The sequence below is a fragment of the Leifsonia sp. NPDC014704 genome (assembly GCF_043083605.1).
Classification (GTDB): Bacteria; Actinomycetota; Actinomycetes; order Actinomycetales; family Microbacteriaceae; genus Leifsonia.
Genome location: NZ_JBIBYW010000002.1, coordinates 1345698 through 1457337 on the forward strand (window position 1 = coordinate 1345698; position 111640 = coordinate 1457337).

117 protein-coding genes (2 of these 117 only partly in view) are annotated in these 111640 nt (G+C 69.2%); 94 read left to right on the forward strand and 23 right to left on the reverse strand.

Annotated elements, in window-relative coordinates:
* A protein-coding gene (gene poxB / locus ACF1AJ_RS18010) for a ubiquinone-dependent pyruvate dehydrogenase (protein ID WP_391508599.1) crosses the window boundary here: on the forward strand, nt 1-823 show its end. Its footprint begins 911 nt before the window's first position; the window shows 823 of its 1734 coding nt (coding positions 912-1734); its start codon lies beyond the left edge, outside the window; its stop codon occupies nt 821-823.
* 25 nt (nt 824-848) lie between these two features.
* Here the strand turns inward: poxB and ACF1AJ_RS18015 are convergent, their stop codons facing one another.
* The 3 genes from ACF1AJ_RS18015 to ACF1AJ_RS18025 form a co-directional block, all read right to left on the reverse strand.
* Complete coding sequence (locus tag ACF1AJ_RS18015) at nt 849-2594, reverse strand: LCP family protein (RefSeq protein ID WP_391508600.1); 1746 nt, start codon at nt 2592-2594, stop codon at nt 849-851.
* Between the two features lie 130 nt (nt 2595-2724).
* Nucleotides 2725-3231: a MarR family winged helix-turn-helix transcriptional regulator gene (locus ACF1AJ_RS18020; RefSeq protein WP_391508601.1), complete on the reverse strand. Its 507-nt coding sequence runs from the start codon at nt 3229-3231 to the stop codon at nt 2725-2727.
* A 25-nt stretch (nt 3232-3256) separates the two neighbouring features.
* Nucleotides 3257-3802, reverse strand: coding sequence for a hypothetical protein (locus ACF1AJ_RS18025; RefSeq protein WP_354476833.1), 546 nt, complete (start codon nt 3800-3802; stop codon nt 3257-3259).
* An 80-nt stretch (nt 3803-3882) separates the two neighbouring features.
* Here ACF1AJ_RS18025 and ACF1AJ_RS18030 point away from each other — a divergent pair, with 80 nt between their 5' ends.
* The gene (locus tag ACF1AJ_RS18030) at nt 3883-4473 is read left to right on the forward strand and encodes an NADPH-dependent FMN reductase (RefSeq protein WP_391508602.1); all 591 of its coding nucleotides are present in this window, start codon (nt 3883-3885) and stop codon (nt 4471-4473) included.
* 60 nt (nt 4474-4533) lie between these two features.
* Here ACF1AJ_RS18030 and ACF1AJ_RS18035 read toward each other — a convergent pair whose 3' ends face one another.
* The 3 genes from ACF1AJ_RS18035 to ACF1AJ_RS18045 form a co-directional block, all read right to left on the reverse strand.
* Nucleotides 4534-5310 (reverse strand): DNA-formamidopyrimidine glycosylase family protein, encoded by a 777-nt coding sequence (locus ACF1AJ_RS18035; RefSeq protein WP_391508603.1) that lies wholly within the window; start codon nt 5308-5310, stop codon nt 4534-4536.
* Nucleotides 5311-5337: 27 nt separating this feature from the next.
* Nucleotides 5338-10092, reverse strand: a complete 4755-nt coding sequence (locus tag ACF1AJ_RS18040) for a DEAD/DEAH box helicase (RefSeq protein WP_391508604.1) — start codon at nt 10090-10092, stop codon at nt 5338-5340.
* A 63-nt stretch (nt 10093-10155) separates the two neighbouring features.
* Nucleotides 10156-10806 (reverse strand): dienelactone hydrolase family protein, encoded by a 651-nt coding sequence (locus ACF1AJ_RS18045; RefSeq protein ID WP_309853582.1) that lies wholly within the window; start codon nt 10804-10806, stop codon nt 10156-10158.
* A gap of 114 nt (nt 10807-10920) precedes the next feature.
* On the opposite strand from ACF1AJ_RS18045, the gene ACF1AJ_RS18050 reads away from it, so the two are divergent.
* From ACF1AJ_RS18050 to ACF1AJ_RS18060, 3 genes are all read left to right on the forward strand, one after another.
* Nucleotides 10921-11502 (forward strand): NUDIX hydrolase family protein, encoded by a 582-nt coding sequence (locus ACF1AJ_RS18050; RefSeq protein ID WP_018192021.1) that lies wholly within the window; start codon nt 10921-10923, stop codon nt 11500-11502.
* Between the two features lie 66 nt (nt 11503-11568).
* Nucleotides 11569-12429: an alpha/beta fold hydrolase gene (locus ACF1AJ_RS18055; protein WP_391508605.1), complete on the forward strand. Its 861-nt coding sequence runs from the start codon at nt 11569-11571 to the stop codon at nt 12427-12429.
* A gap of 22 nt (nt 12430-12451) precedes the next feature.
* Nucleotides 12452-13003 (forward strand): TetR-like C-terminal domain-containing protein, encoded by a 552-nt coding sequence (locus tag ACF1AJ_RS18060; protein ID WP_391508606.1) that lies wholly within the window; start codon nt 12452-12454, stop codon nt 13001-13003.
* Nucleotides 13004-13571: 568 nt separating this feature from the next.
* Here the strand turns inward: ACF1AJ_RS18060 and ACF1AJ_RS18065 are convergent.
* Nucleotides 13572-15209, reverse strand: coding sequence for a DEAD/DEAH box helicase (locus ACF1AJ_RS18065; RefSeq protein ID WP_391508607.1), 1638 nt, complete (start codon nt 15207-15209; stop codon nt 13572-13574).
* Nucleotides 15210-15467: 258 nt separating this feature from the next.
* Here ACF1AJ_RS18065 and ACF1AJ_RS18070 point away from each other — a divergent pair, with 258 nt between their 5' ends.
* On the forward strand, nt 15468-17711 hold the full coding sequence (locus ACF1AJ_RS18070) for a HelD family protein (protein ID WP_391508608.1): 2244 nt from the start codon (nt 15468-15470) through the stop codon (nt 17709-17711).
* 66 nt (nt 17712-17777) lie between these two features.
* On the opposite strand, the gene ACF1AJ_RS18075 is transcribed toward ACF1AJ_RS18070, so the two are convergent.
* The 4 genes from ACF1AJ_RS18075 to ACF1AJ_RS18090 all read right to left on the reverse strand — a co-directional run bounded on the left by ACF1AJ_RS18075 (nt 17778) and on the right by ACF1AJ_RS18090 (nt 20748).
* Nucleotides 17778-18488 carry a DUF1684 domain-containing protein gene (locus ACF1AJ_RS18075; protein ID WP_391508609.1) on the reverse strand — a complete coding sequence of 237 codons (711 nt, stop codon included), beginning with the start codon at nt 18486-18488 and terminating at the stop codon, nt 17778-17780.
* Nucleotides 18485-19051 (reverse strand): hypothetical protein, encoded by a 567-nt coding sequence (locus ACF1AJ_RS18080; protein WP_391508610.1) that lies wholly within the window; start codon nt 19049-19051, stop codon nt 18485-18487. Before ACF1AJ_RS18080 ends, ACF1AJ_RS18075 begins: the two co-directional genes overlap by 4 nt.
* Nucleotides 19052-19120: 69 nt before the next feature.
* Complete coding sequence (locus ACF1AJ_RS18085; RefSeq protein ID WP_391508611.1) at nt 19121-20413, reverse strand: RNA polymerase sigma factor; 1293 nt, start codon at nt 20411-20413, stop codon at nt 19121-19123.
* Complete coding sequence (locus tag ACF1AJ_RS18090) at nt 20410-20748, reverse strand: YciI family protein (protein WP_391508612.1); 339 nt, start codon at nt 20746-20748, stop codon at nt 20410-20412. Before ACF1AJ_RS18090 ends, ACF1AJ_RS18085 begins: the two co-directional genes overlap by 4 nt.
* A 100-nt stretch (nt 20749-20848) precedes the next feature.
* Between ACF1AJ_RS18090 and ACF1AJ_RS18095 the strand changes: the two genes are divergently transcribed.
* The 6 genes from ACF1AJ_RS18095 (at nt 20849) to ACF1AJ_RS18120 (ending at nt 24653) form a co-directional block, all read left to right on the forward strand.
* Complete coding sequence (locus tag ACF1AJ_RS18095; RefSeq protein WP_309853554.1) at nt 20849-21346, forward strand: EVE domain-containing protein; 498 nt, start codon at nt 20849-20851, stop codon at nt 21344-21346.
* A complete protein-coding gene (locus tag ACF1AJ_RS18100; protein ID WP_391508613.1) occupies nt 21343-21948 on the forward strand; it encodes a 2-phosphosulfolactate phosphatase in 606 nt (201 codons plus the stop codon). Before ACF1AJ_RS18095 ends, ACF1AJ_RS18100 begins: the two co-directional genes overlap by 4 nt.
* Nucleotides 21949-21990: 42 nt before the next feature.
* A complete protein-coding gene (locus tag ACF1AJ_RS18105; protein WP_179456356.1) occupies nt 21991-22293 on the forward strand; it encodes a DUF427 domain-containing protein in 303 nt (100 codons plus the stop codon).
* A 15-nt stretch (nt 22294-22308) separates the two neighbouring features.
* Nucleotides 22309-23478, forward strand: a complete 1170-nt coding sequence (locus ACF1AJ_RS18110) for a PQQ-dependent sugar dehydrogenase (RefSeq protein WP_391508614.1) — start codon at nt 22309-22311, stop codon at nt 23476-23478.
* 155 nt (nt 23479-23633) lie between these two features.
* A complete protein-coding gene (locus tag ACF1AJ_RS18115) occupies nt 23634-24107 on the forward strand; it encodes a hypothetical protein (protein WP_391508615.1) in 474 nt (157 codons plus the stop codon).
* A gap of 48 nt (nt 24108-24155) precedes the next feature.
* Nucleotides 24156-24653 (forward strand): SprT-like domain-containing protein, encoded by a 498-nt coding sequence (locus tag ACF1AJ_RS18120; RefSeq protein WP_018192007.1) that lies wholly within the window; start codon nt 24156-24158, stop codon nt 24651-24653.
* A 30-nt stretch (nt 24654-24683) separates the two neighbouring features.
* Here the strand turns inward: ACF1AJ_RS18120 and ACF1AJ_RS18125 are convergent, their stop codons facing one another.
* Entirely contained in the window at nt 24684-25292 is a 609-nt protein-coding gene (locus tag ACF1AJ_RS18125) for a GNAT family N-acetyltransferase (RefSeq protein ID WP_391508616.1), read from the reverse strand.
* A gap of 189 nt (nt 25293-25481) precedes the next feature.
* On the opposite strand from ACF1AJ_RS18125, the gene ACF1AJ_RS18130 reads away from it, so the two are divergent.
* The 4 genes from ACF1AJ_RS18130 to ACF1AJ_RS18145 are packed head-to-tail and all read left to right on the forward strand — an operon-like array spanning nt 25482 to nt 28424.
* Nucleotides 25482-26141 carry a CGNR zinc finger domain-containing protein gene (locus tag ACF1AJ_RS18130; RefSeq protein WP_391508617.1) on the forward strand — a complete coding sequence of 220 codons (660 nt, stop codon included), beginning with the start codon at nt 25482-25484 and terminating at the stop codon, nt 26139-26141.
* Complete coding sequence (locus tag ACF1AJ_RS18135) at nt 26138-26899, forward strand: LamB/YcsF family protein (protein ID WP_391508618.1); 762 nt, start codon at nt 26138-26140, stop codon at nt 26897-26899. Before ACF1AJ_RS18130 ends, ACF1AJ_RS18135 begins: the two co-directional genes overlap by 4 nt.
* The gene (locus tag ACF1AJ_RS18140; RefSeq protein WP_391508619.1) at nt 26896-27522 is read left to right on the forward strand and encodes an allophanate hydrolase subunit 1; all 627 of its coding nucleotides are present in this window, start codon (nt 26896-26898) and stop codon (nt 27520-27522) included. Before ACF1AJ_RS18135 ends, ACF1AJ_RS18140 begins: the two co-directional genes overlap by 4 nt.
* Nucleotides 27519-28424 carry a biotin-dependent carboxyltransferase family protein gene (locus ACF1AJ_RS18145; RefSeq protein ID WP_391508620.1) on the forward strand — a complete coding sequence of 302 codons (906 nt, stop codon included), beginning with the start codon at nt 27519-27521 and terminating at the stop codon, nt 28422-28424. The genes ACF1AJ_RS18140 and ACF1AJ_RS18145 overlap by 4 nt, the downstream gene beginning before the upstream one ends.
* A gap of 14 nt (nt 28425-28438) precedes the next feature.
* Here the strand turns inward: ACF1AJ_RS18145 and ACF1AJ_RS18150 are convergent, their stop codons facing one another.
* Complete coding sequence (locus ACF1AJ_RS18150; protein ID WP_309853523.1) at nt 28439-29320, reverse strand: fused MFS/spermidine synthase; 882 nt, start codon at nt 29318-29320, stop codon at nt 28439-28441.
* A gap of 150 nt (nt 29321-29470) precedes the next feature.
* Between ACF1AJ_RS18150 and ACF1AJ_RS18155 the strand changes: the two genes are divergently transcribed.
* From ACF1AJ_RS18155 to ACF1AJ_RS18250, 20 genes are all read left to right on the forward strand, one after another.
* A complete protein-coding gene (locus tag ACF1AJ_RS18155; RefSeq protein WP_391508621.1) occupies nt 29471-29986 on the forward strand; it encodes a hypothetical protein in 516 nt (171 codons plus the stop codon).
* Nucleotides 29987-30026: 40 nt separating this feature from the next.
* Nucleotides 30027-31181: a sensor histidine kinase gene (locus ACF1AJ_RS18160; RefSeq protein ID WP_391508622.1), complete on the forward strand. Its 1155-nt coding sequence runs from the start codon at nt 30027-30029 to the stop codon at nt 31179-31181.
* On the forward strand, nt 31178-31846 hold the full coding sequence (locus ACF1AJ_RS18165) for a response regulator (protein WP_391508623.1): 669 nt from the start codon (nt 31178-31180) through the stop codon (nt 31844-31846). Before ACF1AJ_RS18160 ends, ACF1AJ_RS18165 begins: the two co-directional genes overlap by 4 nt.
* Nucleotides 31847-31898: 52 nt before the next feature.
* Complete coding sequence (locus tag ACF1AJ_RS18170) at nt 31899-32978, forward strand: SDR family oxidoreductase (RefSeq protein WP_391508624.1); 1080 nt, start codon at nt 31899-31901, stop codon at nt 32976-32978.
* Nucleotides 32979-33417: 439 nt separating this feature from the next.
* A complete protein-coding gene (gene rpoB / locus ACF1AJ_RS18175; RefSeq protein ID WP_309853509.1) occupies nt 33418-36915 on the forward strand; it encodes a DNA-directed RNA polymerase subunit beta in 3498 nt (1165 codons plus the stop codon).
* A gap of 47 nt (nt 36916-36962) precedes the next feature.
* Nucleotides 36963-40838 (forward strand): DNA-directed RNA polymerase subunit beta', encoded by a 3876-nt coding sequence (rpoC, locus tag ACF1AJ_RS18180; protein ID WP_309853507.1) that lies wholly within the window; start codon nt 36963-36965, stop codon nt 40836-40838.
* 82 nt (nt 40839-40920) lie between these two features.
* On the forward strand, nt 40921-41145 hold the full coding sequence (locus ACF1AJ_RS18185) for a hypothetical protein (RefSeq protein WP_309853504.1): 225 nt from the start codon (nt 40921-40923) through the stop codon (nt 41143-41145).
* A 243-nt stretch (nt 41146-41388) separates the two neighbouring features.
* Complete coding sequence (locus ACF1AJ_RS18190; RefSeq protein WP_391508625.1) at nt 41389-43053, forward strand: GspE/PulE family protein; 1665 nt, start codon at nt 41389-41391, stop codon at nt 43051-43053.
* An 8-nt stretch (nt 43054-43061) separates the two neighbouring features.
* Nucleotides 43062-44603, forward strand: coding sequence for a type IV pilus twitching motility protein PilT (locus tag ACF1AJ_RS18195; RefSeq protein WP_391508626.1), 1542 nt, complete (start codon nt 43062-43064; stop codon nt 44601-44603).
* On the forward strand, nt 44604-45830 hold the full coding sequence (locus tag ACF1AJ_RS18200) for a type II secretion system F family protein (protein ID WP_391508627.1): 1227 nt from the start codon (nt 44604-44606) through the stop codon (nt 45828-45830). It begins immediately after the preceding gene.
* Between the two features lie 175 nt (nt 45831-46005).
* Nucleotides 46006-46458, forward strand: coding sequence for a type II secretion system protein (locus tag ACF1AJ_RS18205; RefSeq protein ID WP_391508628.1), 453 nt, complete (start codon nt 46006-46008; stop codon nt 46456-46458).
* A gap of 108 nt (nt 46459-46566) precedes the next feature.
* The gene (locus tag ACF1AJ_RS18210) at nt 46567-47991 is read left to right on the forward strand and encodes a prepilin-type N-terminal cleavage/methylation domain-containing protein (RefSeq protein ID WP_391508629.1); all 1425 of its coding nucleotides are present in this window, start codon (nt 46567-46569) and stop codon (nt 47989-47991) included.
* A complete protein-coding gene (locus ACF1AJ_RS18215) occupies nt 47988-48704 on the forward strand; it encodes a prepilin-type N-terminal cleavage/methylation domain-containing protein (protein ID WP_391508630.1) in 717 nt (238 codons plus the stop codon). The genes ACF1AJ_RS18210 and ACF1AJ_RS18215 overlap by 4 nt, the downstream gene beginning before the upstream one ends.
* Nucleotides 48701-50476 (forward strand): hypothetical protein, encoded by a 1776-nt coding sequence (locus ACF1AJ_RS18220; protein WP_391508631.1) that lies wholly within the window; start codon nt 48701-48703, stop codon nt 50474-50476. The genes ACF1AJ_RS18215 and ACF1AJ_RS18220 overlap by 4 nt, the downstream gene beginning before the upstream one ends.
* Nucleotides 50476-51324, forward strand: a complete 849-nt coding sequence (locus ACF1AJ_RS18225) for a prepilin peptidase (RefSeq protein WP_391508632.1) — start codon at nt 50476-50478, stop codon at nt 51322-51324. The genes ACF1AJ_RS18220 and ACF1AJ_RS18225 overlap by 1 nt, the downstream gene beginning before the upstream one ends.
* A 14-nt stretch (nt 51325-51338) precedes the next feature.
* Complete coding sequence (pilM, locus tag ACF1AJ_RS18230; protein WP_391508633.1) at nt 51339-52388, forward strand: type IV pilus assembly protein PilM; 1050 nt, start codon at nt 51339-51341, stop codon at nt 52386-52388.
* Nucleotides 52385-53047 carry a hypothetical protein gene (locus tag ACF1AJ_RS18235; protein ID WP_391508634.1) on the forward strand — a complete coding sequence of 221 codons (663 nt, stop codon included), beginning with the start codon at nt 52385-52387 and terminating at the stop codon, nt 53045-53047. Before pilM ends, ACF1AJ_RS18235 begins: the two co-directional genes overlap by 4 nt.
* Nucleotides 53047-53778 carry a hypothetical protein gene (locus ACF1AJ_RS18240; protein WP_391508635.1) on the forward strand — a complete coding sequence of 244 codons (732 nt, stop codon included), beginning with the start codon at nt 53047-53049 and terminating at the stop codon, nt 53776-53778. Before ACF1AJ_RS18235 ends, ACF1AJ_RS18240 begins: the two co-directional genes overlap by 1 nt.
* Nucleotides 53779-53883: 105 nt before the next feature.
* Nucleotides 53884-55011, forward strand: a complete 1128-nt coding sequence (locus ACF1AJ_RS18245) for a hypothetical protein (RefSeq protein ID WP_391508636.1) — start codon at nt 53884-53886, stop codon at nt 55009-55011.
* Nucleotides 55012-55033: 22 nt separating this feature from the next.
* Nucleotides 55034-55528, forward strand: coding sequence for a DUF6121 family protein (locus ACF1AJ_RS18250; RefSeq protein WP_391508637.1), 495 nt, complete (start codon nt 55034-55036; stop codon nt 55526-55528).
* Nucleotides 55529-55543: 15 nt separating this feature from the next.
* On the opposite strand, the gene ACF1AJ_RS18255 is transcribed toward ACF1AJ_RS18250, so the two are convergent.
* On the reverse strand, nt 55544-60058 hold the full coding sequence (locus ACF1AJ_RS18255) for an FtsK/SpoIIIE domain-containing protein (protein WP_391508638.1): 4515 nt from the start codon (nt 60056-60058) through the stop codon (nt 55544-55546).
* A 137-nt stretch (nt 60059-60195) separates the two neighbouring features.
* Here ACF1AJ_RS18255 and ACF1AJ_RS18260 point away from each other — a divergent pair, with 137 nt between their 5' ends.
* Genes ACF1AJ_RS18260 through ACF1AJ_RS18275 form a run of 4 tightly spaced genes read left to right on the forward strand, consistent with a single transcriptional unit; the run spans nt 60196 to nt 63091 of the window.
* Nucleotides 60196-60498: a hypothetical protein gene (locus ACF1AJ_RS18260; protein WP_309853458.1), complete on the forward strand. Its 303-nt coding sequence runs from the start codon at nt 60196-60198 to the stop codon at nt 60496-60498.
* Nucleotides 60495-61853: a putative T7SS-secreted protein gene (locus tag ACF1AJ_RS18265; protein ID WP_391508640.1), complete on the forward strand. Its 1359-nt coding sequence runs from the start codon at nt 60495-60497 to the stop codon at nt 61851-61853. Before ACF1AJ_RS18260 ends, ACF1AJ_RS18265 begins: the two co-directional genes overlap by 4 nt.
* A 15-nt stretch (nt 61854-61868) precedes the next feature.
* Complete coding sequence (locus tag ACF1AJ_RS18270; RefSeq protein ID WP_391508641.1) at nt 61869-62489, forward strand: hypothetical protein; 621 nt, start codon at nt 61869-61871, stop codon at nt 62487-62489.
* On the forward strand, nt 62486-63091 hold the full coding sequence (locus tag ACF1AJ_RS18275) for a hypothetical protein (protein WP_391508642.1): 606 nt from the start codon (nt 62486-62488) through the stop codon (nt 63089-63091). Before ACF1AJ_RS18270 ends, ACF1AJ_RS18275 begins: the two co-directional genes overlap by 4 nt.
* Here the strand turns inward: ACF1AJ_RS18275 and ACF1AJ_RS18280 are convergent.
* Nucleotides 63054-63836, reverse strand: coding sequence for a hypothetical protein (locus ACF1AJ_RS18280; RefSeq protein ID WP_391508643.1), 783 nt, complete (start codon nt 63834-63836; stop codon nt 63054-63056). The genes ACF1AJ_RS18275 and ACF1AJ_RS18280 overlap by 38 nt on opposite strands.
* 153 nt (nt 63837-63989) lie before the next feature.
* On the opposite strand from ACF1AJ_RS18280, the gene ACF1AJ_RS18285 reads away from it, so the two are divergent.
* The 7 genes from ACF1AJ_RS18285 (at nt 63990) to tuf (ending at nt 71203) form a co-directional block, all read left to right on the forward strand.
* Nucleotides 63990-64286: a WXG100 family type VII secretion target gene (locus ACF1AJ_RS18285; RefSeq protein WP_018191976.1), complete on the forward strand. Its 297-nt coding sequence runs from the start codon at nt 63990-63992 to the stop codon at nt 64284-64286.
* A 118-nt stretch (nt 64287-64404) separates the two neighbouring features.
* Complete coding sequence (locus ACF1AJ_RS18290; RefSeq protein ID WP_391508644.1) at nt 64405-65451, forward strand: hypothetical protein; 1047 nt, start codon at nt 64405-64407, stop codon at nt 65449-65451.
* 2 nt (nt 65452-65453) lie between these two features.
* Complete coding sequence (locus ACF1AJ_RS18295) at nt 65454-66476, forward strand: hypothetical protein (protein ID WP_391508645.1); 1023 nt, start codon at nt 65454-65456, stop codon at nt 66474-66476.
* A gap of 358 nt (nt 66477-66834) precedes the next feature.
* Entirely contained in the window at nt 66835-67209 is a 375-nt protein-coding gene (rpsL, locus tag ACF1AJ_RS18300) for a 30S ribosomal protein S12 (RefSeq protein WP_011186743.1), read from the forward strand.
* The gene (gene rpsG / locus ACF1AJ_RS18305; protein WP_018191973.1) at nt 67209-67679 is read left to right on the forward strand and encodes a 30S ribosomal protein S7; all 471 of its coding nucleotides are present in this window, start codon (nt 67209-67211) and stop codon (nt 67677-67679) included. The genes rpsL and rpsG overlap by 1 nt, the downstream gene beginning before the upstream one ends.
* A gap of 99 nt (nt 67680-67778) precedes the next feature.
* Entirely contained in the window at nt 67779-69893 is a 2115-nt protein-coding gene (fusA, locus tag ACF1AJ_RS18310) for an elongation factor G (protein ID WP_391508646.1), read from the forward strand.
* Between the two features lie 116 nt (nt 69894-70009).
* A complete protein-coding gene (gene tuf, locus ACF1AJ_RS18315; protein WP_018191971.1) occupies nt 70010-71203 on the forward strand; it encodes an elongation factor Tu in 1194 nt (397 codons plus the stop codon).
* Between the two features lie 337 nt (nt 71204-71540).
* Here the strand turns inward: tuf and ACF1AJ_RS18320 are convergent, their stop codons facing one another.
* The gene (locus tag ACF1AJ_RS18320) at nt 71541-71693 is read right to left on the reverse strand and encodes a hypothetical protein (protein ID WP_391508647.1); all 153 of its coding nucleotides are present in this window, start codon (nt 71691-71693) and stop codon (nt 71541-71543) included.
* Nucleotides 71694-72146: 453 nt separating this feature from the next.
* Here ACF1AJ_RS18320 and rpsJ point away from each other — a divergent pair, with 453 nt between their 5' ends.
* From rpsJ to truA, 31 genes are all read left to right on the forward strand, one after another.
* Nucleotides 72147-72455, forward strand: coding sequence for a 30S ribosomal protein S10 (gene rpsJ / locus ACF1AJ_RS18325; protein ID WP_018191969.1), 309 nt, complete (start codon nt 72147-72149; stop codon nt 72453-72455).
* Nucleotides 72456-72469: 14 nt separating this feature from the next.
* Nucleotides 72470-73129, forward strand: a complete 660-nt coding sequence (gene rplC, locus ACF1AJ_RS18330) for a 50S ribosomal protein L3 (RefSeq protein ID WP_020076939.1) — start codon at nt 72470-72472, stop codon at nt 73127-73129.
* 5 nt (nt 73130-73134) lie between these two features.
* Entirely contained in the window at nt 73135-73785 is a 651-nt protein-coding gene (gene rplD / locus ACF1AJ_RS18335; protein ID WP_018191967.1) for a 50S ribosomal protein L4, read from the forward strand.
* A complete protein-coding gene (rplW, locus tag ACF1AJ_RS18340) occupies nt 73785-74081 on the forward strand; it encodes a 50S ribosomal protein L23 (protein WP_018191966.1) in 297 nt (98 codons plus the stop codon). The genes rplD and rplW overlap by 1 nt, the downstream gene beginning before the upstream one ends.
* Nucleotides 74082-74105: 24 nt before the next feature.
* Nucleotides 74106-74945 (forward strand): 50S ribosomal protein L2, encoded by an 840-nt coding sequence (gene rplB, locus ACF1AJ_RS18345; protein WP_018191965.1) that lies wholly within the window; start codon nt 74106-74108, stop codon nt 74943-74945.
* Nucleotides 74946-74957: 12 nt separating this feature from the next.
* Nucleotides 74958-75239, forward strand: coding sequence for a 30S ribosomal protein S19 (gene rpsS / locus ACF1AJ_RS18350; protein WP_018191964.1), 282 nt, complete (start codon nt 74958-74960; stop codon nt 75237-75239).
* 25 nt (nt 75240-75264) lie between these two features.
* Nucleotides 75265-75657: a 50S ribosomal protein L22 gene (rplV, locus tag ACF1AJ_RS18355; protein WP_018191963.1), complete on the forward strand. Its 393-nt coding sequence runs from the start codon at nt 75265-75267 to the stop codon at nt 75655-75657.
* Nucleotides 75657-76424: a 30S ribosomal protein S3 gene (rpsC, locus tag ACF1AJ_RS18360; protein WP_089908567.1), complete on the forward strand. Its 768-nt coding sequence runs from the start codon at nt 75657-75659 to the stop codon at nt 76422-76424. The genes rplV and rpsC overlap by 1 nt, the downstream gene beginning before the upstream one ends.
* Nucleotides 76425-76426: 2 nt before the next feature.
* Nucleotides 76427-76846, forward strand: a complete 420-nt coding sequence (rplP, locus tag ACF1AJ_RS18365; protein WP_018191961.1) for a 50S ribosomal protein L16 — start codon at nt 76427-76429, stop codon at nt 76844-76846.
* Nucleotides 76846-77175 carry a 50S ribosomal protein L29 gene (gene rpmC / locus ACF1AJ_RS18370; protein WP_089908569.1) on the forward strand — a complete coding sequence of 110 codons (330 nt, stop codon included), beginning with the start codon at nt 76846-76848 and terminating at the stop codon, nt 77173-77175. The genes rplP and rpmC overlap by 1 nt, the downstream gene beginning before the upstream one ends.
* Entirely contained in the window at nt 77175-77480 is a 306-nt protein-coding gene (rpsQ, locus tag ACF1AJ_RS18375; RefSeq protein WP_018191959.1) for a 30S ribosomal protein S17, read from the forward strand. Before rpmC ends, rpsQ begins: the two co-directional genes overlap by 1 nt.
* Nucleotides 77477-77845, forward strand: coding sequence for a 50S ribosomal protein L14 (gene rplN, locus ACF1AJ_RS18380; RefSeq protein WP_018191958.1), 369 nt, complete (start codon nt 77477-77479; stop codon nt 77843-77845). Before rpsQ ends, rplN begins: the two co-directional genes overlap by 4 nt.
* Before the next feature lie 3 nt (nt 77846-77848).
* Entirely contained in the window at nt 77849-78208 is a 360-nt protein-coding gene (gene rplX, locus ACF1AJ_RS18385) for a 50S ribosomal protein L24 (protein WP_018191957.1), read from the forward strand.
* Nucleotides 78208-78795 (forward strand): 50S ribosomal protein L5, encoded by a 588-nt coding sequence (gene rplE, locus ACF1AJ_RS18390; protein WP_309853395.1) that lies wholly within the window; start codon nt 78208-78210, stop codon nt 78793-78795. The genes rplX and rplE overlap by 1 nt, the downstream gene beginning before the upstream one ends.
* Nucleotides 78796-78894: 99 nt before the next feature.
* The gene (gene rpsH / locus ACF1AJ_RS18395; RefSeq protein ID WP_309853390.1) at nt 78895-79293 is read left to right on the forward strand and encodes a 30S ribosomal protein S8; all 399 of its coding nucleotides are present in this window, start codon (nt 78895-78897) and stop codon (nt 79291-79293) included.
* 6 nt (nt 79294-79299) lie between these two features.
* On the forward strand, nt 79300-79836 hold the full coding sequence (rplF, locus tag ACF1AJ_RS18400; protein ID WP_018191954.1) for a 50S ribosomal protein L6: 537 nt from the start codon (nt 79300-79302) through the stop codon (nt 79834-79836).
* Nucleotides 79837-79838: 2 nt separating this feature from the next.
* Entirely contained in the window at nt 79839-80210 is a 372-nt protein-coding gene (gene rplR, locus ACF1AJ_RS18405) for a 50S ribosomal protein L18 (protein ID WP_309853385.1), read from the forward strand.
* The gene (gene rpsE, locus ACF1AJ_RS18410) at nt 80207-80920 is read left to right on the forward strand and encodes a 30S ribosomal protein S5 (RefSeq protein ID WP_018191952.1); all 714 of its coding nucleotides are present in this window, start codon (nt 80207-80209) and stop codon (nt 80918-80920) included. Before rplR ends, rpsE begins: the two co-directional genes overlap by 4 nt.
* A complete protein-coding gene (rpmD, locus tag ACF1AJ_RS18415; RefSeq protein WP_018191951.1) occupies nt 80920-81105 on the forward strand; it encodes a 50S ribosomal protein L30 in 186 nt (61 codons plus the stop codon). The genes rpsE and rpmD overlap by 1 nt, the downstream gene beginning before the upstream one ends.
* Nucleotides 81105-81797, forward strand: coding sequence for a 50S ribosomal protein L15 (gene rplO / locus ACF1AJ_RS18420; protein ID WP_309853371.1), 693 nt, complete (start codon nt 81105-81107; stop codon nt 81795-81797). Before rpmD ends, rplO begins: the two co-directional genes overlap by 1 nt.
* Before the next feature lie 76 nt (nt 81798-81873).
* Nucleotides 81874-83196, forward strand: coding sequence for a preprotein translocase subunit SecY (secY, locus tag ACF1AJ_RS18425; RefSeq protein ID WP_018191949.1), 1323 nt, complete (start codon nt 81874-81876; stop codon nt 83194-83196).
* Entirely contained in the window at nt 83193-83813 is a 621-nt protein-coding gene (locus ACF1AJ_RS18430; protein WP_029042970.1) for an adenylate kinase, read from the forward strand. The genes secY and ACF1AJ_RS18430 overlap by 4 nt, the downstream gene beginning before the upstream one ends.
* Before the next feature lie 2 nt (nt 83814-83815).
* Nucleotides 83816-84646, forward strand: coding sequence for a type I methionyl aminopeptidase (gene map / locus ACF1AJ_RS18435; protein WP_391508648.1), 831 nt, complete (start codon nt 83816-83818; stop codon nt 84644-84646).
* A 173-nt stretch (nt 84647-84819) separates the two neighbouring features.
* Nucleotides 84820-85041 (forward strand): translation initiation factor IF-1, encoded by a 222-nt coding sequence (gene infA / locus ACF1AJ_RS18440; protein WP_011186713.1) that lies wholly within the window; start codon nt 84820-84822, stop codon nt 85039-85041.
* A gap of 82 nt (nt 85042-85123) precedes the next feature.
* Complete coding sequence (gene rpmJ, locus ACF1AJ_RS18445) at nt 85124-85237, forward strand: 50S ribosomal protein L36 (protein ID WP_018191946.1); 114 nt, start codon at nt 85124-85126, stop codon at nt 85235-85237.
* Between the two features lie 135 nt (nt 85238-85372).
* Nucleotides 85373-85747, forward strand: a complete 375-nt coding sequence (gene rpsM / locus ACF1AJ_RS18450) for a 30S ribosomal protein S13 (protein ID WP_018191945.1) — start codon at nt 85373-85375, stop codon at nt 85745-85747.
* Nucleotides 85748-85785: 38 nt separating this feature from the next.
* Complete coding sequence (rpsK, locus tag ACF1AJ_RS18455; RefSeq protein WP_018191944.1) at nt 85786-86184, forward strand: 30S ribosomal protein S11; 399 nt, start codon at nt 85786-85788, stop codon at nt 86182-86184.
* A 120-nt stretch (nt 86185-86304) separates the two neighbouring features.
* Complete coding sequence (locus tag ACF1AJ_RS18460) at nt 86305-87303, forward strand: DNA-directed RNA polymerase subunit alpha (protein WP_018191943.1); 999 nt, start codon at nt 86305-86307, stop codon at nt 87301-87303.
* Nucleotides 87304-87357: 54 nt separating this feature from the next.
* Entirely contained in the window at nt 87358-87930 is a 573-nt protein-coding gene (gene rplQ / locus ACF1AJ_RS18465) for a 50S ribosomal protein L17 (protein WP_391508649.1), read from the forward strand.
* Between the two features lie 166 nt (nt 87931-88096).
* A complete protein-coding gene (locus ACF1AJ_RS18470) occupies nt 88097-89122 on the forward strand; it encodes a GNAT family N-acetyltransferase (protein ID WP_391508650.1) in 1026 nt (341 codons plus the stop codon).
* Between the two features lie 4 nt (nt 89123-89126).
* Nucleotides 89127-89996 (forward strand): tRNA pseudouridine(38-40) synthase TruA, encoded by an 870-nt coding sequence (gene truA, locus ACF1AJ_RS18475; RefSeq protein WP_391508789.1) that lies wholly within the window; start codon nt 89127-89129, stop codon nt 89994-89996.
* 7 nt (nt 89997-90003) lie between these two features.
* On the opposite strand, the gene ACF1AJ_RS18480 is transcribed toward truA, so the two are convergent.
* The 3 genes from ACF1AJ_RS18480 to ACF1AJ_RS18490 are packed head-to-tail and all read right to left on the reverse strand — an operon-like array spanning nt 90004 to nt 92769.
* The gene (locus tag ACF1AJ_RS18480) at nt 90004-90639 is read right to left on the reverse strand and encodes a response regulator (RefSeq protein ID WP_391508651.1); all 636 of its coding nucleotides are present in this window, start codon (nt 90637-90639) and stop codon (nt 90004-90006) included.
* Nucleotides 90636-91847, reverse strand: a complete 1212-nt coding sequence (locus ACF1AJ_RS18485; RefSeq protein WP_391508652.1) for a sensor histidine kinase — start codon at nt 91845-91847, stop codon at nt 90636-90638. Before ACF1AJ_RS18485 ends, ACF1AJ_RS18480 begins: the two co-directional genes overlap by 4 nt.
* A 52-nt stretch (nt 91848-91899) precedes the next feature.
* A complete protein-coding gene (locus tag ACF1AJ_RS18490) occupies nt 91900-92769 on the reverse strand; it encodes a helix-turn-helix transcriptional regulator (protein ID WP_391508654.1) in 870 nt (289 codons plus the stop codon).
* A gap of 105 nt (nt 92770-92874) precedes the next feature.
* On the opposite strand from ACF1AJ_RS18490, the gene ACF1AJ_RS18495 reads away from it, so the two are divergent.
* From ACF1AJ_RS18495 to glmM, 4 genes are all read left to right on the forward strand, one after another.
* On the forward strand, nt 92875-93813 hold the full coding sequence (locus ACF1AJ_RS18495) for an SDR family oxidoreductase (protein ID WP_391508655.1): 939 nt from the start codon (nt 92875-92877) through the stop codon (nt 93811-93813).
* Between the two features lie 167 nt (nt 93814-93980).
* Entirely contained in the window at nt 93981-94427 is a 447-nt protein-coding gene (gene rplM, locus ACF1AJ_RS18500) for a 50S ribosomal protein L13 (protein ID WP_018191935.1), read from the forward strand.
* A gap of 52 nt (nt 94428-94479) precedes the next feature.
* Nucleotides 94480-94977: a 30S ribosomal protein S9 gene (gene rpsI / locus ACF1AJ_RS18505; RefSeq protein ID WP_309861007.1), complete on the forward strand. Its 498-nt coding sequence runs from the start codon at nt 94480-94482 to the stop codon at nt 94975-94977.
* 27 nt (nt 94978-95004) lie between these two features.
* Entirely contained in the window at nt 95005-96366 is a 1362-nt protein-coding gene (gene glmM / locus ACF1AJ_RS18510) for a phosphoglucosamine mutase (protein ID WP_309861005.1), read from the forward strand.
* A gap of 25 nt (nt 96367-96391) precedes the next feature.
* On the opposite strand, the gene ACF1AJ_RS18515 is transcribed toward glmM, so the two are convergent.
* On the reverse strand, nt 96392-96700 hold the full coding sequence (locus ACF1AJ_RS18515; RefSeq protein ID WP_029042973.1) for a helix-turn-helix domain-containing protein: 309 nt from the start codon (nt 96698-96700) through the stop codon (nt 96392-96394).
* A gap of 81 nt (nt 96701-96781) precedes the next feature.
* A complete protein-coding gene (gene coaA / locus ACF1AJ_RS18520; RefSeq protein WP_309860999.1) occupies nt 96782-97720 on the reverse strand; it encodes a type I pantothenate kinase in 939 nt (312 codons plus the stop codon).
* A gap of 66 nt (nt 97721-97786) precedes the next feature.
* Here coaA and glmS point away from each other — a divergent pair, with 66 nt between their 5' ends.
* From glmS to ACF1AJ_RS18560, 8 genes are all read left to right on the forward strand, one after another.
* Nucleotides 97787-99637, forward strand: a complete 1851-nt coding sequence (gene glmS / locus ACF1AJ_RS18525) for a glutamine--fructose-6-phosphate transaminase (isomerizing) (RefSeq protein ID WP_391508656.1) — start codon at nt 97787-97789, stop codon at nt 99635-99637.
* A gap of 4 nt (nt 99638-99641) precedes the next feature.
* Complete coding sequence (locus tag ACF1AJ_RS18530; protein WP_391508657.1) at nt 99642-99998, forward strand: holo-ACP synthase; 357 nt, start codon at nt 99642-99644, stop codon at nt 99996-99998.
* A complete protein-coding gene (gene alr / locus ACF1AJ_RS18535) occupies nt 99986-101116 on the forward strand; it encodes an alanine racemase (RefSeq protein ID WP_391508658.1) in 1131 nt (376 codons plus the stop codon). Before ACF1AJ_RS18530 ends, alr begins: the two co-directional genes overlap by 13 nt.
* Entirely contained in the window at nt 101113-101646 is a 534-nt protein-coding gene (gene tsaE / locus ACF1AJ_RS18540) for a tRNA (adenosine(37)-N6)-threonylcarbamoyltransferase complex ATPase subunit type 1 TsaE (RefSeq protein ID WP_391508659.1), read from the forward strand. Before alr ends, tsaE begins: the two co-directional genes overlap by 4 nt.
* A gap of 9 nt (nt 101647-101655) precedes the next feature.
* Nucleotides 101656-102276 (forward strand): tRNA (adenosine(37)-N6)-threonylcarbamoyltransferase complex dimerization subunit type 1 TsaB, encoded by a 621-nt coding sequence (gene tsaB, locus ACF1AJ_RS18545; protein WP_391508660.1) that lies wholly within the window; start codon nt 101656-101658, stop codon nt 102274-102276.
* On the forward strand, nt 102273-102773 hold the full coding sequence (gene rimI / locus ACF1AJ_RS18550; protein WP_391508661.1) for a ribosomal protein S18-alanine N-acetyltransferase: 501 nt from the start codon (nt 102273-102275) through the stop codon (nt 102771-102773). Before tsaB ends, rimI begins: the two co-directional genes overlap by 4 nt.
* Nucleotides 102770-103873: a tRNA (adenosine(37)-N6)-threonylcarbamoyltransferase complex transferase subunit TsaD gene (gene tsaD / locus ACF1AJ_RS18555; protein ID WP_391508662.1), complete on the forward strand. Its 1104-nt coding sequence runs from the start codon at nt 102770-102772 to the stop codon at nt 103871-103873. Before rimI ends, tsaD begins: the two co-directional genes overlap by 4 nt.
* A 122-nt stretch (nt 103874-103995) precedes the next feature.
* Nucleotides 103996-104613 (forward strand): DUF4190 domain-containing protein, encoded by a 618-nt coding sequence (locus tag ACF1AJ_RS18560; RefSeq protein WP_391508663.1) that lies wholly within the window; start codon nt 103996-103998, stop codon nt 104611-104613.
* Between the two features lie 32 nt (nt 104614-104645).
* Here the strand turns inward: ACF1AJ_RS18560 and ACF1AJ_RS18565 are convergent, their stop codons facing one another.
* A complete protein-coding gene (locus ACF1AJ_RS18565; protein WP_391508664.1) occupies nt 104646-105833 on the reverse strand; it encodes an SAM-dependent methyltransferase in 1188 nt (395 codons plus the stop codon).
* Nucleotides 105834-105988: 155 nt separating this feature from the next.
* On the opposite strand from ACF1AJ_RS18565, the gene groES reads away from it, so the two are divergent.
* The 4 genes from groES to ACF1AJ_RS18585 all read left to right on the forward strand — a co-directional run bounded on the left by groES (nt 105989) and on the right by ACF1AJ_RS18585 (nt 110698).
* Entirely contained in the window at nt 105989-106285 is a 297-nt protein-coding gene (groES, locus tag ACF1AJ_RS18570) for a co-chaperone GroES (protein WP_018191921.1), read from the forward strand.
* 82 nt (nt 106286-106367) lie between these two features.
* A complete protein-coding gene (gene rarD / locus ACF1AJ_RS18575; protein ID WP_391508665.1) occupies nt 106368-107309 on the forward strand; it encodes an EamA family transporter RarD in 942 nt (313 codons plus the stop codon).
* 97 nt (nt 107310-107406) lie between these two features.
* On the forward strand, nt 107407-108909 hold the full coding sequence (gene guaB, locus ACF1AJ_RS18580) for an IMP dehydrogenase (RefSeq protein WP_309860966.1): 1503 nt from the start codon (nt 107407-107409) through the stop codon (nt 108907-108909).
* Nucleotides 108910-109009: 100 nt separating this feature from the next.
* Entirely contained in the window at nt 109010-110698 is a 1689-nt protein-coding gene (locus ACF1AJ_RS18585) for an ABC-F family ATP-binding cassette domain-containing protein (RefSeq protein WP_391508666.1), read from the forward strand.
* Here the strand turns inward: ACF1AJ_RS18585 and ACF1AJ_RS18590 are convergent.
* Nucleotides 110682-111640, reverse strand: the 3' portion of a protein-coding gene (locus ACF1AJ_RS18590; RefSeq protein WP_391508667.1) for a MalY/PatB family protein. It continues 202 nt past the right edge of the window; 959 of the gene's 1161 nt are visible here — the last part of the coding sequence; its start codon lies off the right edge, out of view — the gene reads right to left on this strand; its stop codon occupies nt 110682-110684. The two genes, ACF1AJ_RS18585 and ACF1AJ_RS18590, sit on opposite strands and share 17 nt — an antisense overlap.

The following is a 111640-nucleotide window of genomic DNA, read 5'->3' on the forward strand; positions in this document are numbered from 1 at the left end:
CCTGGGTCTCGTCGGAAGCGTGAAGGACACGGTGGATGCGCTGCTCCCGCTCCTGAAGGACCGCAAGGACCGCAAGCACCTCGACTCGTCGCTCAGTCACTACGCCAAGACGCGCAAGAGCCTCGACGACCTGGCGGTCAACGACCGCAACCGCACGCCCATCCACCCGCAGTACGTCGCGCGGCTGATCAGCGAGCTCGCGTCGGATGACGCCGTGTTCCTGCCGGACGTCGGCTCGCCGGTGGTCTGGGCCGCCCGCTACCTCCGGATGAACGGGCGCCGGCGACTGATCGGCTCGTTCACCCACGGCAGCATGGCGAACGCGCTGCCGCAGGCGATCGGCGCGCAGACCGCGTTCCCGGGGCGACAGGTGGTCGCGCTCGCCGGGGATGGCGGCCTCGCGATGCTCCTCGGCGAACTCCTCACCCTGCGGCAGAACAAGCTGCCGGTGAAGATCGTGGTCTTCAACAACTCCTCGCTCAACTTCGTCGAGGTCGAGATGAAGGCCGCCGGGTTCGTCAACTTCGGCACCAGCCTCGAGAACCCCGACTTCGCGCAGATCGCCCAGGCCGCGGGCCTGCATGGTCAGCGGGTGGAGAAGCCGGATGAGTTGGAGAGCGCGCTGCGGACGGCGTTCGCCCACGACGGCCCCGCCCTGGTGGATGTGGTGACCGCCCGGCAGGAGCTCAGCATCCCGCCGGCGATCACCGCGAAGCAGGTCAGCGGTTTCACGCTGTACGCCCTGCGGACGATCATGAACGGCCGAGGCGACGAGCTGATCGACCTGGCGGACACCAACGTCTTCCGTCGCCTGTTCGACTGATCGCCGTACCCGCCCGGCCCGGCGATCAGTTGATGCAGACGGTGTCGCTGTAGTTCGTCGCGGGCCCCGTCGGCGTGGGCGTCGCGGCCGGGGCAGGCGCGGTGCCACCACCCGCCGACGGAGCCGCCGGCATGATGCCGTCGTCGCCGAGGACGACCGTGACGGTGCTCACGGACGAGGTCTCCTGCACGCTCGCGCCCGGCAGGTAGGCGGCGACGGCCTTCGCCTGCGCCTCCTGTCCGGACGGGTACTGGATCACCGTCGTCGCGCGAGTGTCGGCGTCACCCGGAGTGCCCGTCTTGAAGCCGGCGGCCGCGAGGGTCTGGCTGGCGGTCGTCGCAGCGCCGTTCTGACTGCCGCCGTTCAGCACGGTCACCGAGGTGTCCGCCGGCTTCGCCGCCGTCGCCTTATCGTAGGCGCTCGGGGTGCCCATCAGGCTCTGGATGAACGCGGGCATCGCAGCGGTGTCGACCTCGACGATCGAGATGTCGTCGCCGTCGACCGTGATCGTCGGCGTGCCCGAGATCGGGATCGTCGCCGACTGGATCTTCCCGCCGGTCAGCCCCTGCAGCTGGGCGGCCAGCTGAAGGAAGTTCAGGCCGGGATCGGTCTCCAGCGAGCCGCTCACCGCATCCAGCACCTTCGTCAGCTTGCCCGGGTTCAGCAGCGTGCCGGCGGACAGGAACTTGTGCGCCTCGACCGACAGGAAGTACTGCTGCCGCACGACGCGGTCGAGGTCGCCGCGGGGGAGTCCGTGGCGCTGACGCACGAACGACAGCGCCTGCTTCGCGTCCAGCGTCGAGACGCCCGCCGGGAAGTTGGCGCCGGAGTACGGGTCGTCCACGGCGTTGTTCAGGCACACCTGCACCGGGCCGAGCGCCTGCGCGATCGTGTAGAAGCCGAGCAGCGAGACGCGCACATAGTGGTCGATGCTGAGGCCGGTGAGGTTCTGCACGGTCTGGATGAGCAGCTTCGCACCGCTCGCCGCATCCGTCGCGCCGCCGCCCAGCGAGAAGGCGGCGTTGAGCTTGTTCATTCCGTGGCCCGGCACCTCGACCCAGGAGTCGCGCGGCAGTGAGATCAGCGTCGCCGACTTCCCGTTCGCGGGGATGTGCAGGATCATCATCGTGTCCGTGTTGGTCCCGCCGCCGTCGTCGGTGGTGCTCAGCTGGTCGAGCTCCGCCTGCGAGGCTCCGTCGGGCCGATGATCGTCACCGACCAGCAGGATGTTCTGGTCCTGACCGTCGACATCGTTCGCGGGCTTGGAGATCACATCCACATGCTTGACGCCGCCGACGAACCGGAAGTAGCTGTAGGCGGCGTACCCGCCCACCACGACGAGGATCACCGCGAGGGCCGCGGCGGTCCAGCCGATGATGCGCTTCGTGCGGCGGCGCTTCCGCGGCGCTTTGTCACGGCGCCCGCCCGGGGGCGGAGTGGGGATGCCGCCGTCGTCGCCGCCGGTTCCGTCGCCGTTGCCGCCGCCTCCACTGCCGCCGTTGCCTCGGCCGTTGCCGCCGCGGCGTCCGGCGCCGTCACCGCCGAGGCCGGGCGCGTCGCCGCCCATCCCGAACGGGTCGAACGGTGCACCACTCGCGGCACCACCGCTCGCGGCACCGCCGCTCCCCGTCGGTACACCGGAGGCCGGACGCGTCGCGCGCACGGGGCGGCGCGGGTCGGCGGACGGCGCGCGTCCGAACACCTGGGTGGGCGGCAGCTGGTAGCTGCCGTCCGCACCGGGATCTGAGGCGGGGAAGTTCGGGCGTCGCACACCGAAACGCTAGGGGGCGTCGGCTTGGAACCGCCTGGTTTCGCGCGGTGTTCCCGAGGAATCACCAGCTTTTCCGCCCCAGCCTCCCAGCGGAGTCCCGGATGCGGCGGTCCGTCGTCTGCGAGAACGCTCAGTCGCCGCAGTCGGCGGGCGGCTCGCAGTCTTCGTCGTCGATCGCCGCGTTCATCGTGCGGGCGATGCCGAGCAGCTGCTCCTGCTGCTCGCGGCTGAGGGCGTCGAACAGGATGCGGCGGATGGTCGCCGAGTGCTTCGGCAGCGCGCGCACCACCACGCGCCGGCCCTCGCCGGTGAGGTGGATCCACATCGCGCGGCGGTCCTCCTCGCACTCCTGGCGCTCGACGAATCCGCGGGCGACCATGCGGGTCACCTGGTGCGAGACGCGACTCTTCTCCCAGCCCGTCGCATCCACCAGATCCCGGACCCGGAGCCGGCGCCCCGGCGAGTGGACGAGAGCCATCAGCACTTCGAGCTCGGAGATCGAGATGCCGTCGTCCTGCTGCAGCTGCGCATCCAACGTCCGGTCGAATCCGCGCCGCATCAGATGGAAGGAGCGGAACAGCTCCAGCTCGTCGTCCGTCAGCTTTCGCGGGTCGGGACGGGTGCGCACGATGGCCATACGCCATCCTGACACGCGCCGAGGGTCAGTGGGCGAGAGCCTCGAGGAAGACGACGAGCACGCCGAGCGCGACCACCACGACGAGCACCGCGAGCTGCCGCCAGCCGGAGAGTCCGGTGCGCGAGACGGCGATGCGCGTGATCACCGCGAGCGAGGCGATCAGCGCGACGATCGCGATGGTGAGGCCGGTGCGGTCCTCGATGACGTCGAACACCGCCAGCCCCACGGCGATGAGCGGCACCACCAGCACGCCGAGCGCGCGCGACGATACCGCCAGCATGTGCCGGAACTCTGCCACCGACGGGAGGGTGTTGTGCACGATCATGTGCGACACGAGGTCCGAGACGAGGCCGGCCAGCAGCACTCCGACGACGGAGATGACCAGCGTCCAGAGCACGGTGGGCGAGTCGAGCGCCTCTCCGTGCGAGTTCATCGCCATGAGGATCGCGAGGGCCGTGAAGGTGACGTAGATCCGCTCGCGCAGCCGGTCGCCCGCCTGGCGTCGTTCGTTCTCGGACGCATCCTCGGGCAGATGGATGTCGTCGTTGCGGTGTTCGCGCTGGTCGGACATGGGGCGAGCCTAGCCGGGAATGAATCACGAACGCGGCTGGTTCGCGTTGGATGACACGTCATCAAAAACGAAAGGCTGACATGACGAAGATCGCCATCATCATCGGAAGCACGCGTCCCGGGCGCAACGGCGAGGCCGTCGCCCGCTGGGTCTACGAGAACGCCGCGAAGCGCTCCGGCGTCGAGTACGAGCTCGTCGACCTGAAGGACTGGGACCTCCCGCACCTCGACGAGGCCATGCCCGCCGCCATGGGCCAGTACGCCGGTGAGCACACCAAGGCGTGGGCGGCGAAGATCGCCGAGTTCGACGGCTTCGTGTTCGTCACCCCCGAGTACAACCACAGCACCTCCGGCGCCCTCAAGAACGCGATCGACTACGTCGGGGCCGAGTGGTACAACAAGGCCGCCGGGTTCGTCAGCTACGGCGTCTTCGGTGGCGCTCGCGCCGTCGAGCACCTGCGTCTGGTGCTGTCGCAGCTCCAGGTCGCCACGGTCAGCGCGCACGTTGGCCTCAGCCTCGCTCACGACTTCGAGAACTGGCAGCTGAAGCCGACCGAGCAGCAGACCGCCGCTCTGACCCCGCTGTTCGACCAGCTCGAGGCCTGGTCCGCCGCGCTCGAGACCGTGCGCACGGGTGCCGCCGAGCAGGATGAGGACGAGGCCGCGGCCTGACGCTCTGCGGTTCCTTCTCCGGTTCTCCGGTTCTGCCCGGTTCGGCTTCTGCCCGGTCTGCTACGTCTGGCAGACCGGGCAGAAGTACGTGACCCGCTCTTCGAGTTCCGTCCGGCCCAGCGACGACGATTGGATGCGCGTGCCGCAGCGACGGCAGGGCTGGCCGCGGCGGCCGTAGACCCATGTATTGCGTCCGCGGCGGGTGTCGCCGGTGGTCACGCGGAGCGGACGGTCGCGGTTCGCCGTGATGAGCCGGTGACCGAGGTCGACGGCCGCGGGGATGTCGGCATCCCGAACCGGTCGGGTGGGAAGCATCCCGCGCAGGAAGCACAGTTCGTTTGCGTAGACGTTGCCGAGGCCGGCGAGGTTGCGCTGGTCGAGGAGCGCGACCGCCACCGGCACGTCCGGATGCGCGGTGACCCGGCGGACAGCCTCATCGGCGTCCCAGTCGGGGCCGAGGAGGTCGGGCCCGAGATGCCCGACCACGTCGTCCTCCCGGTCGCGGGGGAGAACCTCCAGCACACCGAGCTGGAACCCGACGGCCTGCGTGTCGGCCGTGCGGAGCACCGCCCGCGCCTGGTAGCCAGGGTGCCGCCAGCGGCCGTCGGGCGGGTACACCTCCCACGATCCCTCCATCTTGAGGTGACTGTGGATGGTGTGCTCGCCGACATGCATCAGCAGGTGCTTGCCGCGACTGATGACCTCGTCCATGCGTTCACCGGAGAGGTCGACGGTGGCGTACGCGGGGACGCGGAAATCGGTTCGGGTGAGGATCTTGCCTGCCAGGGCGCGGTGGAGGCGCTGAGCCGCCTGGTAGACGGTGTCGCCCTCAGGCATGCGCGGCTCCGGGGCGGGTGTCGTCGCTCATGACCGCAGCCGCAATCCACGCGGAGTGGCGAGGAAGCCCGCCTTGGACAGCGCATCGCCAACGGGCGTGCCGAGGATGAATCCGCCGTTGACGGTCTCCACGGCGAGCTTGTTGACGCGGCGCGACGTGACGAGCGCGGCGAGGGCGCGGGCCGCCGCGGCGAGTACGAGGCCCGACTCCACCGTCGGTTGATCGGCCCCGGTTGCGCCTTCGGAGCCGGCGGCATCGGCCACGAAGCAGAGCAGGCTCTTCCCTCCGCGCTCGACGTAGAGCGTCAGCTCGCCATCGACGAGCACGACCAGCGCTCCGGCCTTTCGCCCCGGGCGATGGCCCGTGCCGCTCTCGCTCGGCACCGCCGGCCACGGGAGCGCCGCGCCGTACGGGTTCGCGGGGTCGGTCGCGGCCAGCGCGACGGCCTCGTACGGGCGCTGCTGCGTGTGGTCGCGCGCGTACGACCGCAATCGGTCGACCGTCGCACCGTTGGCGAACTGCGCGCCGCCCAGCGTCTCGATGAAGTAGCCGCGGCGCGCCCGCCCGGTCTCCTCGAATCCGCTGAGCACCTTGTACGCGAGCGCGAAACCTCCGGGCGTCCCCTCGTTCATGACGGATCCGCGGGTGACGACGCCGTAGCGGTCGAGAAGCGTCTCGGCCTGGCCGTGCGCGCGCACGGTGGAGTCGAGGTCGCGCTCGGGCAGCAGTGACCATCGTCCGGCCACGGTCGGCGGCCCCATCCGCGTGACCATCGCGCTTCGCGTCGGTACGCGGCCGCGGTACATGCGCGCCCGTGTCGGCTGGCGCGGTCGCTTGTGCGCCCCGGAGCCGCCTGCCGTCAGGGTGCGCAACGGCGCGAGGGTGTCGTTCGTGATGCGCCCGGCCCACACCAGGTCCCACAGCGCCGTCACGAGTTCGGAGTCGTCGATCGCCGAGCCGCGCTCGGTGCCGAGCGTGTCGGACAGCTGACGGAAGAAGTAGCCGCCTCCGCGGCCGAGCGCATCCAGAATGCCGCGCTGCAGCTCATCCGGCTCGTGATCCGAGGGCGGCGCCAGCGTGAGCGGGGCCGAATCGGCGAGATGAAGGCTGATCCAACCGTCGTCGCCGGGCAGGCTGCCGTCGCCCGACCAGATCACCTCGCCCGTGGCCGTCAGCTCGTCGAGCATCGCGGGGCTGTAGTCGGCCACCCGGCTCGGAAGGACGAGCGACTCCCACGCCGACGCCGGGATGCGCGCGCCGGACAGCTGCTCGATCACCGAGGCGACCGCATCCACCCCGCGCAGCGTGGAGCCGACGTGCTGCCACTCGGGAAGGAATCGCCCGAAGGTGGCGGTGTCGACCGGCTCGACCTCGTGGCGCAGTGCCGCCAGAGACATGCGTCTCAGCCGTCGGAGGACTTCGGCGTCGCTCCACTCGCTGCCGTGTGCGTGCGGGCGGAACTCGCCCTCGACCACACGCCCGTCGCGCGCGAGCCGTCGGAGGGCGTCGTGGACGATCGCCGGGCCGAGACCGAGCCGGCTCGCGATGTCGACCGTCTCGAACGGCCCGTGCGTGCGCGCGAAGCGGCTCACCAGGTCGCCGAGCGGGTCGTCGACGGGTTCGATGAAGGCCACCGGGACGCCGATCGGGAGCGGGACTCCCAGGGCGTCGCGGAGGCGACTGGCGTCTTCGATCGCGGCGAAGCGCTCCACTCCCGCGATGGTGACCGCGAGCGCCCGGTGCGTATCGACCAGGGTCGCAAGATGTCCGGTGGCGGTCTCCCGGTCTGCGTGCGGTGCCGTGAGCTCTGGCGCGCCGGGTTCGCCGCCCTCGTCGGGTCGGCCGCCCTCGTCGGGTCGGCCGGCCTCGTCGGACTCCGCCGAACGGGCGGAGGTAGCCCTCTCCCCTTCGGCTTCGAGACGCTCGGCCACCTCCTCCACCGACAGCGGACCCAGCAGTCGCAACAGGTCGGCGACGCCCTCGACCCCACGCACGCGGCGTTCGGGTGCGAGCCGCTGCAGTTGCAGCTCGACGCGCTCGATGACCGTCGGATCGAGCAGTTCGCGGAGTTCCGCCCGGCCGAGCAGTTCGGCGAGCAGTCCGGCATCGAGGGAGAGCGCCGCAGCCCGACGCTCCGCCAAGGGGCTGTCGCCCTCGTACATGAACGCAGCGACATATCCGAAGAGCAGCGACCGCGCGAAGGGAGAGGCGGTCTCGGTCGACGCCTCGACCAGCCGAATGCTGCGCTGCTCGATCTGCTTCGCGACATCCGTCAGCGCAGTGAGATCGTAGACATCCTGCAGCACCTCGCGGATGGTCTCGAGGATGATCGGGAAGCTCGGGTACTTGCGCGCCACATCCAGCAGCTGCGCCGCCTTCTGCCGCTGCTGCCACAACGGCGAGCGTTTGCCCGGGTTGTACTTGGGCAGCAGAAGTGCGCGGGCAGCGGACTCACGGAAGCGCGAGGCGAACAGGGCCGAACCGCCGACCTCCGCCGTCACCAGTTCATCCAGCTCCTGCGGTTCGAACACGAAGAGTTCGCCACCGGGCGGCTGCGCCTCGGTGTCGGGGATGCGGACGACGATGCCGTCGTCGGCCGCCATCGCCCCCGCGTCGACCCCGTACCGCTCGCGCACCCGGGCCTGCACCGCGAGCGCCCACGGCGAATGCACCTGCATGCCGAACGGGGAATGCAGCACCACCCGCCAGTCGCCGAGCTCATCGCGGAAGCGCTCGACGACGAGCGTCTTGTCGGTCGGGACGTGGCCGGTCGCCTCCTTTTGCTCGCGCAGGAACGACAGCAGGTTGTTCGTCGCCCACGCGTCGAGGCCGGCTTCGACGCAGCGCAGTTCTGCATCCGCCGGTGCGGCCGTGCTCAGCTCGCGCATGAACGCGCCGACCGCGCGGCCGAGCTCGGCGGGACGCCCGATCCCGTCACCCTTCCAGAACGGCAGCCGGCCGGGTTCGCCGAACGCGGGCGTGACGAGGACGCGGTCGTGCGTGATCTCCTGGATGCGCCAGCTCGTCGAGCCGAGCGCGAACACGTCGCCGACCCGCGACTCGTAGACCATCTCCTCGTCGAGCTCGCCGACCCGGCTGGCCTTCTCGCCCACCATGTAGACGCCGAACATGCCGCGGTCGGGGATGGTCCCCCCGCTCGTCACGGCCAGACGCTGCGCGCCCGGGCGTCCGGTGATGGCACCGGTGTCGCGGTCCCAGACGATGCGGGGCCGGAGCTCGGCGAACTCGTCCGACGGATAGCGACCGGCCAGGAGGTCGAGCGTCGCGTCGTAAGCGCTGCGGGGCAGCGTCGAGAACGGCGCGCTCCGCCTCACCGTGTCGAACCAGTCGTCGGCGTCGATGGATTCGAGGGCCGCCGCGGCGACCGTCTGCTGGGCGAGGATGTCGAGCGGGTTCGCCGGGACGGAGAGCGACTCGATCAACCCGGCGGTCATCCGCTCCGTGGCGACCGCCGAGTGGATGAGGTCGGCGCGGTGCTTCGGGAAGACGACGCCGCGCGAGATCTCGCCGACCTGGTGTCCGGCCCGGCCGACGCGCTGGAGCCCGCTCGCGACAGAGGGCGGAGCCTCCACCTGGACGACCAGGTCGACGGCTCCCATGTCGATGCCGAGTTCGAGGCTCGACGTGGCGACCACGCAGCGGAGGCGACCGGACTTGAGATCGTCTTCGATGAGCGCCCGCTGCTCCTTGCTGACCGAGCCGTGGTGGGCGCGTGCCAGCACGAGCGCTTCCGCATCGGCGACGGTCTGCGACCCGCGGGTCTGGCCCGAGCCCCCCATCAGTTCCGCAGGCGCGCGACTCGGCGCCTCGCCGGCCGTTCCGCCGAGGATCCTCTCCTCGTAGATCTCGTTCAGCCGGGCCGTCAGACGTTCGGCGAGCCGCCGCGAGTTGGTGAAGACGATGGTGGAGCGGTTCTCGAGCACGCGGTCGACGATCGCCTCTTCGACGTGCGGCCAGATCGAACCGGCCTGGGGCGGAGAGCCGTCTCCCGGATTCTCGCTGGCGTACGTGGAGGTGCCGAGCTCGCTCATGTCCTCGACGGGGACCACCACGCGCAGATCGAAGCGCTTTCCGGCCGGCGGCGCGACGACCTCCACGGGTGCGCTTCCCGCGAGGAACCGCGCGACTTCCTCCGGCGGTCGGACGGTCGCCGACAGCCCGATGCGCTGTGCCGGCCGCTCTAGCAGTTGGTCGAGCCGCTCGAGCGACAGTGCTAGGTGCGCTCCGCGCTTGGTCGACGCCACGGCGTGCACCTCGTCGACGATCACCGTCTCGACCGAGGTCAGCGTTTCACGCGCCTGCGAGGTGAGCATCAGGAACAGCGACTCGGGAGTCGTGATGAGGATGTCGGGCGGATTGCTCAGCAGCGCCCGCCGGTCCGAGGCCGGTGTGTCGCCCGAACGCACCCCGACGCTGACGTGCGGTGGCTCGGCTCCCAGTCGCTTGGCCGTCTGCGTCACGCCGACGAGGGGAGCACGCAGATTGCGCTCCACATCCACGCCCAGAGCCTTCAGCGGCGAGATGTACAGGACCCGCGTACCGGGCTTCGCGTCGGCGGGACGCGGGTCGTTCGCGAGTCGGTCGATCGCCCAGAGGAAGGAGGCGAGAGTCTTGCCCGACCCGGTCGGTGCGATGACCAGTGCGTGCTTGCCGTGCGAGATGGCCTCCCACGCGCCCTCCTGCGCGGCCGTGGGCGCGGCGAACGCCCCCCGGAACCACTCCCGGGTCGCGGGGGAGAATCGATCCAGCACATCGGCCATCCCTCCATCCTGCACCCGGCCACCGACACTGTCAGGGGCTCCCGCAAGACCTGTGGATAACGCTCAGCGAGGCAGATTCGTGCGGATGAAGGATGAGATGTCGCCGAGTTCGAGCGGCGAGATGGCGTGTCCCATCCCCTCGTAGATGCGGGCGTCGAGGGCGGAGTGCTCCGGAAGCCAGTCCGACGTCCGGTCGAGGGACGCAGTCGGGATGGCGTCGTCCAGCGTTCCGCGGCCCCAGAAGACGGGAACCTGCGCTTCGGCGAGCTCCGCGTCCCGCGGCTGATCGCCCTTCACGACGAAGCCGGAGAGCTGGACGGCGTAGTCGAAACGCTCCGGGGCGAGGCGCAGCAGCTGGAGCGCCATCGCGCCGCCCTGCGAGAAGCCGAGGAGTCCCGTTGGCACGCGCGGCTGCTCATCCAGCCAGTCGAGCACGGCGCGTGCGGCGGCATCGGCGTTGCCGGCGAGCGGATCGCCCGGCACGTTCGTGAAGCGCGAGAACCAGGCGAAGCCGGCGCCCTCGGGGATGGGCGCGCGCAGCGACGCGATCACCGGCTCCAGCGGAAGGTAGGCTGCGATGCCGAACAGGTCGGCTTCGTCGGAGGCGTAGCCGTGAAGGAGCACCAGCAGCGGTCGACCGGCGCGGTCGCGCTCCGAGGCGGACCAGAGGACGGCGTCGCGGTCGATGCGCAGGTCGGGAGCGGGAAACGGCACCCTCCATTGTGTGCTGGGAACCGGAGTCGTCCACAGCCCCCGTCGGAGTGGCGTCATCCACAGATCGTCCTGGCTGCCGTAGGTGGTCGCCGATCTCGTCCGTAGGATTCATGCATGAGCGTTCGCACCCCGGATCCGGACCCCACGCCCGACCCCCTGCCCGGAGACGGCCCGCAGCCGGGGCCGGCCTGGCTGTCGGACATCGAGCTGGAGCAGATTCGCCGCCGGCTCCCGCTGCTGTATGTGGAGGCCGTGCCCGTGCGGGTCGACGGCCTCGGGCAGGTGACCGAAGTCGGCATCCTGCTGCGCGCCAACGCCGTCGGGCAGATCACCCGCACGCTCGTCTCCGGCCGCGTCATGTACGGCGAGACGCTGCGCGAGGCGCTGTTCCGTCACCTCGAGAAGGACCTCGGGCCCATGGCCTTCCCGCAGCTGCCGGCGAGCCCGGTCCCGTTCCAGGTGGCCGAGTACTTCCCGATGCCGGGGGTGTCGCCGTACACCGACGAGCGACAGCACGCCGTGTCGCTCGCCTATGTCGTGCCGGTCACCGGCACGTGCGATCCGCGACAGGACGCCCTGGAGCTGACGTGGATGACACCGGAAGAAGCCGTATCGCTGACGGTGTCGGAGGAGCTCGAAGGCGGCCGCGGTGCGCTCGTGAAGGCGGCCATGGCGTCGCTCGGCCGCATCGCCTGATCGGCGTCGGGCCCCGGCTCGAATTGCTTCTTGCATCATTTGGCTAATGGCATTAGCTTTATGGCTATGAACACTTCCATCGAGTCGCAGGTGCGCTACCTCGAGCGTCCGCAGGGGCGCGTCAGCTTCACCGTCGAGGGCGCTGGCCCTCTCGTGGTCGCCGTGCCCGGCATGGGCGACCTCCGCTCCAGTTACCGCGAACTGGTCGCTCCGCTGGTCGCCGCCGGGTACCGCGTGGCCGTGACGGACCTCCGGGCGCACGGTGACTCGGACACCACCTTCACGGAGTTCGGCGACATCGTCACCGCCCGGGACCTCATCGCCCTGATCGAGGAACTCGGCGGTCCCGCCGTCGTCCTCGGCAACTCGATGGGTGCCGCCGCTGCAGCATGGGCTGCGGCGGAACGCCCGGACCTCGTCTCCGGTCTCGTCCTGTACGGTCCGCTGCTGCGCGACCCGGCGATGGGCCGGTTCGCCACGGGCCTGCTGCACCTGCTGTACCGCGGGATGTTCGCGAAGCCGTGGGGCGCTGCGCTGTGGGCCGGCTACTACCGCCGCACGCTCAACCGCGGCCGCACTGCACCGTGGCTGGGCGAGCACGTCGCGGCCATCCGCGCGTCCCTCTCCGATTCCGGTCGGCTGCGCAGCTTCCTCCGGCTCACCCTGCAGCTCACCCATTCGGTGGTGGAACCGCGGCTGGGCGACGTGCGTGCACCGATGCTGGCATTCGTCGGCGACCTCGATCCCGACTTCCGCGATGTCGCGGCCGAGTGCTCCTGGATGGAGTCGATCGGCGCCGACGTCGTCCGCGTACCCGAGGCGGCGCACTATCCGCACGCGCAGCGCCCGGATGTCACCGTTCCCGGCACCCTCGACTTCCTCGCGGCACGCCGCGCGGCGGACACCGTGTGGGCCGCCCTTGCCTAGGGCCGGACTGACGCGCGAGGCGGTGGCTTCCGTCGCCATCGAGCTCGTCGACGACGGCGGGACAGCCGGTTTCGACCGGCTGACGCTGGCCGCTGTCGCCGGCCGGGCGGGCGTCGCCGTCCCCAGCCTGTACAAGCACGTGTCGTCGCTGGACGACCTCCGCCGACTGGTCGCGACGGCCTCGGTGGCGGAGCTGACCCGGGTGCTCGCCTCCGCAACGATCGGTCGGGCGGGACCGGACGCGGTGCGGGCCGCGGCGGACGCCATCCGGGCGTTCGCCCACCGCCACCCGGGGCGTTACGCAGCCACCCAGGTGGCGCCGAGCTCCGATCCCGCCGACGCGCAGCTCGTCGCTCGTGCCGACGAGACGCTGACCGTCCTCGCTGGGGTGATGCGCGGCTTCGGGCTGTCCGACGACGAACTCGTGGATGCGATCCGGATGCTGCGCAGCGCCGTGCACGGTTTCATCACGCTCGAACTGGGCGGAGGCTTCGGCCTGCCGGACGACCTCGACCGCAGCTACGCCGTGCTGATCGACGGCGTGATCGCAGGAGTGGAGCGCCTGGCTGCGTAATCGCGGCCGCGGCCGCGTGCGCACTGTGGGGGCGCCGGGCCGTCCCCGCCCACCCTCCTCAGAGAGCTTGCGTCGGAGAAAGTGGCCGAAATCTCCGACGGACCGCGGTGAAGCAGGAGATACGCCGTAACGGGAGCCGGATCTCCGACGGAGGTTCGCCGCAGTCCGACGGTGCCGGAGTGCCCGACGGGGAATCCCCGCCCGCGGAGGCGGGCTCGCGTCGGAGAAAGCGGCCGAAATCTCCGACGGACCGCGGTCGGGCAGAAGGGTCGAGTCCGGGAGGCCCGGATCCCCGATGGAAGCTCGCCGGAGTCCGACGGTTCCGGAGTGCCCCGACGGGAACCCCCGCCCGCGGAGGCGGGCTTGCGTCGGAGAAAGCGGCCGAAATCTCCGACGGGCCGCGGCGGGGCAGGAGGTTCGCGGGGACGGGAGCCGCATCTCCGACGGTGGGCGGCTGATCTCCGACGGAGGAGGCTAGCGGGGGAGGAGGGGCGAGACGGGCAGAGACGACAAACGCGGACGTTCCGTCGGAACGTCCGCGTTTGAGGGAGTGCGGTGCGGAGAGCGGTCAGCCCTGCGCGCGGCGGGAGCCGTTGCCGCGACGCACCGAGGTGTCGCCGTGGCCCGCGGTCGCCCGCGGTGCTCCGCCGGAGCGCGAGGTGCCGGCCGACTGAGCGCCCGCGGGACGCTGCGAGCCGCCGCGACGGCGCGAGCCGCCGCCGGTGCCGCCACCCGCGGTGGCGCCGTGCGAGCCGGAGCCGTTGCCTGCGCCGCGACCGGAGCCGGCACCCTGCCCGCCGCGGCCAGAACCGGCACCCTGCCCGCCGCGGCCAGTACCGGCACCCTGCCCGCCACGGCCCGAACCGGCACCCTGCCCGCCACGGCCCGAACCGGCACCCTGCCCGCCACGGCCGGAGCCGGAGGCCGAGCCGCCGCCCTGATCACCGGCGCGCCGGGCGCGCTTGCGCTGGGCGTTCGCACCCTGCGACACGCCGCCGCCGGTGCGCTCCTCGCGGAGCGACGGGGCGACGCGGGGAGCAACGTCCCCGACGAGCGCGGTGACGGCGGCGGAGGTCGCGGTGACGCGCTGCGGGGCGGCGTCGATGGCCGCCTTGCGGAGCAGAGTTTTCACATCGGAAGCCTGGTTCGAGAGCATGACGGTGACGACGTCACCGGCGCTGCCCGCGCGGGCCGTGCGGCCGGAGCGGTGGAGGTACGCCTTGTGCTCCGCCGGCGGGTCGACGTGGACGACCAGCTCGACGTTGTCGACGTGCACGCCGCGGGCGGCGACGTCGGTGGCGACGAGCACCTTCACGTCGCCCTCGCCGAACGCGGCCAGGTTGCGGTCGCGGGCGCCCTGGGCGAGGTTGCCGTGCAGGTCGACGGCCGGGATTCCGGACGCGGTGAGCTGCTTGGCGAGCTTCTTGGCCTGGTGCTTGGTGCGGGTGAAGAGGATACGGCGGCCGGTGCCCGAAGCGAGTGCCTCCACCAGGTCCTTCTTCTCGTCCGGCGTCTCCACCTGGAGCACGTGGTGGGTCATCGCCTCGACCGGGCTGTTCGCGTCGTCGACGGAGTGCAGTACGGGCGAGTGCAGGAAGCGCTTGACGAGCTTGTCCACACCGTTGTCCAGCGTGGCCGAGAACAGCAGACGCTGCCCGTCGGTGGGCGTTGCGGTGAGGATGCGCGTGACGACCGGAAGGAAGCCGAGGTCGGCCATGTGGTCGGCCTCGTCGAGCACGGTGATCTCGACGGCGTCGAGGTTCACGAATCCCTGCTTCATGAGGTCTTCGAGGCGTCCGGGGCAGGCGACGAGGATGTCGACGCCGGCCTTGAGCTCGGCGACCTGCTTGTTCTGCGAGACGCCGCCGAAGACGGTGGAGACGCGCAGCCCGTAGGCGTCGGCGAGCGGACGGAAGGTGGTCGCGATCTGGGTCGCAAGCTCGCGGGTCGGTGCGAGCACGAGGGCCAGCGGGCGTCCGGGGCGGCGGCGTCCGCCGGCGAGGACGGTGCCGAGGCGCGCGACGAGCGGCAGGGCGAACGCGATGGTCTTGCCCGAGCCGGTCTTTCCGCGGCCCAGCACGTCCTTGCCCGCGAGGGCGTCGGGCAGCGTGTCGGCCTGGATCGGGAACGGGGTGGTCTTGCCGTCGGCCGTCAGGACGGCGACGAGCGGAGCGGGTACGCCGAGTTCGGCGAAGGAGAGAGTCAAGGATGTGCCTTTCAGGCATCGACCCGGTCGGCAGTGGCGGACCGGGGTGAATGGCGAGCGCACCGAGCGGCGCGATCGTTCGCCGTATGAAGAGAAGCGTGGCGGGGACATGGCCCGGCGCGACGCGAAGCGTTCTACGACGCCGCGGGCAGAATCGTCGCCCGCTTCTTCCACCCTAGAGCATCCGGCCGTACGAGTGCTGAGAGCGCACTCGCATCCGGAGGTCGTAGACTGTCGGCCCGGAAACGAGAGGTGGCCATGGGCGTGCTGGAATCGGAGCTCGAACGCGAGCGCGCCGTGGTCGCTGGGCTGTATCAGCGGCTCGACGAACTGCGTGCCGAGACGGAGGAGCGGCTGGCCCGCGTGCGCCGCGACAGCGTCGGGAGCAACCATCAGGCGCGCAGCGAGCGCGACGCCTTCGCGCGTCTCTACGAGGACCAGCTGACGCAACTGCGGGATGTGGATGCGCGTCTCGTGTTCGGCCGCCTGCTCCTGGAGGAGCCGGTCGACGGCTCCGACCACCGCTACATCGGGCGAGTCGGTCTGCGCGACGACGACCAGCGCTCCCTCCTGGTCGACTGGCGGGCCCAGCAGGCGGGCGCCTTCTACCAGGCGACGGCGAGCGAGCCGATGGGCGTCCGCGCGAGGCGCCACCTGACCATGTCGGGCCGACAGGTCACCCGTATCGACGACGAGGTCTTCGACGAGGCGCTGCTCGACGGCGACCGTGCCGGGGAGCAGGTGCAGGGCGAGGGCGCCCTGCTCGCCGCGCTGACGGCGCAGCGCACCGGCAGGATGCACGACATCGTCGCGACGATCCAGGCCGAGCAGGACCGCATTATCCGCTCCGACCTCCGTGGTGCGCTGGTCGTGCAGGGCGGCCCGGGCACGGGCAAGACGGCGGTGGCCCTGCACCGCGCCGCCTATCTGCTGTACGCGAACCGGCAGCGGCTGAGCACGTCCGGCGTCCTGGTCGTCGGCCCGTCGACGGCGTTCCTGCGCTATATCGAGGCGGTGCTGCCGTCGCTCGGCGAGACGGGCGTCGTGATGTCGACGCTCGGTGAGCTGTTCCCGGGTGTCGAGGCGACGGCCGAGGATGCTCCCGAGGCTGCGGTGCTGAAGGGCTCGGCCCAGATGGCCCGCCTGCTCTCGCGGGCGGTGAAGTCGCGGCAGAAGGCGCCGGACGAGGAGCAGACGATCGTCGTCGACAACGAGCGCCTGGTGGTCGCGCCGGACCTCATCCAGCGCGCCATCGCCAAGGCCCAGCGCACCGGCAAGCCGCATAACGTCGCGCGGGTGACCTTCGTCAAGAACGCCCTCTCGGAGCTCACCGATCAGTTGGCGGCGCAGCTGCGCGCTTCGGGGTCGACCATCGACGACGCCGACCTGAAGGTGCTCCGCGAAGACCTGCGCACCTCGTACGACGTGCGGGTCCTCCTCAACACCGCGTGGCTGCCGCTGACCCCGCAGAAGCTGCTGCAGGACCTCTACGCGCGCCCAGCGTGGCTGGCGGAGCTGACGCCGCGTTGGTCGCAGCAGCAACGGGATGCGCTCCGCCGCGATCGCACCGAGCCGTTCACCGTCTCGGACGTCCCCCTGCTGGACGAAGCGGCCGAGCTGCTCGGCGACTTCCCGGGCAGGCCGGACCCCGCCGACCGCGAGCGCGACCGTCAGCGCAAGCGCGACCTGGAGAACGCGCGCGCGGCCATCCGCAACATGGGCGTCCAGGGGCTGGTCAGCGCTGAGCAGCTGGCCGACGGCTTCGCCGAGCAGGCCGATCGCGGCACGACCGCGGAGCGTGCCGCCGCCGACCGCAGCTGGACCTACGGCCACGTCGTGGTGGACGAGGCGCAGGAGCTGTCGCCGATGCAGTGGCGGGTGCTCGTGCGCCGCTGCCCGATGAAGTCGTTCACCATCGTCGGCGACATCGCCCAGGTGGCGTCCGCCTCCGGTGCAACCAGCTGGCAGGATGCGCTGGACCCGATCTTCAAGGACGCCTGGCGGCTGGAGGAGCTGACGGTCAACTACCGGACGCCTGCGCAGATCACACGGGAGGCCGAGCGTATCGCCTCCTCCGCCGGCCTGCCGATCACGCCGACGCGTGCCGTCCGCGAGGGGGACTGGCCCATCCGCCGCGTCAGGGCGGACAGCGGGGATGCGGCTGACGGGGATGCAGCGCTCGCCGCAGCCGTCGCCGATGCCGTTGCGCACGACCGCGGTATCGACGCGGGCGGCACGCTCGCGGTGATCACGACCGAGGCGGACCTCCCCGCGGTCGCCGCGACGGTGGAGGAGCGCTTCGGCGACGCCGCGGGCCGGGGCGCGACCGGCCTCGGACGCGCGATCGCGGTGCTGACCGGCTACGAGGCGAAGGGTCTCGAGTTCGACGCCGTGGTGCTGGCCGACCCGGATGCGCTGGCCGCCGAATCGCCGCGCGGTGCTGCATCCCTCTACGTCGCGATGACCCGCCCGACGCAGCGCCTCACCCTCGTCTCCCGCTGATCTTCATGCCACAGGCCCTCCGCTCCTGAGTTTTTCGCACGAATCGGCGTCGTGAGGCCGAAAAAGTCAGGAGCTGTGGGCGGCGGCACCGGCGTAGCGCTCGCCGACAGGGATCTCGACGGGGAGGGTGTTGCCGGCCTGCGCGAGCGGGCACGCCCACGCGGGGTCGTACGCGCACGACGGGTTGTAGGCGAAGTTGAAGTCGAGCACGAGCGAGGCCTCGCCGTCGTCCGTGTCGAGCCCGAGGTCGGCGCCCTTGATCGTGTCGATCAGGTAGCGGCCGCCGCCGTAGGTTCCGCCGGGCCGCCCGGCCAGCGCATCCTTCACGGGCACGAACAGCCCGCCGCCGTACGAGGAGAGCCGCCAGACGTCGAGCGTGCCCGCCAACGGGACGCGGACCGTCCCGAGCAGCTCGAAGGGCACCACCCCGTCGGTGCCGGTCTCCACATCCATCCGCACCTCCTCGGCGGCCGGCTGGATGGGAAGCTCGAATCGCCAGTCGGGGTCGTACCGGGTGACGGGCAGGCCGGTGAATCCCTCCAGGTCCTCCGGCAACAGTGGTGCAGCGGGATGCGACGAGAACAGGTCGTTGCGGCACGACACCCAGTGCGCGTGCGCTTGCGCGGGGTCGTGGGCGGCGAGCCGCCGGACGGAGGCGTACAGCGCGAACACACGCCGTCTCCAGTCCGCGGTCTGTACGGCGGTGACAGCGCGTCCGGGCCGCACGGCCGCGCTGCTGACCTCGGCTCCGCCGGTCGCGGGTTCGGCGTTCGTCATCGTTCCTCCCGGGTCGTGGTGTCGCCTGCGGGCTCCACGTCTGCCGGGGTCCGCACTTCGGGATCGTAGGCCCAGGTGGGCGCCAGCTGCCGGAGGCGCACGCCGCGCCACTGCCAGAACAGCCAGAAGGCGTACCAGGCGAACGGCGTGAGCGCCCCGGCGCGCACGATCAGCTGGTCGCGGTAGAGGGTCCGCAGCCGCCCGTTCTCGTCCGGACCGGCCGGGTCGGGCGCGATCGCCATCCGGTGGTCGAGCCGCGGGATCGCGGAGAGCATCCCGCCGGTGCCCCCGCCACTGTCGTGCAGGATGCGCGTCGCCTGCTCGCGCGGATCGGTCGACCGCAGGGTGTCCAGCCGAATGGCCTGGGTGCCGACGGTGAACGCACCGAGCGCCTTCACCCGGACGCGGTGCTCCGACCCCCACCGCGTCGGGAACCCGCCGGGCTCGTCCGACCGGAAGTCGAGCCACGGCAGGGCGACCTCGCGGAACGCCGTCGGACTCTGGAGGGCACGCCAAGCGGCATCCGGATCGCAGTCGAGAGTCAGCTTGAGGAGCACGCGCATGGTCTCAGTCTCACCCCGGAAGGCAGTGAGATGGCCAGGGGATGGGCGGATCCTCAATCTATTTCGGGCTCAGGCTTCCTCGGCCCGCGCCAGCAGCAGCTCCCGTTCGCGGGCGTTACCGGTCATCGCGGCGGCGCGCTGGAACTCCTGCCTGGCTTCGTCGCGTCGCCCGAGGCGAAGCAGCAGGTCGGCCCGCACCGACGGGAGCAGGTGGTACGACTCCAGGGCGCCTTCGATCGCCAGCCTGTCGACGACTTCGAGCCCGGCCTCGGGCCCGTACGCCATCGAGAGCGCGACCGCGCGGTTGAGCTCGACGACGGCCGACGGGTGCAGCTCGCCGAGCGCGCCGTAGAGCGCGACGATCTCCTCCCAGTCGGTCGCCTCGGGGGTCGGCGCAGTGGCGTGGCACGCGGCGATGGCCGCCTGCAGCGCGTACGGCCCGCGGCTGGCTGGCGGACGCCTGCTGAGCCGCAGGGTGTCGGAGCGCTCCAGAGCCGCGGCGCCGCGGCCGATGAGGAGGCGGTCCCAGCGGGCGCGGTCCTGGTCCTGGAGAAGGATCGGGCTGCCGTCCTCGGCCGTCCGGGCTCCGAGCCGAGACGCCTGGAACTCCATCAGGGCGACCAGTCCGTGCACCTCGGGCTCCCGCGGTGTCAGTTCGGCGAGCACACGGCCGAGCCGCAGCGCCTCCCGGCACAGGTCGGGCCGCATCCAGTCGTCACCGGCCGTGGCCGAGTAGCCCTCGTTGAAAATCAGATAGACGACCTCGAGCACGGAGGCCAGCCGCTCGGGGAACTCCGCCCGCTCGGGCACCTCGAACGGCACCCCCGCAGCGCTCAGCGTGCGCTTGGCGCGGACGATCCGCTGGGCCATAGTCGCCGGCGGGACGAGGAAGGCCCGGGCGATCTCCTCGGTCGAGAGGCCTCCGAGCAGCTTGAGGGTCAGCGCGACCCGCGACGCCTGGGGGAGCACGGGGTGGCAGGCGACGAAGACGAGCCGGAGCAGGTCGTCGCCGATCGGCTCCTGCGCGACGCGCGCCGGATCGTCCGAGCCGAGCTCCTGTTCGAGATCGTGCGCGATGGCGGCGTACCGGTCGTCGAGGCGTTCCCGCCGGCGCCAGCCGTCGACCGCGCGGCGCTTCGCGACCGTCGTCAGCCACGCCCCGGGGTTGCGCGGGATGCCCGTGGCCGGCCACTGCTCGAGGGCGGCGACGAGCGCATCCTGAGCCAGCTCCTCGGCCAGCCCGACATCGCCGGTGGTCCGGGCGAGCCCGGCGATCAGGCGTCCGGATTCGATGCGCCAGACCGACTCGACCGTTCGGCGGGTCTCGTTCAGCCGATCGCCCTCGTCGCGCTCCTCGGTCATCGGCCCACGTCGCCCGCCACGCGGCGCACCTCGACGCTCCCGTGCGTCAGCGGCAGCCTTCTGGCCCACTCGAGCGCCTCCTCCTCGCCGGCGGTCTGCAACATCCACAGTCCGGTCACCCGGGCGGCCGACGGGCCGGGCGAGCGGTCGACGGTGCGGCTCTCGGCGTTGAAGTGGATGCGCGCGCCGGCTCCCGCCGCTTCGAGCGCCTCAGCCGCGAGCAGCACTCCTGCGCGCACCAGCTCCTGCTCGTAGCGGTCGAGGGCGGCACGGTCCCGGACGGCCGGCTCGACGCCGTCGCCCTCCTCGGCCTGCGCCATCAGCACGAAACGCATGGTCCCATCCTCTCGTCGAACCCGTCTGGAGTCATCCATACGTCGAATGGGATGCGGTGCTTTCGACACGGGTGACGGTGGTGTGCGCTACAACGGGAGCATGGCGATCCGTTACTGGCTGGGCGTTGTGCAGCTCGATCACGTGCTGCGCGGCGTCGCGGGCGGCTTCGCGCAGGTCAACCACGGCGCCCGGGCGCCCCTCGAGCGGATGGGGCCGGCCGACGGTTTCGTGTACTACTCGCCGAGGGCGTCGTATCCGGACGGCGAGCCGCTGAAGCAGTTCACAGCCGTCGGCCGCCTGGCCGACGACGAGGTGTTCCAGGTGACGCAAGGGCCGGCGATGCAGGGTCCGGCGTCGGATTTCAAGCCGTGGCGGCGACGGGTCGAGTGGGATCACGACGCGGTGGCGACGCCCATCCGCCCCCTGCTCGGCGCTCTCGACTTCACGCGCGACAAGCCGGACTGGGGGTACCAGCTGCGCCGCGGGCTCATCGAGTTGTCCCGGCACGACTTCGAGCTGATCCGCCGGCAGATGCGCCCGTCACCGGGCGAAACACGGCCGCGCCGCGCCGACCACCGCATTACGATGGCCCGGTGACTCAGCCGACCTCTCTCGACTCCGACACGCTCTCCGCCGAGATCCCGGCCGCGCACCGCCAGGCCAAGTACCAGGTGCGGTTCGACTGGGCGGCTGACGGCGCCGCCGCCGTCGCGGCCGACGCCGATGTGGTGGTGTGGGTGGATGCGCTCGCCGATGTCTCCGCGCCTGAACTGCCCGGCGACGGCGCCGTGCTGGCCGCCGGACTGACCGACGCCACCGCCGCCGCTCGCTGGATCCTCGCGGAGCAGGTCCGTCTCGGCCGCCGCGCGATGATTGCCGTCGTGGCCGCGGGAGGTGCGACCCCGTCCGGCTCGACCCGTTTCGCCGTGGAGGATCTGCTGGCGGCGGGTGCAGTGGTGGATGCGCTGGCCTCGGTCGGCATCGACTACTCCTCTCCGGAGGCCGCGGCGGCCTGCGCGGCGTTCACCGGCCTGCGGGGCGCCGTCGCGCACCTGCTGACGGCCTCTGTCTCGGGCCAGGAGCGCGTGGCAGCAGGCGCTACCCCGGCCGACATCGCCCCCGCGGGCCGGCTCGACTCGTCCGACGCTGTGACGGTGCTCCGAGCTCCCCGGCAGAACGGTGCGCTCCCGGCGGAATGATCGCCCGTCGGCGTACGTTGCCGTGAACAGGAGGTTTTATCGATGAAAGCCGTGCTGAACGACACCGTGATCGCCGAGGCCCCGCAGGAGGACCTCATCCGCATCGAGGGCAACTGGTATTTCCCCCCGGCGAGTGTCAAGTCCGAGTACCTCGTGGAGAGCGACACCCCGTATACGTGTCCCTGGAAGGGCGAGTGCCAGTACTTCTCCGTGAAGTCGGATGACGGCCTGCTGCAGGACCGCGCATGGAGCTACCCGACGCCGTACCCGAGCTCCTTCGACCGGGTGGGCAAGGACTACAGCAATTACGTCGCGTTCTGGAAGGACGTCCGCGTCGTCGACTGACGACCGGGAGTCGCGATGTTCCGTCACGGCCGCCGCCTGAGCCTCCTGGCTCTGACGGCGGCCGTGCTCGTTCTTGCGGGATGCTCGACCCCGCCGACCCCGCAGCCGACGGTGACGCGCACGCCGACGTCCACGCCGCGGCCGACGGGCACCTCTGCGCCGGTTGCCGCTATCCCGTGGCAGCCGAGCGGGCAGACGACGGTGCTCGAGACCGGGCTGGAGTCGCCCTGGTCGGTCGTCCCGCTGCCGAGCGCATCGGCGCTGATCAGCGAGCGTGACTCGGGGACCATCCGGGAGCGGCTGCCGCAGGGCGGACTCCGGACGGTCGGCACCGTCCCCGGCGTCGTCCACACCGGCGAGAGCGGCCTGCTCGGGCTCGCGGTGCAAGCCGAGTCCGCACCAAAGTACCTGTACGCGTACCTCACCACCGCAGACGACAACCGGGTCGTGCGGCTGCCCCTGTCCGGGGTGCCGGGCAGCTACGCGATCGGGGCGCCGGAGCCTGTGCTCACCGGCATCCCGAAGGCGTCGAATCACGACGGTGGACGCCTGGCGTTCGGCCCCGACGGGATGCTCTACGTGACCGCCGGGGACGCGTCGAACCCCGGCAACGCCCAGGACGTCGCCTCGCTCGGCGGCAAGATCCTGCGCATCACGCCGGAGGGTCAGGTGCCGGGGGACAACCCGTTCCCCGGCTCGCCGGTCTGGTCGTACGGGCACCGCAACCCGCAGGGGATCGGCTGGGATTCGCGTGGCACGATGTGGGCGAGCGAGTTCGGGCAGAACACCTGGGACGAACTCAACATCATCCGTCCCGGGTCGAACTACGGATGGCCTGTCGTCGAGGGCGTCGGCGGCGATCCGAAATACACGGACCCCGTCTACCAGTGGCCGACGGATGCGGCGAGTCCGAGTGGTCTCGCGGTCGTCGGCGACACGATCTTCCTGGCGGCCCTGCGCGGCGAGAGGCTGTGGACGGCCTGGTCGACCGACGGAGCGGCCCCGGTGACCGCGGCGCCGTTCTTCGAAGGCGAGCTGGGGCGGCTGCGCGACGTGGTCGCCGTCGGCGACCGCTTGTGGCTGCTCACCAACAACACCGATGGACGCGGTTCGCCCCGCTCCGGCGACGACCGGCTCGTCGAGGCTCCGCTCGTTCCCGCTCAGTCCGTCAAACGCCCGGGCTGACCTCACCCGAGCGGGGGCCCTCCTGCGGGTAGTCTTGGGGGGAACCACCGATCGGGAGCAGAACCCTGAGCATCATCCTCGGATACGATCCGACCACCCTGCGCGAACGCGTCGATCTGCGCGCTGCCGGCGAGCGTCTGGAGGAGCTGGGCAGCTTGCGCAGTCTCAGCGCGCTCAACGAGAAGACGGTGCTGCTGCGGCTGCTTGGCCGGCTCGACGAGGCGATCGAGGTCGGCAACGAGGCGGTTCGTCAGGCGCGGTTCACCGGAGACCGCGAGCAGCTCCTCGGCGCGCGCGTCCGCCGCGCCCAGGTGCTGCAGTACCAGGGCAAGACCGATGAGGCCGTCGTGGAGCTGACCGGCTGCGTCGATGAGGCGCGCGGTCGCGAGTGGACGGCGCTGGAGGCGTTCGCCATCCAGAGCCGGGGCAAGGTGTACTTCGACACCGGCGACTACGAGAACGCGCTCGCCGACATGACCGCGGCCGTCTTCCTGCGCGAGAAATTGGGCGCGTCGCCCGCCGAGATCCAGGCGGCCCTGACCGCGGTCGCCGTCGTGCAGTCGGCGCTCGACGCACAGCGCGGGGCCGCACGCGGGGAGCGCGGCGAGGGCGACCCCGATCACGCGTAGGATGCACGTCATGGAGGTAGGGAGCGCTCCGGACGGGACCCGACGCTGATGGCCGAACTCGACCGTGTGCGCCGGTGGGCGGAGGCGCTGATCGCCCTCCACCTCGACCCGGCCGTGTGGAGCTTCGGCTTCGACAACGCCAAGACGCGCGCCGGCCTGTGCAACTACACCTCGAAGCGGATCACGGTCTCGCGGTACCTGGCGGCGCGGTACGAAGACGACGAGATCCACCAGATCCTGCTCCACGAGGTGGCCCACGCGCTCGCCGGATCCCGCGCCGGTCACGGGCCGCGCTGGCGCGCCATCGCGCTCGACCTCGGGTACGAGGGCAAGCGCCTGCACGGCGGAGCCATCGCCGATGACCTCGCGCCGTGGGTCGGTACTTGCCCGAACGGGCACACTCACTACCGCTACCGCAAGCCGGCGCGCGCGCTCGCCTGCGGAGCGTGCAGCCGCCGCTTCGACGCGGCCAACCTCATCTCCTGGCAGCACCGCGAGGTGTCGCCGGCGCAGCGGCGCACGGCTGCGGCGGCAGCGACCGAGTAGATCTCCTGGCGGCTGTTCGCGGCGATGCCGTCAGGCGTGGGCGACGCCCAGCCGCGCGTCCAGGCCGTCCCGCACGCTCGGCCATTCCTCGCTGAGGATGGAGTACACGGCCGTGTCGCGCCAGGTCCCGTCCGCGCGCAGCTGGGTGTGCCGCAGGACGCCCTCGAACTGCGCACCGAGGCGGAGGATCGCGGCGCGCGAGCGCGCGTTGAGCACATCCGCCTGCAGCTTGACGCGTTCGAATCCGTGGTCGAACGCCGTCCCGAGCAGGAGCCGCTTGGTCTCGGCATTCACCAGCGTGCCCCAGGTCTCGGGAGCGTACGCGGTCCAGCCGATGTGGGCGGAGCGGTTGTCGAGGTCGAAGTCGCCCAGCGTGGTCGTGCCGACGAGGCGGTCGCCGTCGCGGAGCACGACGGCCGTCACGTTCGCGGTGTCCCAGGCGAGGTAGCGGAGGATGAACTCCCGCCACTCCTCGTAGGTGTCGCGATACGCGGCCGGACCGCCTCCCCAGCCTCCGGCGAAGACCTCGGGATGCCCGATCGCGTCGAACAGGTCGGGCAGGTCGTCGAGGGTGAGGGCACGCAGGCGGACGGTCGCACCCTCGAGCGGGGTGGCCGGGTCCGGGCGGGTGGCGGTCATCCGCCCAGTATGCCAGGGCGCTGCTGGCCGCTTCCGGTCCGTTACCCGGCCGCCCATGGGTCGCAACACGCCGTTATGGCGTGCCCATAACGGCGTGTTGCGACCCACGGAGGGTGGCCGGCCGGCGGCTAGGCTGGTGGACGCAACGCCCGCGCCGGACGGCCCGCGGTAACCGACTATGTTGGTTACATGGCGACCGAAGCGATTCTCACCCGAGGCACCGGACAGTGGATGGAGCCCAGCGACGGTCAGCGCTGGTGGTTCGACTCCGGGTCGCTCGCCCTCGACTTCGCCTACACCGGCGAGCTCGCAGACGCGGCGGACGCGGACAGCGCTGATACGGACCCCGACCGGCATGCCGTCCGCGACGCCCACGGCCTCAACGCTTGGCTGGTCGAGCGATTCCCCGAGGTCGCGCCGACGGCCGGCGACCGCGAGTTCCGCGACGCCCGCACACTCCGGACCGCCATCGGCCGCCTCGCGCGGCAGGCCAGCCGCGGCGACGAGCTGTCGCCCGACGATATCGACGTGGTCAATCTCTTCGCGGCGACTCCCGACATCCCGCCTGTCCTCGCCGGTGGCGGCCGCCAGGCGGGGCGTACGAACGCGCGTCCGCACCAGGCGCTCGGCACCATCGCCCGGGATGCGGTGCGCCTCTTCGGCCCGGACGTCGACGGACGCATCCGCGAGTGCTCGGCCGACGACTGCGAGCTCGTCTACCTCGACACCTCGCGCAGCGGGACCCGGCGCTGGTGTTCGATGCAGCGCTGCGGCAATCGCGCGAAGGTGCGTGCTCATCGCGCCCGTGCGGCCCGCGGGCCGAAGGCGCACGCCACAATAGGGGCATGAGCCGTTCCGTCGACCTCAACAGCGACCTGGGGGAGTCGTTCGGCGCCTGGTCGATGGGCGACGACGCCGCACTGCTCCGGGTGGTCTCCAGCGCGAACGTGGCCTGCGGCTTCCACGCCGGCGACCCGTCCACGATGCTCGCGACCTGCGGTGAGGCCGCCAAGAACGGCGTGACCGTCGGCGCCCACGTGTCCTATCGCGACCTGGCGGGATTCGGTCGGCGCGCGATGGACGTGCCCGCCGGCGAGCTCCGCGACGAGGTGCTGTACCAACTCGCCGCGCTCGCGGGCCTCGCCCGGGTGGCCGGAACCTCGGTGCGCTACGTCAAGCCCCACGGCGCGCTGTACAACCGCATCGTGCGCGACGCGGGTCAGGCACGGGCCGTGGTGGATGCGGTGGCCGCCTTCGACCCGATGCTCGCCCTGCTCGGACTGGCCGGCTCCGCGGTGGAAAGCGCGGCGGACGATGCCGGAGTCCGGTTCGTCCGCGAGGCGTTCGTCGACCGCGGATACCGCTCCGACGGCACGCTGGTGCCGCGCACCGAACCGGGTGCGCTGCTCTCCGACGACGGGGAGATCGCGGCGCGGGCCGTGCGCATGGTCACCGAGGGCCGCGTCGTCGCCGCCGATGGCACCGACATCCACGTCGAGGTGGACTCGCTCTGCGTCCACGGCGACACCCCGGGCGCGGTCGCGATGGCGCTCGCGGTGCGTGATGCAATCGGCGCAGCCGGGGTGAGCGTGGAGCCGTTCGCGTGACCGCGCGCATCCTGCCCTACGGCGACCACGCCCTGCTCGTGGAGCTGGACGGGCTGGACGCCGTGCTCGCTCTGCTCCGCGGGCTCGAGGCCACGCGACCGGAGGGCGTTGTGGAGCTGGTGCCCGCCGCCCGCACGATCGCGGTCATGGTGGAGCCGCGCATCCTGTCGCTCAGCGCTGCCCGCGGCTGGATCGAGCGCACGCCGCCCCTCCCTGCTGACGCTGTCGAGGAGCGGGTCGTCGAGCTCGACGTCCGTTACGACGGCGACGACCTCGCGGAGGTCGCGCGGGTCACCGAGCGGACCGAGGCGGAGGTCGTCGCGTTCCACACCGGCACCCCGTGGCGTTTCGCGTTCGGCGGCTTCGCGCCTGGCTTCGCCTACCTGGTGAGCGACGCCCCGGTGGGCGACCCGCTGGAGGTCCCGCGCCGGGCGACGCCGCGCACGGCGGTGCCGCCGGGATCGGTCGGGCTCGCCGGGACGTTCAGCGGCGTGTATCCACGGTCGAGTCCGGGCGGCTGGCAGCTCATCGGCCGCACCGACGCGACGCTGTGGGATGAGACGGCCGATCCTCCCGCGCTGCTCCGCCCGGGGACGGTCGTGCGATTCCGGGAGGTGCGATGAGCGGCCTGCGCATCCTGAGCCCCGGTGCCCTCGCGCTCATCCAGGACCTCGGGCGGCCCGGTTTCGCTGCCCTCGGCGTCGGCCGGTCGGGTGCGCTCGACCGTGCGGCGCTGCGGTTGGGCAACCGGTTGCTCGGCAACGACGAGGGCGACGCGGGAATCGAAGTGCTCCTCGGCGGATTCGAAGCGCGCTTCGAGCGTGACACGTGGTTCGCGGTCACCGGAGCAGTCGGCTCGATTCTCCTCGACGATCGCCCAGTGGATGCGCACCAAGCCGTGCGAGCACGCTCCGAGCAGGTGCTCCGGATCGGAGCGGCGACGGCCGGACTGCGCTGGTACCTGGCCGTGCGCGGCGGGGTGGCTGCGCCTCCGGTGCTCGGGTCGCGCTCCCGCGACACGCTCGCCGGTCTCGGTCCTGCACCTCTTCTGGAGGGCGACCTGGTGCCGATCGGCGAGCATCCCGGCTCCGACCTCCCGCTGCTGGATTTCGTCCCGGTCGCCGACCCGACGCAGGAGGCCGTCGAGGTGCGCGCCCACGCAGGCCCCCGGGCCGACTGGTTCACTCACCGGGCGCTGGAGTCCTTCTTCTCTGTCGAATGGCGCGTCGCGGCCGAGAGCGACCGCATCGGCGCCCGGCTCGACCCCGTGCGGGCGCCCGCGCACGCGGCGGGCGTCACCCCGCATCCCGATCCGCTGCTGGAGCGCGCGGTCCGTAACGAGCTCCCAAGCGAGCCGATGGTCGCCGGCGCCGTGCAGGTCTCGCCCGACGGTCGTCCGACCGTGCTGCTCGCCGACCATCCGGTCACCGGCGGGTACCCGGTGATCGCCGTGGTGGCAGACGGCTCGCTCGACGCCTTCGCCCAGCTGCGGCCCGGCCAGCCGGTGTCGTTCCGGCACGCCTGACGGCGCCGCGAGACTCAGTCGCGGCGGGTGCCGCTCTGGAAGATGCTGCGCGCGGGAGGCGGCGACGGCACGCTGGTCGCGTCGGTCACGATCGGCGCGCCCGCGGCGAACGTCCGCAGCTCCTCGCCGGCCACGGCCTTCGCGGGATGCGGCCCGCTCGCCAGCAGGCGCGGCAGCCACTCCAGGGGGAGCGGCGAGTTCGATCCGACCAGCACCACGTTCCCGAACCGGCGACCCTTCAGCACCTGCGTCTCGGCGAGCGCCGCGACGTTCTCGACGACCGAGCCGAGCGTCGACACCTGGCTGCGGGCGAAGCTGAGCGGCGGACCGTCCGCGACGTTCACGAGAACGATGCCGTCCGGCTTCAGCAGCGAGACTGCCGAGCGGTAGAACTCGGCGCTCGTGACGTGCGCGGGCGTGCGCGACCCGCTGAAGATGTCCACCACGAGCAGGTCGACCTCGCCGCGCAAGCCGTTCGGCAGCTTGCCGACGACCTCGCGGGCGTCGCCGTGGCGGATGCGGATCTGCGCGTAGCGGGGGAGCGGGAGCTGTTCGCGCACCAGGTCCACCAGACGGCTCTCGAGTTCCACGACCTGCTGCCGCGAACCGGGGCGCGTATAGGCGATGTACCGTGGGAGCGTCAGCGCGCCCGCCCCGAGGTGCACGGCCGTGATGGGCTGACCCGGCTCTCCGATCAGGTCGATGACGTTGCCCATCCGTTGGATGTACTCGAAGAACAGCTGCGACGGATCGTCGAGGTTCACATGCGACTGCGGCGTGCCGTCGACGACGAGCTGGTAGGCGCCGGGCACGAACCGGTCGGGCTCCACGGTCGCCAGGTAGCCGCTCTCCGAGAGGACGACCGAGGGGTTCTGGGGGGTCGGGTTCGGAGACACACCGGCAGCCTAGTCGCGGTGGATGCGCACAGGTCTCCACCCGCGATTTCCACTCGACCTCCACCCGCGGGCGGTGCCGCCCGACGCGGCGGGACGCGACGCTGGAGTGGTGCCGGAGCTTCCGGCGTTCTCTCCCTCAGAAAGGCGATCATGACCGTCCAGACTCTCGGCAACGCTCTCCTCATCCTGTTGCTCATCGGATGGGTCGGCTACCGGCAGCTGACCTGGCGACCGGTGGTGATCGCCAAGATGTGGCGGATGCCCGGCATCCTCGCCGTCGTGGGCGCCGTGCTGCTCGTGCAGCAGGTGAAGCCGACGACCATCACGCCACTCGACATCGCGGTGGTCGCCGGCGAGGTGGTCCTGTCCCTCGCCATCGGTGCGTGGATCGGCGGCATCGCGCACTTCCGCCGGCTGCCCGAGCCCGTCGTGGGCAAGAACCCGTCCGAGGTCGCCGTCTACGAGTCGCGCACCGGCGTGCTCGGGCTGGTGCTCTGGGTGGTCGTCATCGCCGTCCGCGTCGGGGTGGATGTGCTCGCTGCGCAGGCGGGATCGCACCTGGCCGCCGCGACCGGCATCATCCTGCTCGTCTTCGCGGCGAACCGCCTCGCCCGGACCGCGGTGTTCGCCGCGCGCCTCGACCGCCACGCAGCCCTCGCCGCGTGACACGGCGGCGCCCGGCCTTGGTGAGCAGCAAGATGGTCGAGTGAACGTCTCCGTCCGCCCCAGCTGGCTCGCCGTGGCCCTGACAGCGGTGGGCGCCGCGGCCATCGGCTACGCGCTCGTCCGCACCCACACCGAGCACCGCCCGGTGTGGGTGCTCGTGCTCGGGCTGATCTCCGTGGTGCTGTGGGCGGTGCGCAGCGCGCTGGCGAAGGCGGGGCTCCGTCGCGCCGCTTTCGTCTGCGCGGTGGTCGTCGTGGTCGTGGGCGCGGTCGTCGCGGCGCCCACCGACGGTTTGACGGTCGTCCCCGCCGCGATCGGCGTGCTCGTCGTACTCGGCGACCCGCGGGACCCCCTGTGGCTCGGACTGCTCGTGGGCGGCGTCGGCATCGCCCTGGTCGCTCTCGGCGCCGTGCCCGCCGGCACCGACATCCCGAACCTCCTCGGCATGATGGGCGGGATGCTGCTGGCCGTCTTCGCCGGTCTCAGCAGGCGGCAGTTCCGGGTGGCGGAGGAGCAGGCCGTCCTCCTCCGCGAGCGCGCGGTCGCGATGAAGGAGGAGGCGTCGCGCATCGCCATCGCGCGCGACCTCCACGACGTGCTGGCGCACAGCCTCGGCGGCCTCGTCATCCAGCTGGATGCGGTGGACGCCCTCCTCGAATCCGGCGACACCGACGGCGCACGCTCGCGGGTGGTCGCCGCCCGCGGCCTGGCCGCCGACGGGCTCGCTGAGGCCCGTCGCGCCGTGGCCACCCTGCGCGACCCCGTCGCGGTCGGCGCCGCGCCGGTACCGCCCGCCGTGCTGCGGGCCGCCTTGGACGAGCTGATCGCCGCGCACCGTTCGCTCGGCGGGCGGGCGCAGCTCGGGGTGGCGGGCGACGGCGTGGAGCTCAGCGCGCAGCAAACCGAGGCGCTGCAGCGCGCCCTCCAGGAAGCGCTGAGCAACGCCCGCAAGCACGCGCCAGGCGAGCCGGTCGCGGCCGAGCTGGTCTGGCAGGATGACCGCGTGCGCCTCATCGTCTCCAATCCGCTCACGGCCGGGGCCGGGGCCGGAGCATCGGCGCTCGCCGCATCCGGCGGCCGGTACGGGCTCGAGGGGATGCGCGAGCGCTTCGCCGCGCTCCCGGCCGGCGGCTCGGTGCTGGCCGTCGCCGCCGACGGCCGGTTCGTCCTGACGGCGGAGGCGATGCTGCGGTGACCGGCGACCTGCGCATCCGCGTCGCCGTCGCCGACGACCAGGCGATCATCCGCGACGGGCTGGTCACCGTGCTCGGCCTGCTGCCCGACATCGAGGTGGTCGGCGAGGCGGCGGACGGGGAGGAGGCGGTCGCGCTCGCCGTGGCCGCGCGACCCGACGTCCTGCTCATGGACCTCCGGATGCCGGTGCTCGACGGCGCGGCGGCGACCGCCCGCGTGCGCGAGGTCGCCCCGGAGACCGCGGTGCTCATCCTCACCACGTACGCCGACGACGAGTCGATCGTCGGCGCGTTGCAGGCGGGAGCGCGCGGTTACCTGACGAAGGACGCCGGCCGCGCCGAACTCGCCGCCGCGGTGCGTGCCGTGGCCAGCGGGCAGACGACGCTCGCTCCGGAAGTCGGCGCCCGCGTGATGGGCGCGCTCACCGGCGCTGCGCCCGCTCCCGTCACCGAGGTGGATGCGGCGGGCGCGCTTCTCGCCCGCTTCCCCTCCCTGACGCGCCGCGAGGCCGAAGTGCTCGCACTGATCGGCGACGGACTCAGCAACGCCGAGATCGCGCGGACGCTCTTCATCAGCGTCGCGACGGTCAAGACGCACATCAACGCGATCTTCGCGAAGCTGGCCGTGCGCGACCGAGCGCAGGCGATCGCGCTCGTCCGCTCGTGACGGGAGGCCGGCGCCGCTTCCCAACGGCGGCGCCCGGGGGAAGGATGGGGGAGTGAGCGACCCGAACGCGGCCACCCCGCCCTCCACTCCGCCCGCCGACCTGGTGCTCGTCACCGGCGGCTCCGGGTTCCTCGGCGCGCACTGCATCCTCGCGCTGCTCGACGCCGGCTACCGGGTGCGCACCACGGTCCGCACCCCGGCGCGTGCCGCGGACGTCCGGCAGCAGCTCGCGGCGGGAGGCGTCGACGACCCGGGCGACCGGCTCGAGTTCGCGATCGCCGACCTGACCTCGGACAACGGATGGGCCGATGCCGTCACCGGCTGCCGGTTCGTCCTGCACGTGGCCTCGCCATTCCCGTCCTCCCAGCCCAAGAATGCGGACGACCTGATCGTCCCCGCGCGCGACGGCGCCCTGCGCGTGCTGCGCGCCGCCCGGGACGGCGGCGTCGAGCGCGTCGTGCTCACCTCGTCCTTCGCGGCGATCGGTTACGGGCATCCGCCGACCGACCGGCCCTTCACCGAGGAGGACTGGACCGACCTCGACAGCGGCCGCCGACTGAGCCCGTACGTTCAGTCGAAGACCATCGCCGAGCGGGCTGCGTGGGCGTTCGTCGCGGCGGAGGGCGGAGGGCTCGAGCTCGCGACCGTGAATCCGGTCGGCATCCTCGGGCCGGTGCTCGGCCCGGACATCTCCACTTCGGTGGAGCTCGTCCGCCTGCTGAAGGAGGGACGCCTCCCTCGCCTCCCCGACGTCCACTTCGGGATCGTGGATGTGCGCGACGTCGCCGCGTTGCACCTCCTCGCCATGACACGGCCGGAGGCCGCCGGGCAGCGTTTCCTCGCCATCGCCGGCGAAGTCATGTCGGCGCAGGAGGTCGCGCTCCTGATCCGCGGCCACCTCGGCGAGGCGGCAGGGCGCCGGGTCAGCACCAAGCTGATGCCCGAGTGGATGCTGCGGGCGGCCGCCCCCTTCAGCCGGCGCGTCCGCGACTCGCTTCCCGACATCGGGACGGCGCGCCGCGCCACCGCGCAGAAGGCGATCGACGTGCTCGGCTGGGCTCCCCGCTCGCGCGAGGAGGCCGTGATCGCCACCGTGGACACCCTCCCGACCTACCGCTCCCACCGCACCTGACCCGCGGAGACGCGCCGTCAGCGTAGGTACGAATCGTTCGAATCTCCGACGCACCGCGGTGCGGATGGAGTTCGGGCTGGATCGCGTCCGAATCTCCGACGGCGTGCGCCCCGGCGCTCCGGCTCGAAATGTGCCTCTGACCGGCCGAACCTTCGACAGGGAGCGCGGGGAATAGCGCAGCGGCCGTCGCGTTATACATCAGGACGTGTCTCCGGTCAAGAAAAGACTGGACACGGCGCGTCCGATTGACATATAGTTGTTCTTTGCGCTCCCAGTCAAACTTCTGCCTTCATATTGCGGTCGGCTCTGACTTTCTCCGCGTGTGCCTGGGCCCGTTCTTTCGGGTCAGATACGGCAGCGCGACGTGACTGGGAGTTCTCGTCCTGATAGATACACGACCGACAGTAACTGGCCCGACGGGGCCCCGGAGGTTATTTCCTTGGCTGCTGCGCGCAACGCAACCAACACCGACAAGACACCCAAGAACGGACGAGCCGCATCCCGACTCTCCTTCGCCAAGATCACGGACACCCTGACCGTTCCCGATCTGCTCGCACTGCAGACCGAGAGCTTCGACTGGCTGGTCGGCAACGACGCGTGGAAGGCTCGCGTCGCAGAAGCCGAGGCCCAGGGCCGTCAGGATCTTCCCGCCAACACGGGCCTCGAGGAGATCTTCGAGGAGATCTCTCCCATCGAGGACCTCGGCGAGACCATGCAGCTCTCGTTCACGAACCCGTTCCTCGAGGAGAAGAAGTACTCCATCGACGAGTGCAAGGAGAAGGGCAAGACCTACGCGGCCCCTCTCTACGTCGAGGCCGAGTTCATGAACCACCTCACCGGTGAGATCAAGACCCAGACGGTCTTCATGGGCGACTTCCCGCTGATGACCGAGAAGGGCACCTTCATCATCAACGGCACCGAGCGTGTCGTCGTCTCGCAGCTCGTCCGCTCCCCGGGCGTGTACTTCGAGGCCACCGCCGACAAGACGTCCGACAAGGACATCTTCTCGGCACGCGTGATCCCGAGCCGCGGTGCGTGGCTCGAGTTCGAGATCGACAAGCGCGACCAGGTCGGTGTCCGCATCGACCGCAAGCGCAAGCAGTCGGTCACGGTGTTCCTGAAGGCCCTCGGCCTCACCAGCGAGGAGATCCTCTCCGAGTTCGCCGGGTACCAGTCCATCGAGCTGACCCTCGAGAAGGACGCCATCCTCACCAAGGAGGAGGCGCTTAAGGACATCTACCGCAAGCTGCGTCCGGGCGAGCAGGTCGCCGCCGAGGCCGCGCGTGCGCTGCTCGACAACTTCTACTTCAACCCGAAGCGCTACGACCTCGCGAAGGTCGGCCGTTACAAGATCAACCGCAAGCTCGGCCTCGAGGCCCCGCTGTCGGAGTCGGTGCTGACCGTCCAGGACATCATCGCCACGATCAAGTACCTGGTCGCCCTGCACGACGGCCAGACCACGATCAAGGGTCTCCGCAACGGCGTCGAGACGGACATCCGCCTCGACATCGACGACATCGACCACTTCGGCAACCGTCGTATCCGCGCCGTCGGCGAGCTCATCCAGAACCAGGTCCGCACCGGTCTCTCCCGCATGGAGCGCGTCGTCCGCGAGCGCATGACCACGCAGGACATCGAGGCGATCACGCCGCAGACCCTGATCAACGTGCGACCCGTCGTCGCGGCGATCAAGGAGTTCTTCGGAACGTCGCAGCTGTCGCAGTTCATGGACCAGAACAACCCGCTCGCGGGTCTGACCCACAAGCGTCGCCTCTCCGCGCTCGGCCCCGGTGGTCTGAGCCGTGAGCGTGCCGGCGTCGAGGTCCGTGACGTCCACCCGTCGCACTACGGCCGCATGTGCCCGATCGAGACGCCGGAAGGCCCGAACATCGGTCTGATCGGCTCGCTCGCGTCGTTCGCGCGGATCAACTCCTTCGGCTTCATCGAGACGCCGTACCGCAAGGTCGTCGACGGCCGGGTCACCGACCAGATCGACTACCTCACGGCCTCCGAGGAGGACGACTTCGTCGTCGCGCAGGCGAACGCCCCGCTCGACGCGAACGGCCACTTCGTGGAGGAGCGCGTCCTCGCCCGTCAGAAGGGCGGCGAGGTCGACCTGATCCCCGCCGAGGAGATCGGCTACATGGACGTCTCGCCGCGCCAGATGGTGTCGGTCGGTACGTCGCTGATCCCCTTCCTCGAGCACGACGACGCCAACCGAGCCCTCATGGGTGCGAACATGCAGCGCCAGGCGGTGCCGCTGCTCCGCTCGGAGAGCCCGGTCGTCGGAACCGGTATGGAGGGCTACGCGGCCATCGACGCGGGTGACGTGATCACCGCCGAGAAGTCCGGTGTCGTCACCGAGGTCTCGGCCGACGCGGTCACCGTCCAGGCGGACGACGGCACGTACCAGACCTACTACCTGCGCAAGTTCGACCGCTCGAACCAGGGCACGTCCTACAACCACCGCGTGATCGTGGACGAGGGCGACCGCATCGAGCAGGGCGAGGTCGTCGCCGACGGTCCCGCGACCGAGAACGGCGAGCTCGCGCTCGGCAAGAACCTGCTCGTCGCGTTCATGCCGTGGGAGGGTCACAACTTCGAGGATGCGATCATCCTCAGCCAGAACCTGGTGAAGGACGACACCCTCTCCTCGATCCACATCGAGGAGTACGAGGTCGACGCCCGCGACACCAAGCTCGGCAAGGAGGAGATCACCCGCGACCTCCCGAACGTCAGCCCGGACCTCCTGGCAGACCTCGACGAGCGCGGCATCATCCGCATCGGCGCCGAGGTGCGCCCCGGCGACATCCTCGTCGGCAAGGTCACGCCGAAGGGCGAGACCGAGCTGTCGGCCGAGGAGCGCCTGCTCCGCGCGATCTTCAACGAGAAGAGCCGCGAGGTGCGCGACACCTCCCTCAAGGTCCCGCACGGCGAGGAGGGCACCGTCATCGGTGTCAAGGTCTTCGACTCGCAGGACGGCGACGACGAGCTCGGCTCCGGCGTGAACCAGCGCGTGGTGGTCTACATCGCTCAGAAGCGCAAGATCACCGCGGGTGACAAGCTCGCCGGCCGTCACGGCAACAAGGGCGTCATCTCCAAGATCCTCCCGGTCGAGGACATGCCGTTCCTCGCCGACGGGACGCCGGTCGACGTCATCCTCAACCCGCTGGGTGTCCCCGGTCGAATGAACTTCGGTCAGGTCCTGGAGATCCACCTCGGGTGGATCGCCAAGAACGGCTGGGAGATCAAGGGCAAGCCGAAGTGGGCCGCTGAGCTCCCCGAGGCCGCCTTCTCGGCCGAGCCGAACACGAAGGTCGCGACCCCGGTGTTCGACGGTGCGAAGGAGGAGGAGATCGCAGGTCTGCTCGACTCGACCCTCCCGACCCGCGACGGCGACCGCCTGATCGGTTCCTCCGGTAAGACGCAGCTGTTCGACGGCCGCTCCGGCGAGCCGTACCCGGACCCTGTGTCGGTCGGCTACATGTACATCCTGAAGCTGCACCACCTGGTCGACGACAAGATCCACGCCCGTTCGACCGGCCCGTACTCGATGATCACCCAGCAGCCGCTCGGTGGTAAGGCGCAGTTCGGTGGTCAGCGCTTCGGTGAGATGGAGGTGTGGGCCCTCGAGGCCTACGGTGCCGCGTACGCGCTGCAGGAGCTCCTGACCATCAAGTCGGATGACATCCTCGGCCGCGTGAAGGTGTACGAGGCCATCGTCAAGGGTGAGAACATCCAGGAGCCGGGCATCCCGGAGTCCTTCAAGGTGCTCATCAAGGAGATGCAGTCCCTCTGCCTGAACGTGGAGGTCCTGTCGGCCGACGGCCAGGCGGTCAGCCTGCGCGACTCGGACGACGAGGCCTTCCGCGCCGCGGAGGAGCTCGGCATCAACATCTCCTCCCGCTTCGAGTCGTCGTCGATCGACGAGATCTAAGCGGCAGCCAGACCTACTGACGAATCTTCCATAGGAGAGAAGGAACATTGCTCGACGCAACAACTTTTGACGAGCTGCGTATCGGCCTGGCCACCGCTGACGACATCCGTCGTTGGAGCTACGGCGAGGTCAAGAAGCCGGAGACCATCAACTACCGGACCCTGAAGCCGGAGAAGGATGGACTCTTCGGTGAGCAGATCTTCGGACCGTCCCGCGACTGGGAGTGCTCGTGCGGCAAGTACAAGCGCGTCCGCTTCAAGGGCATCGTCTGTGAGCGCTGCGGCGTGGAGGTCACCAAGTCCTCCGTCCGTCGTGAGCGCATGGGCCACATCGAGCTCGCCGCCCCGGTGACGCACATCTGGTACTTCAAGGGTGTGCCCAGCCGTCTCGGCTACCTGCTCGACATGGCGCCGAAGGACCTCGAGAAGGTCATCTACTTCGCTGCGTACATGGTCATCGAGGTGGATGAGGACGGCCGTCACGCCGACCTCCCCGGCCTCGAGAACGAGCTGCGCCTCGAGATCAAGACGCTGTCCGACCAGCGCGACGCCCGCGTCGCCGAGCGTCTGCAGCGCCTCGAGACCGACCTCGCCGCGCTCGAGGAGGAAGGCGCGAAGGCCGACCAGAAGCGTCGTGTCAAGGACACGGCGGAGAAGGAGATGGGCCAGATCCGCAAGTCCTTCGACGAGGACATCGCCCGCCTGGAGCGCGTGTGGGAGTCGTTCCGCACCCTCAAGGTCGGCGACCTCAAGCCGGAGGACGCGGACTTCAACGAGCTCGTCGACCGCTACGGCCTGTACTTCGAGGCCTACATGGGCGCCGAGGCGATCAAGCGTCGCCTGCAGGCGTTCGACCTGAACGCCGAGGCCGAGCTGCTCCGCGAGCAGATCGCCAACGGCAAGGGTCAGAAGAAGATCCGCGCGATCAAGCGACTGCGCGTGGTCTCGTCGTTCCTGGCGACCGGCAACTCGCCGGCCGCGATGGTCCTCGACGTCGTCCCGGTGATCCCGCCGGAGCTGCGCCCGATGGTCCAGCTCGACGGTGGCCGTTTCGCCACCAGCGACCTGAACGACCTGTACCGCCGCGTGATCAACCGCAACAACCGCCTGCGTCGTCTGCTCGACCTCGGTGCTCCCGAGATCATCGTGAACAACGAGAAGCGCATGCTGCAGGAGGCCGTCGACGCACTGTTCGACAACGGCCGCCGCGGTCGTCCCGTCACGGGTACCGGCAACCGCGCCCTCAAGTCCCTCAGCGACATGCTGAAGGGAAAGCAGGGTCGCTTCCGCCAGAACCTGCTCGGAAAGCGCGTGGACTACTCGGGCCGTTCGGTCATCATCGTGGGTCCGCAGCTCAAGCTGCACCAGTGCGGTCTGCCCAAGCAGATGGCGCTGGAGCTGTTCAAGCCGTTCGTCATCAAGCGCCTGATCGACCTGAGCCACGCTCAGAACATCAAGGCCGCGAAGCGGATGGTGGAGCGTTCGCGCCCGCAGGTGTGGGACGTGCTCGAGGAGATCATCCGCGAGCGCCCCGTGCTGCTGAACCGTGCACCCACCCTGCACCGTCTGGGCATCCAGGCGTTCGAGCCGCAGCTCGTCGAGGGCAAGGCCATCCAGCTCCACCCGCTCGTCTGCGCCGCGTTCAACGCGGACTTCGACGGCGACCAGATGGCGGTTCACCTGCCGCTGTCGGTGGAGGCTCAGGCCGAGGCCCGCATCCTGATGCTTGCCTCGAACAACATCCTGAAGCCGTCGGACGGCCGCCCGGTCACCCTGCCCTCGCAGGACATGATCATCGGTCTGCACCACCTCACCACCGTCCGCGAGGGCGCTGTGGGCGAGGGTCGCGCGTTCTCCTCGGTCTCCGAGGCGATCCTCGCGAAGGACCAGGGCACGCTGCACCTCAACGCCAAGGTGAAGATCCGTCTGGACAACTACGTTCCGTCCGACGCGGCCGACACCGGGGCCACCCCGATCACCGCCATCGTGGAGACCACCCTCGGTCGCGCTCTCTTCAACGAGACGCTGCCGGCGGACTACCCCTACGTGGAGGAGGTTGCCGACAAGGGCACGATCTCGTCGATCGTGAACGCCCTCGCGGAGCGGTACCCGAAGGTGGAGGTCGCCGCGGCGCTCGACCGGATCAAGGACGCCGGCTTCTACTGGGGCACCCGCTCGGGCGTCACGGTGTCGCTGAGCGACATCCTGACCCCGCCGAACAAGGCGCAGATCGTGGCCGGCTACGAGAAGAAGGCCGCCAAGATCACCTCCGAGTTCGAGAAGGGTCTGACGACCGACCTCGAGCGTCGCCAGGAGCTGGTGAAGATCTGGACCGAGGCGACCAACGAGGTGGCCGAGGCCATGCGCGCCAACTTCCCGGCGGACAACACCATCAACCGCATGGTGACGTCCGGTGCCCGTGGTAACTGGCTGCAGGTCCGCAACATCGCCGGTATGCGTGGTCTGGTGAACAACCCGAAGGGTGAGATCATCCCTCGTCCGATCATCTCCTCGTACCGCGAGGGACTGTCGGTGGCGGAGTACTTCATCGCGACGCACGGTGCCCGTAAGGGTCTGGCCGACACGGCTCTCCGTACGGCGGACTCGGGCTACCTGACCCGTCGTCTGGTGGACGTCTCGCAGGATGTCATCATCCGCGAGGACGACTGCGGCACGACCAAGGGTCTCGACCTGCCGATCGCAACGGTCGGCGCGGACGGCGCCCTCACCCGTGACCCGAACGTCGAGAACTCGGTGTTCGCCCGTACGCTGGCCGCTGACGCGGTCGGCACGGACGGCACCGTGGTCGCGAAGGCGGGCGACGACGTGGGCGACGTGCTCATCGACAAGCTGGTCGCCGCCGGCGTCACCGACATCAAGGTCCGCTCCGTGCTGACCTGTGAGTCGGCGGTCGGCGTCTGCGCCGCCTGCTACGGCCGTTCGCTCGCGACCGGCAAGCTGGTGGACATCGGCGAGGCGGTCGGCATCATCGCCGCCCAGTCGATCGGCGAGCCCGGAACGCAGCTCACCATGCGTACGTTCCACACGGGTGGTTCGGCGTCCGCGGACGACATCACCCAGGGTCTGCCGCGCGTCCAGGAGCTGTTCGAGGCTCGTACCCCGAAGGGTGCGTCCCCGATCGCCGAGGCCGCCGGTCGCATCGTCATCGAGGAGACGGACAAGTCCCGTAAGGTCATCCTGACCCCGGACAGCGGCGACGAGCCGCACGTCTACCCGGTGCTGAAGCGTTCGACCCTCCTGGTGGAGGACGGGCAGCACGTCGAGCTCGGCCAGCAGCTGATCGTCGGCACCGTCGACCCGAAGGAGGTCCTCCGGGTCAAGGGCGTCCGCGAGGTGCAGAAGCACCTGGTGGGCGGCGTGCAGGGCGTCTACCGCTCGCAGGGTGTGCCGATCCACGACAAGCACATCGAGGTCATCGTCCGCCAGATGCTCCGCAAGGTCACCGTCGTCGACCACGGCGACACCGACCTGCTGCCGGGTGAGCTCGTCGACCGTTCGCGGTACAACGAGATCAACCGCGCTGCGCTGCAGGAGGGCAAGAAGACGGCGTCCGCCCGTCAGGAGGTCATGGGTATCACCAAGGCCTCGCTGGCGACCGAGTCGTGGCTGTCGGCCGCGTCCTTCCAGGAGACCACCCGCGTCCTGACGCAGGCGGCCATGGAGGGCAAGTCCGACCCGCTGATCGGTCTCAAGGAGAACGTCATCATCGGTAAGCTCATCCCGGCCGGAACGGGTCTGTCGCGCTACCGGAACGTCTCTGTGGAGGCGACCGAGGAGGCCAAGGCGGAGCGGTACCCCAACCGCATCTTCGCCGACGACTCCGCGTTCAGCGAGAGCGACCTGAGCTTCGTCGACTTCGACAGCTTCAGCTCGGACGACTACACCCCCGGAACCTACAACTAAGGTCCCGTACGACGAGGCCCCCGGCGCACTGCGCCGGGGGCCTTCGTCGTTCCTGCCCCGTTCGACCTGGGAGAATGGGACCATGTGGCGTCAGCTCTTGCAGTACACGGACACCGTCGGGCGGGCCATGCTCGGCTTCGGAGCCGTGCTGCTGGTCGTCGCCGTGGTGAGCTTCGTCGTGGGCATCGCGCAGGCCGTCTCGGGCCACGCCGCTGCGACCCTCCCGTACTGGCTGACGACGATGGGATGCGCGGTCGTCGCCGGCGTCCTCGTGTACCTGGCGAGCCGCCGCGGGAAGCTCGGCTGAGGGCCACTTCACCGGCATTATCGTGCGTCGGCGCTCTGGCGTGCGGCGACGGCCTCCGGAGACGATGGATGCACGCCCCACGAGCGGGTGCCCCCCACCGGTGTGGCACCCTCACGCGGGTCTGTTGTCCTGTTCGCCCTGCTGAATAGGGTGACTACGCCCATCCGACCAGGGAGTTCTCGCCCCTGACCGGTGGGTCTGCCGTTCCCCGACCCGCGTCGGCAGCGCCCGAAGGAGGTCCCCGTGGCGTCCATGACCGAGATCCTCATCCTCCACGGCCACCTGCCGATCGAATACCTTGACCGCGTAGCGACCGAGCCGACGGCCGATGAGGCCGTCGTTCGTGAGCTCATGGCGCGCGGCGCCATCTCCTCCTCCCAGCTGGCGCGTGCGCGCGCCGCTCAGGCCGGTCTTCAGTTCGTCGAACTCGCGGACTATCCCGTCGATCGCGCGGCCGTCGCTCTCATCCCGGGCGCGATCTGCCGCCGCCATACGGTCCTCCCCATCGGGACGGCCGACGGGATGATCGTGGTCGCTATGGCTGACCCCGGCAACGTCTTCGCCATCGACGACGTGCGCGCTGCGTCACGGCTGAACGTCGCGGCTGCCGTCGCAGAGGAAACGGACCTGCGCGCAGCGATCGACCGCTACATCCGGGCGGACGACGAGCTGAGCGACCTGACCTCCACCCTCGAGGAGGAGACCGCGCCGTCGGAGGACACGGCGGTCTCCGAGTCGTCGGACGACGACGCACCGATCGTCCGCTTCGTGAACCTGCTGGTGAGCCAGGCGATCCAGGACCACGCTTCCGACATCCACATCGAGCCGGCCGAGCACGATGTCCGGGTCCGCTACCGCATCGACGGTGTGCTCCATGCCATGCAGTCGGCGCCGAAGAGCATCCAGAACGGCGTCATCTCGCGCCTCAAGATCATGTCGGACATCGACATCGCCGAGCGCCGCAAGCCGCAGGATGGCCGCATGTCGGTAGTGCACGGCGGCCGCCAGATCGATCTCCGTGTCGCCACGTTGCCGACGGTGTGGGGTGAAAAGGTCGTCATGCGAATCCTGGACAACACCAACACCGGCATGACGCTGGGGGACTTGAACCTGCTGGAGCGCAACTTCGAGACGTACCGGGAGTCGTACTCGAAGCCGTACGGAATGATCCTCGTCACCGGCCCGACCGGTTCCGGCAAGTCGACCACCCTCTACACGACGCTCAATGCGGTCGCGCGCCCGGAGATCAACGTCATCACCGTCGAGGACCCGGTCGAGTACCGCATGCCGGGCATCAACCAGGTGCAGGTGAACCCGAAGGCGGGCCTCACCTTCGCCAGCGCGCTGCGCAGCATACTGCGCTCCGACCCGGATGTCGTGCTGCTGGGCGAGATCCGCGACCACGAGACCGCGCAGATCGCGATCGAGGCGTCCCTCACCGGCCACCTCGTGCTGTCGACCCTGCACACCAACGACGCTCCCAGCGCCGTGACGCGACTGACCGAGATGGACATCGAGCCGTTCCTCGTCGGCTCCGCACTCGATTGCGTGGTCGCCCAGCGCCTCGCCCGCCGCCTGTGCGACCGGTGCAAGCAGCCGGGTGCGTACGTACCAGACGACCTGCGGCGGATGCGGTTCCCCGTATCCGCGGATGGCTCGCCGCCGACGATGTTCGTGCCGGTGGGCTGCCCGGCCTGCTCGAACACGGGCTACCGCGGCCGGATCGCCGTGCACGAGGTCATGGCCGTCACGGAGGAGATCGAGCGCCTCGCCGTCGAACGCGCCTCCAGCGCGGAGATCGGCCGCGCCGCCCGCGACCAGGGGATGCTGACCCTGCGCGAGGACGGCTGGGAGAAGGTCAAGCTCGGCCTCACATCCATCGAAGAGATCCTGCGAGTGGTCGCCTAGGAGGGCACATGACGAACGACGACAGCTGGGGCGGCTTCCCGCCGCCGACGGCCAAGCCGGTCTACGAGATCCCGGTGACCCCGCCTGGCGCGACCGCCGCAGGCTGGACGCCCGGCCCGGGTACGCCGCTGAGCCCGCCGCCCATCTGGTCCCCGGCGGCAGCTGAGCCGCCGGAACCAGCCGCGCCACCGGCCCCTGCTGCGCCCGCTGCGCCTGCTGCGCCTGCTGTGCCGGTATGGGATCTTGCCGATCACGCCCCGGTGACGCGACTCGTTCCCGGAGGGCGACGCGCCGCACAGCAGGCGGCAGCAGTGAGCACCGAGGCGGACCGCCGCGAGACGCGGACCTTCGATGAGGACACCTCCACCCTGACACCGGCCGAGCGTGAGGCTCTGGAGAAGGCCGACCCGGAGCTTGTCGCCGCGCTTCGCGAGGTGGTGCTCCAACGCGCTTCCGACCTCCACGTCACTGTCGGCGCACCACCGATGGTCCGGATCGACGGTGCCTTGACCCCTGCAGGGCCGGCCGCCCCTTGGGGCACAGAGCGCACGATGAGCGCGTTGATGAGCCTGCTGACAGAGCGGCAGAACGAGATGTTCAAGCGCGAACTCGAACTCGACTTCGCCTTCACCATCTCCGCCAATTCGCGTTTCCGTGTCAACCTCTATCAGCAGCGCGGGTCGGTCGGAGCCGCCTTCCGTCTCATCCCGACCGAGATCAAGCAGCTGCGCGAGCTCGGTGTCCCGGAGCAGATCGGCCGCTTCGCCTCTCTGCCGCGCGGGCTCGTCCTGGTGACGGGCCCGACGGGCTCGGGGAAGTCGACGACGCTCGCGGCGCTGATCGACCTCGTCAACTCCACCCGCGCCGACCACATCGTGACGGTCGAGGACCCGATCGAGTTCATGCACACCCACAAGAAGTCGATCGTCAACCAGCGCGAGGTCGGCCACGACACGCACAGCTTCAACAACGCCCTGAAGCATGTGCTGCGGCAGGACCCCGACGTGATCCTCATCGGCGAGTTGCGCGATCTGGAGACGATCTCGGTCGCGTTGACGGCCGCCGAGACCGGCCACCTCGTCTTCGCCACCCTGCACACTCAGGACGCCCCGCAGACCATCGACCGAGTCATCGACGTCTTCCCGCCCCACCAGCAGGGCCAGGTGCGCGCCCAGCTCGCCGGGACGCTCCAGGGCGTCGTCTGCCAGACGCTCGTCAAACGCGCCTCCGGCCGGGGACGCGTGGTCGCCACGGAGGTGCTCATGATGACGCCGGCGATCGCCAACCTCATCCGCGAGGGCAAGACCTACCAGATCGCCTCCGCCATGCAGGCAGGTGCGGGCGACGGCATGCACACGATGGACCAGCACCTGGCCGACCTTGTCGACAGCGGCCTCATCACCCGCACGTCCGCCCTGGAGAAGGCGCACGACCTCGAGAGCATCGGCCGGCTCATCCAGCGCGCCGACTCGTCGACCGACGCGTCGGCGCAGGCCTTCGCGGCGAGCGAGCCGGACTTCGGGGACAACTTCACCGGGATGGTGAGATAAGTGGCATCGACGACGACATTCGCGTATCGCGGTCGCACTGCCGACGGCAAGATCGTCAAGGGGAAGCTCGAGGCCTCCGGACAAGGTTCGGTGGCGGTCCGGCTCAAGACGATGGGGCTGTCGCCCGTTTCGATCGAGGAGGCGAAGGAGGGCACCGGGCTCGATCGCGAGATCAATCTGGGGTTCGGAAGCGGCGTCAAACTCAAGGACCTCGCGATCATGTCCCGTCAGATGGCGACGATGATCGGCTCAGGGCTCTCGATCCTGCGCACTCTCAACATCATCGCCGAGCAGACGGAGAACAAGAAGCTCGCTGCGATCATGGCCACGGTGCGCGACGAAGTGGAATCCGGCGTGGCGATCTCCGAAGCGCTGCGGAAAGCCACCGACGCCTTTCCTCCGCTCATGATCAACATGGTGCGTGCGGGCGAGACGGGAGGGTTCCTGGACAGCTCGCTCGAGTCCATCGCCACCAACTTCGAGAAGGAGGTCAAGCTCCGCGGGACGATCAAGTCCGCACTGACCTACCCGGTGATCGTGCTCTGTCTGTCGATCGTCGCCGTGATCGCGATGCTGCTGTTCATCGTGCCCGTCTTCGAGAACATGTTCACAGGACTCGGCGGTCAGCTCCCTCTGCCCACGAAGATCCTCGTGGAGCTCTCTCATGCCATGGTCTGGATCGCTCCGGCGCTCCTCGTGATCGGCGTCGTCGGCGGCATCTGGTGGAGCAGGAACAAGAACAGCGAGGCGGTCCGAAGGCGCGTGGACCCGCTCAAACTCAAGCTGCCCGTGTTCGGACCGCTGATGAAGAAGATCGCTGTGGCCCGCTTCAGCCGGAACTTCGCGAACATGATCAGTGCGGGCGTCCCCATCCTTCAGGCTCTCAAGATCGTCGGGGAGACGTCGGGCAACTGGGTGATCGAGGACGCTCTCGTCAAGGTGGCCGATTCGGTGCGGCAAGGCGAGTCGATCGCAGGCCCCCTCGCGGCGCAACCGGTCTTCCCCAGCATGGTCACCCAGATGATCGCGGTCGGCGAGGACTCCGGCTCGCTCGAGACCATGCTGACGAAGATCGCGGACTTCTACGACCAGGAGGTCGAGTCCGCGACCGAACAGCTCACGGCGATGATCGAGCCGCTCATGATCGCCTTCCTCGGGGTGGTCATCGGGGGGATGGTCGTCGCCCTCTACATGCCCATCTTCCAGATCTCCAGCCTCGTGAAATGACGACGACGGCGACCGTGGCACTCAAATGGGGAACCCCATAACTGGGGTGCACTATCACATGTATTGCCCCCGTTTGCGGGATTCTGCTCGGAATTTCGTCAGAAATACCATCAAGCAGCCGGACGGGACTCGCTCGATCGGCGCCCCGCAATCTCCCGACCGATTGGACACTGCAATGTACTTCCGACTCATGGGCAAGCTGAACGCTCGCCGCAAGGGCCTGCTCGAAGAGGACGAGAAGGGATTCACCCTGATCGAGCTCCTCGTCGTCGTGATCATCATCGGCATCCTCGCCGCCATCGCGATCCCGGTGTACCTCGGCATCCAGAACAACGCCAAGGAGAGCGCCACACAGTCCGACGTGACGAACGCGAAGACGGCGGTCGTGGCCTACCAGACGGACAAGGGCGCGCTGCCCACCGCCGGCGACATCACGACCATGGACTCCAAGTACGGGCTGTCCAAGAGCAGCGACACCACCGCACTCGTCCTGAAGGTCTCGACGGACCTCAAGTCGTGGTGTGTCCAGGGCACGAGCAGCACCGGCGCCAACTTCGCAGCGACGGACACCAAGGGCGTAGCGAAGGGCACCTGCACGGACACCGGCGGGTTCACCGCGGCTCCGTAACGCAGTCATCGCCGAGGCGGGGGTGGAGGGTGCACGCGTCGCACCTCCGCCCCCGACCGCTTTCCCCGCCATTCAACCGACCCGCCCCTGAGGGAGGTGAGAACCGCAGTGAGTATCCATCGACTCCGCCGCAGGCTCTCGCTCCTCGGTCGTGACGATTCCGGCCTCACCCTCATCGAGATCCTCGTTGCCATGACGATCTTCGGCATCGTCTCGGTCGGCATCGCGGCCGGCGTGACGGCCAGCCTGGTCAACGTCCGGGACTCGCGCGACCGCGAGACGGCACTCAACCTCGCAGCGTCCCAGATCGACCTCGTACGCTCCGTCACCGACGTCTTCGCCGTCAACGACACTCCGACCGCGACGAATGTGGTGGTCGGCGGGGTCACGTTCCACATCTCGCGGACCACCAACTGGGAGCCGTTCAGCGGGGGCGACGGCGACTGCGGCTCGAACTCCGCCGGGAGCACGCTCCAGTACAAGCGCGTCAAAGTCACCGTCACGTGGGACGGGATGCGCAACACCGCCGTCCCGGCCGTGGCCGACACGCTCCTCGCACCCAACAGTCGCATCAACGATCCGACCAAGGGCACGATCCTGGTGCACGTCTTCGGACCGGACGGCACCGACAGGTCGGGCATCGCCGTGAACGCCGTCCCGACCCCCGGCGTGACCGGCAACACCGCTGCCGCCTTGACCGTCACACCGGCGAACACGGACGTGCAGGGGTGCAGCTACATCCTCAAAGTGACTCCGGGCACCTACGACGTGACCGTCACCAAACCCGGCTACATCGCAGACGACAACAAGACCCTCGGCTCCGCCACGAAGACCGTCGGCGTCGCCCAGGGCACGTCCGCCTCCGCAGCCTTCCAGTTCGACAACGCCGGTCTCTACTCCAGCACCCTCGCCGTGAACGCAGCGCCGACACCGGGAATCCTGGTTCCGACCAATCTCGACCTGTCCTACCTGAGCACCTTCGGCAACTACATCAGACCGTATACGGCATCGGCCGTGTCCCTGCACCCGTACGGCGACGGATACACCGTGCTGGCCGGCAAGTACGTCGACTCGATCACGTCGTCGCAGATCTGCCCCGCCCTCGACCCGGAGGCATGGCCGGACAAGCTCGTGGGATCGACGACGTATTCCGGACACCGTCCCATCCCGGTCACCGCGCAGCCCGGGCAGGCGGCGCCCGTGCCGGCACAGGTGACCATGGGCGTGATCACCGTCGTCCTCAACAAGGCGAACGGCGCCTACATCAACGCCGTCTCGCAGTCCGCGGCCACGGCGAGCGGAAATCCGGGCTGTCCGGTCACCATGAACTACACCTTCGGCAGCAAGGTCACCGGCAGCAGCCAATCGGTCACACTCGCCCTGCCGTGGGGCACATGGAAGCTCTATCAGGGCGGCAGCTCGACCGCGACCACGAACCAGATCGGCAACAGCGGTATGACACCGTCGACCGGGACCACGATCGTCAAAGAGAGTTCGAACGCAGTCACCTTCGACCCGAGGGTGGCCTCATGACCGCGGTGATGGTGCGCCGGCTGCGCGACCTCCGGCGTGACGAACGAGGAATCACGCTGGCCGAGCTGATCGTCGCGATCGGTCTGCTCGGGATCTTCGCAACGGTGCTCTCGGCGCTGTACACGAGCTCGATGCAGGCCATGTCGATCGGCCGGGACGTGCATGGCAACAACATGCAGGCCTCGAACGCGATGAACGAGATCTCGCGCGTCATCCGCGCGGGCACCGACAACCCCGTGCAGAACCAGCCCCTCAACAACCCGGCGTTCGAGGTGGCGATGGCGGACAAGGTGCGCTTGTACGCCTACATCAACCTCAGCGGCTCCTCCGAGCTTCCCGTCATGATCGAGCTCTCCGTCTCGAACGGCTCGCTCATCGAGAAGCGATGGCCGGCCACGCAGAACTCGGCGGGCTACTGGCTGTTCCCGGCGGCGACCACCGCACCGGCATCGACGCGCACCATCGCGTCGTACGTGGTGCCGACGGTGGCAGCGGGAGGAACGCAGCTGTTCTCCTTCGTGAAGACGGACAACTCGACCATTCCGATCCCCACAGGGCCCGCCGGGATCACCGACGCCACCACCCTCCGATCCATCGCCGCCGTATCCGTCTCCCTCACTGTGCGGAGCAGCGCGACCGATGTGTCGCAGCAGGTCACCGTGCAGAACGTCGTCGGCATCCCCAATCTCGGTCTGGCGAGGACGCTGGGATGATGACCGTGCCGAGGAGGAGAGTGCGGTCCGCCGGGTTGCGAGCCGACGACAGCGGCGTCGCGTTGGTCATGGTCATCGGCATCACCGCCATCCTCATGGTGCTCGTCGCGACTGCCCTCAGCTACTCGGCGAGCAGCGTTCGCAAGGCCCGCAGCGATCAGGATTGGAATGCGGCGATGGCGGCCGCGTACGCCGGCGTCGAGGAGTACGAGAGCCGTTTGGCCAACGACAACACCTATCAGCAGTACGGCAACCCGGCGTCGGCTTTCAGCGCGGGCAGCTCCGTCTCGTTGCCCACCGGGGCACAGGACAATCCGGCCTTCGGAGTGGGCAAGACTCAAGGATGGGCACAGGTCTCCGGCAGCACGGACGCATACTTCCGGTACGAGGTCGACAACTCCAAATACGCGTCGACCGGCGTGCTCCGGGTGCGATCGACGGGCAAAGTGGGGACGACGACCCGCAGCATCGTCGTGAACCTCAAGCAGCAGGGGTTCATCGACTTCCTGTACTTCACGGACTATGAGATCCAGGACCCCGACCTCAGCGGGGATCCGCAGACCTGCGTCAAGTACTACTGGGCCGGTCGAGGCTCCGGCTGCTCGGAGATCGCCTTCGGCAATGGTGATGTGGTCAACGGCCCGGTCCATTCCAACGACGCGATCCGGGTCTGCGACGCCGAGTTCACGCAGTCGGTGACGACGGCCTACAACCCCACCTCCGGCAAGCGGTACATCGCAAAGGACTCCAACGGAAACACCTGCACCGGGCAGAAGTTCGACGATCCGACCGCACCGACGTATTCGCCCGTCGTCGGGATGCCGCCGACGAATGCCGCGATGAAGAACGAGGTGCGCAGCGACCTCCCGATCGATGTTCCTCGGCCGGGCTGCCTCTACACGGGTCCCACCTCGATCGTCTACAACAGCGACGGCACCATGACGATCCGGTCGCCATGGACGAAATCCACCCGGGTCTCCGGCTCGCCTCCGAGCGGAGCGGCTCAGACTCCGTCCGCGTGCGGACCGGTCGGAAGCGCCACCGGCCAGCTGGGGTCGGCAGCGGGAGCGACCATACCGGTGATCCCGCAGAACCTGACCTACGTGCAGAACGTGCCCAGCACGTCCAGCGACCCCAACTACTGGCCGTCGAACGCCTTCCCGTCCACCCTGTCCTGCCAGCTCGTGAGCGGAACACTCGCCTGCAAAGGAGCGGGTGGACAGTCGAACGGCAACGGTCTCGGCTATCCGATCACGAACGAGGTCGCGCCGAGCTCGACCTCGTACCAGCCGAGGGTCGGCGATCTGTTCGTCAAGGGCACGCTGAAGGGAGCAGAGACGGCGTATGCCGAGAACTACGTCTACGTCACCGGCGACGTCAAGTACGTCGACGCGAACTCCGACATCCTCGGACTCGTCGGCAACAACGCCGTCTTCGTCTACAACCCGATGGATGTCAACAATGTGCCGCTGCTGACGGGAAGCGGCCGCACCATCCAGGCCGCGATCCTGTCTGTCGCGCACACCTTCCAGGTGCAGAACTACGACCGTGGGGGCGGCCGCGGAACGCTGACGGTGATGGGGGCGATCGCCCAGAAGTTCCGCGGCATCGTCACGCGGGGCAGCAACGGTTACACCAAGAATTACGTCTACGATCCGCGCTTCCGCTACGTCGCGCCGCCGAAGTTCCTCTCGCCGGTGTCGACAAGCTACGGGGTGAGTGTGCTGGTCGAGGTCAAGACCGCATTCGCCTGGGATGGAACGGCTCAGTGATGGCCGCCGCAACCGTTACCGTCTGGGCCATTCTCCTCTTGGGTGGGGTGGCCGCGTTCGGCCTGTTGATCGGATCCTTCCTCAACGTGGTCGCGTACCGCGTCCCCGCGGGCATGAGCGTCGTCTCGCCCGGCAGCTCCTGCCCGGGATGCGGCGCAGCGATCCGGCCGTGGGACAACATCCCGCTGGTCTCCTGGGTGCTGCTCCGCGGACGGTGTCGCGATTGCGCCGAACCGATCTCATGGCGTTACCCCCTCGTCGAGGCGGTCACCGGCGGTCTTTTCGCCGTCGCGGCACTCCGGTTCCTGCCGGGAGTGGTGGAAGCACCCGACGCACGACACGCCGTAGCCGGCGCGTTCCAGCTCGCCGCGTTCCTCTACCTTGCGGCGATCGCGGTCGTCCTCTCGGCGATCGATCTCGATACTCATCGCCTGCCGAACGTGATCGTGCTCCCTTCCGCGCTCGTCGGGGCCGTCCTGCTCGGAGCGAGCAGCCTGGTCTCCGGCGACCTGGCGCCGCTGGGGTCGGCGGGGATCGGCATGACGAGCCTGTTCGTCTTCTATCTGATCGTCGCGCTGATCTCCCCGCGGGGGATGGGCTTCGGCGACGTGAAACTCGCCGGCGTCCTCGGACTCTACCTGGGGTTCCTCGGGGTGGGCCCGCTGGTGGTGGGAGCGTTCGGCGCGTTCGTGCTCGGCGGGCTCTTCGGTGTCGTGCTGATGCTCGTCCGCGGCGGCCGACGGTCCGGCATCGCTTTCGGCCCGTGGATGTTCGCCGGGGCGTGGGTGGGCATCCTCGCCGGCCCGGCGGTGTGGCAGTCGTATCTGGCGCTGGTCGCGCCGGCCTGAGTGAAGGAGAGTTGATGGCATCCACGATCGTCGGTGTCGACATCGGCAGGACCACAGTGCGTGCCGCGGAACTGCGCTACGCGGCGAAGGGCCGGCCGACGCTGCTCCGCTACGGGGAAGTGCCGCTCCCGGAGGGTGCCGCCAGCCGCGGCGAAGTGCTCGAGCCGAACACGTTCGCCGGCACCCTGAAGGCTCTGTGGAAGCAGCACGGCTTCAGCAGCAGGAACGTCGTCCTCGGAATGGGAAACCAGCGTGTCCTCGCCCGAGATCTCACCGTTCCGCGCATGTCGCTGCGCCGCATCCGGGAGTCCCTTCCGTTCACCGTGCAGGACATGCTTCCCGTTCCCGCATCCGAGGCGCTCCTCGATTTCTATCCCGTCTCGGAAGCGGTCACCGAGTCGGGTCCCGTGGTCAACGGGCTGTTGATCGCCGCGATCAAGGATGCGGTGCTGGCCAATGTGAAGGCAGCGAGGCTGGCCGGGCTCAATGCTCTGAATGTGGATCTGAATCCGTTCGCCCTCAGCCGGGTCATGATCGGGCGGCAGCAGGTCGGGGGGACCAGGGCACTGATCGAGATCGGTGCCGACACGACCTGCGTGCTCATCGCGACGGACGGCGTCCCGCAGTTCGTTCGCATCATCCCCACAGGCGGAGCGGATCTGACCCGTGCGCTGCGGACGGAACTCGACCTCGACGAGGCAACCGCCGAACGGATCAAGGTGGGCCTGGGACTCGCGTCATCCGTCTCGAGCGTCGAGGAGCAGCGCGCGGTGGAGATCATCTACCGGGTGACCAGCGAGTTGCTCACCAGCCTTCGCAACACGATCACGTACTTCGTGAACACCCGGCAGCCGGATGCGGTCGACGGCATCATCCTCACCGGCGGCGGAGCGTCCCTGCTCGGGCTGCCCGACGCCCTGTCGGAGATGACGCGCCTCCCGGTCGCGATGGGTGACCCGCTCGCGTCCCTCGGGCTGTCGCGGCGCCTGGATGCCGATGACCTGCGCCGCCATCGGGCAGGGCTCAGCGTGGCGCTCGGTCTTGCCTTGGGGACGGCGTCATGAAGGCCAACGCGGAACAGCTCGTTGTCGGCGGCGAGCCCCGCGTGGACCTCCTGCCGGACGAGATCCGGGCGCTGCGCCGCAGCTCGGCCACCCGGCGCGCGCTCGGTCTCGGCGTTGCGGCGGTTCTCGTGCTGACCATCGCCGGAGTGGGCGGTTCCGGTCTCCTGGCGGCCTCCGCGAGCAGTCGGCTGCGGGCGGCTCAGAACGCCACGACGGAGCTCCTCGCACAGCAGGGCAAGTACGTCGAAGTGCGCAAGGTCCAGGACGAGATCAAGACGGTGGAGGCTGCTCAGAAGGTCGGCGCCTCGACGGAGATCGACTGGCGTGACTACCTCGTGAAGGTTCAGCAGACGTTGCCGGCGACCGTGTCGCTGCAGACCATCACCATCGACTCCGCCTCGCCCTTGGTCGCGTATGCCCAGGCGACCGCACCGTTGCAGGGAGCACGCGTGGCGACCCTGACGATCTCGGCGCACAGCCCTCAGCTTCCGCAGGTCCCGTCCTGGCTGGACGCGCTGAGGTCGCTGCCCGGCTTTGTGGATGCGGTGCCCGGATCGGTGACGCTCGACGAGCAGTCCGGCGAATACACCGTGAACATCACGATGCACATCGACCAGGACGCCTACTCCAAGCGCTTCACGGGTGAGGGGAAGAAATGATGCACTCGAACAGACTGTGGGTGATCGGTTCCGTGCTGATCACGGTGGTCGTCCTCGTCCTGGGCTGGATCGTCGGCGTCCAGCCGCAGTTGGCGGCGACGGCGACGGCGGCGGTCCAGCGAGCCGAGGTGGAGCAGACGAACGCCCGCTACGAGGCCGTTCTCGCGAAGCTCAAGGCCGAGCACGAGAAGCTCCCCGAGCTCACGGCTCAGCTGGCCGCGCTCTCGGCTTCCGTGCCGAGCGGTACGGAGTCGTCCGGGTTCGTCACCGAACTGAACCGGATAGCAGCGGCCACCGGGGTGACGATCCGCTCGCTGACCTTCTCCGACGCCGTGACGTACAAGCCGCCGGTTCCGCCGGCGCAGCCCACCACCGCACCCGGCTCGACCGCGACCCCTGCTCCAGCGCCGTCGCCCTCCGCCTCACCGACGGCTCCCGCGCCGGCGACCGACCCCCTCATCACGTCGACCAACTTCTTCGCGTCGCCTGTGCAGGTCGGGGTGCGCGGCTCGTTGGCCCAGGTGCTGGAGTTCCTGGCCGGGGCGCAGGCCGGAGAGCGATTGTTCCTCGTGACGACCCTCTCGTCGTCGCCGTCGACCGACGAAGGGGTCCCCGAGGGGACCGTCGACGCGACGATCGGCGGGTACATCTACGCCGTCACGCCTGCGGCGTCCGCACCCCCCACCGGGTCGGCGGCGACGTCCGGATCGACCTCGCAGGCGTCGAAATGAGCGGCAAGGACACCTGAGCGGACGCGGTACGCCTCCCTGGACTCCGCCCACGCCGTTGCTACAGTTGGCGACGAGGGGCCCGCCGGGCCGACAGAGGAGCCAAGGATGACCGACACGCCGGAGTCCGCGCCCAAGCGCGCGACCTACGAGCCAACGCCGGACGCCGACCAGGCCGCCCCGGCTACCGCCCCAGCGGCTTCCGCCGCTGCTGAGCCGGCCACGGACACGGGGGCGCAGGTCGTCGAGCCGCCGTCGAACCCCGTGCCGGCACGCGGTCACCTGAACCACCCGGCCGAGGAGTCCTCCGACCAGCAGGAGGCCGCCGTGCCCGCCGCCGAACCGCAGCGCCCGGCCGCGATCGCCGAGCCGGAGCCCGTCGTCGCAAGCGATGACGACGTCGCTGCCGCCATCGCCCGATCGAGCGCTCAGCCGGGTGCCACCGCCGCCGGCGACGCCACCGTCGACACCGCATCGCCCGCCGAATCGGCGACCCCGGTCATCGTCGCCGCTGAAGCCGCAAACGTGCGCCAGGGCGACACGGCCGGAACGGCCGGCACCGCGACCGCCGCCTACGGCACCCCGCCCGGCCATGCCACGGCCGCCGCGGCCGCCGCCGCCCCCGCCCCGCAGCCGGTCGCCCCGATCTACCTCACGCGCCCTGAGCCGCCCAAGAAGAAGAGCAACCGCGGCGTCGGCATCCTCATCGCCCTCGTCGGCACGGTCGCGTTCGCCGTGCTGTGGGCGGGCGCCGTGCTCATCGTCGGGTCGCTGCTGACGCCGAGCAACGAGTTCGGCCCGGCGCTCCTCGAGTTCTTCACCGGCGGTCGCGCGTTCGGGATCCGTGGCTGGGCGCCCGTCGTGGCATTCTTCATCGGGATGGTCGTGCTCATCCAGATCCTGAACCGGGCGCGCTGGTGGGCTTACATCCTGGGCGGGCTGTTCGTCGCAGTGTTCGTGTACTTCGTCTACATCGGCGCCGGCCTGATCGACGCGCAGTACTGGCTGCGCAACTCCGAGGAGTTCGCCATCCTCATGCGCAGCGCCTGGGTGAGCCCGCTCGCCGTCCTCGCCGGCGTGATCGCCCGCGAGGTGTCGATCTGGACGGGAGCGTGGCTCGCCGCCCGCGGCCGCAAGCTGAAGGCGCGCAACGCCGAGGCGCAGGCCGACTACGAGCAGCAGGTCGCCGACGCCCAGAACCAGGCTGTCGCCGCGTACACGCAGCAGGGGTACTGACCGGGAGGACTCGCAACCGACCATGCGTGACGAGCGCGTCTACGCAACCGTCGTCGCCTTCTTCGCGACGGGGCTGTACCTCGCTCTGGTCGTCGCCGCGTTCGGCCTGGTCTCCCTCGCGACCGACAGCGACGTCGTCGCCGACCCGGACGTCGGGCCGCTGGTCGGCCCCGTCATGGTGGTGGCGTCGGCGGTCATGCTGCTGGTGTTCCTCATCGTGCTCGGGACGCGTGTGCCGGCCGAACGCCAGCGAGTGTCACCCGGCGTCGCATTCGGCGTCGCAGTCGCCTGCTATGCCGTGTTCATCGCCGCGGGCGGAATCGCAGGAGCGGCCGGCGACCCGAACGACCCGTTCCACTACTTCCTGTTCGCGTTCGCCCAGCTTCTGCGCTGGCCCGCCATCACGATCGCGGTCCTGTCGTTCGCGGTGACGCTGCTCTACCAACTGGTGCTCGTCGGGCGCTTCCGGCAGCGCGGGCGTCCGCGCTGGCCGTGGGAGGGCGACGACGAGGAGTAGGCCCGCCCGACCGGATCAGGCGCGGACGCGGGCCGGGAGGGACGCATCCACCAGCGGCACCTGCACCCGGGTGAAGCCGCCCTTCTGGATGAACACTCCGCGTCCCGGAGGGAATTCGGACCGGTTCAGGCGCGGCAGCGGCGTCTTCAGCAGGATGTCGCCCTCGACCGAGTCCGGCTGCAGCAGCAACCCGCGCCGACCGTTCTTCACCTCCCCGAGCAGCGGCCACGACGTGCCCCACGCGCTCGACTCCGCCTCCGCGACGAGCAGGTGATCGCTGCGCCGGATGGCGCGGATCAGCTCGACGATGGGGGAGTCGGCGGGCGTCTGCAGGAAGTCGCCGATGCTCTCGACGAACACCGCGATGCGCCCCTCCGTGTCGGGGTCGGCGATGGCGACGGCGAGGTCCTTCGCGAGCTCGGCGGCGTCTGCGGGCGTGAGCGCGCGGTCCGTCCACAGGCCCGAACCGGAGAGGGGAGACCGGGCGCTGCCCACGTAGTACAGGCGCGTCTCGGCATCGAAGCGCGCCACCGCGTCCGCGACTGCGGCAAACGCCGTCGTGCGACCGCTGGCCGGCGGACCGGCGACGAGCAGCGTCCCCGAGGGCTCGAAGCCGAGCGGGCCGAGGTCGATGTCGCCGATGCCGAGCACGGGCTGTCCGCCGACGCTGTCCGGGAGGGACGCGGGGTCCAGCTCCTTCGGCATCGAGCCGACCACAGGCGCCTCCGGGATGCCGGCACGCTCCATGGCCTCCGCGAGACGGCGGACGGCCTCCGACTGGTCCGCGACGGCACGCGAACCGCCGAGCACGGCGATCTGCGTCTCGTACCCGTCGACGATCGCACGACCGGGAGGGGAGGCGGGCGAGAGGATGTCGCTGGGCACGTCGAGCATCCCGTACCCGTCGTCCGCCAGCCGCAGCACGACGCGGCGCTGTACCAGCGAGCCGATCGCGGTGGGGACGGCGCCGGCGCGGTCTCCGGTCAGCGCCACGTGCATCCCGAGGCGCCGGCCGTCGGCCAGAAGGTCGCGGAACACGTCGTACCACTGCGACCGCCCGGCGGGGATCTCGAAGTCCTCGCGGAAGCTGGGGAAGCCGTCGACGAGAAGCAGGATGCGCGGCTCCTCCTGGCGGCCGGTCAGCGACCGGTACTCGGTGATGTTGGACGCGTTCGCCTCGGCGAAGCGCGGGCCGCGGTCCTCGAGCGTCTCCTTCAGCATCCGGAACAGCCGGATGATGCGCTCCGGGTCATCGCCGGGGATGATCGAGCCGACGTGCGGGAGCTTCTCCAGCATCCGCAGGCTGCCCGCGCCGAAATCGAGGCCGTAGACGTGCACGGGGCCGCCGCGCGGGGTGATCGCGGCGGCGGAGGCGAGGGTGCGCAGCACGGTCGACTTGCCGGAGCCGCCGGTGCCGTACACAGCGAGGTTGCCGTCGACATCGGGCTGGAAGTAGACGGGTCGCTGCTCCTGGCGGTCGGGGATGTCGGCCACACCGAGCAGGAGTTCCGCGTCGGTGCGCTGCCGCAGCAGCCCGAGGTCGTACGCGGCGGCGAGCTCGTCGAGCCACGGACGGCGGGGAGCCGGGATGTGGGCAGCAGACTGCGCGCGCACGATCGCGGCGACCATCCGCTGCTGGTCGGTGGGGCCGAGGTCGCGCTCCGGCTCCTCGGCGGGCCGCTCCTCCTCCCAGCGCACCTCGCCGCCGAAGCGGAGCTCGGCGACCTCGACGCCCGCCCGCTCGGGCTCGCGAGTGGTCCAGCCGCCGGCGTAGGCCGACTGGAACCGCACGAGACGCCCGGGTCCGGTCTTCGCCATGCCGCGGCCGGGGATACCCGGGTCGAAGTGTGCGGCGTCGGCGACGCCCACGACGTCCTGGCTGTCCGACTCGTCGGCCATGCGCAGAGCGATGCGGAGGTTGGTGTTGGCGCGCAGGTTGTCCTTGATGACACCCGCCGGCCGCTGCGTCGCCATGATGAGGTGGATGCCGAGTGAGCGTCCGCGCTGGGCGATGTCGACGACGCCGTCGACGAACTCGGGCACCTCGCCGACCAGCGCGGCGAACTCGTCGATGACGAGTACGAGCGCGGGCGGGCTGTCAGGGTCGCCGCGCTTCTCCAGCTCCAGCAGGTCCTTCGCCTTCTTCCGGTTGAGCAGGTGCTCGCGGTAGTGCAGCTCGGCGCGAAGGCTGGTGAGGGCCCGGCGCACCAGGTGCGGGCTCAGGTCGGTGACGAGGCCCACGCAGTGCGGGAGGCTGACGCAGTCGGCGAAGGCGGACCCGCCCTTGTAGTCGACGAAGAGGAAGGTGACCCGGTCGGGGCTGTACTCGGCCGCCATCCCCAGCACCCACGCCTGCAGGAACTCGCTCTTCCCGGCGCCGGTGGTGCCGCCGACGAGCGCGTGCGGTCCCTGGGTCCGCAGGTCGAGGTGCATGGCGTCGACGCCCGCGGAACCGATGGTCGCGCGCAGCGTTCCGGGACGGCGTCGCGTGGGCTTCGCGCCGGCGGTGCGGTCGTGAATGGACGCGTTCTGCCGCCAGCGGTCCACCACCGCACTCGACGACTCGGCCAACTCGTGTCCGAGCAGGGTCACCAGCGACACGGAGCGCGGCAGGTCGCTGGCGTCGGCGACGAGCGCTCCGGCGTCGATGACGGGCGCCATCCGCTTGGCGTAGTCGAGCGCGGTCGCGGCGCTGACCGGCTCGGTGACGACGTCTTCCACGGTCTCGCCGATGCGGACGAAACCGGCGCGGGCGCGGTGCGGCTGATCGGTGTGCTGCAGGAAGGTGCGGCAGACGGCCGGGAGCCGGTCGACGTCGTCCGAGATCCAGACCGGGAACACGCCCGCGTCGGCGGCCGCCTCGGCGAGCTGAACGAGACGGGCGCGGTCGACGGCGACGTCGTCGGAGATGACGACGATCACGGCGGGAACGGGCGACGGCGTCCCGTTGCTGGTCTGCGACCGTCCGACCTCCGCGCCGCGCTCGAGGGCGGCGCTCTCCTGCTCCATGGCACCACGCCGCTGCGGGCCGGCCTTCGCGGCCGCGAGGCGCTCCTCGACGAGGCCCTCGAGCGAGCTCAGCACGCCGGCGGCCGAGGACGCGCTGTCGGCGAGGTGACCTCCGGCCAGCGGGCTGTGCGGGGAGGACGTGTGCGGCATCCACTTCAGCCAGCCGAGCTCGCGCGACCAGCGCGGGGAGACGAGGGCGGCGACCGCCAGCTCGGAGGGGGAGTGCAGCGCGGTGAGCTGCACGAGCACCGAGTTGACCGACCCCGCGATGAGGTCCGCCGGGCCGGCGATCCCGAGCGCCCCGGACTCGTAGAGATTGTCGAGCACGGGGACGTCCTCGACCATGGCGTTGTCGGCGATGACCGCGTCCAGTCGCTCCTGGAACTCGACGATCAGCTCGCCGCGGTCGACGGCCTGCACGGTGTTGCGCGAGCGCATGGTGCCGCGGCCCAGCTGCAGGTTGAGGAACGACCAGTGCTCCGGCCGCCGCGTCCAGAGCAGCGGGCCGCGGCGGACCGCCTCGGCCAGAGCGTCCGCCGTTGTCGGCGTCTCCGCTTGACGCAGCTCGACTTCCGTCGTGCGCTCCTGCTCCAGCTTGCTGGAGAGCGCTTCGAGCCGCTGCTCGAACAGCGCGATCTGCTTCTTGAGCTTCCGCTTGCCGCGGGTGCGGCCGCTGATGTAGTTGCCGACGAGCATCACCGGCGACAGCAGCACGAAGAGCAGGCTGGTCGGGTTCTTGGTGAGGAAAAACATCGCACCGCCGAGCAGCAGCGGCGTGATCATGGCGAGCAGAGGGAAGGGCGGGTCGTCCTTCTCCCCGGGCACCTCGGGCGCTTGGAACACCTGACCGGAGTACCGCCGCTCGACGCGCGGCGACCGGTTGAAGAACACCGGGCCCGCGGTGGGCGGAGCCGCCGGCAACTCTGAGCCCGACTTCACCTCGAGTTCCACCTCGGTGTCGCCGAGCAGCAGCGTCTCCGACCGCCGCACGGTGAACCGGGTCACCAGCCCGCCGTCGACGACGACACCGTTCGCCGACCCCAGGTCGACGACCTCGACGCCGTCGCCCGCCTCGAATCGCACATGGCGCTTCGAGACGAGGGGATCCTGCAGCACGATGTCGCACGACTCGTCGCGACCGAGCACCGTCGAGCCGGCGCGCAGCGGGAACTCCGTGCCCTCCTGCGGACCGCTGAGCACCCGGAGCGTCGCGACGACCGGCACGTCGCCGAGTTCGGGGGAGACGTAGTGGAGGCCGGCGTCGGCCAGCGCGACCGTCGCACCGCTGCCGATCCAGGCCTCCCCGACCGGGGCGTCCGGCGGCAGGACGAGGGGATCGGCCTGTCCGGGAAGCTGGGCGCGGAGCGTCAGCGCGCCCGGCGCGGCGACCGGTCCGGTGCGCCGCGGGTCGATCCGCGCCACGGTCGAGGCGACCTCGGCGATGCTGGCGGCGGCGTCGGCGGTGACGACGATGTCATCGCTGCTGCCGGACGGGCGGGCGAGAGTCAGTTTCAGTCGCACTTCAGCACCATACCCATCTCCTCGCCCGCACGTGGATGGGGACCGCTCCCCATCGCTTCCCCGCTGGTCCACCGGTACGTTGCTGAAGGCAGGATGACCGGAGGACTCCGGCGGTCGCCACCGGAAGGGGAGGAACAGTGTCCGATCTCGTACTCAAGCTGGACGAACTGGTGCAGCTGCGCGACGACCTCGACGCCGTCGTGCGCGAGTTCCACAACGCCGACGACTTCAGCGACTCCGTCGCCGAGGCGACCGGGCACGACGACCTGCACAGCCACGTCCGCGACTTCGCCCACAAGTGGAACGAGAAGCGCAAGGAGATGACCGAGAACGTGAAGAACGTGCAGCAGGTCATCGCCGCGGTGGCGGACAACTTCGTGAAGGTGGACGGCGACCTCGCCAAGGCGCTGGACGAGAAGAAGGGTGCGGACCACAAGTGAGCGACAAGGAGTTCCAGCCGCTGACCGGCGACCCCGATGTCCTGGAGGCGAAGGCCCGGCACTACCAGTCGATCGGCGAGGCGATCCAGCGCTCCGTGAAGGAGCTCAACAAGATCCACGACCTCGACGGCTACAAGTCGCAGGCCGTGTCGAAGCTGCAGGAGATGTCCAAGGACACCGCCGAAGACATCAACAAGGCCAAGGACCGCTACTCGAAGACGGCGAACGCGCTGATCACGTACGCCGCCCAGCTGCGCGAGGCGCAGGACGACGCCGACAAGGCCATCGCGCTGATCGAGCAGAAGCAGAGCGCGGCGGATGCGGCGCACAAGGCGGCGACGACCGCCCACACCGACGCGCAGAAGGCGAAGCCGGAGGACGCCGCGACCGCGGGCAAGTCGGCCGACAAGGCCGACGACGCCGCCCGCGACGCGAATGCCGCCCTGCAGGCGGCGCACCAGGCCTGGTACGACGCCCGCGACAAGAAGAACCGCGCCGCCGAGAAGGCCGTCGACGCGATCGTCGACGTGGTTGACCACCACAACAACGGCCTCAAGAACCCGGGCTTCTGGGACAAGGTCATGGATGTCATCGAGACCATCGGCGACATCGCCGGGGTCCTGGCGATCTTCCTCTCCTGGGTGCCCATCCTCGGCCAGGTGCTGGTCGTGATCGCGCTGGTCGCATCCATCATCAAGCTGGTCGATGCCGTCGTGAAGTTCGCGAACGGCGAGGGCACGTTCCTCGACATCATCGGAGCCGCCGTCGGCGTCGCGCTGAGCCTGTTCGGCGGCCGCATCTTCGCGTTCCTCGGAAAGGCCGCGCGCATCAAGGCGCTGGCCCGGGCTCCGCGGCTGGTCGGCGGCGTGCGTACCAGCCCGAACGCGATGCTCAAGATGCAGATCGGCAAGCGCTTGATGAAGTCGGCGACGAAGAAGCTCTTCGAGAAGCCGCTCAACGACGTCAACCCGGTCAAGATCTGGCAGGCCGCCGGCGAGTCGGCCGCCGGCCAGCGCGCCGCGTACAAGGCACTGGTGACCGACGGCGCCGACAAGGCCAAGGCGATGCGGACGCTGCTCGGCATCGACCAGAACGTCGTGCGGGCCGTCTCGCATGACGTCGGCGCCCGCGAGGTCAACCCGCTCACCGTCGTCGCCGCGTACCACCAGGGCACCGCGCTGATCAACAAGGGCATCGAGCTGGTCAACGCGCCGGGCAAGGTGGATGAGATCGCCAACAAGTTCGACGGCGGCAACCACACCGATCTGCCGAAGATCCCCAGCATCGACCTGCAGAAGTTCGCGCTCGGCCAGGCGGACAAGTATGTTCCGACCTACAAGAGCCACAACGGCTGAGGAGGCTGACCCGGTATGACGCTGCGCCCGCGCGACATCGTCGACTTCACGTTCGAGGCCCCGGAGGGCTGGTACGACGTCGAACTGCTGAGCGAGGACCCGCGAGGGGACTGGCCGGAGCGATTGGCGGCCGGCCTGGATGCGGGTGAGCAGGCGGCCGGCCTGGTCGCGCAACTCCGCGCCCTCCAGCAGGTACTGCACGCCGAGGACCCGACCGGCGCCACCCGCGCGCGGGTGTACATCCCGATCCCGTCAGCAGGCGTCCTCAACGCCTACCAGACGTTCGAGCTGCTGCAGCTCGAGGTCGACGACAGCCCGGAGAGCTACCTCGCCGCGACCGACGCGGATGCGGCCGAACGCCGGCCCGGCTACGAGACCCTCGGCTACCGCTCCTGGCGCACGGCCCACGCGGTCGGCGAACTCGTCGGCTTCACGCACCTGACAGCCCTCGCCGACGACGACGCGGGCGACGCGCTCCTGGAGCAGCGAGTGGTCTTCGCGATCTTCCCGGTCGGTTCCGCGCAGGCGTTCCACACGGTGTTCCGGTCGGGATTCATCGGCGGCTTCGACGACATGGTCACCGACACGCAGGCCATTGCCGACTCGCTGCGTGTCACCCTGGGGGAGTTCGCATGACGGACGCACGGCTGACCTCGCTCGACGAGGAGCTCACGATCGTCTTCCCGGGCACGTGGGTGATGATCCCGCTGCACGACGAGGAGGCGGCGTCCCGGCGCATCGCACGGCTGGTGACCGAGCGGGTCGGTCGCGCAGACCGGCTGGCGCGCGTCCGGCGCACGGCGAAGACCGAGCTGGAGCACCTGGTCGCCCTCGCGGATGCGACCTCGGCTTTCGCCCTCGCGCTCTCGATGGAGATCCTCCCGGGCGTGCCGTTCCCCGCCTCGATCGTCCTGTCGCGCGAGGAGTGGCCGACGACACCCGGACCGGACGACGACACTGCAACGCACCTTCAGCGCTGCTTCCCGGACGACGACGCGCTCGACTTCTCCATCGGGCCGGTACGGCGTCGCTCGCAGGTCCGGCAGACGACGTACGACGAGCAGTCCGCTCCTGAGCTGGTGGCCGACTACCGCTTCGCCGTCCCGGACGGCTCGCGTCTCATCCACGCGCGCATCAACGCCCCCATGGCGACAGCGCCGGAGCTCTACCTGGAGCTGTTCGACGCGATGATCGACTCGATCAGCTTCCGCGCGCCTCTCGCGCAGCCGGCCCGCTGACCTTCCGTGCGCTGACCTTCCGCCCGCTCACCCGGCGGCGGTACTCGCGGACGATCAGGACGATGGTGGTCACCACGAGCGCCGCCGTCACGACGATCCAGACCACTGCCGCGATGGGGCCGACAGGCCAGAACAGCCATCCGGCGACGAGGAACGACGCGAGACCGTACGGGATGCCGGCGATCAGCACGGCGCGTCCCGGTCGCCAGCCGAGGAACATGATCTCGGTCCAGAACTTCGTCCAGGGCGTCATCCGGACGGGGAGCAGCGACAACGCCGTCTTGCCGACCGTCACCGGCCCGATGACGTTGCGCGACCATCCCGTGCTCGACAGCCGCTCGCCCGCGTACGACGGGCGCAGGCTCCGCGCCACGTACGTCCACGACAGCACGGCGAGCGAGACCGACCCGAGGGGAAGTGCGACGAATGCATACCCGAGCAGAGGGACGAGCACGACGAGGGCGAACACGAGGAACAGCACAGTGATCACGGTGTCGCCGCCCGTGACGAACTCGCGGGAGCTGAAGTCGGGGTTCGTGCTCCAGAGTCCGAAGGGGAGGGCGGCGGGAAGCGCCAAGGTGACCGCCCCGAGCACCGTCCACACCAGGGCGACCAGCAGGTATCCGAGCGGGCGCAGGGCACGTTCCGCCTGCGACGGCGGCGTCCAAGAGCGGTCCGGACGCGACCCTGCTCCGCGCGCAGCGGCGGAGTTCGGGTTCGGCTTCATCGGGCTGTACGACGGCATGGCAGCCACGCTATCCCGCTGGCCCGGCGAGCGTGAACTCCGGTGGATGGGGAGTGCTCCCCATTCCGTCCTCTCCGCGGGCCTGGTTAGGTGGACGTAGCTGGTCGGCCCCGGGGGTACGGCCTCTTTCGAACCGAAGGGATAAGGACCGTCATGGCCAACATGAACGTCACGTACGGCGAGATGACCGATGCCGCCAACCGCCTCATCGCGGGCAAGGACGACATCACCGCGAAGCTCCACGAGCTGCAGAACCTGGTGAACGGGCTCGTGAACGGGGGCTTCGTCACCGACCAGGCGTCCGGCGCCTTCCACACCTCGTACGAGCAGTTCACCAAGGGCACCACCGAGGCGGTGAACGGACTCGACGGGATGTCGCAGTTCCTCACCAAGGCGGCCGACGCTCTGCAGAACGTCGACAGCGAGCTCGCCAAGGGCATCGGCGGCTGAGCCGAACCCACACGACAGCGGAGCGCGGGTACCCCGAACGGGTGCCCGCGCTCTTCTGCGTCCCGCCCCTAAGCTGACTGTCGGCCGATGGGTTTCCGGCCGGTAGGGGGGAGTCCACGTGAGCACCGAGTCCGAAGCCGCGCCCGCGAAGCGCATCGTCCGCGTCCGCTGGTTCTGGTGGGTCCTCGCCGCCGCCGCTGTGCTGTGCACGGCCGCCGGCGCCTTCTTCTCCGTCACCACCGTCGGGGCGGCGCAGAGCATGCCGCGCACCGTGGTCGCGCGCTACCTCGACGCCCTCGTCCACGGCCACGCCCGCCAGGCGATGGAGCTGGGCGGGATCACGCCGCGCTCCGGCGACATCCTGTTGTCCCAGAAGGCCTACGCCACCGCGACCGACCGCATCTCCTCGTTCACGCTCGGCGCCCCGGTCACCCACAAGGGAGTGACGACGGTGGATGCGACGGTCGAGCAGGGCGATCGTCCGTACCACCGCTCCTTCCGCGTCGTCCGCGCCGGCGGCCTGCCGTTCCTTCCGCTGTGGAAGCTGGCGCCCGTCACGCCGGACACCGTCGAGATCGAGACCCCCGGGCCCAGCGGCCTGAGCTTCACCATCGCCGGCATCAAGCCGTCGAGCGATGACGGTTTTGCGAAGCTGCGTGCCCTCCCCGGCAGCTACCCGGTGAAGGTGAGCTCGTCGAGCGCCGACTACTCCGCGAAGAGCGGTGTCGCCATCTCGCACCCGGTCGGCAGCGTCGTCACTCCGACGATGTTCGCCGCCGAGCTCTCGGAGACGGGCTATGCGGATGCGAAAAAGGCCGTCGAGGACTGGCTGGACGCCTGCCTCGCCACCCAGGACGCCGCTCCGGCGAACTGCCCGTTCCTGGTGAAGGACGAGACCGCGAACGGCGTCCGGCTGAGCGATCTCCGCTGGGCCCTGGTGACGCGCCCCGAGGTCGACATGTACGGCGACTGGCACGACGGAGGCTGGGACGTCCGCGGCTCCGGCGGCTCGGTCACGGCGACGGCGAAGGTGACCAGGCTCGCCGACGGCGCCACCGGGCAGGTCTCGACCGGCGACATCCCGTTCGCGTACTCGGGCACGGTGACCTTCACCGGTGACGGGGCGGTCTTCACGCCGGCGCGCGGCGACGGGTCGCAGGGCTGATCGTGGGGAAGTCGACACGAACGGCGCTGTGGCTGGGCGCCGCGGTCGTGGTGCTCGCCACCGCGGCAGGCGCCGTGATGTCGGTCGCCACCGTCGGCATGGCGCAGGACCTTCCGCGCACCCTGGTCACGCGGTACCTGACGGCGCTGGAGCACGGGAAGGCGGAGCAGGCGATGCGCATCGCCGGTATCCACCGCTCGGCCGGTGACATCCTGCTGACCGACACGGCCTACGCCAAGGCCACGCATCGCATCACCTCCTTCACCGTCGGCCGCCCGGTGACCCGGTCCGGCCGCACCACGGTCGAGGCTGTTCTTACGCAGGGCGACCAGGAGCAGCGCCGTACGTTCGCGTTCGAACGGACCGGCGGACTGCCGGGTGTCCCGCTCTGGCGCATGGCGAAGGTGGCACCGGACACGGTCTCGTTCGAGGTTCAGGCGCCGGACGGCATGACCTACTCCATCGCCGGCGTCCGACCGGAGAAGCAGGCGCTGCGCACGATCGTCTCGCTCCGCGCTCTCCCCGGCAGCTACCCCATGAGCTTCACGTCGCCCGACGACGCCTACCGGATCTGGGATGCGGACGTGGCATCCAGCCCGTCCGACCGCACGAAGACGATCCGGTTCCCGGCTCAGCTGTCGTCCGACGGCGACACGGCCGCCCGCGCTGCGGTCGACGCGTGGCTGGATGCGTGCCTCGCGACCACCGTTCCCGATCCGGCCGGATGCCCGTTCGTCGTGGACGACACGACCGACGACGGCTACACGGTGAGCGGCGTCCAGTGGAAGCTGGACCACCGCCCCTTCGTCTCCGTCGACACCGGATGGGCGCACGGCGGATGGATGGTGTCGAGCGACGAGGGGACCATCGAGGCCTCCGGCACGGTGACGAGCCCCGCGGACGGCTCGACCGGTACGGCGTCGACGGATCCGTTCTCCTTCGAGTACTTCGGATTCGTGACATTCGACTCCGACGGCACCGCCGTTTTCACCCCGCAGTACGACGACGGCACGACCCAGGGCTGAGGGCACGGCGACGGGTTTCGCCGTGCGCGGACACCGGGCGTCCGGGCCCGTGCTCATTTGACCGACCGGCCCCCGACGGATAGTATTTATCGGGTGTGCGCTCTGTCGCGCGCTTGCTTCGTGCCCGGTTTCCGGGCCAGGAGCGAGCGGGCTGGCACGTACTCATCCGATGGGCAGGGAGACCGCACGGGACCCCCGCCCCCACGGCATATCGGCCGGTTCTGCCGTCCGATTCCCCCAAGTGCCGTTCCACCCGACGACAGCCTCCATCGTTCCGATGACGGGCGCGAAGCCGGTGGGTGGCTCATGGGGAAGAAGCAACAACTGTCACCGTGCAGTCCATATAAGGAGAAGTTCAGTGCCAACCATTCAGCAGTTGGTCCGTAAGGGCCGGACGCCGAAGGTCACCAAGACCAAGGCTCCCGCCCTGAAGGCCAACCCGCAGCAGCGCGGCGTGTGCACGCGTGTGTACACCACCACCCCCAAGAAGCCGAACTCGGCGCTCCGCAAGGTCGCCCGTGTGAAGCTGTCGAACGGGACCGAGGTCACCGCTTACATCCCCGGTGAGGGCCACAACCTGCAGGAGCACTCGATGGTGCTCGTCCGCGGCGGTCGTGTGAAGGACCTCCCGGGTGTCCGCTACAAGATCGTTCGTGGCGCCCTGGACACCCAGGCCGTGAAGAACCGCAAGCAGGCTCGCAGCCGTTACGGCGCGAAGATGGAGAAGAAGTAATGCCTCGCAAGGGTCCCGCTCCGAAGCGCCCCGTCGTCGCCGACCCGGTGTACGGCGCGCCGGTCGTCAGCCAGCTCGTCAACAAGATCCTCCTCGACGGCAAGAAGGGCCTCGCCGAGCGCATCGTCTACGACGCGCTCGAGGGTGTCGCCACCAAGTCCGGCCAGGACGCGGTCACCACGCTGAAGAAGGCTCTCGACAACATCCGTCCGACCCTCGAGGTCCGCTCTCGCCGTGTCGGTGGCTCGACCTACCAGGTGCCGGTCGAGGTCAAGCCGCACCGCGCGAACACGCTCGCGCTCCGCTGGCTCACCAGCTACGCCAAGGGTCGTCGCGAAAAGACGATGACCGAGCGCCTCCAGAACGAGATCCTGGACGCGTCCAACGGTCTCGGCGCCGCTGTCAAGCGTCGCGAGGACACCCACAAGATGGCCGAGTCGAACAAGGCCTTCGCCCACTACCGCTGGTAAGCACCGCACCGCGGTAATAAATCTGGCCGTCCGGGCGTTATACCTCATAGTGCCGCGCCCGGACGGCACCCCTCACTTTCAACAATTCGGAGGAACCCTGTGGCACAGGACGTGCTCACCGACCTGAACAAGGTCCGCAACATCGGCATCATGGCCCACATCGATGCCGGCAAGACCACTACGACCGAGCGCATCCTGTTCTACACGGGCGTCAACCACAAGATCGGCGAGACGCACGATGGCGCCTCGACCACCGACTGGATGGAGCAGGAGAAGGAGCGCGGCATCACCATCACGTCCGCGGCCGTGACCTGTTTCTGGAACAAGAACCAGATCAACATCATCGACACGCCCGGTCACGTGGACTTCACCGTCGAGGTGGAGCGTTCGCTCCGCGTCCTCGACGGCGCCGTCGCCGTGTTCGACGCGAAGGAGGGCGTCGAGCCCCAGTCGGAGACCGTGTGGCGTCAGGCCGACAAGTACGTCGTCCCGCGCATCTGCTTCGTCAACAAGATGGACAAGCTCGGCGCCGACTTCTACTTCACCGTCGACACCATCGTTTCGCGCCTCGGCGCCAAGCCGCTGGTGATGCAGCTCCCGATCGGCTCGGAGTCCGACTTCGTCGGCGTCGTCGACCTGATCGAGATGCGCGCGCTGGTCTGGCCCGGCGACGCCAAGGGTGATGTCACCATGGGCGCCAAGTACGAGGTCCAGGAAATCCCCGCCGACCTCCAGGCCAAGGCCGAGGAGTACCGCGCGAAGCTGATCGAGACCGTCGCCGAGAGCGACGACGTGCTGCTCGAGAAGTTCTTCGGCGGCGAGGAGATCACCGTTCCGGAGATCAAGGCGGCCATCCGCAAGCTCACCGTGAACAACGAGATCTATCCGGTGCTCTGCGGTTCGGCGTTCAAGAACCGCGGTGTGCAGCCGATGCTCGATGCTGTGATCGACTACCTGCCGTCGCCGCTCGACGTACCCGCCATCGAGGCGCACAACCCGCGCGACGAGGAGCAGGTCATCCTGCGCCACGCCGACGCCACCGAGCCGTTCTCCGCCCTGGCTTTCAAGGTCGCGGTGCACCCGTTCTTCGGTCGCCTCACCTACGTGCGCGTCTACTCGGGCCGCATCGACTCCGGCGCCCAGGTCATCAACTCGACCAAGGGCAAGAAGGAGCGCATCGGCAAGATCTTCCAGATGCACGCCAACAAGGAGAACCCGGTCGACTTCGTCACCGCCGGCAACATCTACGCGGTGATCGGCCTCAAGGACACCACCACCGGTGACACCCTGAGCGACCCGGACAACCAGGTCGTGCTCGAGTCGATGACCTTCCCGGAGCCGGTGATCGAGGTCGCCATCGAGCCGAAGACCAAGGCCGACCAGGAGAAGCTGGGCACCGCGATCCAGAAGCTGGCCGAAGAGGACCCGACGTTCCGCACCGAGCAGAACCAGGAGACCGGCCAGACCGTCATCAAGGGCATGGGCGAGCTCCACCTCGACATCCTCGTCGACCGCATGAAGCGCGAGTTCAACGTCGAGGCGAACGTCGGCAAGCCCCAGGTGGCCTACCGCGAGACCATCCGCCGCACGGTGGAGAAGTACGACTACACCCACAAGAAGCAGACCGGTGGTTCCGGTCAGTTCGCTAAGGTGCAGATCAGCCTGGAGCCCATGGAGGTCACCCCGGAGACCTCGTACGAGTTCGTGAACGCCGTCACCGGCGGTCGCGTCCCGCGCGAGTACATCCCCTCGGTGGACGCGGGAATCCAGGACGCGATGCAGGTCGGCGTTCTCGCCGGCTTCCCGACGGTGGGCGTCAAGGCGACGCTCCTCGACGGTGCAGCGCACGACGTCGACTCCTCGGAGATGGCGTTCAAGATCGCCGGCTCGATGGCCTACAAGGAGGCCGCTCGGAAGGCGAACCCGGTGCTCCTCGAGCCGCTCATGGCGGTCGAGGTGCGTACGCCGGAGGAGTACATGGGCGACGTCATCGGCGACCTGAACTCCCGTCGCGGGCAGATCCAGTCCATGGAGGACGCCAGCGGTGTCAAGGTGGTGCGTGCCAACGTCCCGCTGTCGGAGATGTTCGGTTACATCGGTGACCTGCGGTCGAAGACCTCGGGCCGCGCGGTGTACTCGATGCAGTTCGACAGCTACGCGGAGGTCCCGAAGGCTGTGGCCGACGAGATCGTCCAGAAGAGCAAGGGCGAGTGACCTCGGGTCTCAAGCCTTCGGCAACATCCCGTAACATAAGAAACCAATCCCGTAGAGCTTCCGGTCGAAATCCATCGACCGGCGCCTCTACACGAGAGTCCTGAGGAGGACCCACAGTGGCTAAGGCCAAGTTCGAGCGGACTAAGCCGCACGTCAACATCGGAACCATCGGTCACGTCGACCACGGCAAGACGACGCTCACCGCGGCGATCTCCAAGGTGCTTGCTGACAAGTACCCGTCGGCGACCAACGTTCAGCGCGACTTCGCGTCGATCGACTCGGCTCCGGAAGAGCGTCAGCGTGGTATCACGATCAACATCTCGCACGTCGAGTACGAGACGCCGAAGCGCCACTACGCGCACGTTGACGCCCCGGGTCACGCCGACTACATCAAGAACATGATCACCGGTGCTGCTCAGATGGACGGCGCGATCCTCGTGGTCGCCGCCACCGACGGCCCGATGGCTCAGACCCGTGAGCACGTTCTGCTCGCCAAGCAGGTCGGCGTCCCCTACCTGCTCGTCGCGCTGAACAAGTCCGACATGGTGGACGACGAGGAGATCCTGGAGCTCGTCGAGCTCGAGGTCCGCGAGCTGCTCTCCAGCCAGGACTTCGATGGCGACAACGCCCCCGTCGTGCGCGTCTCGGGCCTCAAGGCTCTCGAGGGCGACGAGAAGTGGGTCCAGTCGGTCCTCGACCTCATGGACGCCGTCGACAACTCCATCCCCGACCCGGTGCGTGACAAGGACAAGCCGTTCCTCATGCCGATCGAGGACGTCTTCACCATCACCGGTCGTGGCACGGTCGTCACGGGCCGCGCCGAGCGTGGCACCCTGGCCATCAACTCCGAGGTCGAGATCGTCGGCATCCGCCCGACGCAGAAGACCACGGTCACGGGTATCGAGATGTTCCACAAGCAGCTCGACGAGGCCTGGGCCGGCGAGAACTGTGGTCTGCTCCTCCGTGGCACCAAGCGCGAGGACGTGGAGCGCGGCCAGGTCGTGGCGAAGCCGGGTTCTGTGACCCCGCACACCAACTTCGAGGGCACTGCCTACATCCTCTCGAAGGACGAGGGTGGCCGTCACAACCCCTTCTACACGAACTACCGTCCGCAGTTCTACTTCCGTACCACCGACGTCACCGGCGTCATCTCGCTGCCCGAGGGCACCGAGATGGTCATGCCCGGCGACACCACCGACATGTCGGTCGAGCTGATCCAGCCGATCGCCATGGAGGAGGGCCTCGGCTTCGCCATCCGTGAGGGTGGCCGCACCGTGGGCGCCGGTACGGTGACGAAGATCATCAAGTAAGTCCTTCGACTTAACTCGCGAGAGGGTCGGGCCTTCGGGTCCGGCCCTCTTTCGCGTTCCTGGCGATCTGCTCCGACCGCTTTACCTGAGGCCGGTGCGGTCGCAGAATGGACGCACCGTTTCAACCGGACGGTTCCGTTCGACGAGAGGAGCGCCTATGGATTCCCACAGCCTCGCAAACCAGCCCACATCGCTGAAGGGTTCTCGTAACGGAAGTTCGGGGGCCGTGTAGCGGTCGTGGACAATCAGCTGAGTGGCGGCGCGAGGCGCCACTCGAGCGGGGTCGGCTTCGGTCGGCCCCGCTCCTCTGTGTCGGGACGCACTGCAGCGAGCTGGCTCACGGCAGCGACAGCCGACGAGGGTCGAGGTCGTACTCCAGCTCGATGCCGGAAGTCAGCCGCACGATGAGCGTGCACGAGGCCACCTGCTCATCGCGATCCGGCCGCGACTGCGCGTGCGCCGACCAGCCGTCCTCATCGTCGTCTCGCATCCCCCTGCTCCTTCCGCCACACTTTCGCGGCTGGTGATGAGCGTGCACGCACATGGTGCATCACAGCGGCCCACTCTGGCTACTGATGGTTTCCCGCGCGCGCGACACGCCCGGGTTGCAGGTTGGGCCGCGATCTGGCAAACTTGTCTAGTTCAACATTCCGGAACGAGCGCGTCTACGCGCGCTTCGACCGGATCACTGCCAGGCAGTGCATAGCCCGTCGCACCGTGTTCATTCGCGGTCTTGGTGACGTGAGGTTAGGCCGCAGGCAGCAGGACACGCTCAATTCGAACACCCACGAGACCAGGGGCTAACTCTGTGCCTGCAACGGGTTCGGAAACGAGTTGACAGAAGAATAGTGGCGTTCCCACGCGTACGTCGCCCGCGTCCAATGCGAAGAACGGCTCGAGAGAGCCGTCTCGTACGACGCCATAACAAGAGAGAGAGTCAGACATGGCGGGACAGAAGATCCGCATTCGGCTTAAGTCGTATGACCACGAGGTCATCGACACCTCGGCGCGCAAGATCGTCGACACGGTGACCCGTGCCGGCGCGACCGTCGTCGGCCCGGTGCCGCTTCCCACCGAGAAGAACGTGGTGGTCGTCATCCGTTCGCCCCACAAGTACAAGGACAGCCGCGAGCACTTCGAGATGCGCACGCACAAGCGGCTGATCGACATCATCGACCCGACGCCGAAGGCCGTCGACTCGCTCATGCGTCTCGACCTGCCCGCCGACGTCAACATCGAGATCAAGCTCTAAGGGGGAGTGCCACCATGTCCAACGCTGACACGAAGACTTCCAAGGGCCTCCTCGGCAAGAAGCTCGGAATGACCCAGGTCTGGGACGAGAACAACAAGCTCATCCCCGTGACCGTCATCGAGATCACGCCGAACGTCGTGACCCAGGTCCGCACCCCCGAGGCCGACGGCTACAACGCCGTCCAGATCGCCTACGGCCAGATCGACCCGCGCAAGGTCAACAAGCCGTCCGCCGGCCACTTCGACAAGGCGGGCGTTACCCCGCGTCGTCACCTCACCGAGGTCCGCACCGCCGACGCCGCCGAGTACGCGGCCGGCCAGGAGCTCACCGTCGACGGGACCTTCGAGGTCGGCCAGCTGGTCGACGTCGTCGGGACCTCGAAGGGTAAGGGCTTCGCCGGTGTGATGAAGCGCCACAACTTCCAGGGCGTCTCCGCTTCGCACGGTGCGCACCGCAACCACCGCAAGCCGGGCTCCATCGGCGCCTCCTCGACCCCGAGCCGTGTCTTCAAGGGCATGCGCATGGCCGGTCGCATGGGTGGCGAGCGCGTCACCGTCCTGAACCTCAAGGTGCAGGGCATCGACGCCGAGAAGGGCCTGCTGCTGGTCAAGGGCGCCGTTCCCGGCGCTCGTGGCCGCATCGTTTTCGTCCGCAACGCAGTGAAGGGGGCCTAAGGTAAATGGCTACCTCGATTGACGTCGTCGACCTCAAGGGCAAGAAGGCCGGCTCCATCGAGCTTCCCGACGCCCTGTTCGACGTTCAGACCAACATCCCGCTGATCCACCAGGTCGTCACCGCTCAGCTCGCCGCGGCGCGCCAGGGCACGCACAAGACCAAGGGTCGTGGCGAGGTCTCCGGCGCCGGCCGCAAGCCGTTCAAGCAGAAGGGCACCGGTCGCGCCCGCCAGGGTTCCATCCGCGCCCCGCAGATGACCGGCGGTGGCATCGTCCACGGACCGACGCCGCGCAGTTACGCCCAGCGCACCCCGAAGAAGATGATCGCCGCTGCTCTGCTCGGCGCTCTCTCGGACCGCGCCCGCGGCAGCCGCCTCCACGCCGTCCAGGCCTTCACCACCGGTGACGCGCCCTCGACCAAGGCGGTCGTCGACCTGCTGAGCGGCATCGCGACCTCGAAGCACGTCCTCGTCGTGCTCGAGCGTGACGACGAGCTCGCCTTCAAGAGCGTCCGCAACGTCCCGACCGTGCACGTGCTGACCTACGACCAGCTGAACGCCTACGACGTCCTGGTGAGCGACGACATCGTCTTCTCGCAGGCCGCGCTCGAGGGCTTCATCGCCGCCAAGAGCAACAAGGAAGAGGTGAACGCGTAATGGCCGTCAACAAGGACCCGCGCGACGTCATCATCGCCCCGGTCGTCTCTGAGAAGAGCTACGGCCTGATCGACGAGGGCAAGTACACCTTCCTCGTCGACACGCGTTCGAACAAGACCGAGATCAAGCTCGCCATCGAGTCGATCTTCAAGGTCGAGGTCGCGTCGGTGAACACCCTGAACCGTCAGGGCAAGACCCGCCGCACCCGCTTCGGCACCGGCAAGCGCAAGGACACCAAGCGCGCCATCGTCACGCTGAAGTCCGGTTCCATCGACATCTTCACGGCCGTCGGCTGAGCGAAGGACTAGAGGAAAACAGACATGGCAATTCGTAACTACAAGCCCACGACCCCCGGTCGTCGCGGCTCCTCGGTCGCCGACTTCGCCGAGATCACCCGCTCGACGCCGGAGAAGTCCCTTCTCCGTCCGCTGTCGAAGACCGGTGGCCGCAACAACCAGGGCCGCATCACGACCCGTCACATCGGTGGTGGCCACAAGCGCCAGTACCGCGTGATCGACTTCCGTCGCAACGACAAGGACGGCGTCAACGCCAAGGTCGCCCACATCGAGTACGACCCCAACCGCACGGCGCGCATCGCGCTGCTGCACTTCGTGGACGGCACCAAGCGCTACATCCTGGCGCCCGCCGGCCTGAAGCAGGGCGACGTCGTCGAGTCGGGTGCCGGCGCAGACATCAAGCCGGGCAACAACCTGCCGCTGCGCAACATCCCGACCGGTACCGTCGTGCACGCGATCGAGCTGAAGCCGGGCGGTGGCGCCAAGCTCGCCCGTTCGGCCGGTGCCTCGGTCCGCCTCGTCGCGAAGGACGGCCCCTACGCCCAGCTGCGCCTCCCCTCCGGTGAGGTCCGCAACGTCGACGCGCGCTGCCGCGCCACCGTCGGCGAGGTCGGCAACGCCGAGCAGTCGAACATCAACTGGGGCAAGGCCGGCCGTATGCGCTGGAAGGGCGTCCGCCCGACCGTGCGTGGTGTCGCGATGAACCCGATCGACCACCCGCACGGTGGTGGTGAGGGCAAGACCTCCGGTGGTCGCCACCCGGTCAGCCCGTGGGGTCAGAAGGAAGGCCGTACGCGCCACCCCAACAAGGAAAGCGACAAGCTCATCGTCCGCCGTCGCAACGCCGGCAAGAAGCGCAAGTAGGAGTTCGAGAAGATGCCACGCAGTCTCAAGAAGGGCCCCTTCGTCGACGAGCACCTGTTTCGCAAGGTGGTCGCCGCGAACGAGGCCAACAGCAAGAACGTGATCAAGACCTGGTCGCGCCGCTCGATGATCGTCCCGGCCATGCTGGGTCACACCATCGCCGTGCACGACGGTCGCAAGCACATCCCGGTGTTCGTCACCGAGACCATGGTCGGTCACAAGCTCGGCGAGTTCGCGCCGACCCGCACCTTCCGTGGACACGTGAAGGACGACAAGAAGGGTCGCCGCCGCTGATCGCGGTGGCGTAAGGAGGAGAGAAATGGTGGAGTCGATCGCCCGCGTGCGACACATCCGCGTTACCCCCATGAAGGCCCGCCGCGTCGTCAACATGATCCGCGGCAAGCAGGCCCAGGAGGCCCTGGCCATCCTGAAGTTCGCCCCCCAGAGCGCGAGCGAGCCTGTTTACAAACTCGTCGCCTCGGCCATCGCCAACGCGCGCGTCAAGGCCGACCAGAGCAACACCTACCTGGACGAGCAGGACCTGTACGTGAGCCGCGCCTTCGTGGACGAGGGGACCACCCTCAAGCGGTTCCAGCCGCGTGCACAGGGCCGGGCCTTCCGCATCAACAAGCGCACCAGCCACATCACGGTCGTCCTCGCGACGCCGGACGAGGCCGAGGCCGCCCCCGTCAGCAAGAAGGCGAGCAAGTAATGGGTCAGAAAGTCAATCCGTACGGCTTCCGTCTGGGCATCACCACCGACCATGTGTCGCGGTGGTTCTCCGACAGCACCAAGAAGGGTCAGCGTTACAGCGACTACCTCGCTGAGGACGTTAAGATCCGCACGCTGCTGAAGACGTCGCTCGACCGCGCGGGCGTGTCCCGCATCGAGATCGAGCGCACCCGTGACCGCGTCCGCGTCGACATCCACACCGCCCGCCCGGGCATCGTGATCGGTCGCCGTGGCGCCGAGGCCGAGCGCATCCGCGCCGACCTCGAGAAGCTCTCGGGCAAGCAGATCCAGCTGAACATCCTCGAGGTCAAGAACCCCGAGGCCGACGCCCAGCTCGTCGCTCAGGGCATCGCCGAGCAGCTCGCCGCCCGCGTGGCCTTCCGCCGCGCGATGCGCAAGGGTCTGCAGGGTGCTCAGCGCGCCGGCGCCAAGGGTGTCCGCATCCAGGTGTCGGGCCGTCTCGGCGGCGCCGAGATGAGCCGCTCCGAGTTCTACCGCGAGGGTCGTGTGCCGCTGCACACGCTCCGCGCCAACATCGACTACGGCTTCTACGAGGCCAAGACCACCTTCGGTCGCATCGGTGTGAAGGTGTGGATCTACAAGGGCGACATCACGAACAAGGAACTGGCTCGCGAGCAGGCCAACCAGAAGCCGTCGCGCGAGCGCAACGACCGTCCGCGTCGCGGTGGCCGGGGCAACGCCCCCGAGACCGCTGGCGCGCCGGCCGCAGCAGGAGTTGAGGCATAACCATGTTGATCCCACGCAGAGTCAAGCACCGCAAGCAGCACCACCCCGGCCGTAGCGGCCAGGCGACCGGTGGCACGAAGGTCTCCTTCGGCGAGTTCGGCATCCAGGCCCTGACGCCCGCTTACGTGACCAACCGTCAGATCGAGTCCGCTCGTATCGCCATGACGCGTCACATCAAGCGTGGCGGCAAGGTGTGGATCAACATCTACCCCGACCGTCCGCTCACGAAGAAGCCGGCCGAGACCCGAATGGGTTCCGGTAAGGGTTCGCCGGAGTGGTGGGTCGCCAACGTCAAGCCGGGTCGCGTCCTCTTCGAGGTCTCCGGAGTCTCCGAGCAGCTCGCTCGTGAGGCCATGACCCGTGCAATCCACAAGCTGCCCCTCAAGGCACGCATCATCAAGCGCGAGGAGGGCGACGCGTAATGGCGATCGGATCCAAGGAGCTTGCCTCGAGCGAGCTCGACACTTTCGAAGACGAGCGTCTCGTCGACGAGCTGAAGAAGGCCAAGGAAGAGCTGTTCAACCTACGCTTCCAGTCGGCCACCGGCCAGCTCGAGAGCCACGGCCGCCTGCGCGCCGTGAAGCGTGACATCGCTCGCATCTACACCGTGATCCGCGAGCGCGAGCTCGGGATCCGGGCTACCCCGGCCCCGGCCGAGGCGGCGCCGGCGGAGAAGAAGAAGACCCGTGCCAAGAAGGCGGCCCCGGCCGCCGAGGCCGAGGTCGACACCACGAATGAGGAGGCCAAGTAATGGCTGAGACCACCAAGGCCGCGGCCGCGGAGTCGGCGGCCGACGAGGCCCTCGTCCGCGGGTACCGCAAGGCCCGTCGCGGTTACGTCGTCAGCGACAAGATGGACAAGACCATCGTCGTCGAGGTCGAGGACCGCGTGAAGCACCCCCTGTACGGCAAGGTCATCCGCCGCACCTCCAAGGTGAAGGCGCACGACGAGAACAACACCGCCGGCATCGGCGACCTCGTTCTCATCAACGAGACCCGTCCCCTGAGCGCCAGCAAGCGCTGGCGCCTGGTTGAGATTCTGGAGAAGGCCAAGTGATCCAGCAGGAATCCCGACTCAAGGTCGCCGACAACACCGGCGCCAAGGAGCTCCTCGCGATCCGCGTGCTCGGCGGCTCCAGCCGTCGCTACGCCGGCCTCGGCGACGTCATCGTCGCCACGGTCAAGGACGCGATCCCGGGTGGGAACGTCAAGAAGGGCGACGTCGTCAAGGCGGTCGTCGTGCGTGTTCGCAAGAACACCCGCCGCCCGGACGGCTCCTACATCAAGTTCGACGAGAACGCCGCTGTCATCCTGAAGAACGACGGTGACCCCCGCGGCACGCGCATCTTCGGACCGGTCGGCCGCGAGCTCCGCGACAAGAAGTTCATGAAGATCATCTCGCTCGCACCGGAGGTGCTGTAACCCATGGCGAACATCAAGAAGGGCGACCTGGTCCAGGTCATCTCGGGCCGTTCGCAGGCCCGCGGTGGTGACCGTGGCAAGCAGGGTCGCGTCATCGAGGTTCTCGTCGAGCAGAACCGTGTCATCGTCGAGGGCGTCAACTTCGTGACCAAGCACGTGCGCGTCGGCCAGACGCAGCGTGGCACGAAGACCGGCGGCATCGAGACCCACGAGGCCCCGATCCACGTCTCGAACGTGGCGCTGGTCGACCCCGAGACCAAGAAGCCGACCCGCGTCGGCTTCCGCGAAGAGAGTGTCACGAAGGACGGCGTCACCAAGACGGTCCGCGTTCGTTACGCCAAGAAGTCTGGTAAGGACCTGTAATGACCGACACTGCAACCGCTGCTGGCAAAATCCAGCCGCGCCTGAAGCAGAAGTACAAGAACGAGATCTCCCAGCAGCTCCAGGGCGACTTCGGTTTCACCAACGTGCACCAGGTGCCCGGTCTGGTGAAGATCGTCGTCAACATGGGTGTCGGCGAGGCGGCTCGTGACGGCAAGGTGATCGATGGTGCGGTCAACGACCTCACGCTGATCACCGGCCAGAAGCCCCAGGTCACGAAGGCCCGCAAGTCCATCGCGCAGTTCAAGCTGCGCGAGGGCCAGCCGATCGGCGCGCACGTCACGCTGCGCGGCGACCGCATGTGGGAGTTCCTCGACCGTCTCCTCTCGCTCGCGCTTCCGCGAATCCGCGACTTCCGCGGCCTCAGCGACAAGCAGTTCGACGGGAACGGCAACTACACGTTCGGTCTCACGGAGCAGTCGATGTTCCACGAGATCAACCAGGACCGCATCGACCGCGTCCGCGGCATGGACATCACTGTGGTGACCACCGCCAAGAACGACGACGAGGGCCGCGCGCTGCTCAAGCAGCTCGGCTTCCCGTTCCGTTCCAACGACGCGGCCAACTAGGCCCACCTGCGGGCCGGCCGTCCGGCCGGCCCGCTTCCACCACAGGTCGTCAGTCGTGTACCGGCTGAACGAAACCTGGTGACCGTAAGGAAAACCGAAATGACCATGACAGATCCGGTCGCAGACATGCTGACCAGACTGCGCAACGCGAACTCGGCTCACCACGACACCGTGTCGATGCCGCACTCGAAGCTCAAGGCCCACATCGCCGAGATCCTCACCAACGAGGGCTACATCTCCGGCTGGGACGTCACCGACGCCCGCGTCGGCAAGACGCTGACCCTGCAGCTCAAGTTCGGACCGAACCGCGAGCGTTCCATCGCCGGTATCAAGCGCGTGTCCAAGCCCGGCCTTCGCGTCTATGCGAAGTCCACGGAGCTCCCCAAGGTGCTCGGCGGGCTCGGCGTCGCCATCCTGTCCACCTCCTCCGGTCTGCTCACGGACCGTCAGGCTGAGAAGAAGGGCGTGGGTGGGGAAGTCCTCGCCTACGTGTGGTAATCCGCCATGTCGCGTATTGGAAGACTGCCCATCGACATCCCGACCGGCGTCGATGTGAAGATCGACGGCCAGGCCGTCACCGTCAAGGGCCCGAAGGGTGAGCTCAGCCTCACCGTCGCCGAGCCCATCGAGGTCAAGCTGGAGGAGAACCAGGTCCTGGTTACCCGTCCGGACGACGAGCGCGCTTCGCGTTCGCTGCACGGCCTGACCCGCACCCTCATCAACAACCAGATCATCGGCGTCACCCAGGGCTACTCCAAGGGCCTCGAGATCGTCGGCACCGGTTACCGCGTCGTCCAGAAGGGCTCGGCTGTCGAGTTCGCGCTCGGCTTCTCGCACCCGGTGACCGTCGAGCCGCCGGCTGGCATCACGTTCACGGTCGAGGGCAACAACCGCCTGACCGTGGCCGGGATCGACAAGCAGGCCGTCGGTGAGGTCGCCGCGAACATCCGCAAGATCCGCAAGCCCGAGCCGTACAAGGGCAAGGGCGTGCGCTACGCCGGCGAGGTCGTTCGTCGCAAGGCCGGAAAGGCTGGTAAGTAATCATGGCTCTGGGTACCAGAGGAAAGAGCAAGGCGGCCGCCCGCGACCGCCGTCACACCCGCCTTCGCAAGAAGATCGAGGGCACCGCGGTCCGTCCGCGCCTGGTCGTGACCCGTTCGGCCCGCCACGTCTTCGTGCAGGTCGTCGACGACGCGAAGGGCCACACGCTGGCCTCCGCGTCGACCATGGAAGCGGACCTGCGCACCTTCGACGGTGACAAGACCGCCAAGGCCCGCAAGGTCGGAGAGCTCGTCGCCGAGCGCGCGAAGAGCGCCGGTGTCGACGCCGTCGTGTTCGACCGTGGAGGCAGCAAGTACGCGGGCCGCGTCGCCGCTGTCGCCGAGGGAGCTCGAGAGGGTGGACTGAACCTGTGAGCGACGAGAACAACAAGGAGCAGACCGTGGCCGATCAGGTAACGGACAGCGCGCAGCCGGTTGAGACCGCTGCGGGCACCGACAACAACACCCGGAGCGAGCGCGAGCCGCGCCGTGGTGGCCGCGAGCGCAACCCCAACCGCGACCGTGGCAGCCGTGACGCCGACAAGAGCCAGTTCCTGGAGCGCGTCGTCACCATCAACCGCGTCTCCAAGGTCGTGAAGGGTGGTCGTCGCTTCAGCTTCACCGCTCTCGTGGTCGTCGGCGACGGCAACGGCCTGGTGGGCGTCGGCTACGGCAAGGCCCGTGAGGTGCCGCTGGCGATCTCGAAGGGCGTCGAGGAGGCGAAGAAGAACTTCTTCCGCGTCCCGCGCGTCGGCAACACCATCCCGCACCCGGTGCAGGGTGAGGCCGCCGCCGGCGTCGTCCTCCTGCGTCCGGCTGCTGCCGGTACCGGTGTTATCGCCGGTGGCCCCGTGCGCGCCGTCCTGGAGTGCGCCGGTATCCACGACGTCCTGAGCAAGTCGCTCGGTTCGTCCAACACGATCAACATCGTGCACGCGACCGTCGAGGCGCTGAAGCAGCTCGAGGAGCCCCGCGCCGTCGCAGCTCGCCGTGGTCTCGACTACGACCAGGTTGCCCCGGCGCGCCTGCTTCGCACCGAGGCAGCGCTGGCTGAGGCCGCCGCGACCGCAAAGGCAGGTGCCTGATGGCTGCGCGTCTGAAGATCACGCAGATCAAGTCGAAAGTGAGCGAGAAGCAGTACCAGCGCGACACGCTGCGCAGTCTGGGACTGAAGCGCATCGGTGACGTCGTCGTCCGCGAGGACAACCCGCAGAACCGTGGGTACGTCAACACCGTCGCTCACCTGGTGAAGGTCGAGGAGATTGACTAATGGCTGAAGAGAAGGCCACCACAGAGGCCGCCGAGAAGCCGGCCGCCAAGAAGCCCGCGACCAAGGCCGCGAGCACGAAGGCTGCCGCCGACAAGCCGGCCGCCGAGAAGACCAGCACCGCGAAGAAGGCTCCGGCCAAGAAGGCGTCGGCTTCGGCCGCTGCCGACAAGGCCGCCGCCTCCAGCACGGACGACACCGTGGCCGCAAAGCCGGCCGCGAAGTCCTCCGCCAAGAAGGACGTCGCCGCCCCGCGCGAGCAGGTCCTGAAGGTGCACCACCTGCGCCCCGCCGCCGGCGCCAAGAAGGAGAAGACCCGCGTCGGACGCGGTGAGGGCTCCAAGGGTAAGACGGCCGGTCGCGGTACCAAGGGAACCAAGGCGCGCTACCAGGTGCGTCCGGGCTTCCAGGGCGGCCAGCTTCCGCTGCACATGCGTGCGCCGAAGCTGCGCGGCTTCAAGAACCCGTTCCGCGTGGAGTACCAGGTCGTGAACCTGGAGAAGCTCGCCGAGCTGTACCCGTCGGGCGGTGACGTCACCGTCGCCGACCTGGTCGCCAAGGGTGCCGTTCGCAAGAACGAGAAGGTCAAGGTTCTCGGCAACGGGGACATTGCGGTTAAGCTGAACGTTGCGGTCGACAAGGTCTCCGGCTCTGCTGAGCAGAAGATCGTCGCCGCAGGTGGCTCCGTCAAGTAGTCATCCGCAGAGCAGCTGAGTCGGGTGGCCGGGGAACCGGCCACCCGACTGACTCTTAGGAAAGCAGGACGCAGGATTGTTTAGCGCCGTTGGGCGGATCTTCCGCACCCCGGATCTTCGCCGGAAGATCTTCTTCACGCTGGGCATCATCGCCCTGTTCCGGCTGGGGTCCTTCATCCCTGCGCCATTCGTCGATTTCGGCAACGTCCAGACCTGTCTGAACGCTAATCAGGACACTTCCGGCCTGTATTCGCTGGTGAATCTGTTCTCCGGCGGTGCCCTCCTCAAACTCTCGATCTTCGCGCTCGGCATCATGCCGTACATCACCGCGTCGATCATCGTGCAGCTGCTGCGTGTGGTCATCCCGCGCTTCGAGACCCTCTACAAGGAGGGCCAGGCCGGCCAGGCCAAGCTCACGCAGTACACGCGCTACCTCACCATCGCGCTGGGCGTCCTCCAGTCGACGACCCTCATCACCGTCGCGCGCAGCGGCGCGCTGTTCGGCACCACCGCCGTCTCGCAGTGCACGCAGCTGATCACGGACGACTCCTGGTACGCGATCATGCTCATGGTCGTCACCATGACCGCCGGCACGGGCCTCATCATGTGGATGGGCGAGCTCGTGACCGAGCGCGGCATCGGCAACGGCATGTCGCTCCTCATCTTCACCTCGATCGCCGCGCAGTTCCCGTCCTCCCTCTGGGCGGTCGGCCAGTCGCAGGGCATCGAGATCCTGCTGGTCGTGATCGCGATCGGATTGCTCATCGTCATGGGCGTCGTCTTCGTCGAGCAGTCGCAGCGGCGCATCCCCGTGCAGTACGCGAAACGCATGGTCGGGCGACGGACCTACGGCGGCAACAACACGTACATCCCGATCAAGGTCAACATGGCCGGCGTCGTGCCCGTCATCTTCGCGTCGTCGCTGCTGTATCTGCCGGCGCTCATCGCCCAGTTCAACCAGCCGGCCGCAGGCAAGGCACCTGCGCCGTGGGTCACGTGGATCACGAACTACCTGACCAAGGGCGACCACCCGTTGTACATGCTGCTGTACTTCCTCCTGATCGTCGGGTTCACCTACTTCTACGTGGCGATCACCTTCAACCCGGAGGAGGTCGCGGACAACATGAAGAAGTACGGCGGCTTCATCCCCGGCATCCGCGCGGGCCGTCCGACGGCCGAGTACCTCGATTACGTGCTCACGCGGGTGACCCTGCCCGGATCCTTCTATCTGGGCATCATCGCGCTGATCCCATTGGTCGCCTTCGCGTTGATCGGCGCAAGCCAGAACTTCATGTTCGGCGGCACGTCCATCCTGATCATCGTCGGTGTCGGGCTGGAGACGGTCAAGCAGATCGACTCCCAGCTCCAGCAGCGGCATTACGAAGGGCTTCTGCGTTGACCCGAATGCTGATCGTCGGACCCCCCGGAGCGGGCAAGGGCACTCAGGCCTCCCGCATCACCACCGCCTACGGGATCCCCGACATCTCCACGGGCGACATCTTCCGGGCCAACATCAAGAACGAGACGCCGCTCGGCAAGCAGGTCAAGGCCATCGTCGACGCGGGCGACTATGTCCCGGACACGCTCACCAACCAGCTGGTCGCTGACCGGCTCGACGAGGAGGACGCCAAGAACGGCTTCCTCCTCGACGGGTACCCGCGGACGCTCGCGCAGGTCGACTACCTCGACGAGCTCCTCGCTGGCAAGGGGCAGAAGCTGGATGCCGTCATCCAGCTGACGGCCGACCAGGACGAGATCGTGCAGCGCCTGACCAAGCGGGCTCACGAACAGGGTCGAGCGGACGACTCGGAAGAGGCCATCCGCCACCGCCAGCAGGTGTACGTGCGCGAGACCTCGCCCCTGATCGACGTGTACCGCGAACGCGGTCTCCTCGTGCCGGTCGACGGCCTGGGTGCGATGGACGAGGTCGCGGAGCGGATCACCTCCGCCCTCGCCGAGCGCGGCATCGTCCCGGTCGCGGGCGCCGGCGCGTCCACCGGCGAGTCCGTGGCGTAGAAGTGGTCTTCAAGAGGTCGATCTACAAGACGCCCGCTCAACTCCGCGACATGGTCGCGCCCGGGCGCGCGACGGCCGCATCCCTCGAAGCGGTCTCCGCGGCGGTCGCTCCCGGTGTGTCGACCCTCGAGCTCGACGCGATCGCGGAGCGCGCGATCGTCGACGCAGGCGGCGCCTCGAACTTCAAACTGGAGCCCGGGTACCACCACACCATCTGCGCCTCCGTCAACGACGAGGTCGTGCACGGCATCCCCGGTGCGCGCATCCTGGAGCCCGGCGACATCCTGTCGGTCGACAGCGGCGCCATCCTGGGCGGCTGGAACGGGGATGCTGCGCGCACGTTCGTCCTTCCCGATCCGGCGCATCCCGAACTCGTGGCCGAGCGCACCCGCCTCTCCGAGGTAACGGAGCAGTCGCTGTGGCGGGGCATCGCGACCCTCGCATCCGCGCGTTACCTCAACGACGTGGGGGAGGCGATCGAGGATTACGTCTCAGCGCAGGGCGACTACGGCATCCTGACCGACTACATCGGTCACGGCATCGGGCGTCGCATGCACGAGGAGCCGCCGGTGTTCAACTACCGCGTGCGCGCCAAGGGACCGGAGGTGCGTCCCGGACTCGTGGTCGCCATCGAGCCGATGGTCGTTCTCGGATCGCAGGAGACCTACGTCAAGGATGACGGCTGGACGGTCGCGACGGAGGACGGCTCGGCGGCCGCCCACTGGGAGCACAGCGTCGCCGTGCACGCGGACGGCATCTGGGTGCTCACCGCGAGCGACGGAGGGGCCGCCGGCCTCGCCCCGTTCGGTGTGACACCGACCCCGATCGCCTGATGGGCGCCCGGAAGACGGTGTTCGCCCAGAGCGGCGGAGGATCATACACTCGGATTGGCGGATTCGCGCCCTTTCCCATAAGATAGATCCTTGGTGTCTTAGGCGCGTTCAGACGTGCCTTCCGCCGATCAACGCACGACCAGCAAACCACGACTTTTAGCGACAGTGAGGCTATGGCCAAAAAAGACGGTGTCATCGAGATCGAAGGATCCGTGATCGAGGCTCTTCCCAACGCGATGTTCCGCGTGGAGTTGACGAACGGTCACAAGGTTCTTGCCCACATCTCCGGCAAGATGCGCCAGCACTACATCCGCATCCTCCCCGAGGACCGCGTGATCGTGGAGCTGAGCCCCTACGATCTGACCCGCGGCCGGATCGTCTACCGCTACAAGTAAAGGTCTGCTGTAAGTAACGGCCCCACCCAACGGGTAGCCCCGGGTGAGGTACGAGGACAGCGAACAAAGGTAAGAAACACTCATGAAGGTCAACCCCTCGGTCAAGAGGATCTGCGACAAGTGCAAGGTCATCCGCCGCAACGGCCGGGTCATGGTCATCTGCGAGAACCCGCGCCACAAGCAGCGCCAGGGCTGAACGCAGTCATAACCGAATAGAAGAACAGGCGATCCCAGAACCCGCGTCCGGAGACGGACGCGGGGGACACCCTCGGAGGAGGCCGGGGCACCGGGATCGCTGCAGACCTCCACTCATCACAGGAGAAGCCAACACATGGCACGTCTAGCAGGCGTCGACATCCCGCGCGAGAAGCGCGTCGAGGTCGCACTCACCTATATCTATGGAGTCGGCCGCACCCGCGCCCTCCAGACTCTGCGCGAGACCGAGATCTCGGGCGACATCCGCGTCAAGGACCTGACCGACGAGCAGCTCGTCGCTCTCCGCGACTACATCGAGGGCAACTTCAAGGTGGAGGGTGACCTGCGCCGCGAGGTCGCCGCCGATATCCGACGCAAGGTCGAGATCGGCAGCTACGAGGGTATCCGCCACCGTAAGGGCCTCCCGGTCCGCGGCCAGCGCACCAAGACCAACGCTCGTACCCGCAAGGGTCCGAAGCGCACCGTGGCCGGCAAGAAGAAGGCGCGCTAAGGCCCGCGGCCCCACGCTCTTAGGATTCAGGAGAAGAAATGGCAGCACCCAAGTCGGCCGCTCGCAAGCCGCGCAAGAAGGAAAAGAAGAACATTGCTGTGGGCCAGGCCCACATCAAGAGCACGTTCAACAACACGATCGTCTCGATCACCGACACCACCGGTGCCGTGATCAGCTGGGCCTCGTCCGGCGGCGTCGGATTCAAGGGCTCCCGCAAGTCGACCCCGTTCGCGGCGCAGCTCGCCGCCGAGTCGGCCGCGCGTCAGGCGCAGGAGCACGGCATGAAGAAGGTCGACGTCTTCGTCAAGGGCCCGGGTTCGGGTCGCGAGACGGCGATCCGCTCCCTCCAGGCCGCAGGCCTCGAGGTCGGCTCGATCAACGACGTCACCCCGCAGGCGCACAACGGTTGCCGCCCGCCCAAGCGCCGTCGCGTCTAAGCAGTTCTCTTCAGTCCGCCGCAGGCGGCGACTCGACCGGGTCGCCGCCTGACGGCGTGACACCCCACCTCAGTAGAAGCAAGTGTCATATAGCGGACACTTAGCCGAAAGGAATCAATAGTGCTCATTGCACAGCGTCCTACGCTCACCGAAGAGAACATCTCCGAGTTCCGCTCGCGGTTCGTCATCGAGCCCCTGGAGCCCGGCTTCGGATACACCCTCGGCAACTCCCTGCGCCGCACCCTTCTCTCCTCCATCCCCGGCGCGGCTGTCACCAGCATCCGCATCGACGGCGTGCTGCACGAGTTCAGCACCGTTCCGGGCGTCAAGGAGGACGTGACCGAGATCATCCTGAACATCAAGGGTCTGGTGGTCTCCAGCGAGCACGACGAGCCGATCACCGCGTACCTCCGCAAGACCGGCGCCGGTCAGGTCACCGCCGCCGACATCTCGGCTCCGGCCGGTGTGGAGATCCACAACCCCGAGCTGGTGATCGCGACCCTCAACGACAAGGCGAAGTTCGAGGTCGAGCTGACCATCGAGCGCGGCCGCGGCTACGTGTCGGCCCAGCAGAACCGCAACGAGTACAGCGAGGCGGGCCAGATCCCGATCGACTCGATCTACTCGCCCGTCCTGAAGGTCACCTACCGCGTCGAGGCCACCCGTGCCGGTGAGCGCACCGACTTCGACCGCCTCGTGGTCGACGTCGAGACCAAGCCCGCGATCAGCCCGCGCGACGCCATCGCCTCGGCCGGCCGCACGCTGGTCGAGCTGTTCGGTCTCGCCCGCGAGCTCAACAGCGCCGCCGAGGGCATCGAGATCGGCCCGGCTCCGGTCGACGCCGTCCTCAGCTCCGAGCTGTCGATGCCGATCGAGGACCTCGACCTCTCGGTCCGCTCGTACAACTGCCTCAAGCGCGAGGGCATCAACACCGTGAGCGAGCTCGTCTCGCTGTCGGAGACGCAGCTCATGAACATCCGCAACTTCGGTCAGAAGTCGGTGGATGAGGTCAAGGACAAGCTGACGGAGATGGGTCTGTCGCTGAAGGACTCGGTCCCCGGGTTCGACGGCGCCCACTTCTACAGCGGCTACGACGAGGACGAGTCCACCACCATCTGAGGCACGTCGCCCGACTCAGCCATCAGACCTTTTCAACACTGGAGATAACCGATCATGCCTAAGCCCACCAAGGGCCCCCGCCTCGGGGGCGGCCCGGCGCACGAGCGCCTCATGCTCGCCAACCTGGCCGCTGCGCTCTTCACGCACAAGAGCATCAAGACCACCGAGACGAAGGCCAAGCGCCTGCGTCCCGTGGCCGAGCGCCTGATCACGTTCGCGAAGCGCGGCGACCTGCACGCCCGCCGTCGCGTGCTCGCCGTGATCAGCGACAAGTCCGTCGTGCACGAGCTCTTCACCGAGATCGCGCCGCTGGTCGCCGAGCGTGAGGGCGGCTACACCCGCATCACGAAGCTCGGCTTCCGCAAGGGTGACAACGCGCCGATGGCGCAGATCGAGCTCGTGCTCGAGCCTGTCACCCCGAAGGTGAAGTCGTCCAAGACCACCGCTGCCCCCAAGGCTGCGCCGGTCGAGGAGGCCCCTGCCGAGGAGACCGCGACCGAGGAGACCCCGGCCGAGGAGACCAGCACCGAGACCGCCGCCGCCGAGGCGGAGGTCGTCGAGGACGCGACCGCCGACGCCGACGCCGCCGGTGAGACCGACGCCGAGAGCGAGGCGGAGAAGGCGTAACGCCCTCCCCGTTCCACACGAAGGCCCCGCATCCCTGGATGCGGGGCCTTCGTCGTTCCCGGTCGTCTGTGGGTCGCAACACGCCGCTATGGCGACGGGATAACGGCGTGTTGCGACCCAGGGATGCGGGGCGCGGCCGGGAGAGGCGAGGCTCTAGGGTGAAAGGATGACCGACGACACCTTGAGCCCGCTGCGCGAGCGGGTCGCCGCGCCGCCGACCTACCGCCCCCGGCATCCGCTCGTCGCTGAATGGCGACCGGCGACCGCCGCCGACGTGGATGCGATATACGACGTGTACCGGGCGATCGCTATGCAGGATCACCCGAACTACGTCAACACCCGCGAGGAGGTCGAGGAGGAGCTGGGCTACAGCTTCATCGACCTGGAGACCGACACGCTGCTCGCCGTCACCGCCGACGGTCGAGTCGCCGCCGTCGGCATCGTGATGGAGCCGCCGCGGCAGGAGACGCTGGTGCGCGAGTTCATGAACGGCGGCGTCCACCCCGAGTTCCGCGGCCAGGGGATCGGACGGGAGCTGCTCGCGTGGCAGCGGACTCGGGGCGAGCAGAAGCTGGCCGCCTCGGACAAGACGCTGCCGGGCTGGCTGGTCGGGTACGCCGACCGGCGCGCGCCCGATCGCGAGCGGCTGCTCCTCGCTGGCGGGTTCGAGGTCGCCCGGTACTTCCGGACGATGGAGCGCGACCTGCGCGATCCTATCCCCGAGGTGTCGCCCGCGATCGACGTGAGGATCGTCCCCTATACGAGCGAGCTCGCCGCCGCCGTTCACGTGGCGCGCGATGACGCGTTCCGGGACCACTGGGGCAGCCAGCCTCTGAGCGACGAGCAGTTCTCGGGGCTGGTGTCCGGGGTGTTCGTGGCCGAGCTCTCGTTCGTCGCGCTCGCGGGCGACGAGGTCGTCGGCGTCCTGCTCACGGATGTGAACGAGGACGACTGGGCCGGCCAGGGTTTCACCGGTGCGTACGTGTCCACCGTCGCGGTGACGCGGCCGTACCGCGGGAAGCGCATTGCACCGTCGCTGCTTCGGGCGGTGCTCGAGGGATGTGCTCAGCGCGGCTGGGACAAGGTCGTCCTCGACGTGGACGCCGAGAATCCGACCGGCGCGCTGGGGCTCTACACGGGGATGGGGTTCGTGACGACACAGGCCGAGACGGGGCTCGTGCGTGCCTACTGATGACGTGCCCGCCGATCAGGTGAGGCGGTACCGGCTCGACATCGCCTACCAGGGCACGGATTTCAACGGCTGGGGGCGCCAGCCGGGCCTGCGGACGGTGCAGGGGACGCTGGAGGACGGTCTCGCGACGATCTTCCGCCGGGCGGGGGAGCCGCCGCTCCTGACCGTCGCCGGGCGAACGGATGCGGGCGTGCACGCTGCGGGACAGGTCGCCCACGTCGACCTGTCGCGGGAGCAGGAGGCGGTCCTCCGGAAGCCGCACGGGAGGCGTCCGCCGCTCTCCGCGGAGGAGGCGCTCGGCCGGCGGCTGAACGGCATCCTCGGCCCGGTATCCGACGTCGTTGTGCTCGACGCGACCGTTGCGCCCGAGGGATTCGACGCGCGCTTCTCGGCCCTCTGGCGACGTTACGAGTACCGCGTCGCCGACCGCGCGGCCCTCCGCGACCCGCTGCAGCGCCACCGGACAGCCTGGGTGTCGGCGAACCTCGAGGTGGACGCGATGGACATGGCCGCCCACGGACTCCTCGGCCTCCACGACTTCGCCAGCTACTGCAAAGCGCGCGAGGGCGCCACGACCATCCGCACCCTCCAGGCGTTCAGCTGGCGTCGCGACGACGACGGCGTCCTCGTCGCCGAGCTCACGGCCGACGCCTTCTGCCACAGCATGGTGCGCGCGCTCGTGGGGGCATGCGTCGAGGTCGGCGAGGGCAAGCTCGGCGCCGGCGACCTGGTGAGCCTGCGCGACGAGAAGCAGCGCACCAGCGCCTTCAAGGTGATGCCGGCCCGCGGCCTCACCCTGATGGAGGTCGGCTACCCCGAGGGAGCGGAACTCGCCCTCCGTGCGGAGCGAACGCGCGCGATGCGCGAGCTGTGAGCGCCGCTCACCGCACGAGCCCGTTCTCATAGGCGAAGGCCACCAGCTGCACGCGTGATGCGAGCCCGAGCTTGGCGAGGATGCTGCGGACGTGCGACTTGACGGTCGCCTCGGAGATGAACGCCGTCCGGCCGATCTCGCCGTTGCTGAGGCCTCGGGCGGCGAGGAGGAACACCTCCTTCTCGCGGACCGACAGGGCGTCGATCGCCTCCGGGCGGCGGCGGGCCAGCGTGCGGAACAGGTCCGTGGTCGCCTTCGGTGCGATGACCGAGTGACCGTCGTGCACGGTCCGGATGGCGGCCAGGATGAAGTCCGGCGTCGCATCCTTCAACAGGAAGCCGTCCGCTCCCGCCCGAAGCGCTGCGGCGACGGCCTCGTCGCGTTCGAAGGTCGTGAGGACGACGATGCGGGGGAGTGGGGCCGTGTGCTCCCGCCGGATGCCCTCTGTCGCTGCGATGCCGTCCAGCACCGGCATCCGGATGTCCATGAGCAGCACATCCGGTCGTACGGACCGGGCCAGCTGTATTGCTTGCACGCCGTCCGCGGCGCTGCCGGCGAACTCGAGATCGGGCTGCGACTCGATCATCATCTGCAGTCCCGTGCAGAACAGCGGCTGATCGTCGGCGATCGCGACCCGGATCACGCGGTCACCGCATTCCGGCCGGTCGCCGGGATGTAGGCGGTCACGAGATACCCGCCCGGCTGGTCCTCGTCCTCGCCGGCGTCGAGCCAGCCTCCGGCGAACCGGGCGCGCTCGCGCATCCCGATGAGGCCGCGGCCCGCTGGATTGGGCGGAGGGGCATCCCGAGGAACCGAGGGCCGGGATGCCAGGGACAGGGCGATGCCGTCTTCACGCTCGTCCAACGCCAGCCGCGCGCGTGCACCGGCGCCGGCGTGCTTGAGCGCGTTGGTGAGGCCCTCCTGGACGATCCGGTAGACGGCGAGTTCCTGTGCCGCGCTGAGTTCCACGGCGCCGCCGAACCGCTCGACGGAGATCACGAGGCCGGCGTCGGACATCCGCTCCACCAGGTCGTCGAGATCGGTCACGCCGGGATGCACGGGTCCGTCGGGACTGCCGACGAGGGTCTCGATCAGCACCCGGACCTCGGTCAACGACGCTCGCGCGGTGTCTGCAATGGTCGCGAGCGAGGGCGCGACGGATGCGGGGCGCTCGTCCACGAGCATGCGAGCACCGTCCGCCTGGGCGAGGATGACCGACAGGGAGTGCGCCATGATGTCGTGCACGTCCTGGGCGATGCGCTCCCTCTCGCCGGCGACCATCGTCTCGACCTCCGCGACGCGGAGTTCGGCCGTCGTGCGCGCGAGCTCCTCCTCGCTCCACCGCGTGCGCATCCAGACGCCGATGAGGGTGCCGATGACCCAGGCGAACGCCGCCGCTCCGGCGCAGACGACGAAGAATGTCACTCGGATCGCAGCATCGGTATGCCCGATCCCCTGGGCCCAGGACAGGAGGCCCGCAACGGACACTCCCGCCCCGACGGCGAAGGCGAGGGCGACGACCCGCATGCGACCGTGCACCGTGGCGGCCACGACGACGATGATGACGGCATAACCGAGGTAGATGGCCGCGTTCTGGAAGATCCCCGCCGGGAAGAGGAGTTGCCCGATGAGCACCGCGGTCCCGGCCGCCATGGCCGCGACAGGACTGAGCCGGGAGAGCCCGATGGCGCACGCGAGCACGAGCAGCGCGGCCCAGAACGGAACGGTGGCGCGGAGGGCGGACGGCAGGAGCTGGTTGCGGCCCGCTTCCGTCAGCGCCCAGAACACGAAGAACGTCACGGCGAGGGCGGGCTCCAACAGCCACCGGCTGCGCGTCAGGATCGGACTCATACGGGCAACGCTAGGGTGAGGCCGCCGATTGTGCGCGTGATCGGGCGAGGTTTCAGCCCTGGGGCTGAGTGCGGGTCAGCCCGCCCTGGAGGGTCTGGGCTCCGATCACCGACAGCAGGCGCAGCTTCTCCGCGGACTCGCTGCCCGGTATCGCGGTGTAGACGAGCAGCGAGTGCGCGTGACCCGGGTCGACGAGCTGCTGGCAGTGCAGTTCGAGTTCCCCGACCTCCGGATGCGCGAAATGCTTGACCTCCTTCGGCCGGAGCCCGACCTCGTGCGCCGCCCAGAGGGTCCGGAACTCGGCACTGCGGTCGAGGACGTAGTCCGCCAGAGCGGCCGCCCGCGAGCCGGGACCGCGCACTGTCACGACCTCGCGCAGGCCGGAGGCGAACATTCGGCTCAGGAAGTCGTGGTCGCGAGGGGCGTACAAGCTGCGCGAACCCGGGTCGGTGAACCATCGCACTCCGAGGCTGCGCTCCGGCCCGCGGAGCGACGCCGTATCACCGGTCAAGGCCACGCCCATCCTGCTCTGCCGCAGCGTCTCTCCTACTTCGGTCACGATCTCGGCCGGGGTGTCGTCGAGCCGATCGAGCACGCGCAGCAGGCCGGGGCTCACATGCTCGCTCTCCGAGCCCTGCGCGGGCGGGGTATGGCCGGCGAGACGGAACAGGTGATCGCGCTCCGCGTGGGAGAGATGCAGCCCCTGAGCGATCGAGGCGAGCATCTGCTCGGACGGCTGGGGACCTCGCTCCCGCTCCAGTCGGGCGTAGTAGTCGACCGACATGTGCGCCAGGGCGGCCACCTCCTCGCGCCGCAGCCCGGACGTGCGGCGGCGGCTGCCGCGCGGGAGGCCCACGTCCTCCGGCTGGAGCAGGTCGCGCCGGGTCCGGAGGAATTCGGCGAGTCCGATACGGTCGATCACCCCTCATGTCTACCGTGTGGCGCTCTCCGTAACCACGGATCGCCGGGCCGTGGCTACGGATGGCCCGAGCGTTCAGGGTGGAGTCACCGAACGAAGGAGAACACCGTGGCACGCACGATCGAGATCGACATCCCCCCGCTCACCGGCAGACGGGCCGTCGTCACCGGGGCCAGCGACGGCATGGGGACGGTCATCGCGGCACGGCTTGCGCAGGCGGGCGCGGAGGTCGTCATGCCGGTGCGCGACCGAGCCAAGGGAGCTGCGGTTGCGGATCGGATCCGCTCCACCGTCCCGGATGCGCGGCTGGTGCTTCGAGACCTCGACCTGGCCTCGCTCGACTCGGTCGCCGCGTTCGGCGAGGGGATGCAAGCGGACGGGCAGCCGGTCCACATCCTCATCAACAACGCCGGGCTGATGACGCCTCCGGAGCGCCGCACCACCGTCGACGGCTTCGAGCTGCAGTGGGGCACCAACCACCTCGGCCACGTCGCGCTCGTGGGAACCCTCTTCTCGCTGCTCCAGGAGGGGCGAGCGCGGGTCACATCGCAGATGAGCGTCGTCGCGAGGAGCGGCGCGATCGACTGGGACGACCTCGGCGCCGAGCGGCCGTATCGCGCCCAAGCGGCATACCGTTCCTCGAAGATCGCGCTCGGCCTGTTCGGGCTGGAGCTCCATCGGCGGAGCGCGGCGGCCGGATGGGGCATCAGCAGTAACCTCGCGCATCCCGGGGTCGCTCCCACCAACCTGCTTGCCGCGCAGCCCGGGTACGGGCGTGCGGCGGACACCGGGGCGGTCCGCATGATCCGCTGGCTGTCCGCCCGCGGCCTCCTGGTCGGCACCCCGGACACGGCCGCGCTTCCCGCGCTGCTCGCGGCGACGGGGCCGGATGCGGAAGGAGGCAGGATGTACGGCCCGAGTGGACCCGGGCACCTCGGGGGTGCTCCGGCGGAGCAGACACCGTATCCGCCGCTCCGCGATGTGGCGGAGGCCGCCCGGGTGTGGGAGGTCTCCGAGCAGCAGGCGGGCATCTCCCTCCCGGTTTGACCGGGCGTGTCCGGCTCCCGTAGTATTGACCTTTGGTGTCCGGGCCCCTGCGGCCGGACACACGAACGTGAGCCCTCCACCGGTCCGGTTCGACGCCATCGCGAGCGAACCACCAACGGAGTGGGATTCACGAACACCTCCGTTCGAGACAGAAAGCAGCCACTACTGTGACGCGCACCTATTCCCCGAAGGCAGACGAGATCCAGCGCGACTGGGTCGTCATCGACGCGACCGATGTCGTGCTCGGCCGTCTCGCCAGCCACACCGCCGCCCTCCTCCGCGGCAAGCACAAGCCGACCTTCGCCCCGCACATGGACAGCGGTGACTTCGTCATCATCGTCAACGCCGACAAGGTCGCGCTGACCGGTCAGAAGGCTCTGCAGAAGAAGGCCTACCGCCACTCGGGCTACCCGGGCGGACTGAAGGCGACCACGTACTCGGAGCTCCTCGAGAAGAACCCGGTGCGCGCCGTCGAGAAGGCCGTCCGCGGAATGCTGCCGAAGAACTCCATCGGCCGCGCCCAGCTCCGCAAGCTGAAGGTCTACACCGGAAGCGAGCACCCGCACGCCGCCCAGCAGCCGAAGCCGTACACGCTCGGCCAGGTCGCCCAGTAAGCGCGACGACGCAGACCTTCACGACTTAAAGAGACAAAGGATTATCACCACCGTGGCGAAGATCGCAGACAGCATCGACTCGGCCCAGGTCGAGAACGTCGAGTCCTACTCGACCGAGACCCCGGCCTCCGAGGCCCCGGCCGCCCCGCGCGCCGTCCTCTCTGTTCCCGGCGCGGCCGTCGGCCGCCGCAAGGAGGCCATCGCGCGCGTGCGCCTGGTCCCGGGTTCCGGCACCATCACGGTCAACGGCCGTGAGTTCGCCGACTACTTCCCGAACAAGCTGCACCAGCAGCTCATCAACGACCCGTTCAAGGTGCTCGACCTCATCGGCTCCTATGACGTCGTCGCCCGCATCACCGGCGGTGGCCCCTCGGGTCAGGCGGGCGCCCTGCGCCTCGCCATCGCGCGCGCTCTCAACGAGATCGACCGCGACAACAACCGCCCGACCCTGAAGAAGGCCGGCTTCCTCACCCGTGACGCCCGCGTCACCGAGCGCAAGAAGGCCGGTCTCAAGAAGGCCCGCAAGGCGTCGCAGTTCTCCAAGCGCTAACGCTCGCCAGCGTTTAGGCTTCGGTCCATGCCACGCCTCTTCGGAACCGACGGCGTTCGCGGTCTCGCGAACGGCAGTCTCACCGCCGACCTGGCGCTCGGCCTTGCGCAGTCAGCTGCTGCTGTACTGACGCAAGGCCGAAGCGCCGAGGCGCGCCGCGCCGCCGGCAAGCGCCCAACGGCCATCGTCGCCCGCGACCCCCGCGTCTCGGGCGAGTTCCTCTCCGCCGCCGTCGCGGCCGGGCTCGCCAGCTCGGGCATCGACGTGTACGACGCGGGAGTCATCCCCACGCCCGCAGCGGCGTTCCTCATCGCCGACTTCGACGCAGACTTCGGTGTGATGGTGTCGGCGTCGCACAACCCGGCACCGGACAACGGGATCAAGATCTTCGCCCGCGGCGGCACCAAACTCCCCGACGTCGTCGAGGACCGCATCGAGCAGCACCTCGACCTCGAGAAGCTGACCCCGACCGGCGCCGACGTCGGCCGCATCCGACGCTTCGCCGACGCGGAGGACCGCTACGTCCTCCACCTCCTCGGCAGCCTCCCGCACCGCCTCGACGGTATCCACGTCGTCCTCGACTGCGCCCACGGCGCGGCGGCGGGGATCTCGCCCGAGGTGTTCACCGACGCGGGAGCGCGAGTGACCGTCATCGGCGACGCGCCGGACGGCATGAACATCAACGACGGTGTCGGCTCCACACACCTGGACAACCTCGCGAAGGCCGTGCTCGCGGCCGGCGCCGACGTCGGCATCGCCCACGACGGCGACGCGGACCGCTGCCTCGCGATCGACGCCGACGGCAACGTCGTCGACGGCGACCAGATCATGGCGATCCTCGCGGTCGGCATGAAGGAGCGCGGCAAGCTGCGCGACGACACCCTCGTCGCTACGGTGATGAGCAACCTGGGCCTGAAGCTCGCCATGCGCGACCACGGCATCCGGATGGTCGAGACCGCGGTCGGCGACCGCTACGTGCTCGAGGAGATGAACGAGCACGACTACTCCCTCGGCGGAGAGCAGTCCGGCCACGTCATCATGCGCGAGTTCGCGACGACGGGTGACGGCATCCTCACCGGGCTCCACCTCCTCAGCGAGATGGCGCGCCAGGGCAAGACGCTGGCGGAGCTCGCCACGGTCATGACGGTATACCCGCAGGTGATGGTGAACGTGAAGAACGTCGACCACCACGCGGTGCACACCGATGAGGGACTCCGCACCGCCGTGCAGACGGCGGAGAGCGCCCTCGGCGACACCGGACGCGTGCTGCTGCGCCCGTCGGGTACCGAGCCCCTCGTCCGCGTCATGGTCGAGGCCGCGGACCATGTCACGGCAGAGCGCCTGGCGAACGAGCTCGCCGATGTCGTGCGGGAGCGCCTGGCTCTCTAGACAGTAAGCGTCCGCGTCTCTCGCGTCAGCGCGTCTCGTGCGCGCGGCGCGCCGCGAGGAAGTCCGCCACGGAGTAAGCGCGTGACCGGTCGGGCAGCATCTCGGTGCCGTACAGTCCCGCCATCAGGGTTCCCGGGTCGACGTCGAGCGCGGTGGCGATGCGGACGATCGTGTGCAGTTCGGAGTTCGCCTCGCCGCGCTCGACCCGCCCGTAGTTCGTCACGTGCATGTCAGCCAGGTTGGCGATGTCCTCCTGGCTCATCCCGAGCGCGATCCGTGCCTCACGAACCCGCTGCCCGAAGAGCTCGGCGGCGCGAGAACGTGGAGCTGGCATGCCTCATGCTTACGGGTCGTATGCATGCATGGCCAGAGCATCACGACCTCATTTATGCATGCTTGAGGTCTAGAGGCCAGATCAGAGCTTCCGCAGCAGAACCGAGCTGACCGCGTGATCGGCGTCCTTGCGCAGCACCAGCTTGGCGCGGGAGCGCGTCGGCCGGATGTTCTGCAGCAGGTTGGGCTCGTTGATCGCGGTCCAGATGGATGCGGCCCGCGCGCGCGCCTGCTCCTCCGTCAGCTGCGCATAGCGGTGGAAGTACGACTTCGGATTGGCGAACGCACCGCGCTGCAGCTTCAGGAAGCGCTCCTCGTACCAGTGGGCGATGTCGCGGGTGCGCGCATCCACGTAGACGCTGAAGTCGAACAGGTCGCTCACGGCGAGCCGGTTGCCGCCGCCAGCCGGCTGCAGCACATTGAGGCCCTCGACGATGAGGACGTCCGGCCGCCGGACGACGATCTCCGCATCCGGAACGATGTCGTAGCTGAGGTGCGAGTAGAAGGGGGCCCGGACCTCCGGGGCGCCGCTCTTGATGGCCGTGACGAAACGCAGGAGCGCCCGTCGGTCGTACGACTCGGGGAAGCCCTTCCGCTCCATCAGGCCACGGCGCTCGAGTTCGGCGTTGGGAAGAAGGAAGCCGTCCGTCGTCACCAGTTCGACGCGCGGGGTGTCGTCCCAGCGCGACAGCAGCTCGCGCAGGAGGCGCGCGATGGTCGACTTGCCGACGGCGACCGAGCCCGCGACGCCGATGACGAACGGCGTGCTGGCCGCTCGCTCGCCGAGGAAGTCGCTCGTCACCCGGTGCAGCTGCTTCGCGCCGCCCACGTACAGATTGAGGAGGCGGCTGAGCGGGAGGTAGACCTCCGACACTTCGCGCATGTCGAGCGGATCGCCGAGGCCGCGGAGCTGGACGATCTCCGTCTCCTGCAGGGGCAGGCGGGTGTTCTCCGCCAGTTCCGCCCAGTCGGCCCTGCTCAGCTCGACGAAGGGGGTGGAGGAGTCGCCGTTCGGAAGCATAGGCCACCAATTCTAGGGGGGCGCTCCAAGCGGGCTCCCATTTCAGCCCACGATAGACTCGAGCCCATGTGTGGAATCGTGGGGTACGTCGGTACCGACAAGAGCCTCGAAGTGCTTCTCGGCGGTCTGAAGCGTTTGGAGTACCGCGGATACGACTCCGCGGGCATCGCCGTGATCGGGCCGGACGGAGCTCTCGGCACCGCCAAGAAGGCGGGCAAGCTCTCGGTGCTGACCGAAGACCTGCAGGAGCACCCCATCCCGAACGGGCAGACCGGTATCGGTCACACCCGCTGGGCGACGCACGGCGGACCGACCGACGTGAACGCGCACCCGCACCTCGGCGACGACGGTCGCCTGGCCGTCATCCACAACGGCATCATCGAGAACTTCGCGACGCTGAAGGACGAGCTGCTCGCCGACGGCTTCGCCTTCGAGTCCGAGACCGACACCGAGGTCGCAGCCGTTCTGCTCGGCCGCGAGTACCGCCGGACGGGCGACCTGCCGGAGGCGTTCCAGAGCGTCGTCTCGCGCCTGGAGGGCGCATTCACCCTCCTCGCGATGCACCAGGACCAGCCGCACGTCGTCGTCGGCGCGCGCCGCAACTCGCCGCTCGTCATCGGGCTCGGCGAGGGCGAGAACTTCCTCGGTTCGGATGTCGCCGCGTTCGTCGAGCACACCCGGAAGGCGATGGCGATCGGCCAGGACCAGATCGTGACCATCACTCCGGACAGCGTCACGGTCACCGACTTCGCCGGCGCGCCCGTCGAGGTCGAGCCGTTCGAGGTCGCGTGGGACGCTTCCGCCGCCGAGAAGGGCGGCTGGTCGTCGTTCATGGCCAAGGAGATCGCCGAAGAGCCGGATGCGGTGGCCAACACCCTGCGCGGCCGCCTCGTCGACGGCACGGTTCACATCCCCGAGCTCGACGCGCTCGGCGACGACTACTTCGCCGGTATCGACCGCATCACGATCATCGCGTGCGGCACCGCCGCGTACGCGGGCCTGGTGGGCAGCTACGCGATCGAGAAGTGGGCGCGTGTGCCCGTCACGGTCGAGCTGAGCCACGAGTTCCGCTACCGGGAGCCCGTGCTCACCGACGGCACCCTGGTGATCTCGATCAGCCAGTCGGGCGAGACGATGGACACGCTGATGGCCGTCAAGTACGCCCGCGAGGGCGGCGCGAAGGCCATCTCGGTCTGCAACACGCAGGGCGCGACCATCCCACGCGAATCCGACGCCGCGCTCTACACGCACGCAGGACCGGAGGTCGCCGTCGCGTCGACGAAGGCCTTCGTCGCCCAGATCACCGCGCTGTACCTGTTCGGACTCCACCTTGCGCGCGTCCGCGGAACCCTCAGCGCCGCCCAGCAGCGCGACGCGATCGAGGAGCTGCAGGAGGTGCCCGCGAAGATCGCCACGGTGCTCGAGTCGCACGCCGAGATCGCCCAGCTGGCCAAGTGGATGTCGGACACCCGCGCGGTGCTCTTCCTCGGCCGTCACGTCGGCTACCCGATCGCGCTGGAAGGTGCGCTGAAGCTCAAGGAGCTCGCGTACATCCACGCCGAGGGCTTTGCGGCAGGCGAGCTGAAGCACGGACCGATCGCCCTGATCGAGCCGGGTCAGCCGGTGTTCGTCGTCGTGCCCAGCCCCCGCTGGTCGGACGAGCTGCACAAGAAGGTCGTCTCGAACATCCAGGAGATCCGCGCCCGCGGCGCGCGCGTCATCGCGATCGCCGAGGCCGGAGACGCCGCAGTGCTGCCGTTCGCCGACGAGGTCATCCGCATCCCGCTGGCCGCGCCGCTCTTCGAGCCGCTGCTCGCGGTCGTCCCGCTGCAGATTTTCGCCATGGAGCTGTCGGCGGCGAAGGGCCTCGACGTCGACCAGCCGCGCAACCTGGCCAAGTCCGTCACCGTCGAGTGACGCCGTGATCGCCGGCATCGGGGTCGACGTGGTCGATCTGGCACGCTTCGAGCGGTCGATCGCCCGCACGCCGAAGCTGCGCGACCGGCTGTTCACCGAGGCGGAGCGCCTGCTCCCCGTGCACTCGCTCGCGGCCCGGTTCGCCGCGAAAGAGGCGCTGATCAAGGCGCTCGGCGGGTCCGAGGGCGTGCGCTGGCACGACATGGAGATCGTCCCCGACGAGGAGAGGAACCCCGGTTTCGTGCTGCACAACGTCGTCGAGGCACAGGTCCGCGAGAGCGGCATCGTGCGCATCCACGTGTCGATGACGCATGACGCCGGCGTCGCGACGGCGTTCGTCGTGACGGAGTGCGCGCCGTGACCGCGGTGTTCCGCGAGCGGGTCGTCGACCTGGATGCGGTGAGCGCCAACGTCGCGCGCCTGCGCGAGCTCGTCGGCACACCGCACGTCATGGCGGTCGTGAAGGCCGACGCGTACGGACACGGAGCCGTCGAGTGCGCCCGTGCTGCGCTCGCCGGCGGGGCGGACTGGCTCGGCGTCGCCGAGATCTCCGAGGGCCTCGCGCTGCGGGAGGCCGGCATCACCGCGCCCGTGCTCGCGTGGCTGCACGACCCCGACGACGACTTCGCCGACGCCGTCCGCGCCGACCTCGACCTCGGGATCTCGTCCCGCGTCCAGCTGGAGGCCGCAGCGGCCGCAGCCAGGGGCGACCGGCCGGTCTTCGTCCAGCTCAAGATCGAGACCGGACTGAGCCGCAACGGCGTCCCGGAGTCCGAGTGGGATGCGGTGGTCGCGCGGGCACGTGAGCTCGAGGTCGCGGGTGTCGTCCGTGTCCGCGGTATCTTTTCGCACCTCTCCAACGCGTCGCCGGAGGACGACCGCGCCGCGATCGCCGCGTTCGAACGTGCGCTCGATCGCGCATCCGCCGTCGGACTCGATCCCGAGCTGCGGCACATCGCGGCCAGTGCGGCCGCCCTCTCACTGCCGGAGTCGCGGTTCGACCTCGTCCGTCTCGGCATCGCCGTGTACGGACTGTCGCCCTTCGGCCGGGAGTCGGCCGTCGAGCTCGGGCTGCGTCCCTCGATGACGCTGCGCGGGCGGGTGGCCGCGGTCCGGCGCGTGCCCGCGGGCACAGGCGTCTCCTACGACTACACGTACCGCACCGAGAAGGAGACGACGCTCGTCCTCGTCCCCCTCGGCTATGCAGAGGGCATCCCGCGTCACGCGTCCAACCGCGGTCCGGTCGCGATCGGTGGCCGCACGTTCCGGATCAGCGGGCGCGTCGCCATGGACCAGTTCGTTGTCGACGTCGGCGACCTGGACGTGGCGGTCGGCGACGAAGTCGTCCTGTTCGGCGACCCCGCGACCGGCGTACCGGGTGCGGACGACTGGGCCGAGGCCGCCGACACCATCAACTACGAGATCGTGACCCGGCTCGGCGGACGACTGAGACGGAGCTACACCGGAGGCGGCCGATGACGAACGCGCTGCAGGTGCCCGCCGTCCGGCGGGTCGCCACGGCGGACGAGATGCACGAACTCGGCCGGGAGCTGGCCGGGGTCCTGCGGGCGGGCGACCTCGTCATCCTGTCCGGTCCGCTCGGGGCGGGTAAGACGACGCTGACGCGCGGGATCGGGGAAGGACTGGACGTGCGCGGCCCGGTGACCAGCCCGACTTTCGTGCTCGCCCGGACGCATCCCAGCCTCTCCGGGGGTGCGTCGCTCGTCCACGTCGACGCGTACCGCCTGTCGAGCGCGCTCGAACTCGACGACCTCGACATCGACTTCGCGCGCTCGGTCGTCGTGGTGGAGTGGGGCGCGGGGATGCTCGACGGCGTCGCCGAGTCGTGGCTCGAGGTCGCGATCGAGCGGCCGACCGGAGCGGCGGAGGGCGCGGCTGCCGCGGACGAGGCGGTCGACGACACGGACGAACCGCGTACCGTCACGCTGACCGGGTTCGGTCCGCGCTGGGCGCCGCCCGGGGGCTCCTCGCCCGCCGATCCCGCTTAGGCTGGATGCATGCTGCTCGCCATCGACACGTCCGCCGGGACCAGCGTCGCCGTGGTCGACCGGGAGGGCGGGGTGCTCTCGGAGATCATCGAGACCGACACGATGCGTCACGCCGAGGTGATCGGCACGCTGATCGACGAGGCGCTGACCGTGGCCGGAATCGAGGTGCGCGCTCTGTCGGGCGTCGTCGCCGGGATGGGGCCGGGTCCATTCACGGGACTCCGGGTCGGCATCGCCGCGGCGAAGGCGTTCGCGATCGGCGCGGGGAAGCCGCTCGTCCCCGTCGTCAGTCATGACGCCGCCGCCTACGACCGCTACGCGTCCGGCCACGAGGGGCCGCTGCTGATCGTGACCGACGCCCGGCGCCGCGAACGCTACTGGACGGCCTACTCGGGCGTTGACGGCTTCGGTCTCCCGATCCGCCTCGACGGGCCGGGCCTCGCCCGGCCGGACGAGCTGCCGCATCCCGATGTCGCTCGAGTCGACGCCGACGTCGTCCCCGCCGGCCGCCTCGGCATGATCGCCGAGCTGCGCTACGCGAACCGCCTGCCCATGGACCCGGATGTCGCCCTCTACCTGCGCTCGCCGGACGTGACGCCGTCCGCCGGACCGAAGCGGGTGACGGCGTGACCGATCCGGCTCGCACCGTGCACCTGCTGCGCCGCGCCGAACCCGCCGACGTGCCGGCGATCATGGAGCTGGAGCGCAGCGTCTTCGAGAACGACGCCTGGTCGGAGCGCTCCATGCGCTCCGAGGTCGCCGGCGAGCACGGCTACTACCTCGTCGCCTTCGCGCCGGAGTCGCCCGATCGCCTCGCCGGGTATGCCGGACTCCTCGCGCCGCGCGGGGGAGGAGAGGGCGACATCCAGACCATCGCGGTCGCCCCGCACGCCCGCCGCCGTGGGCTGGGTCGTCAGCTCATGCTCGCCCTGATCACCGAGGCGCGGAATCGCGGCGCCCGCGAAGTCTTCCTCGAGGTGCGCGCCGACAACCCGGGCGCCCAGACCCTCTACCGCGACCTCGGTTTCGAGGAGATCGGCGTTCGCCCGAAGTACTACCAGCCGGACGGTGTGGATGCGATCGTCATGCGTCTCGCCGTCCCCAGCCCGGAGACCACCGTCGCATGACCAGTGCAGCATCCCCTCGCCTCGATCCGGTATCCGTCAAGGAGCCGCTCGTGCTCGGCATCGAGACGTCGTGCGACGAGACCGGTGTGGGCATCGTCCGCGGCACGACGCTGCTCGCCAACACGATCGCGTCGTCGATGGAGGAGCACGCCCGCTACGGCGGCGTCGTCCCGGAGGTCGCCGCCCGCGCACATCTGGAGGCGCTCGAGCCGACGCTGCGCACCGCGGTGGCGGACGCCGGGATCGAGGTGGCCGACGTCGACGCCATCGCGGTGACCAGCGGCCCTGGACTCTCGGGTGCGCTCATGGTCGGCGTCGGTGCGGCGAAGGCGCTCGCCGTCTCCCTCGGCAAGCCGCTGTACGCCGTCAACCACCTCGTCGGTCACGTCGGCGCCGACCTGCTCGACGCGCAGGGCGGCCCGGGGCATCCCGTCGAACTGCCGACGATCGCCCTGCTCGTCTCCGGCGGCCACACCTCCCTGCTGCTCGTCCGCGACCTCGTCTCGGACGTCGAGCTGCTCGGCGAGACCATCGACGACGCAGCCGGCGAGGCGTTCGACAAGGTCGCGCGCGTGCTCGGCCTGCCGTATCCCGGCGGCCCGCAGATCGACCGCGTCGCCGCGGACGGCGACCCGAAGGCGATCCGCTTCCCGCGCGGGCTGACCCGGCCGAAGGACCTGGAGAAGCACCGGTACGACTTCTCCTTCTCCGGGCTCAAGACCGCGGTCGCGCGCTGGGTCGAGCAGCGTCAGGACGCCGGTGAAGAGGTGCCGGTCGCCGATGTCGCGGCGTCGTTCCGGGAGGCGGTGGCGGACGTGCTGATCACGAAGGCGCTCGCCGCGTGCCGCGATCACGACGTGCCCCGGCTGCTGCTCGGCGGCGGTGTCGTGGCGAACGCCCGGGTGCGCCAGCTCGCCATCGCGCGGGCGGCCGAAGCCGGTGTCGCGCTGCGCATCCCGGCTCTTTCGCTGTGCACGGACAACGGCGCGATGATCGCGGCGCTGGGGGCGCAGCTGATCATGGCGGGTCACGGCCCGAGCGAGCTCACCTTCTCGGCGGACTCCACGCTCCCGGTGACGGAGATTCAGGTCACCGCCTGAGTGGTGCGTTGACACTCTCCCGGACCCCCTGCCACGATGGGTGTGATACAGCGTTCTCTCAGGAAATCCGTTTCCGCTGAGGCGCCGACCACCAGCTTCCCGCACCGAAGGAGATGGGTCTCATGACCGACCCGAACGCCCCCGTCGAACCGACGGACCCGAACTCGCAGAACGGATCGGTCCCGCCGCCGCCGCCCGCCCCGCCCGTGTCCGACACGGGGGCCGTGCCGCCGCCCGCGCCGGGCTACGGTCAGCAGCCGCCGGCACCCGACTACGGGCAGCAGCCGCCGGCTCCGGGATACGGCCAGCAGCCGCCCGCGCCGGGGTACGGTCAGCACCCGCCGGCCCCGGGTTACGGTCAGCAGTACCAGCAGCCCTACGGCCAGCAGCCGGGCCAGCCCGGTCAGCAGCCGTACGGCCAGCCGGCATACGGCCAGCCTGCTCCGGGCTACACCCAGCCGTACGGGCAGCCCGCGGCCAAGTCGCCGATCCTGAGCATCCTGTCGCTCGTCGGCGGCATCCTCGGCATCGTGCTCAACATCGCCTGGGGCATCGGCTTCCTGTTCGGCATCGCGGCGGTCGTGCTCGGCTTCATCGGCCGCAACAAGGAGCCGCAGGCCAAGGGCTTCTGGCTCACCGGCATCATCCTCGGCTTCGTGAGCATCGCGATCGCGATCATCTACTGGATCTTCCTCGCGATCATCTTCGCGAGCATCGCGAACTACCAGGGCACGTACTGATCAGAGCCCTGTGAAGCGGTTCGCCGACGGCCTCACAGCCGTTCGGCGAGCAGCGCCGTGTGCCGCCCGGCGACCCTGGTGAGGATCAGGGTCGCCGGGCGGTCGCCGTTGAGGCCCAGCCTGCGACGCAGTGCGGCGGGGTCCACATCCACTCCCCGCTTCTTGATCTCGAGGGTGCCGATGCCACGCTGACGGAGAGCTTTCTTGAGGTCCTTCTCGGCGTAGGGGAGCGTCTCGAGCACGCGGAAACCGGCGGCGAACGGCGTCCCCGCAGGCTGGTCGGCGGTGATGTAGGCGATCTGCTCCGAGAGCATCCTGCCTCCCAGCCTGCGTGCGAGGTCACCGATGAGACGCGCCCGGATGACCGCGCCATCCGGCTCGTACAGGTATTCTCCGAGCGGGCCGGTCTCCTCGTCGGGGCTGTCCGCGTCGGCCGTCAGCTCATCGGCCTGCTCGCCACGGAGCACCAGTGCTGCCCGGTGGATGCCCGGGCGGGCGAGCGCGCCGAACCAGAGCCCCAGCTCGACGACCTGCCCGTCGGCGGAGACCCACTGCGCCTCCGCAGTCGAGGGGATGAGGTCGCGGTCGAATCCCGGACCGAGCTTCAGGCCAACGGATCGGCCGGTGGCGAGCTCGTACGCGAAGCCGAGCGACGGCGTGTAGTCGTCGGGGTCGGCGAGGCGTTCCGTCTGGGTGTGCCCGGCGGTCCGCCGCGCCGGGTCGAGGAAGACGCCGTCGATCTCGCGCAGGTCGACGTCTTCGGCGCGCTGCTGCTCGACCCGAGCGCTGGGGAACGGTGCCAGGTTGAAGGAGGCGATGGCCGCGGTCACCTCGTCGGCCTCGATCGCCAGGACGTCGAGTTCGAGGGCGGCGAGGGCGAGCGCGTCGCCGCCGATGCCGCAGCCGAGGTCGGCGACGCGCCGGATGCCCGCAGCGCGGAAGCGGCCGGCGTGGCGCGCGGCGACGGGCAGGCGGGTGGCCTGCTCCAGTCCCGCCTCGGTGAAGAGCATCTGCGACGCGAAGTCGCCGAACTTCGCCACAGCCTTCCGGCGCAGCTTCGACTGCGTGAGGACGGCCGCGACCAGCGCGGGGGAGTGACCCTGCTTGCGGAGGTCGCTCACGATGGCGAGCACGTCCCGCTCGCTGTTGTACGGCGGCAGGGAGTCGAGCAGCCGCAGGCCCTCCGGGCTCAACAGGGCGACCAGCTCGGAGCGTTCCATGCGCTCCACGCTACCCTGGACCTACCGCCCCGCCCGGCCTGGCACTCACGTTGCGTGACTGCTAACCCACCCCCTAGACTCGTGTTAGCACTCTCAGTGCGAGTTTGCTAATCAGTCTTAGTAGAGACACTGTTCTTCATAGGAAAGGGGTCAACGTGTCGGTCTCCATCAAGCCGCTCGAGGATCGCATCGTCATCAAGCAGGTCGAGGCTGAGCAGACCACTGCTTCCGGTCTGGTCATCCCCGACACCGCCAAGGAGAAGCCGCAGGAGGGCGAGGTCGTCGCGGTCGGCCCGGGTCGCATCGACGACAACGGCAACCGCATCCCGCTCGACGTCGCTGTCGGCGACAAGGTCATCTACTCGAAGTACGGCGGCACCGAGGTCAAGTTCGGCGGCGAGGACTACCTCGTCCTGTCGGCCCGCGACGTGCTCGCCGTCGTCGTCCGCTGACGCACCCCCTCTTCTCGACGGCCCGGATGCTCTGAGCATCCGGGCCGTCGTGGTGTCTGCGGTCGGAGGTAGAGTCGGACGAGTGGCATCCTCCGACGAACTCAGCTCCCACCGCACATCCGGACTCGTCTACGCGGTTTCCGCGTACGTCCTGTGGGGCATCCTCCCGATCTACTTCCTGGCGCTCGCGCCCGCTTCCGCCTGGGAGATCGTCGGCTGGCGCGTGATCTTCTCGCTCGGGTTCTGCGCGATCGCCCTCACCGTGACGCGCTCGTGGCGCACGTTCGCCGCGCTGCTCACCGACAAGCGCGTCCTCTTCACGATGGGTCTCGCGGGCGCCCTTATCTACGTCAACTGGCAGACCTACGTGCTGGCGACGGTGAACGGGCACGTCGTGGAGGCGGCGCTCGGCTACTTCATCAACCCGATCGTCACGGTGTTCCTCGGCGTGGTCGTCCAGCGCGAGAAGCTGCGCATCGCCCAGTGGGTCGCCGTCGGCGTGAGCGTGGTCGCCGTGATCGTCCTCGCGGTCGGTTACGGCTCCATGCCGTGGATCGCCCTCATCCTCGCGTTCTCGTTCGGCCTGTACGGGCTCATCAAGAAGCGCGTCGGCAACCGAGTGGATGCGCTCTCCGGCCTCACTCTCGAGACGATGTGGCTGACACCGGTGGCCGTCATCCAGCTCATCGTCGTGGGTGTCACCGCCGGGCTCACGATCGGTACCGCGGGCGTGTGGCACACCGTCCTGCTCGTCGGAGCCGGCGTCATCACGGCCGTGCCGCTGCTGTTCTTCGCCGCGGCATCGCGACGCCTCCCGCTCGTGTACATGGGCTTCATCCAGTACTTCGCCCCGTTCATCCAGTTCATCGTCGGTGTCGCCGTGCTGCACGAGGCGATGCCTCCGGAGCGCTGGGTCGGCTTCGCGATCGTCTGGCTCGCGCTGCTCATCCTGAGCATCGACATGATCGTCGCCGCACGGCAGGGGAAGCGGGCGGCGGAGCTCGACCTGGCCTCGGTGGACTGACCGCGAACAGGCCGGAATATCCGTCCAGATTCTGCCGTTACCATTGAGCATCCACAGTCGCGCGTCCTCACACGGGATGCATCTTTGAAGGGGTGAGATGGATCAGGCGGATCCGTTCGGTTTCATCGGTTTGACCTACGACGACGTCATGCTCCTCCCCGGGCATACCGACGTCATCCCCAGTGAGGCGGACACTTCCACCCGTCTGACCAAGCGCATCTCGATGGCGACTCCGCTGCTGTCGAGCGCGATGGACACCGTCACCGAGTCGCGCATGGCCGTCGCCATGGCGCGCCAGGGCGGCATCGGCATCATCCACCGCAACCTCTCGATCGAGGACCAGGCGGCGCACGTCGACAAGGTCAAGCGCTCCGAGTCGGGCATGATCACCAACCCGGTGACCACGACTCCGGACGCGACCGTCGAAGAGGTCGACGCTCTGTGCGGCCAGTTCCGCGTCAGCGGTCTCCCCGTCGTCGAGCCGGACGGCACCCTCGTCGGCATCATCACCAACCGCGACATGCGCTTCGTGTCGCCGTTCGAGCGGTCGACCACCAAGGTCCGCGACGTCATGACGCGTCAGCCGCTCATCACGGCGCCGATCGGCATCGACCCCGACGCGGCCGTCGCCATCTTCGCCGAGCACAAGATCGAGAAGCTCCCCCTCGTGGACGCGGACGGCAAGCTCGGCGGCCTCATCACGGTGAAGGACTTCGACAAGAGCGAGAAGTACCCCGACGCCACGAAGGACGACGAGGGCCGCCTCCGCGTCGGCGCCGCGATCGGCTTCTTCGGCGACGCCTGGGAGCGCGCGATGACCCTGGTCGACGCGGGCGTCGACGTGATCGTCGTCGACACCGCCAACGGCGACAGCGCGGGCGTGCTCGACATCATCCGCCGTCTCAAGGCCGAGCCCCGCGCGTCGCACGTCGACGTCATCGGCGGCAACGTCGCCACCCGCTCGGGCGCCCAGGCGCTCATCGATGCGGGCGCCGACGCCATCAAGGTCGGTGTCGGCCCGGGCTCCATCTGCACCACGCGCGTCGTCGCGGGTGTCGGCGTGCCCCAGGTCACCGCGGTCTACGAGGCGTCGCTCGCGGCGCGCGAGGCCAACGTCCCGCTCATCGCCGACGGCGGTCTGCAGTACTCGGGCGACATCGCGAAGGCCCTCGTCGCCGGAGCGGACAGCGTCATGCTCGGATCGCTGCTGGCCGGGACCTCGGAGTCACCGGGCGAACTCGTGTTCGTCAACGGCAAGCAGTTCAAGAACTACCGCGGGATGGGATCGCTCGGCGCCCTGCAGACGCGCGGCAAGAAGACCTCCTACTCGCGTGACCGCTACTTCCAGGCGGATGTGCCGAGCGACGAGCAGCTGATCGCCGAGGGCATCGAGGGTCAGGTGCCCTTCCGCGGCCCGCTGTCCGCCGTCGCCTATCAGCTCGTCGGCGGACTGCGGCAGTCGATGTTCTACGTGGGCGCCCGCACCATCCCGGAGCTCAAGCAGAACGGCAAGTTCGTGCGCATCACCGCAGCGGGGCTCAAGGAGTCGCACCCGCACGACGTGCAGATGGTCGTGGAGGCTCCGAACTACCGCCGCTGACACGCAGCTTCAGGTCTGAGAAACCGCCGCCCGTTCCCTCGGGCGGCGGTTTCGTTTACTCTGGAAGGCTTTGCCCGCCCTCCCAGATCAGGATCACTCCATGAGCCATATCGACGTCTCCGGCGTCTCTTACACGCTCGCCGACGGCCGCCCGCTGCTCGACGACGTCTCGTTCCGGGTCGGGGACGGGCGCGTCGGCGCCCTGATCGGGGCGAACGGCGCGGGCAAGTCGACGCTGCTGCGCATCATCCGGGGTGAGCTCCGGCCGGATGCGGGAGGCGTCGTCATCGACGGCGGCCTCGGGGTGATGGACCAGTTCGTCGGACACGTCCGCGACGACCGGACGGTCCGCGACCTGCTGGTGGGAGTGGCGCCGAAGGCGGTGAAGGCGGCGGCCGAAGCCCTGGAGGCGGCCGAGAACGCCATCATCGAGCGCGACGAGACCGACACGCAGCTGCGGTACGCGAACGCGCTCGCCGAGTACGCCGACGCCGGCGGATACGAGCAGGAGGTCGTCTGGGACCAGTGTACGGTCGCCGCGCTCGGCATCCCCTTCGAGCGCGCTCGGTATCGGTCCGTCCGCACGCTGTCGGGCGGAGAGCAGAAGCGGTTGGTGCTGGAGGCGCTGCTGCGCGGTCCGGAACAGGTGCTGCTTCTGGACGAGCCGGACAACTACCTCGACGTGCCGGCCAAGCGCTGGCTGGAGGAGCAGCTCCGGGCGACGCAGAAGACCGTGCTGGTCGTCTCGCACGACCGTGAGCTGCTCGCCAACGCGGCCGACCGCATCATCACGCTGGAGCTCGGTGCCGCCGGCAACACGACCTGGACGCACGGCGGCGGCTTCGCCGGCTACCACGATGCCCGGCGCGAGCGCATGGAGCGGCTCGAGGAGCTCCGCCGCCGGTGGGACGAGGAGCACGCGAAGCTGAAGGCGCTCGTGCTGCGCTTCAAGGAGAAGGCGAAGTACAACAGCGACCTCGCCAGCGCCTACCAGGCCGCGCAGACCCGCCTCGCCCGCTTCGAGACGGCCGGTCCGCCGCAGGCGGTGCCGCGCGAGCAGAACGTGCGGATGCGCTTGACCGGCGCACGCACCGGCCGCCGCGTGCTCGAATGCACAGACCTCGAACTGACCGGGCTGATGCGGCCCTTCGACGCCGAGGTCTGGTTCGGTGAGCGCGTCGCGGTGCTCGGCTCGAACGGGTCCGGGAAATCGCACTTCCTCCGGCTGCTGGCGGCCGGAGGAACGGATCCGGACCCGTCCGCCGGGCACCTCGCCGCGGCAGAGAACGCCGGCGCCGCTGTCCCGCACACGGGCAACGCCAAACTCGGTGCCCGCGTCGCTCCCGGCCTGTTCGCGCAAGCTCACGAGCATCCCGAGTTGGTCGGGCGGACGCTGCTGGAGATCCTGCACCGCGGAGACGATCGCCGCGACGGGATGCCTCGGGAGGCCGCCAGCCGGGTCCTCGATCGCTATGGCCTCGCCGGTGCCGCCGAGCAGACGTTCGAATCGCTCTCGGGCGGCCAGCAGGCGCGGCTGCAGATCCTGCTGCTCGAACTCTCCGGTGCGACGCTGCTGCTGCTCGACGAGCCGACCGACAACCTCGACCTGGTCTCGGCCGAGGCGCTCGAGGAGGGCCTCGCCGGCTTCGAGGGCACGGTGGTCGCGGTCACGCACGACCGCTGGTTCGCTCGCGGGTTCGACCGGTTCCTGGTGTTCGGTTCCGACGGCGCGGTGTACGAGACCGACGAGCCGGTGTGGGACGAGCGCCGGGTCAGCCGCGCGCGCTGAGTTCCGCGATCCGGTCGATGGCCTCGGTGAGGACCTCCGGAGAGCACGCCAGGTTGAGCCGGATGAATCCGGCGCCGGGCGCACCGAACTCGACGCCAGGGTTGACCGCGACGCGGGCCTCCTCGAGGATGCGCCCGGCCGGGTCGTCACCCCAGCCGAGCGCGCGCAGGTCGATCCAGGCGAGGTAGCTGGCGAGCGGCTCGCGGTAGCGAGCGCGCGGCAGGCGGTCGGTGAGCAGGACGGACAGCAGCTCGCGGTTGGCCTCGATGGCCCGCAGCACGTCGTTGAGCCAGGGGCCGCCATCCCGGTAGGCCGCCTCGGTGGCGATCCGGCCGAAGTGGCTGGTGCGCACCTCCACCTCGATGGGCAGAGCGTGGATGCGCTCCGCCTGCTCCGGGGATGCCGTCACGAACAGCGCGCACTTGAGCCCGGCCAGGTTCCACGCCTTGCTGGCGGCATGCGCGGCCACGCCGATCCGCCGCGCCTCGTCCGACACGGAGAGGAACGGCGTGAACGTTGCATCGGAGTGCGTGAGCGGAGCGTGCACCTCGTCGCTGACGACGGACACGCCGTGGCGCGCCGCCAGCGCGGCGACCGCCTCCAACTCGGCGCGCGGGTGGACGAGGCCGAGCGGATTGTGCGGGTTGCACAGCAGGAACGCCTTCGCTCCTCCCGCGAACGCGCGCTCGAGGCCGGCGAGATCGAGCGCCCAGCCGCGCCCATCGGTCCCGCCCTCGAGCAGCGGCACCTCCTCGACGACACCTCCGGCCTCGGGGATCAGCTCGAAGAAGGGGGGATACACCGGCGGGGTGATGACCACCCGGTCGCCCGGCTCGATCAGCATCCGCAGCGCCTCCACGATGACCACGCTCACGTCGGTGGTGGTCCGGGTCTGCGCGGGGTCGACCTCCCAGCCCCATCGAGCGCGCGCGAAGTCGGCGA

What these genes read in the sequence shown, in the direction of transcription:
- ACF1AJ_RS18020 (WP_391508601.1), bottom strand. Translation starts at nt 3,231, where the DNA reads ATGGCCATCGTGCGCACCCGTCCCGACCCGCGAAAGCTGACGGACGAC.
- ACF1AJ_RS18025 (WP_354476833.1), bottom strand. Translation starts at nt 3,802, where the DNA reads ATGTCCGACCAGCGCGAACACCGCAACGACGACATCCATCTGCCCGAG.
- ACF1AJ_RS18030 (WP_391508602.1), top strand. Translation starts at nt 3,883, where the DNA reads ATGACGAAGATCGCCATCATCATCGGAAGCACGCGTCCCGGGCGCAAC.
- ACF1AJ_RS18035 (WP_391508603.1), bottom strand. Translation starts at nt 5,310, where the DNA reads ATGCCTGAGGGCGACACCGTCTACCAGGCGGCTCAGCGCCTCCACCGC.
- ACF1AJ_RS18040 (WP_391508604.1), bottom strand. Translation starts at nt 10,092, where the DNA reads ATGGCCGATGTGCTGGATCGATTCTCCCCCGCGACCCGGGAGTGGTTC.
- ACF1AJ_RS18050 (WP_018192021.1), top strand. Translation starts at nt 10,921, where the DNA reads ATGAGCGTTCGCACCCCGGATCCGGACCCCACGCCCGACCCCCTGCCC.
- ACF1AJ_RS18055 (WP_391508605.1), top strand. Translation starts at nt 11,569, where the DNA reads ATGAACACTTCCATCGAGTCGCAGGTGCGCTACCTCGAGCGTCCGCAG.
- ACF1AJ_RS18070 (WP_391508608.1), top strand. Translation starts at nt 15,468, where the DNA reads ATGGGCGTGCTGGAATCGGAGCTCGAACGCGAGCGCGCCGTGGTCGCT.
- ACF1AJ_RS18075 (WP_391508609.1), bottom strand. Translation starts at nt 18,488, where the DNA reads ATGACGAACGCCGAACCCGCGACCGGCGGAGCCGAGGTCAGCAGCGCG.
- ACF1AJ_RS18080 (WP_391508610.1), bottom strand. Translation starts at nt 19,051, where the DNA reads ATGCGCGTGCTCCTCAAGCTGACTCTCGACTGCGATCCGGATGCCGCT.
- ACF1AJ_RS18085 (WP_391508611.1), bottom strand. Translation starts at nt 20,413, where the DNA reads ATGACCGAGGAGCGCGACGAGGGCGATCGGCTGAACGAGACCCGCCGA.
- ACF1AJ_RS18090 (WP_391508612.1), bottom strand. Translation starts at nt 20,748, where the DNA reads ATGCGTTTCGTGCTGATGGCGCAGGCCGAGGAGGGCGACGGCGTCGAG.
- ACF1AJ_RS18095 (WP_309853554.1), top strand. Translation starts at nt 20,849, where the DNA reads ATGGCGATCCGTTACTGGCTGGGCGTTGTGCAGCTCGATCACGTGCTG.
- ACF1AJ_RS18105 (WP_179456356.1), top strand. Translation starts at nt 21,991, where the DNA reads ATGAAAGCCGTGCTGAACGACACCGTGATCGCCGAGGCCCCGCAGGAG.
- ACF1AJ_RS18110 (WP_391508614.1), top strand. Translation starts at nt 22,309, where the DNA reads ATGTTCCGTCACGGCCGCCGCCTGAGCCTCCTGGCTCTGACGGCGGCC.
- ACF1AJ_RS18120 (WP_018192007.1), top strand. Translation starts at nt 24,156, where the DNA reads ATGGCCGAACTCGACCGTGTGCGCCGGTGGGCGGAGGCGCTGATCGCC.
- ACF1AJ_RS18125 (WP_391508616.1), bottom strand. Translation starts at nt 25,292, where the DNA reads ATGACCGCCACCCGCCCGGACCCGGCCACCCCGCTCGAGGGTGCGACC.
- ACF1AJ_RS18130 (WP_391508617.1), top strand. Translation starts at nt 25,482, where the DNA reads ATGGCGACCGAAGCGATTCTCACCCGAGGCACCGGACAGTGGATGGAG.
- ACF1AJ_RS18135 (WP_391508618.1), top strand. Translation starts at nt 26,138, where the DNA reads ATGAGCCGTTCCGTCGACCTCAACAGCGACCTGGGGGAGTCGTTCGGC.
- ACF1AJ_RS18145 (WP_391508620.1), top strand. Translation starts at nt 27,519, where the DNA reads ATGAGCGGCCTGCGCATCCTGAGCCCCGGTGCCCTCGCGCTCATCCAG.
- ACF1AJ_RS18155 (WP_391508621.1), top strand. Translation starts at nt 29,471, where the DNA reads ATGACCGTCCAGACTCTCGGCAACGCTCTCCTCATCCTGTTGCTCATC.
- ACF1AJ_RS18185 (WP_309853504.1), top strand. Translation starts at nt 40,921, where the DNA reads ATGTGGCGTCAGCTCTTGCAGTACACGGACACCGTCGGGCGGGCCATG.
- ACF1AJ_RS18195 (WP_391508626.1), top strand. Translation starts at nt 43,062, where the DNA reads ATGACGAACGACGACAGCTGGGGCGGCTTCCCGCCGCCGACGGCCAAG.
- ACF1AJ_RS18205 (WP_391508628.1), top strand. Translation starts at nt 46,006, where the DNA reads ATGTACTTCCGACTCATGGGCAAGCTGAACGCTCGCCGCAAGGGCCTG.
- ACF1AJ_RS18215 (WP_391508630.1), top strand. Translation starts at nt 47,988, where the DNA reads ATGACCGCGGTGATGGTGCGCCGGCTGCGCGACCTCCGGCGTGACGAA.
- ACF1AJ_RS18220 (WP_391508631.1), top strand. Translation starts at nt 48,701, where the DNA reads ATGATGACCGTGCCGAGGAGGAGAGTGCGGTCCGCCGGGTTGCGAGCC.
- ACF1AJ_RS18225 (WP_391508632.1), top strand. Translation starts at nt 50,476, where the DNA reads ATGGCCGCCGCAACCGTTACCGTCTGGGCCATTCTCCTCTTGGGTGGG.
- pilM (WP_391508633.1), top strand. Translation starts at nt 51,339, where the DNA reads ATGGCATCCACGATCGTCGGTGTCGACATCGGCAGGACCACAGTGCGT.
- ACF1AJ_RS18235 (WP_391508634.1), top strand. Translation starts at nt 52,385, where the DNA reads ATGAAGGCCAACGCGGAACAGCTCGTTGTCGGCGGCGAGCCCCGCGTG.
- ACF1AJ_RS18240 (WP_391508635.1), top strand. Translation starts at nt 53,047, where the DNA reads ATGCACTCGAACAGACTGTGGGTGATCGGTTCCGTGCTGATCACGGTG.
- ACF1AJ_RS18245 (WP_391508636.1), top strand. Translation starts at nt 53,884, where the DNA reads ATGACCGACACGCCGGAGTCCGCGCCCAAGCGCGCGACCTACGAGCCA.
- ACF1AJ_RS18250 (WP_391508637.1), top strand. Translation starts at nt 55,034, where the DNA reads ATGCGTGACGAGCGCGTCTACGCAACCGTCGTCGCCTTCTTCGCGACG.
- ACF1AJ_RS18270 (WP_391508641.1), top strand. Translation starts at nt 61,869, where the DNA reads ATGACGCTGCGCCCGCGCGACATCGTCGACTTCACGTTCGAGGCCCCG.
- ACF1AJ_RS18275 (WP_391508642.1), top strand. Translation starts at nt 62,486, where the DNA reads ATGACGGACGCACGGCTGACCTCGCTCGACGAGGAGCTCACGATCGTC.
- ACF1AJ_RS18280 (WP_391508643.1), bottom strand. Translation starts at nt 63,836, where the DNA reads ATGCCGTCGTACAGCCCGATGAAGCCGAACCCGAACTCCGCCGCTGCG.
- ACF1AJ_RS18285 (WP_018191976.1), top strand. Translation starts at nt 63,990, where the DNA reads ATGGCCAACATGAACGTCACGTACGGCGAGATGACCGATGCCGCCAAC.
- rpsG (WP_018191973.1), top strand. Translation starts at nt 67,209, where the DNA reads ATGCCTCGCAAGGGTCCCGCTCCGAAGCGCCCCGTCGTCGCCGACCCG.
- ACF1AJ_RS18320 (WP_391508647.1), bottom strand. Translation starts at nt 71,693, where the DNA reads ATGCGAGACGACGATGAGGACGGCTGGTCGGCGCACGCGCAGTCGCGG.
- rpsJ (WP_018191969.1), top strand. Translation starts at nt 72,147, where the DNA reads ATGGCGGGACAGAAGATCCGCATTCGGCTTAAGTCGTATGACCACGAG.
- rplC (WP_020076939.1), top strand. Translation starts at nt 72,470, where the DNA reads ATGTCCAACGCTGACACGAAGACTTCCAAGGGCCTCCTCGGCAAGAAG.
- rplD (WP_018191967.1), top strand. Translation starts at nt 73,135, where the DNA reads ATGGCTACCTCGATTGACGTCGTCGACCTCAAGGGCAAGAAGGCCGGC.
- rplW (WP_018191966.1), top strand. Translation starts at nt 73,785, where the DNA reads ATGGCCGTCAACAAGGACCCGCGCGACGTCATCATCGCCCCGGTCGTC.
- rplB (WP_018191965.1), top strand. Translation starts at nt 74,106, where the DNA reads ATGGCAATTCGTAACTACAAGCCCACGACCCCCGGTCGTCGCGGCTCC.
- rpsS (WP_018191964.1), top strand. Translation starts at nt 74,958, where the DNA reads ATGCCACGCAGTCTCAAGAAGGGCCCCTTCGTCGACGAGCACCTGTTT.
- rplV (WP_018191963.1), top strand. Translation starts at nt 75,265, where the DNA reads ATGGTGGAGTCGATCGCCCGCGTGCGACACATCCGCGTTACCCCCATG.
- rpsC (WP_089908567.1), top strand. Translation starts at nt 75,657, where the DNA reads ATGGGTCAGAAAGTCAATCCGTACGGCTTCCGTCTGGGCATCACCACC.
- rplP (WP_018191961.1), top strand. Translation starts at nt 76,427, where the DNA reads ATGTTGATCCCACGCAGAGTCAAGCACCGCAAGCAGCACCACCCCGGC.
- rpmC (WP_089908569.1), top strand. Translation starts at nt 76,846, where the DNA reads ATGGCGATCGGATCCAAGGAGCTTGCCTCGAGCGAGCTCGACACTTTC.
- rpsQ (WP_018191959.1), top strand. Translation starts at nt 77,175, where the DNA reads ATGGCTGAGACCACCAAGGCCGCGGCCGCGGAGTCGGCGGCCGACGAG.
- rplX (WP_018191957.1), top strand. Translation starts at nt 77,849, where the DNA reads ATGGCGAACATCAAGAAGGGCGACCTGGTCCAGGTCATCTCGGGCCGT.
- rplE (WP_309853395.1), top strand. Translation starts at nt 78,208, where the DNA reads ATGACCGACACTGCAACCGCTGCTGGCAAAATCCAGCCGCGCCTGAAG.
- rpsH (WP_309853390.1), top strand. Translation starts at nt 78,895, where the DNA reads ATGACCATGACAGATCCGGTCGCAGACATGCTGACCAGACTGCGCAAC.
- rplF (WP_018191954.1), top strand. Translation starts at nt 79,300, where the DNA reads ATGTCGCGTATTGGAAGACTGCCCATCGACATCCCGACCGGCGTCGAT.
- rplR (WP_309853385.1), top strand. Translation starts at nt 79,839, where the DNA reads ATGGCTCTGGGTACCAGAGGAAAGAGCAAGGCGGCCGCCCGCGACCGC.
- rpmD (WP_018191951.1), top strand. Translation starts at nt 80,920, where the DNA reads ATGGCTGCGCGTCTGAAGATCACGCAGATCAAGTCGAAAGTGAGCGAG.
- rplO (WP_309853371.1), top strand. Translation starts at nt 81,105, where the DNA reads ATGGCTGAAGAGAAGGCCACCACAGAGGCCGCCGAGAAGCCGGCCGCC.
- infA (WP_011186713.1), top strand. Translation starts at nt 84,820, where the DNA reads ATGGCCAAAAAAGACGGTGTCATCGAGATCGAAGGATCCGTGATCGAG.
- rpmJ (WP_018191946.1), top strand. Translation starts at nt 85,124, where the DNA reads ATGAAGGTCAACCCCTCGGTCAAGAGGATCTGCGACAAGTGCAAGGTC.
- rpsM (WP_018191945.1), top strand. Translation starts at nt 85,373, where the DNA reads ATGGCACGTCTAGCAGGCGTCGACATCCCGCGCGAGAAGCGCGTCGAG.
- rpsK (WP_018191944.1), top strand. Translation starts at nt 85,786, where the DNA reads ATGGCAGCACCCAAGTCGGCCGCTCGCAAGCCGCGCAAGAAGGAAAAG.
- rplQ (WP_391508649.1), top strand. Translation starts at nt 87,358, where the DNA reads ATGCCTAAGCCCACCAAGGGCCCCCGCCTCGGGGGCGGCCCGGCGCAC.
- ACF1AJ_RS18470 (WP_391508650.1), top strand. Translation starts at nt 88,097, where the DNA reads ATGACCGACGACACCTTGAGCCCGCTGCGCGAGCGGGTCGCCGCGCCG.
- ACF1AJ_RS18485 (WP_391508652.1), bottom strand. Translation starts at nt 91,847, where the DNA reads ATGAGTCCGATCCTGACGCGCAGCCGGTGGCTGTTGGAGCCCGCCCTC.
- glmM (WP_309861005.1), top strand. Translation starts at nt 95,005, where the DNA reads ATGCCACGCCTCTTCGGAACCGACGGCGTTCGCGGTCTCGCGAACGGC.
- ACF1AJ_RS18515 (WP_029042973.1), bottom strand. Translation starts at nt 96,700, where the DNA reads ATGCCAGCTCCACGTTCTCGCGCCGCCGAGCTCTTCGGGCAGCGGGTT.
- coaA (WP_309860999.1), bottom strand. Translation starts at nt 97,720, where the DNA reads ATGCTTCCGAACGGCGACTCCTCCACCCCCTTCGTCGAGCTGAGCAGG.
- glmS (WP_391508656.1), top strand. Translation starts at nt 97,787, where the DNA reads ATGTGTGGAATCGTGGGGTACGTCGGTACCGACAAGAGCCTCGAAGTG.
- tsaE (WP_391508659.1), top strand. Translation starts at nt 101,113, where the DNA reads ATGACGAACGCGCTGCAGGTGCCCGCCGTCCGGCGGGTCGCCACGGCG.
- tsaB (WP_391508660.1), top strand. Translation starts at nt 101,656, where the DNA reads ATGCTGCTCGCCATCGACACGTCCGCCGGGACCAGCGTCGCCGTGGTC.
- tsaD (WP_391508662.1), top strand. Translation starts at nt 102,770, where the DNA reads ATGACCAGTGCAGCATCCCCTCGCCTCGATCCGGTATCCGTCAAGGAG.
- ACF1AJ_RS18560 (WP_391508663.1), top strand. Translation starts at nt 103,996, where the DNA reads ATGACCGACCCGAACGCCCCCGTCGAACCGACGGACCCGAACTCGCAG.
- ACF1AJ_RS18565 (WP_391508664.1), bottom strand. Translation starts at nt 105,833, where the DNA reads ATGGAACGCTCCGAGCTGGTCGCCCTGTTGAGCCCGGAGGGCCTGCGG.
- guaB (WP_309860966.1), top strand. Translation starts at nt 107,407, where the DNA reads ATGGATCAGGCGGATCCGTTCGGTTTCATCGGTTTGACCTACGACGAC.
- ACF1AJ_RS18585 (WP_391508666.1), top strand. Translation starts at nt 109,010, where the DNA reads ATGAGCCATATCGACGTCTCCGGCGTCTCTTACACGCTCGCCGACGGC.